The 115,343-nt window shown below is 72.5% G+C and carries 96 protein-coding genes, 1 pseudogene and 1 riboswitch (1 of these 98 only partly in view); of the genes and pseudogenes, 64 read left to right on the top strand and 33 right to left on the bottom strand.

Annotated features, from left to right (window positions below; all coding sequences use genetic code 11):
• Positions 1–68: 68 nt before the first annotated feature.
• From ACQUSR_RS07970 to ACQUSR_RS07930, 9 genes are all read left to right on the top strand, one after another.
• Positions 69–746, top strand: a complete 678-nt coding sequence (locus ACQUSR_RS07970) for a response regulator (protein ID WP_431041858.1) — start codon at positions 69–71, stop codon at positions 744–746.
• Between the two features lie 144 nt (positions 747–890).
• Complete coding sequence (locus ACQUSR_RS07965) at positions 891–3,644, top strand: DNA translocase FtsK (protein WP_431041857.1); 2,754 nt, start codon at positions 891–893, stop codon at positions 3,642–3,644.
• Positions 3,645–3,855: 211 nt separating this feature from the next.
• Complete coding sequence (locus ACQUSR_RS07960) at positions 3,856–4,653, top strand: helix-turn-helix domain-containing protein (RefSeq protein ID WP_431041856.1); 798 nt, start codon at positions 3,856–3,858, stop codon at positions 4,651–4,653.
• A gap of 64 nt (positions 4,654–4,717) precedes the next feature.
• Positions 4,718–6,214, top strand: a complete 1,497-nt coding sequence (gene rimO / locus ACQUSR_RS07955; RefSeq protein WP_431041855.1) for a 30S ribosomal protein S12 methylthiotransferase RimO — start codon at positions 4,718–4,720, stop codon at positions 6,212–6,214.
• Positions 6,211–6,861 (top strand): CDP-diacylglycerol--glycerol-3-phosphate 3-phosphatidyltransferase, encoded by a 651-nt coding sequence (gene pgsA, locus ACQUSR_RS07950; RefSeq protein WP_431041854.1) that lies wholly within the window; start codon positions 6,211–6,213, stop codon positions 6,859–6,861. Before rimO ends, pgsA begins: the two co-directional genes overlap by 4 nt.
• Positions 6,858–7,406, top strand: a complete 549-nt coding sequence (locus ACQUSR_RS07945) for a CinA family protein (RefSeq protein WP_431041853.1) — start codon at positions 6,858–6,860, stop codon at positions 7,404–7,406. Before pgsA ends, ACQUSR_RS07945 begins: the two co-directional genes overlap by 4 nt.
• A gap of 109 nt (positions 7,407–7,515) precedes the next feature.
• A complete protein-coding gene (locus ACQUSR_RS07940) occupies positions 7,516–7,899 on the top strand; it encodes a helix-turn-helix domain-containing protein (protein ID WP_431041852.1) in 384 nt (127 codons plus the stop codon).
• A 175-nt stretch (positions 7,900–8,074) separates the two neighbouring features.
• Positions 8,075–8,560: a Dps family protein gene (locus ACQUSR_RS07935; RefSeq protein WP_431041851.1), complete on the top strand. Its 486-nt coding sequence runs from the start codon at positions 8,075–8,077 to the stop codon at positions 8,558–8,560.
• A 10-nt stretch (positions 8,561–8,570) separates the two neighbouring features.
• Entirely contained in the window at positions 8,571–8,810 is a 240-nt protein-coding gene (locus ACQUSR_RS07930; protein WP_431041850.1) for a hypothetical protein, read from the top strand.
• 533 nt (positions 8,811–9,343) lie between these two features.
• On the opposite strand, the gene ACQUSR_RS07925 is transcribed toward ACQUSR_RS07930, so the two are convergent.
• Positions 9,344–10,147 carry a DNA-formamidopyrimidine glycosylase family protein gene (locus ACQUSR_RS07925; RefSeq protein WP_431041849.1) on the bottom strand — a complete coding sequence of 268 codons (804 nt, stop codon included), beginning with the start codon at positions 10,145–10,147 and terminating at the stop codon, positions 9,344–9,346.
• 39 nt (positions 10,148–10,186) lie between these two features.
• Positions 10,187–14,980 carry an ATP-dependent helicase gene (locus tag ACQUSR_RS07920; RefSeq protein ID WP_431041848.1) on the bottom strand — a complete coding sequence of 1,598 codons (4,794 nt, stop codon included), beginning with the start codon at positions 14,978–14,980 and terminating at the stop codon, positions 10,187–10,189.
• 10 nt (positions 14,981–14,990) lie between these two features.
• Here ACQUSR_RS07920 and ACQUSR_RS07915 point away from each other — a divergent pair, with 10 nt between their 5' ends.
• The 3 genes from ACQUSR_RS07915 to ACQUSR_RS07905 are packed head-to-tail and all read left to right on the top strand — an operon-like array spanning position 14,991 to position 17,031.
• On the top strand, positions 14,991–15,902 hold the full coding sequence (locus ACQUSR_RS07915; RefSeq protein ID WP_431041847.1) for an AraC family transcriptional regulator: 912 nt from the start codon (positions 14,991–14,993) through the stop codon (positions 15,900–15,902).
• 23 nt (positions 15,903–15,925) lie between these two features.
• The gene (locus ACQUSR_RS07910) at positions 15,926–16,726 is read left to right on the top strand and encodes an AzlC family ABC transporter permease (protein ID WP_431041846.1); all 801 of its coding nucleotides are present in this window, start codon (positions 15,926–15,928) and stop codon (positions 16,724–16,726) included.
• On the top strand, positions 16,723–17,031 hold the full coding sequence (locus tag ACQUSR_RS07905; protein WP_431041845.1) for an AzlD domain-containing protein: 309 nt from the start codon (positions 16,723–16,725) through the stop codon (positions 17,029–17,031). Before ACQUSR_RS07910 ends, ACQUSR_RS07905 begins: the two co-directional genes overlap by 4 nt.
• A 119-nt stretch (positions 17,032–17,150) precedes the next feature.
• On the opposite strand, the gene ACQUSR_RS07900 is transcribed toward ACQUSR_RS07905, so the two are convergent.
• Positions 17,151–18,083 carry a hypothetical protein gene (locus tag ACQUSR_RS07900; protein WP_431041844.1) on the bottom strand — a complete coding sequence of 311 codons (933 nt, stop codon included), beginning with the start codon at positions 18,081–18,083 and terminating at the stop codon, positions 17,151–17,153.
• Between the two features lie 79 nt (positions 18,084–18,162).
• Here ACQUSR_RS07900 and ACQUSR_RS07895 point away from each other — a divergent pair, with 79 nt between their 5' ends.
• The 4 genes from ACQUSR_RS07895 to recX all read left to right on the top strand — a co-directional run bounded on the left by ACQUSR_RS07895 (position 18,163) and on the right by recX (position 21,742).
• Positions 18,163–18,357, top strand: a complete 195-nt coding sequence (locus ACQUSR_RS07895) for a DUF3046 domain-containing protein (RefSeq protein WP_431041843.1) — start codon at positions 18,163–18,165, stop codon at positions 18,355–18,357.
• A gap of 120 nt (positions 18,358–18,477) precedes the next feature.
• Complete coding sequence (locus tag ACQUSR_RS07890) at positions 18,478–19,665, top strand: AI-2E family transporter (RefSeq protein WP_431041842.1); 1,188 nt, start codon at positions 18,478–18,480, stop codon at positions 19,663–19,665.
• Positions 19,666–19,825: 160 nt separating this feature from the next.
• Positions 19,826–20,959 carry a recombinase RecA gene (recA, locus tag ACQUSR_RS07885; RefSeq protein WP_431041841.1) on the top strand — a complete coding sequence of 378 codons (1,134 nt, stop codon included), beginning with the start codon at positions 19,826–19,828 and terminating at the stop codon, positions 20,957–20,959.
• A 3-nt stretch (positions 20,960–20,962) separates the two neighbouring features.
• Positions 20,963–21,742 (top strand): recombination regulator RecX, encoded by a 780-nt coding sequence (recX, locus tag ACQUSR_RS07880; protein ID WP_431041840.1) that lies wholly within the window; start codon positions 20,963–20,965, stop codon positions 21,740–21,742.
• A gap of 247 nt (positions 21,743–21,989) precedes the next feature.
• On the opposite strand, the gene ACQUSR_RS07875 is transcribed toward recX, so the two are convergent.
• The 8 genes from ACQUSR_RS07875 to ACQUSR_RS07840 form a co-directional block, all read right to left on the bottom strand.
• Entirely contained in the window at positions 21,990–22,370 is a 381-nt protein-coding gene (locus tag ACQUSR_RS07875; protein ID WP_431041839.1) for a rhodanese-like domain-containing protein, read from the bottom strand.
• Positions 22,367–22,957: a cysteine dioxygenase gene (locus ACQUSR_RS07870; RefSeq protein WP_431041838.1), complete on the bottom strand. Its 591-nt coding sequence runs from the start codon at positions 22,955–22,957 to the stop codon at positions 22,367–22,369. Before ACQUSR_RS07870 ends, ACQUSR_RS07875 begins: the two co-directional genes overlap by 4 nt.
• 58 nt (positions 22,958–23,015) lie before the next feature.
• Positions 23,016–23,063, bottom strand: coding sequence for a hypothetical protein (locus ACQUSR_RS07865; RefSeq protein ID WP_311314449.1), 48 nt, complete (start codon positions 23,061–23,063; stop codon positions 23,016–23,018).
• 100 nt (positions 23,064–23,163) lie between these two features.
• On the bottom strand, positions 23,164–25,041 hold the full coding sequence (locus ACQUSR_RS07860) for an FAD-dependent monooxygenase (protein WP_431041837.1): 1,878 nt from the start codon (positions 25,039–25,041) through the stop codon (positions 23,164–23,166).
• A gap of 270 nt (positions 25,042–25,311) precedes the next feature.
• Complete coding sequence (locus ACQUSR_RS07855; protein ID WP_431041836.1) at positions 25,312–26,250, bottom strand: amino acid ABC transporter permease; 939 nt, start codon at positions 26,248–26,250, stop codon at positions 25,312–25,314.
• Positions 26,247–26,915: an amino acid ABC transporter permease gene (locus ACQUSR_RS07850; protein WP_431041835.1), complete on the bottom strand. Its 669-nt coding sequence runs from the start codon at positions 26,913–26,915 to the stop codon at positions 26,247–26,249. The genes ACQUSR_RS07855 and ACQUSR_RS07850 overlap by 4 nt, the downstream gene beginning before the upstream one ends.
• A 72-nt stretch (positions 26,916–26,987) precedes the next feature.
• Positions 26,988–27,803, bottom strand: coding sequence for a glutamate ABC transporter substrate-binding protein (locus ACQUSR_RS07845; RefSeq protein WP_431041834.1), 816 nt, complete (start codon positions 27,801–27,803; stop codon positions 26,988–26,990).
• Between the two features lie 86 nt (positions 27,804–27,889).
• Positions 27,890–28,669 (bottom strand): amino acid ABC transporter ATP-binding protein, encoded by a 780-nt coding sequence (locus ACQUSR_RS07840; RefSeq protein WP_431041833.1) that lies wholly within the window; start codon positions 28,667–28,669, stop codon positions 27,890–27,892.
• Between the two features lie 291 nt (positions 28,670–28,960).
• Here ACQUSR_RS07840 and ACQUSR_RS07835 point away from each other — a divergent pair, with 291 nt between their 5' ends.
• Both ACQUSR_RS07835 and ACQUSR_RS07830 read left to right on the top strand, forming a co-directional pair.
• Entirely contained in the window at positions 28,961–29,674 is a 714-nt protein-coding gene (locus tag ACQUSR_RS07835; RefSeq protein WP_431041832.1) for a response regulator transcription factor, read from the top strand.
• Between the two features lie 33 nt (positions 29,675–29,707).
• Positions 29,708–31,147 (top strand): ATP-binding protein, encoded by a 1,440-nt coding sequence (locus ACQUSR_RS07830; protein ID WP_431041831.1) that lies wholly within the window; start codon positions 29,708–29,710, stop codon positions 31,145–31,147.
• On the opposite strand, the gene ACQUSR_RS07825 is transcribed toward ACQUSR_RS07830, so the two are convergent.
• Positions 31,137–32,132, bottom strand: coding sequence for a TAXI family TRAP transporter solute-binding subunit (locus ACQUSR_RS07825; protein ID WP_431041830.1), 996 nt, complete (start codon positions 32,130–32,132; stop codon positions 31,137–31,139). The two genes, ACQUSR_RS07830 and ACQUSR_RS07825, sit on opposite strands and share 11 nt — an antisense overlap.
• Before the next feature lie 124 nt (positions 32,133–32,256).
• Here ACQUSR_RS07825 and miaB point away from each other — a divergent pair, with 124 nt between their 5' ends.
• From miaB to ACQUSR_RS07810, 3 genes are read left to right on the top strand one after another with little or no spacing between them, the layout of a single operon-like run.
• The gene (miaB, locus tag ACQUSR_RS07820) at positions 32,257–33,792 is read left to right on the top strand and encodes a tRNA (N6-isopentenyl adenosine(37)-C2)-methylthiotransferase MiaB (protein ID WP_431041829.1); all 1,536 of its coding nucleotides are present in this window, start codon (positions 32,257–32,259) and stop codon (positions 33,790–33,792) included.
• A 21-nt stretch (positions 33,793–33,813) separates the two neighbouring features.
• A complete protein-coding gene (locus ACQUSR_RS07815; RefSeq protein WP_431041828.1) occupies positions 33,814–34,254 on the top strand; it encodes a hypothetical protein in 441 nt (146 codons plus the stop codon).
• A gap of 30 nt (positions 34,255–34,284) precedes the next feature.
• Positions 34,285–35,025, top strand: a complete 741-nt coding sequence (locus ACQUSR_RS07810; protein WP_431041827.1) for a class III extradiol dioxygenase subunit B-like domain-containing protein — start codon at positions 34,285–34,287, stop codon at positions 35,023–35,025.
• Positions 35,026–35,228: 203 nt separating this feature from the next.
• On the opposite strand, the gene ACQUSR_RS07805 is transcribed toward ACQUSR_RS07810, so the two are convergent.
• Entirely contained in the window at positions 35,229–35,537 is a 309-nt protein-coding gene (locus tag ACQUSR_RS07805) for an antitoxin (protein ID WP_431041826.1), read from the bottom strand.
• Between the two features lie 67 nt (positions 35,538–35,604).
• Positions 35,605–35,781 carry a gliding motility protein gene (locus tag ACQUSR_RS07800; RefSeq protein WP_431041825.1) on the bottom strand — a complete coding sequence of 59 codons (177 nt, stop codon included), beginning with the start codon at positions 35,779–35,781 and terminating at the stop codon, positions 35,605–35,607.
• Between the two features lie 283 nt (positions 35,782–36,064).
• Here ACQUSR_RS07800 and miaA point away from each other — a divergent pair, with 283 nt between their 5' ends.
• From miaA to hflX, 6 genes are all read left to right on the top strand, one after another.
• Positions 36,065–37,003 carry a tRNA (adenosine(37)-N6)-dimethylallyltransferase MiaA gene (miaA, locus tag ACQUSR_RS07795; protein ID WP_431041824.1) on the top strand — a complete coding sequence of 313 codons (939 nt, stop codon included), beginning with the start codon at positions 36,065–36,067 and terminating at the stop codon, positions 37,001–37,003.
• 107 nt (positions 37,004–37,110) lie between these two features.
• Entirely contained in the window at positions 37,111–37,671 is a 561-nt protein-coding gene (locus ACQUSR_RS07790) for a hypothetical protein (protein ID WP_431047440.1), read from the top strand.
• Between the two features lie 69 nt (positions 37,672–37,740).
• Positions 37,741–38,616 carry a diaminopimelate epimerase gene (gene dapF, locus ACQUSR_RS07785; RefSeq protein WP_431041823.1) on the top strand — a complete coding sequence of 292 codons (876 nt, stop codon included), beginning with the start codon at positions 37,741–37,743 and terminating at the stop codon, positions 38,614–38,616.
• A 235-nt stretch (positions 38,617–38,851) separates the two neighbouring features.
• On the top strand, positions 38,852–40,993 hold the full coding sequence (locus ACQUSR_RS07780; RefSeq protein WP_431041822.1) for a RelA/SpoT family protein: 2,142 nt from the start codon (positions 38,852–38,854) through the stop codon (positions 40,991–40,993).
• A gap of 205 nt (positions 40,994–41,198) precedes the next feature.
• Positions 41,199–42,749 (top strand): M1 family metallopeptidase, encoded by a 1,551-nt coding sequence (locus ACQUSR_RS07775; protein WP_431041821.1) that lies wholly within the window; start codon positions 41,199–41,201, stop codon positions 42,747–42,749.
• Positions 42,750–42,907: 158 nt separating this feature from the next.
• Entirely contained in the window at positions 42,908–44,398 is a 1,491-nt protein-coding gene (gene hflX / locus ACQUSR_RS07770) for a GTPase HflX (RefSeq protein WP_431041820.1), read from the top strand.
• Positions 44,399–44,516: 118 nt separating this feature from the next.
• On the opposite strand, the gene ACQUSR_RS07765 is transcribed toward hflX, so the two are convergent.
• Entirely contained in the window at positions 44,517–45,692 is a 1,176-nt protein-coding gene (locus tag ACQUSR_RS07765; protein WP_431041819.1) for a trypsin-like serine peptidase, read from the bottom strand.
• 302 nt (positions 45,693–45,994) lie between these two features.
• Between ACQUSR_RS07765 and ACQUSR_RS07760 the strand changes: the two genes are divergently transcribed.
• From ACQUSR_RS07760 to ACQUSR_RS07740, 5 genes are all read left to right on the top strand, one after another.
• Positions 45,995–47,704 (top strand): diaminobutyrate--2-oxoglutarate transaminase family protein, encoded by a 1,710-nt coding sequence (locus tag ACQUSR_RS07760; protein ID WP_431041818.1) that lies wholly within the window; start codon positions 45,995–45,997, stop codon positions 47,702–47,704.
• Positions 47,705–47,807: 103 nt separating this feature from the next.
• Complete coding sequence (locus ACQUSR_RS07755) at positions 47,808–50,120, top strand: IucA/IucC family protein (protein ID WP_431041817.1); 2,313 nt, start codon at positions 47,808–47,810, stop codon at positions 50,118–50,120.
• 40 nt (positions 50,121–50,160) lie between these two features.
• On the top strand, positions 50,161–50,874 hold the full coding sequence (locus ACQUSR_RS07750) for a GNAT family N-acetyltransferase (RefSeq protein ID WP_431041816.1): 714 nt from the start codon (positions 50,161–50,163) through the stop codon (positions 50,872–50,874).
• 190 nt (positions 50,875–51,064) lie between these two features.
• Positions 51,065–52,957 carry an IucA/IucC family protein gene (locus ACQUSR_RS07745; protein WP_431047438.1) on the top strand — a complete coding sequence of 631 codons (1,893 nt, stop codon included), beginning with the start codon at positions 51,065–51,067 and terminating at the stop codon, positions 52,955–52,957.
• A 39-nt stretch (positions 52,958–52,996) separates the two neighbouring features.
• Positions 52,997–54,964, top strand: a complete 1,968-nt coding sequence (locus tag ACQUSR_RS07740; protein WP_431041815.1) for an ATP-dependent DNA helicase — start codon at positions 52,997–52,999, stop codon at positions 54,962–54,964.
• Positions 54,965–55,057: 93 nt separating this feature from the next.
• Here ACQUSR_RS07740 and lexA read toward each other — a convergent pair whose 3' ends face one another.
• On the bottom strand, positions 55,058–55,843 hold the full coding sequence (gene lexA / locus ACQUSR_RS07735; protein WP_431041814.1) for a transcriptional repressor LexA: 786 nt from the start codon (positions 55,841–55,843) through the stop codon (positions 55,058–55,060).
• Between the two features lie 448 nt (positions 55,844–56,291).
• Here lexA and nrdR point away from each other — a divergent pair, with 448 nt between their 5' ends.
• Positions 56,292–56,816 carry a transcriptional regulator NrdR gene (nrdR, locus tag ACQUSR_RS07730; protein ID WP_431041813.1) on the top strand — a complete coding sequence of 175 codons (525 nt, stop codon included), beginning with the start codon at positions 56,292–56,294 and terminating at the stop codon, positions 56,814–56,816.
• A 122-nt stretch (positions 56,817–56,938) separates the two neighbouring features.
• Positions 56,939–59,830, top strand: a complete 2,892-nt coding sequence (locus tag ACQUSR_RS07725; protein WP_431041812.1) for a vitamin B12-dependent ribonucleotide reductase — start codon at positions 56,939–56,941, stop codon at positions 59,828–59,830.
• 119 nt (positions 59,831–59,949) lie between these two features.
• On the opposite strand, the gene ACQUSR_RS07720 is transcribed toward ACQUSR_RS07725, so the two are convergent.
• Positions 59,950–60,546 carry a TetR/AcrR family transcriptional regulator gene (locus ACQUSR_RS07720; RefSeq protein WP_431041811.1) on the bottom strand — a complete coding sequence of 199 codons (597 nt, stop codon included), beginning with the start codon at positions 60,544–60,546 and terminating at the stop codon, positions 59,950–59,952.
• Positions 60,547–60,628: 82 nt separating this feature from the next.
• Here ACQUSR_RS07720 and ACQUSR_RS07715 point away from each other — a divergent pair, with 82 nt between their 5' ends.
• Together ACQUSR_RS07715 and ACQUSR_RS07710 are read left to right on the top strand one after the other, a co-directional pair.
• Positions 60,629–62,062, top strand: a complete 1,434-nt coding sequence (locus ACQUSR_RS07715; protein WP_431041810.1) for an amidase — start codon at positions 60,629–60,631, stop codon at positions 62,060–62,062.
• A gap of 33 nt (positions 62,063–62,095) precedes the next feature.
• A complete protein-coding gene (locus tag ACQUSR_RS07710; RefSeq protein WP_431041809.1) occupies positions 62,096–62,701 on the top strand; it encodes a YdbC family protein in 606 nt (201 codons plus the stop codon).
• 33 nt (positions 62,702–62,734) lie between these two features.
• On the opposite strand, the gene ACQUSR_RS07705 is transcribed toward ACQUSR_RS07710, so the two are convergent.
• Complete coding sequence (locus tag ACQUSR_RS07705; protein ID WP_431041808.1) at positions 62,735–63,367, bottom strand: TetR/AcrR family transcriptional regulator C-terminal ligand-binding domain-containing protein; 633 nt, start codon at positions 63,365–63,367, stop codon at positions 62,735–62,737.
• 117 nt (positions 63,368–63,484) lie between these two features.
• Between ACQUSR_RS07705 and abc-f the strand changes: the two genes are divergently transcribed.
• Genes abc-f through ACQUSR_RS07690 form a run of 3 tightly spaced genes read left to right on the top strand, consistent with a single transcriptional unit; the run spans position 63,485 to position 66,705 of the window.
• Positions 63,485–65,131, top strand: coding sequence for a ribosomal protection-like ABC-F family protein (gene abc-f, locus ACQUSR_RS07700; protein WP_431041807.1), 1,647 nt, complete (start codon positions 63,485–63,487; stop codon positions 65,129–65,131).
• A gap of 9 nt (positions 65,132–65,140) precedes the next feature.
• Positions 65,141–65,800, top strand: a complete 660-nt coding sequence (locus ACQUSR_RS07695) for a histidine phosphatase family protein (RefSeq protein ID WP_431041806.1) — start codon at positions 65,141–65,143, stop codon at positions 65,798–65,800.
• Between the two features lie 11 nt (positions 65,801–65,811).
• Positions 65,812–66,705 (top strand): ADP-ribosylglycohydrolase family protein, encoded by an 894-nt coding sequence (locus ACQUSR_RS07690; RefSeq protein ID WP_431041805.1) that lies wholly within the window; start codon positions 65,812–65,814, stop codon positions 66,703–66,705.
• 96 nt (positions 66,706–66,801) lie between these two features.
• Here ACQUSR_RS07690 and ACQUSR_RS07685 read toward each other — a convergent pair whose 3' ends face one another.
• Positions 66,802–67,089, bottom strand: a complete 288-nt coding sequence (locus ACQUSR_RS07685) for a hypothetical protein (protein WP_431048007.1) — start codon at positions 67,087–67,089, stop codon at positions 66,802–66,804.
• Between ACQUSR_RS07685 and ACQUSR_RS07680 the strand changes: the two are divergent.
• The 3 genes and pseudogenes from ACQUSR_RS07680 to ACQUSR_RS07670 all read left to right on the top strand — a co-directional run.
• Positions 66,982–67,238: pseudogene (locus tag ACQUSR_RS07680) on the top strand (helix-turn-helix domain-containing protein); the annotation flags it as partial. The gene ACQUSR_RS07685 and the pseudogene ACQUSR_RS07680 sit on opposite strands and share 108 nt — an antisense overlap.
• 62 nt (positions 67,239–67,300) lie before the next feature.
• Positions 67,301–68,002 (top strand): ribonuclease HII, encoded by a 702-nt coding sequence (locus ACQUSR_RS07675; protein WP_431041804.1) that lies wholly within the window; start codon positions 67,301–67,303, stop codon positions 68,000–68,002.
• 59 nt (positions 68,003–68,061) lie between these two features.
• On the top strand, positions 68,062–68,676 hold the full coding sequence (locus tag ACQUSR_RS07670; protein ID WP_431041803.1) for a hypothetical protein: 615 nt from the start codon (positions 68,062–68,064) through the stop codon (positions 68,674–68,676).
• 61 nt (positions 68,677–68,737) lie between these two features.
• On the opposite strand, the gene ACQUSR_RS07665 is transcribed toward ACQUSR_RS07670, so the two are convergent.
• Together ACQUSR_RS07665 and ACQUSR_RS07660 are read right to left on the bottom strand one after the other, a co-directional pair.
• On the bottom strand, positions 68,738–69,364 hold the full coding sequence (locus ACQUSR_RS07665; RefSeq protein WP_431041802.1) for a hypothetical protein: 627 nt from the start codon (positions 69,362–69,364) through the stop codon (positions 68,738–68,740).
• A gap of 217 nt (positions 69,365–69,581) precedes the next feature.
• The gene (locus tag ACQUSR_RS07660; protein ID WP_431041801.1) at positions 69,582–71,765 is read right to left on the bottom strand and encodes a DEAD/DEAH box helicase; all 2,184 of its coding nucleotides are present in this window, start codon (positions 71,763–71,765) and stop codon (positions 69,582–69,584) included.
• A 113-nt stretch (positions 71,766–71,878) separates the two neighbouring features.
• Between ACQUSR_RS07660 and ACQUSR_RS07655 the strand changes: the two genes are divergently transcribed.
• The 5 genes from ACQUSR_RS07655 to ACQUSR_RS07635 all read left to right on the top strand — a co-directional run bounded on the left by ACQUSR_RS07655 (position 71,879) and on the right by ACQUSR_RS07635 (position 78,660).
• Positions 71,879–73,675, top strand: coding sequence for a DUF4192 family protein (locus ACQUSR_RS07655; protein WP_431041800.1), 1,797 nt, complete (start codon positions 71,879–71,881; stop codon positions 73,673–73,675).
• Between the two features lie 159 nt (positions 73,676–73,834).
• A complete protein-coding gene (locus ACQUSR_RS07650) occupies positions 73,835–74,596 on the top strand; it encodes an NUDIX hydrolase (RefSeq protein WP_431041799.1) in 762 nt (253 codons plus the stop codon).
• 262 nt (positions 74,597–74,858) lie between these two features.
• Positions 74,859–75,746: a FadR/GntR family transcriptional regulator gene (locus ACQUSR_RS07645; protein WP_431041798.1), complete on the top strand. Its 888-nt coding sequence runs from the start codon at positions 74,859–74,861 to the stop codon at positions 75,744–75,746.
• A 343-nt stretch (positions 75,747–76,089) separates the two neighbouring features.
• Positions 76,090–77,637 carry an RNA polymerase sigma factor gene (locus tag ACQUSR_RS07640; protein ID WP_431041797.1) on the top strand — a complete coding sequence of 516 codons (1,548 nt, stop codon included), beginning with the start codon at positions 76,090–76,092 and terminating at the stop codon, positions 77,635–77,637.
• Positions 77,638–77,817: 180 nt separating this feature from the next.
• The gene (locus ACQUSR_RS07635; RefSeq protein ID WP_431041796.1) at positions 77,818–78,660 is read left to right on the top strand and encodes a S1 family peptidase; all 843 of its coding nucleotides are present in this window, start codon (positions 77,818–77,820) and stop codon (positions 78,658–78,660) included.
• 148 nt (positions 78,661–78,808) lie between these two features.
• On the opposite strand, the gene ACQUSR_RS07630 is transcribed toward ACQUSR_RS07635, so the two are convergent.
• The gene (locus ACQUSR_RS07630) at positions 78,809–79,039 is read right to left on the bottom strand and encodes a DUF7455 domain-containing protein (RefSeq protein WP_431041795.1); all 231 of its coding nucleotides are present in this window, start codon (positions 79,037–79,039) and stop codon (positions 78,809–78,811) included.
• A gap of 440 nt (positions 79,040–79,479) precedes the next feature.
• On the opposite strand from ACQUSR_RS07630, the gene ACQUSR_RS07625 reads away from it, so the two are divergent.
• The 3 genes from ACQUSR_RS07625 (at position 79,480) to ACQUSR_RS07615 (ending at position 83,856) form a co-directional block, all read left to right on the top strand.
• Positions 79,480–81,606 (top strand): DNA gyrase/topoisomerase IV subunit B, encoded by a 2,127-nt coding sequence (locus ACQUSR_RS07625; protein ID WP_431041794.1) that lies wholly within the window; start codon positions 79,480–79,482, stop codon positions 81,604–81,606.
• 208 nt (positions 81,607–81,814) lie between these two features.
• Positions 81,815–82,255, top strand: coding sequence for a DUF485 domain-containing protein (locus ACQUSR_RS07620; RefSeq protein ID WP_431041793.1), 441 nt, complete (start codon positions 81,815–81,817; stop codon positions 82,253–82,255).
• Positions 82,252–83,856 carry a solute symporter family protein gene (locus ACQUSR_RS07615; RefSeq protein ID WP_431041792.1) on the top strand — a complete coding sequence of 535 codons (1,605 nt, stop codon included), beginning with the start codon at positions 82,252–82,254 and terminating at the stop codon, positions 83,854–83,856. The genes ACQUSR_RS07620 and ACQUSR_RS07615 overlap by 4 nt, the downstream gene beginning before the upstream one ends.
• A 75-nt stretch (positions 83,857–83,931) precedes the next feature.
• On the opposite strand, the gene ACQUSR_RS07610 is transcribed toward ACQUSR_RS07615, so the two are convergent.
• The 4 genes from ACQUSR_RS07610 to ACQUSR_RS07595 form a co-directional block, all read right to left on the bottom strand.
• The gene (locus ACQUSR_RS07610) at positions 83,932–84,606 is read right to left on the bottom strand and encodes a DUF7342 family protein (protein WP_431041791.1); all 675 of its coding nucleotides are present in this window, start codon (positions 84,604–84,606) and stop codon (positions 83,932–83,934) included.
• Positions 84,603–86,279 carry an ATP-binding protein gene (locus ACQUSR_RS07605; protein WP_431041790.1) on the bottom strand — a complete coding sequence of 559 codons (1,677 nt, stop codon included), beginning with the start codon at positions 86,277–86,279 and terminating at the stop codon, positions 84,603–84,605. Before ACQUSR_RS07605 ends, ACQUSR_RS07610 begins: the two co-directional genes overlap by 4 nt.
• 288 nt (positions 86,280–86,567) lie before the next feature.
• Positions 86,568–87,494 (bottom strand): sucrase ferredoxin, encoded by a 927-nt coding sequence (locus ACQUSR_RS07600; protein WP_431041789.1) that lies wholly within the window; start codon positions 87,492–87,494, stop codon positions 86,568–86,570.
• Between the two features lie 85 nt (positions 87,495–87,579).
• Positions 87,580–88,824 (bottom strand): citrate/2-methylcitrate synthase, encoded by a 1,245-nt coding sequence (locus tag ACQUSR_RS07595; protein WP_431041788.1) that lies wholly within the window; start codon positions 88,822–88,824, stop codon positions 87,580–87,582.
• Positions 88,825–88,931: 107 nt separating this feature from the next.
• On the opposite strand from ACQUSR_RS07595, the gene ACQUSR_RS07590 reads away from it, so the two are divergent.
• Entirely contained in the window at positions 88,932–90,092 is a 1,161-nt protein-coding gene (locus ACQUSR_RS07590) for a citrate synthase/methylcitrate synthase (protein WP_431041787.1), read from the top strand.
• A gap of 142 nt (positions 90,093–90,234) precedes the next feature.
• On the opposite strand, the gene ACQUSR_RS07585 is transcribed toward ACQUSR_RS07590, so the two are convergent.
• The gene (locus ACQUSR_RS07585) at positions 90,235–92,718 is read right to left on the bottom strand and encodes a DNA gyrase/topoisomerase IV subunit A (RefSeq protein ID WP_431041786.1); all 2,484 of its coding nucleotides are present in this window, start codon (positions 92,716–92,718) and stop codon (positions 90,235–90,237) included.
• Positions 92,719–92,948: 230 nt separating this feature from the next.
• On the opposite strand from ACQUSR_RS07585, the gene ACQUSR_RS07580 reads away from it, so the two are divergent.
• From ACQUSR_RS07580 to ACQUSR_RS07565, 4 genes are all read left to right on the top strand, one after another.
• Positions 92,949–94,307, top strand: coding sequence for a M16 family metallopeptidase (locus tag ACQUSR_RS07580; protein ID WP_431041785.1), 1,359 nt, complete (start codon positions 92,949–92,951; stop codon positions 94,305–94,307).
• A gap of 112 nt (positions 94,308–94,419) precedes the next feature.
• Positions 94,420–95,787 (top strand): M16 family metallopeptidase, encoded by a 1,368-nt coding sequence (locus tag ACQUSR_RS07575; RefSeq protein WP_431047436.1) that lies wholly within the window; start codon positions 94,420–94,422, stop codon positions 95,785–95,787.
• Between the two features lie 223 nt (positions 95,788–96,010).
• Positions 96,011–96,163, top strand: a riboswitch (cyclic di-AMP (ydaO/yuaA leader).
• 14 nt (positions 96,164–96,177) lie between these two features.
• Positions 96,178–96,972 carry a M23 family metallopeptidase gene (locus ACQUSR_RS07570; protein ID WP_431041784.1) on the top strand — a complete coding sequence of 265 codons (795 nt, stop codon included), beginning with the start codon at positions 96,178–96,180 and terminating at the stop codon, positions 96,970–96,972.
• Positions 96,973–97,164: 192 nt separating this feature from the next.
• Entirely contained in the window at positions 97,165–97,926 is a 762-nt protein-coding gene (locus ACQUSR_RS07565) for a GntR family transcriptional regulator (RefSeq protein WP_431041783.1), read from the top strand.
• 230 nt (positions 97,927–98,156) lie between these two features.
• Here ACQUSR_RS07565 and ACQUSR_RS07560 read toward each other — a convergent pair whose 3' ends face one another.
• Positions 98,157–98,438 carry an HPr family phosphocarrier protein gene (locus ACQUSR_RS07560; protein WP_431041782.1) on the bottom strand — a complete coding sequence of 94 codons (282 nt, stop codon included), beginning with the start codon at positions 98,436–98,438 and terminating at the stop codon, positions 98,157–98,159.
• 131 nt (positions 98,439–98,569) lie between these two features.
• Between ACQUSR_RS07560 and ACQUSR_RS07555 the strand changes: the two genes are divergently transcribed.
• The 4 genes from ACQUSR_RS07555 (at position 98,570) to ACQUSR_RS07540 (ending at position 104,572) form a co-directional block, all read left to right on the top strand.
• Positions 98,570–101,842: a GNAT family N-acetyltransferase gene (locus tag ACQUSR_RS07555; protein ID WP_431041781.1), complete on the top strand. Its 3,273-nt coding sequence runs from the start codon at positions 98,570–98,572 to the stop codon at positions 101,840–101,842.
• A 59-nt stretch (positions 101,843–101,901) separates the two neighbouring features.
• Positions 101,902–102,489 carry a DUF5998 family protein gene (locus ACQUSR_RS07550; protein WP_431041780.1) on the top strand — a complete coding sequence of 196 codons (588 nt, stop codon included), beginning with the start codon at positions 101,902–101,904 and terminating at the stop codon, positions 102,487–102,489.
• Positions 102,489–103,715, top strand: a complete 1,227-nt coding sequence (locus ACQUSR_RS07545; protein WP_431041779.1) for an alkaline phosphatase family protein — start codon at positions 102,489–102,491, stop codon at positions 103,713–103,715. The genes ACQUSR_RS07550 and ACQUSR_RS07545 overlap by 1 nt, the downstream gene beginning before the upstream one ends.
• 131 nt (positions 103,716–103,846) lie before the next feature.
• Complete coding sequence (locus ACQUSR_RS07540) at positions 103,847–104,572, top strand: thymidine kinase (protein WP_431041778.1); 726 nt, start codon at positions 103,847–103,849, stop codon at positions 104,570–104,572.
• A gap of 78 nt (positions 104,573–104,650) precedes the next feature.
• Here the strand turns inward: ACQUSR_RS07540 and ACQUSR_RS07535 are convergent, their stop codons facing one another.
• The gene (locus ACQUSR_RS07535) at positions 104,651–105,433 is read right to left on the bottom strand and encodes a VOC family protein (protein ID WP_431041777.1); all 783 of its coding nucleotides are present in this window, start codon (positions 105,431–105,433) and stop codon (positions 104,651–104,653) included.
• Positions 105,434–105,715: 282 nt separating this feature from the next.
• On the opposite strand from ACQUSR_RS07535, the gene ACQUSR_RS07530 reads away from it, so the two are divergent.
• Positions 105,716–106,552, top strand: coding sequence for a sulfurtransferase (locus tag ACQUSR_RS07530; RefSeq protein WP_431041776.1), 837 nt, complete (start codon positions 105,716–105,718; stop codon positions 106,550–106,552).
• Positions 106,553–107,092: 540 nt separating this feature from the next.
• Here the strand turns inward: ACQUSR_RS07530 and sepH are convergent.
• Positions 107,093–108,208, bottom strand: coding sequence for a septation protein SepH (gene sepH, locus ACQUSR_RS07525; RefSeq protein ID WP_431041775.1), 1,116 nt, complete (start codon positions 108,206–108,208; stop codon positions 107,093–107,095).
• Between the two features lie 610 nt (positions 108,209–108,818).
• Between sepH and ACQUSR_RS07520 the strand changes: the two genes are divergently transcribed.
• Positions 108,819–109,598 carry a hypothetical protein gene (locus tag ACQUSR_RS07520; RefSeq protein WP_431041774.1) on the top strand — a complete coding sequence of 260 codons (780 nt, stop codon included), beginning with the start codon at positions 108,819–108,821 and terminating at the stop codon, positions 109,596–109,598.
• 24 nt (positions 109,599–109,622) lie between these two features.
• Here ACQUSR_RS07520 and ACQUSR_RS07515 read toward each other — a convergent pair whose 3' ends face one another.
• Together ACQUSR_RS07515 and ACQUSR_RS07510 are read right to left on the bottom strand one after the other, a co-directional pair.
• On the bottom strand, positions 109,623–110,945 hold the full coding sequence (locus ACQUSR_RS07515) for a D-arabinono-1,4-lactone oxidase (RefSeq protein WP_431041773.1): 1,323 nt from the start codon (positions 110,943–110,945) through the stop codon (positions 109,623–109,625).
• Positions 110,902–112,167: an MFS transporter gene (locus ACQUSR_RS07510; RefSeq protein ID WP_431041772.1), complete on the bottom strand. Its 1,266-nt coding sequence runs from the start codon at positions 112,165–112,167 to the stop codon at positions 110,902–110,904. The genes ACQUSR_RS07515 and ACQUSR_RS07510 overlap by 44 nt, the downstream gene beginning before the upstream one ends.
• Before the next feature lie 173 nt (positions 112,168–112,340).
• Here ACQUSR_RS07510 and ACQUSR_RS07505 point away from each other — a divergent pair, with 173 nt between their 5' ends.
• Together ACQUSR_RS07505 and ACQUSR_RS07500 are read left to right on the top strand one after the other, a co-directional pair.
• A complete protein-coding gene (locus tag ACQUSR_RS07505; RefSeq protein WP_431041771.1) occupies positions 112,341–113,594 on the top strand; it encodes a ferrochelatase in 1,254 nt (417 codons plus the stop codon).
• Between the two features lie 68 nt (positions 113,595–113,662).
• Positions 113,663–114,463 (top strand): inositol monophosphatase family protein, encoded by an 801-nt coding sequence (locus ACQUSR_RS07500; protein WP_431041770.1) that lies wholly within the window; start codon positions 113,663–113,665, stop codon positions 114,461–114,463.
• Positions 114,464–114,597: 134 nt separating this feature from the next.
• Here ACQUSR_RS07500 and ACQUSR_RS07495 read toward each other — a convergent pair whose 3' ends face one another.
• Positions 114,598–114,771, bottom strand: coding sequence for a hypothetical protein (locus ACQUSR_RS07495; RefSeq protein ID WP_431041769.1), 174 nt, complete (start codon positions 114,769–114,771; stop codon positions 114,598–114,600).
• 458 nt (positions 114,772–115,229) lie between these two features.
• Here ACQUSR_RS07495 and ACQUSR_RS07490 point away from each other — a divergent pair, with 458 nt between their 5' ends.
• On the top strand, positions 115,230–115,343 hold the 5' end (the start) of the coding sequence (locus ACQUSR_RS07490) for a response regulator transcription factor (protein ID WP_304464365.1). Its footprint extends 540 nt past the window's final position; only the first 114 of its 654 coding nucleotides appear in the window; the start codon lies at positions 115,230–115,232; the stop codon falls past the right edge of the window.

The raw sequence follows: 115,343 nt of genomic DNA, 5'->3' as shown, positions 1-115,343 counted from the left end.
CGCTCGGCGTCTCCCCGAGCTCATCGAGCAGGGGAGGGCCCATGCCGGGGCGAGGAGGACGGTCGGCCATGGTGCAGAAGGCCAAGATCCTCCTGGTCGATGACCGGCCGGAGAATCTGCTGGCGCTGGAGGCCATTCTCTCCGCGCTCGATCAGACCCTGGTGCGGGCATCGTCAGGGGAGGAAGCGCTCAAGGCGCTGCTGACGGATGACTTCGCGGTGATCCTGCTGGACGTCCAGATGCCGGGTATGGACGGCTTCGAGACGGCCGCGCACATCAAGCGTCGGGAGCGCACCCGCGACATCCCGATCATCTTTCTCACCGCGATCAACCACGGCCCCCACCACACCTTCCGCGGCTACGCGGCAGGCGCGGTGGACTACATCTCCAAGCCCTTCGACCCGTGGGTGCTGCGGGCCAAGGTCTCCGTCTTCGTCGAGCTGTACATGAAGAACTGCAAGCTGCGCGAGCAGGCCGCGCTGCTGCGGCTGCAGTTGGAGAGCGGCCAGCCGGTCGCGGGCGACGGCAAGGAGCCCGCGGGGCTGCTGGCCGAGCTGTCCGCGCGGCTCGCCGCCGTCGAGGAGCAGGCCGAGGCGCTGTCCAAGCAGCTCAACGAGACCGCTGACGCGGCCGCGGTGGCCACCGCGGCCCATCTGGAGCGCAAACTCACCGGGCTGCGCCGTGCGCTGGACGCGCTGGAGCCGGGCGCGGGCAGCAGCGCCGGCCAGGTGCCGTCGCAGAACTGACCCCTGACGGCCCGTCACGCGCTCGTCGGCATACGGCGCGGGGGGTCGGCCCGGTAGGCGGCCGTTGGCCCGGCGGGCGGCCGTGGCGGAGGGAAACGGCAGGCATGCGTGCCCCGTACGGCGGACGCGGGTAATCTCGCCCCCATGGCCTCACGTACGTCCGGCAAGGGTTCCCAGAGCACGGCGGGCACCTCGAAGCAGCGCGCCGGAGGGGCCGCGGGTGCCGCCAAGAAGGCCCCGGTCAAGAAGGCGGCTGCCAAGAAGGCCGCGCCGTCGGCGAAGAAGAAGGCGCCCGCGAAGAAGGCGGCGCCCAAGCCCGCGCCGTCCCCCACCAACGGCGTCTTCCGCGCGGCACGTGCTGTCTGGATGGGGCTCGCGCGCGTGGTCGGCGCGATGTTCCGGGGCATAGGGCGCGGTGCGAAGGGGCTCGACCCCGCGCATCGCAAGGACGGTGTGGCGCTGCTGCTGCTCGCGCTCGCACTGATCGTCGCGGTCGGCACCTGGTCCCATCTGCGCGGGCCGGTCGGCGACCTGGTGGAGGTGCTGGTCACCGGCGCGTTCGGCCGCCTCGATCTGCTCGTGCCGATACTGCTCGGCGCGATCGCCACCCGGCTGATCCTCCACCCCGAGAAGCCGGAGGCCAACGGACGGATCGTCATCGGGCTGTCCGCGCTGGTCATCGGGGTCCTCGGACAGGTGCACGTCGGCTGCGGCGCGCCGCTGCGCGACGACACCGAGGCCATACAGGACGCGGGCGGCCTCATCGGCTGGGCGGCGGCGTCCCCGCTGCTCTACGCGATGGGCGCGGTGCTGGCCGTACCGCTGCTGATCCTGCTGACCGTCTTCGGGCTGCTCGTGGTCACCGCCACCCCCGTCGCCGCCGTCCCGCAGCGGCTGCGCTCGCTGGGTATCCGGCTGGGCCTGCTGCGGGACCACGGCGAGTACGTCGACCCGGCGGACGAGGAGGAGGCCGGGGAGTACGCCGAGGAGTGGCGCGAGCAGCCCACGCGGCGGCAGCGCCGGGCGTCCCGTACAGCCGGGAGCGCCCCCGAGCGGGCCGAGGAGGAGGCGCTGAACAGGCGGCGCGGGCCGGGCCGCGCCGGACCCGTGGAGCCTCCCGCGGACCGTTCCATGGACGCCGTGGACGTGGCGGCCGCGGCCGCCGCCGCACTGGACGGCGCCGTGCTGCACGGCGTCCAGCCCTCACCGCTGGTCGCCGGCCTCAGCAGCGGCATCTCCGGCGACCGGGCGGCCGGGGTGCCGGGTGCGCGGCCGGCCGGCGGGTCGCAGGAGCCCGCCGACGTGGAGCCGACGCTGACGGCCGCCCCCGAGCGGGGTGCGGCCGTCCCGGACCTCACCAAGCCCACGCCCGAGCCCGCCGAGCCGCTGCCGCCGCGCGCCGAGCAGCTCCAGCTCGCCGGCGACATCACCTACGCGCTGCCCTCCCTGGACCTGCTGGAGCGCGGCGGCCCCGGCAAGTCCCGCAGCGCCGCCAACGACGCGGTCGTCGCCTCGCTGACGAACGTCTTCGCGGAGTTCAAGGTCGACGCCGCCGTCACCGGCTTCACCCGCGGGCCGACGGTCACCCGCTACGAGGTCGAGCTGGGCCCGGCTGTGAAGGTCGAGCGGATCACGGCGCTGACCAAGAACATCGCGTACGCCGTGGCCAGCCCCGACGTGCGGATCATCAGCCCCATCCCGGGCAAGTCCGCGGTCGGTATCGAGATCCCCAACAGCGACCGCGAAATGGTCAACCTGGGGGACGTGCTGCGGTCCGCCGAGTCCGTCGGCGACGACCATCCGCTGCTGGTGGGGCTGGGCAAGGACGTCGAGGGCGGCTATGTCTCGGCCAACCTGGCGAAGATGCCGCACGTGCTGGTGGCCGGCGCCACCGGCTCCGGAAAGTCGTCCTGCATCAACTGCCTGATCACCTCGGTCATGGCCCGCGCGACCCCGGACGACGTGCGGATGGTGCTGGTCGACCCCAAGCGCGTCGAGCTGACCGCGTACGAGGGCATCCCGCACCTGGTCACGCCGATCATCACCAACCCCAAGCGGGCCGCCGAGGCCCTCCAGTGGGTCGTACGGGAGATGGATCTGCGGTACGACGACCTGGCGGCGTTCGGGTTCCGGCACATCGACGACTTCAACGCCGCCGTCCGCGGGGGCAAGGTCCAGCTGCCCGAAGGCAGCGAGCGTGACCTGCGGCCGTACCCGTATCTGCTGGTCATCGTGGATGAGCTGGCGGATCTGATGATGGTGGCGCCGCGCGACGTGGAGGACTCGATCGTCCGTATCACCCAGCTGGCCCGTGCGGCGGGCATCCACCTGGTGCTCGCCACCCAGCGGCCCTCGGTGGACGTGGTGACCGGTCTGATCAAGGCGAACGTGCCGTCCCGGCTCGCCTTCGCCACCTCCTCCCTCGCCGACAGCCGGGTGATCCTCGACCAGGCGGGCGCCGAGAAGCTGATCGGGAAAGGCGACAGCCTCTTCCTGCCGATGGGCGCGAACAAGCCGGTCCGCATGCAGGGCGCGTTCGTCACCGAGGCCGAGGTCGCCGCGGTCGTCGAGCACTGCAAGAACCAGATGGCGCCGGTCTTCCGGGACGACGTGACGGTCGGGACGGCGAAGAAGAAGGAGATCGACGAGGACATCGGCGACGACCTCGACCTCCTCTGTCAGGCCGCTGAGCTGGTGGTCTCCACCCAGTTCGGCTCGACCTCGATGCTCCAGCGCAAGCTGCGGGTGGGCTTCGCCAAGGCCGGGCGGCTGATGGACCTGATGGAGTCCCGGGGGATCGTCGGTCCCAGCGAAGGCTCTAAAGCCCGGGACGTTTTGGTAAAACCGGATGAATTGGATGGCGTGATCGCTGTGATCCGCGGGGAGGCTCACCCATAGCGCAGGGGAGACTCACCCGTAAGGGAAGCGCGGTCAACCGTTTCCTCTGCTGATACGTCAAGTTGAGGGAGGTGACGGACTGGTGTCCCACCATCGGTGTCGTACGGCACTCCTGATGGCGGACAAAGACCGGCCTCCCGCTTGCCCGACCCTTTCGTCCCACCCCTAGACTGAACCTCCAGCAGGTGGCTCACGCTCGAAAGGCGCCCCCGTGTCCATCGGCAACTCCTCCGAAGACGACCGTCCTTCCGTCGGTCATGCCCTCCAGCAGGCCCGCATCCAGGCCGGACTGACCGTCGATGAGGTCAGCGGCATCACCCGGGTGCGTGTACCCATCGTGCACGGGATCGAGCAGGACGACTTCTCGCGCTGCGGTGGCGACGTCTACGCGCGCGGGCACGTCCGGTCACTGGCGCGGGCCGTCGGCCTCGACCCGGCCGCGCTGATCGCCCAGTATGACGCCGAGCACGGCGGCCGGCCGGAGCCCACTCCGGCAGCGCCGCTGTTCGAGGCCGAACGGATCCGGCCCGAGCCCCGCCGCCCCAACTGGACCGCCGCGATGGTCGCCGCCATCGTCGCCGTCGTCGGCTTCGTCGGTTTCACCCTCTTCACCAGTGGCAGCGAGGACGGCGGCTCGACGGTCGCGGAGGACACCCCGCCGTCGAAGCCCGCCGCCGACCCCGCCACCCGCAAGCCCGCCGACCCCAAGCCGGAGCCGTCCACCAGCGCCATCGCCGGCGTCCCGGCCAACAAGGTCACGGTTCAGCTGACCGCCGAGAACGGCCAGAGCTGGATCTCCGCACAGGACCACAACGGGCGCCTGATCCACGAGGGCGTACTCCGCCAGGGCGACTCCAGGACCTTCACCGACAGCAAGCGGATCGACCTGGTCCTGGGCAATGCCGGGGCCGTCCAGCTCTTCGTGAACGGCAAGGAGGTCAAGGAGGTCGGGGCGGACGGGCAGGTCCAGCGGCTGAGCTACACCAAGGGAGACCCGGAGGTCGGCTGAGTTCCGCGTCGAACGGTCAGCCCTGGGCGCCAGAGGTACGTCCGGGACAAAGTAGTCTGAGCGTATGCCCGAACGCCGTACCGTCGCCCTTGTCACGCTTGGCTGCGCCCGTAATGAGGTGGACTCGGAGGAGCTGGCAGGCCGCTTGGCAGCGGACGGCTGGGAACTCGTCGAGGAAGCCGCCGACGCGGATGTCGCCGTCGTCAACACCTGCGGCTTCGTCGAAGCCGCCAAGAAGGACTCGGTCGATGCCCTGCTGGAGGCCAACGACCTCAAGGATCATGGCAGGACCCAGGCCGTCGTAGCGGTCGGCTGCATGGCCGAGCGGTACGGCAAGGAGCTGGCCGAAGCGCTGCCCGAGGCCGACGGCGTGCTCGGGTTCGACGACTACGCCGACATCTCCGACCGGCTGCAGACCATCCTCTCGGGCGGCATCCACGCCGCCCACACCCCGCGCGACCGGCGCAAGCTGCTGCCGATCAGCCCGGCGGAGCGGCAGGGCGCCTCCGGCGTGGCGCTGCCGGGCCACGGTGACGCCGACGCGCTGGCCTCAGCCCCCGAAGACCTGCCCGAGGGCCTCGCCCCGGCGTCGGGCCCGCGCGCCCCGCTGCGCCGCCGTCTGGACGCCGGCCCGGTCGCCTCGGTCAAGCTGGCCTCCGGCTGCGACCGGCGGTGCTCCTTCTGCGCCATCCCGTCCTTCCGCGGCTCCTTCATCTCCCGCCGCCCCTCCGACGTACTCGGCGAGACGCGCTGGCTCGCCGAGCAGGGCGTGAAGGAGATCATGCTGGTCTCCGAGAACAACACCTCCTACGGCAAGGACCTGGGCGACATCCGCCTGCTGGAGACGCTGCTGCCGGAGCTCGCGGCCGTGGACGGCATCGAGCGCATCCGGGTCAGCTACCTGCAGCCCGCCGAGATGCGCCCCGGCCTGATCGAGGTGCTGACCTCGACGGAGAAGGTCGCGCCCTACTTCGACCTGTCCTTCCAGCACTCGGCGCCCGGGGTGCTGCGCGCCATGCGCCGCTTCGGCGACACCGACCGCTTCCTGGAGCTGCTCGACACGATCAGGGCCAAGGCCCCGCAGGCGGGCGCCCGCTCCAACTTCATCGTCGGCTTCCCCGGCGAGACCGAGGAGGACCTGGCCGAGCTGGAGCGCTTCATCAGCAACGCGAGACTCGACGCCATCGGCGTCTTCGGCTACTCCGACGAGGATGGCACCGAGGCCGCCGGCTACGACGGCAAGCTGGACCCCGACGTGGTCGCGGAGCGGCTGGCCCACATCTCCCGGCTGGCCGAGGAGCTGACCGCGCAGCGCGCCGAGGAGCGCCTCGGGGAGACGGTCGAGGTGCTGGTCGACCGGATCGACGAGGAGGACGGGCCGGTCGGCCGGGGCGCGCACCAGGCGCCCGAGACCGACGGGCAGACCGTGCTGACCGGCGGCGCGGACCTGGAGCCCGGACGTATGGTCGTGGCGAAGGTGGTCGCGACCGAGGGCGTGGACCTCGTCGCCGAGCCGCTGCCGCTCGATGGCAGCGCATGTACCGAGGAGGCGGGGAGATGACCCAGGTGCCGGCCTCCGCCGCGGGAGGCGCCCGCCCGGGGGCCGTGTCCGTGCGCGCGGTGAGGTTGTGGAACATCGCCAACATCCTCACCATGGTGCGGCTGCTCCTTGTGCCCGGGTTCGTGTTGTTGATGTTGGCCAACGGCGGCTACGACCCGGCCTGGCGCTCCCTGGCCTGGGCGGCGTTCGCCGTCGCCATGATCACCGACCTTTTCGACGGGCATCTGGCGCGCCGGTACAACCTCGTCACCGACTTCGGCAAGATCGCCGACCCGATCGCGGACAAGGCGATCATGGGTGCCGCGCTGATCTGCCTCTCCGCGCTCGGCGATCTTCCCTGGTGGGTGACGGGCGTGATCCTCTTCCGGGAGATCGGCATCACGCTGATGCGCTTCTGGGTGATCAAACACGGGGTCATCCCCGCCAGCCGGGGCGGGAAGATGAAGACGCTGGCCCAGGGCACGGCCGTCGGGATGTACATCCTGGCCCTCACGGGACCGCTCGCCACCTTGCGCTTCTGGGTGATGGCGGTCGCCGTGGCGTTGACGGTCGCCACGGGCCTGGACTACGTGCGGCAGGCCGTCACGCTGCGGCGTGCCGGGCTCGCCGCGGAGCGCGAGCGGGCGGGCCGGGAGGCGGTGCGGTGACCGAGGCCCCGTCGCCCGCCGGCCCCGGCACGGTCCCTGGTCCGGCCGCCCGGTCCCTGGAGCTGCTGGAGCGGCGCGGAGAGACGCTGGCGGTCGCCGAATCGCTCACCGGCGGCCTGGTGGCCGCCGAGCTGACCGCGGTCCCCGGCGCCTCCCGCTCCTTCCGCGGCTCGGTGACGGCGTACGCGACCGAACTCAAGCGCACCGTGCTGGGCGTGGACGGGGCCCTGCTGGACGAGCGCGGCGCGGTCGACGGCGAGGTCGCCCGGCAGATGGCCCGGGGGGTACGGCGGGTGCTGGGCGCGGACTGGGGTGTCGCCACGACCGGCGTAGCCGGGCCCACCCCGCAGGACGGCCGGCCCGTCGGCACGGTCTACGCGGCGGTCGAGGGGCCGGGCGGTGCGGGATCGGTGGCCGCGCTGCGGCTGGACGGGGACCGCGCGGCCATCCGCGCCCAGAGCGTCCAAGCGGCCTTGGAGCTCTTGTTCGGCGAACTGATCGAAAATGCAAGGGCACAGGATACGGAACAACACGGGGGGATTTGATGTTTGCAGCCCTGAGTGAACACGTCATCGCTCCCCGCACGGGCGGAGCTGAAGGCGGTACGGTGGGGCATGAAGGATCCGGATCCGAGGTCCGAGGAGGGAGCCAGCGATGATTCTGCTCCGTCGCCTGCTGGGTGACGTGCTGCGCCGGCAGCGCCAGCGCCAGGGCCGTACTCTGCGCGAGGTCTCCTCCTCCGCCCGGGTGTCCCTCGGCTATCTGTCCGAGGTCGAACGGGGCCAGAAGGAGGCCTCGTCCGAGCTGCTCGCCGCGATCTGCGACGCCCTGGATGTACGGATGTCCCAGGTCATGCGGGAAGTGAGCGACGAACTGTCGCTCGCGGAGCTGGCGGAGTCGGCCACGGCCGGCGAGTCGGTACCGGCGCCCATGCGGCCCATGCTCAATTCGGTGACCGTGACGTCCGTGACGGGTGTTCCGGAGGAGCGGGTGACCATCAAGGCGCCCGCGGAAGCCGTGGACGTCGTCGCGGCCTGATCTCCTTCCCGCAAATTCCAGAAGCTTTTTCCGAGCCCCGGCCGGTGCCTGACGCACCGGCCGGGGCTCGGTCCGTGCTCGGTCCGTACGAAGGCCGGTTCAGCGGGTCTGTGCCATGGTGGATGAAGGACCAAAGTGAAAAAAGAGGTCTATCTGGTCGAATAGGAGGATGTTGATGTCCACCCTGAAGAGCCCTCTGTCAGATGAGAACCGCAAGACCGTGGGCGACGCGTTGCAGGGCGCACTCGTCGATCTGGTGGACCTCTCGCTTGTGGCCAAGCAGGTGCACTGGACGGTGGTGGGCCCGCGCTTCCGTTCCGTGCACCTCCAGCTCGACGAAGTGGTGGACACCGCCCGGCAGCACATGGACACCGTGGCGGAGCGCGCCTCGGCGATCGGCGTCGCCCCCGACGGCCGCGCCGGAACCGTCTCCAAGACCAGTGGTATCGACTCCGTCAGGGAGGGCTGGAGCGACGACAACGAGGCGGTGAGGACGCTGATCGCCGCGTTGCAGTCCATCATCAGGCGCATGCGTGAGCGCATCGATGTGACCGCCGAACCCGATCCGGTCACCCAGGACATCATCATCGGCCTCACCCGCGACCTGGAGAAGCATCACTGGATGTTCCAGGCGGAGAACGTGAGTGGCGGTCAGGTCTAGGGCCTGTCAGATGACCGAGAGCGGGAGTCCACGGAGCGCGGCACCGCGGATCGTCGTGCTGGGGGTCCAGCGCGGCGATCCGCCGTACCGCCTGGTGGAGGCCGGCGGTGAGTTCGTCGGCAGGGCGCATTCAGTGGTGGACGTCATCGAGATCGCCCATCGGCTGGGCATGAAGCATGTGGACCTCGACGACCCGGACACCGTCCGATGGGTGGGCGGCGACAAGTACACCTGGGTGCCGTGGCACTGATGGCCCCTCGGCCCCCGGTGATGCCGTGTGCGCCCCGCACCGACCGGTGAATGCGCCGTACGCCGGGGTGGGCAGACTCTGGGCAGCGCCAGGGCCGCGACCGTCCGGCGCGCCCCCGGCCGGAGGAGGGAGCCATGGCAGCCGTCGGAGGGGGCGGCGCCCGGTACGGCCGGGCGGCCCGGTGGATATGCGCGCTCGCGGCCGGTGCGGTCTGGTGGTGGGCGGCGGTGCGACTGGCCGTTCAGCCGGGGCGTACGGGACCTGTCGAAGGGCTGATCGCCGCGGGCGGATGGGGGCTGAGCCTGCTGCCGGTGCACTGCGTTCCCAGATCCACGGCTGACGGCGGGCGCCGGGGCGCCTGGGTGGGACGGGCCACCCGGCGGAACCCGGCGGCCGGGCCGCGCTCCGGGGCTGGGCCGTGCTCGGGGTCCGGACTCTGCTCGGAGTCCGGCCGGTCCTCCGGGTCCGGGCCGTGCTCCGGGACCGAGCCCTCAGGGCCTGGTACGGGCCGGGGCTGACGGGGCGTCCGGTGATCACTGGTCAGGCTGGCAGCCGGGGCACCAGAAGGTGACGCGTTCCCCGGCCATGGCGGTGGCGTTCGCCGGGCTCTCCCCGGTGGCCCGGATCGGGGTTCCGCAGCGCCGGCAGGGCCGGCCCGCGCGCCCGTACACCCACAACCTGCGGTCCGCGCGGGAATCGGCCGTGGTGACGCGGGCGGCGCGGTCCTTGTTGGCCTCCAGCAGCTTCTTGGCCCAGGCCGCCGCCCGCTCGGGCTGCGGAAGGTCACCCACCGGCAGCCAGGGCGGGACCCGCAGCAGGAAGCACAGCTCGCACTTGTACACATTGCCGATCCCGGCGAGGTTGCGCTGGTCCAGCAGGGCCTCGCCGAGCGGACGGGAGGGGTCGGCCAGCAGCCGGCGCAGGGCCTCGTCCGGGTCCCAGTCGGGGCCGAGGAGATCGGGGCCGAGATGCCCCACCACACGGTCCTCGTCCGCCGTACGCAGCAGGTCCAGAACCGGCAGCCGGTAGCCGACGGCGGTGCGCTCGGCGGTGGCCAGGACGGCGCGGATCTGGTGCCCCGGTCCGCCGCGCCACCGCTCACCGGCGCCGTAGACGTGCCACGCGCCGTCCATCCGCAGATGGGAGTGGAGGGTCAGGCCGCCCTCGACACGGGTGAGGAGGTGCTTGCCGCGCGGGGTGACCTCCGTGACCATCCGGCCGGTGAGGTCGGCGGTCGCCAGCCGGGGGACGCGCAGCTCGCAGCGGACGAGGCGGTCGCCGGCGAGGGCCTGGTGGAGGCGGCGCGCCGTCTGCCAGACGGTGTCTCCTTCGGGCATGGACCCCATGATGCCGCCGGGGAACGCGGGACGGGGCGCTCACCTGCCGCGCAGCCGCAACCCGCGCGGTGTCGCGTGGAAGCCCGCCTCCTCCAGCATCCGGCCTATGGGGGAGGACAGGGCCGGGGAGCCGTTGATCCGCTCCACGGTGACCGTGCCGAGGGTGCCCGCGCGGGCGGCGGCCCCCAGCGCCTCCACCGCCGTACGCAGACGCATGTCGTCGGCCGGGGACTCGTCCCCCAGCGCGACCGCTGGGAGGTGCCCCCAGGCCTGGCCCGCGGGCCAGGCCAGCAGGGTCTTGCCGCCGCGCTCCATGTAGAGGGCGAGGTCGCCGTCGACCAGGGCGACCAGCGAGCCGGCCTTGCGGCCCGGCCTGTGCCCGGCCCCCGTGGGCGGCTCGGGCCAGGGCAGCGCGGCTCCGTAGGCGTTGGCCGGGTCGGCGGCGGCCAGGAGCACGGCCCGCTCGGTCGCCTGCGGCACCGGAGGCGCCCCGAACGGGACTCCTCCCCTGGGGGCACCCCCAGCGTTGGCTGGGGGAGTCAGCCGGGCGACTTCGGCATGGGAGGTACCCCCAGCGGCCGCGAGGCCGGCGGTCCGCTCGCGGGCGGCGCTGACCGCGCGCAGCCGGTCCACCGCGCCGTCCATGGCGAACTGGGCGGCGCCCAGCCCCTCGACCACGTAGCCCCGGCGGGCCTGGCCGGTCTCCTCGAACGCCGACAGCACCCGGTACGCGGCGGAGAAGCCGCCCTCGACGCCTTCGGCCGCCACGGCACCGCGGGTGACGACGCCATGGCGGTCCAGCAGCGCACGGGCCAGGGCGTGGGCGCGGTGGGTGGCGTCCGGCTCCCGCTCGGGCAGCAGGGACCAGCGCCCGGCGACCGTCGGCGGGCCGCTCCGGGAAGCGGTGGTGCGGCCGGGGACCGCGGCGCGGCCGGTGAACGTGCCGTACCGGCCGCGCGGGACGGTGCGCCGGGCGCGGTGGGCGGTGGCGCCCGCCGTACGGCCCGAGCCGAGGAGCGCGCGCAGCGGCGCCAGGGTGTCGTTGGTCAGCCGGCCGGACCAGGCCAGGTCCCACACGGCGTCGGCCAGTTGCGGATCGGCGCAGTCCGGGAGCGTGGCGCGGACCTGGTCGGCGATCTGCCGGAAGAACAGCCCGTACCCCCCGGAGAGGGCGTCCAGCACGGCCTGGTGCAGCGGGCTCGTCTCCAGGGCGTGCGGGGGGTGCAGGAGCAGGGGGGCGGCCTCGGCGAGGTGGAGGGAGACCCAGCCGTCCCTGCCGGGCAGCGCCCCGGCCCCGGCCCAGACCACCTCGCCCGAGGCGGTGAGCTCGTCCAGCATCGTCGGGCTGTAGTCGACGACCCGGGACGGCAGGACGAGCTTCTCAAGGGCGGAGGCGGGGACCGGGGCACCCTGGAGCTGCTCGATGGCGCGCACCAGGCCGTCGATGCCGCGCAGGCTGTTCGTGCCCAGATGCTGCCACTGCGGCAGGAACGCGGCGAGAGCGGCGGGCGGCACCGGCTCCAACTCCTGGCGCAGCGCGGCAAGTGAGCGGCGGCGCAGCCGGCGCAGCACCGCCGCGTCGCACCACTCCTGCCCGATGCCCGCCGGATGGAACTCGCCCAGGAGCACCCTGCCGTCGGCGGCGAGGCGGTGCAGTACGCCGTCGGTGACGGCCTCACCGAGGCCGAACCGGGCGGCCGCCTGGGCTGAGGTGAACGGGCCGTGCGTCCGCGCGAACCGGGCGAGCAGATCGCCGAGCGGATCCTTGACGGGCTCGGTGAAGGCCTCCGGGACCCCCACCGGCAGCGCGGTACCCAGCGCGTCCCGGAGGCGGCCCGCGTCCTCCACGGCGGCCCAGTGGTCCCGGCCGGCGATCCGGACCCGGATCGCCCGGCGGGCTGCCGCCAGGTCGTCGATCCACGACGGCTCGGCGCCGCGCTCGGCCAGCTCGCCGCCGGTGAGCGGGCCGAGCAGCCGCAGCAGGTCGGCGACGCTCTCGCGGTCCTTGGCCCGCCGGTCCTCGGTGAGCCACTGCAGCTCGCGCTCCAGCTCGCCGAGGACCTCGGCGTCGAGCAGTTCGCGCAGCTCCGCCTGGCCCAGCAGCTCGGCCAGCAGCCGCGAGTCCAGGGAGAGCGCCGCGGCGCGCCGCTCGGCCAGCGGCGAGTCGCCCTCGTACAGGAACTGCGCCACATAGCCGAACAGCAGTGAGCGGGCGAACGGCGACGGCTCCGGAGTCGTCACCTCGACCAGCCGCACCCGGCGGGCCTCGATGTCCGCCATCAGCTCGGCGAGGCCCGGAACGTCGAACACGTCCTGGAGGCATTCCCGGACGGCTTCGAGCACGATCGGGAACGAACCGAACTCGCTCGCCACCTGCAGCAGCTGCGCCGCGCGCTGGCGCTGCTGCCACAGCGGGGTGCGCTTTCCGGGATCGCGCCGGGGGAGTAGCAGGGCGCGCGCGGCGCACTCCCGGAACCGGGCGGCGAACAGCGCCGAGCCGCCCACCTGATCGGTGACGATCTGATCGACCTCGCCCTTGTCGAACGCGACGTCGGCCGCCCCGACGGGGGACTGCTCGGTGTCGTACTCCCGGCCGCGGGCGGCGGGATCGTCGTCCAGGAAGTCCAGCCCCATCACGTCCGCGTCCGGCAGCCGCAGCACGATGCCGTCGTCCGCGTGCATCACCTGGGCGTTCATGCCGTACCGCTCGGTGAGGCGGGCGCCGAGGGCCAGCGCCCACGGCGCGTGCACCTGGGCGCCGAAGGGCGAGTGGACGACCACCCGCCAGTCGCCCAGCTCGTCCCGGAACCGCTCGACCACGATCGTCCGGTCGTCCGGGACGTGGCCGCACGCCTGCTTCTGCTCCGCGAGGTAGCCGAGCACGTTGTCGGCCGCCCAGTCGTCCAGGCCGGCCGAGGCCAGCCGCTCCCGGGCGGTCTCCGGGGCCATGCCGCCGATCTCGCGGAGGAACGCGCCCAGCGCGCGGCCCAGTTCGAGCGGGCGGCCGAGCTGGTCGCCCTTCCAGAACGGCAGCCGGCCGGGAACCCCGGGCGCGGGGGTGACCAGCACACGGTCGCGCGTGATGTCCTCGATGCGCCAAGAGGTCGTACCGAGGGTGAAGACGTCCCCCACGCGTGACTCGTAGACCATCTCCTCGTCCAGCTCACCGACCCGGCCTCCGCCCCGCTTGGGGTCGGCACCGGCGAGGAAGACGCCGAACAGGCCGCGGTCGGGGATGGTGCCACCGGAGGTGACCGCGAGCCGCTGCGCGCCCGGCCGCCCGGTGACCGTCCCCGCGACCCGGTCCCACACCAGACGCGGCCGCAGCTCCGCGAAGGCGTCCGACGGATAGCGGCCCGCGAGCATGTCGAGCACCGCGGTGAAGGCCGATTCGGGCAGGGCGGCGAAGGGCGCCGCGCGGCGCACCACGGCCAGCAGCTCGTCCACGTCCCAGGTGTCCATCGCCGTCATGGCGACCAACTGCTGCGCGAGCACATCCAGTGGATTGGCGGGGACCCGCAGCGACTCGATGGCGCCGGTGCGCATCCGCTCGGTGACCACCGCCGCCTGCACCAGGTCGCCGCGGTACTTGGGGAAGACGACCCCGGTGGACACCGCGCCCACCTGGTGCCCGGCCCGGCCCACCCGCTGGAGGCCCGAGGCCACCGACGGCGGCGACTCGACCTGGACGACGAGATCGACCGCGCCCATGTCGATGCCCAGCTCCAGGCTGGAGGTGGCGACGACGGCCGGCAGCCGGCCCGCCTTGAGGTCTTCCTCGACCTGGGCCCGCTGCTCCTTGGAGACCGAGCCGTGGTGGGCGCGGGCGAGCAGCGCCGGGGCGCCTCTGGCGGCTCCGGACTCGGCCATCAGCTCGGCGGGGGAGTGGTCCTCCGGCAGCGGCTCTCCGGTGGTGCGCTCGTACGCGATCTCGTTGAGCCGGTTGCACAGCCGCTCCGCCAGGCGGCGGGAGTTGGCGAAGACGATGGTGGAACGGTGCGCCTGCACCAGGTCCGCGATGCGCTCCTCCACATGCGGCCAGATCGAGGGCTTCTCGCCCGTGTCACCGTCCTGGACCGGGGACCCGCCCAGCTCGCCGAGGTCCTCCACCGGGACGACCACGGAGAGGTCGAACTCCTTGCCGGACGGGGGCTGGACGATCTCCACCTTGCGGCGCGGCGACAGGAAGCGCGCCACCTCGTCCACCGGCCGCACGGTCGCTGACAGGCCGATCCGCCGGGCCGGGGTCTCCAGCAGCTCGTCCAGCCGCTCCAGGGTCAGCGCCAGATGCGCGCCGCGTTTGGTCCCTGCGACGGCGTGCACCTCGTCGAGGATGACCGTCTCCACCCCGCTGAGCGCCTCCCGCGCCGCGGAGGTGAGCATCAGGAACAGCGATTCGGGCGTGGTGATCAGGATGTCCGGCGGGCGCGTGGCGATGGCTCGCCGCTCGGCGGCCGGTGTGTCGCCGGAGCGGATGGCGACCTTGACCTCCGGCTCGGGCAGCCCGAGCCGGACCGCTTCGTGCCGGATGCCGGTGAGCGGGCTGCGCAGATTGCGCTCGACGTCCACCGCCAGGGCCTTCAACGGAGACACGTACAGCACGCGGCACCGCTTGCGGGCCTCGGCGGGCGGCGGACCGCTCGCCAGCCGGTCGAGCGCCGCCAGGAACGCCGCCAGGGTCTTGCCCGAGCCGGTCGGCGCCACCACCAGCACGTCCGAGCCCTCGCCGATCGCCCGCCACGCCCCTTCCTGCGCGGCCGTGGGCGCGTTGAAGGCCCCGGTGAACCACCCGCGGGTGGCCGGGGAGAAGTCGTGGAGCGCCGACCTGACCATGCCCCCAATCGTGCACCGCACCACTGACAACCGGCCCCACCCGCAGGTCAGCGCCGTGCGGGCGGGGCGCAGAATGGATGCCATGGGCAGCGGGGAGAGCGCACGGCACTGGCAGCACCCCGAGCTGCCGGGGGTCGACCTGCTGCGGGCCCGCTACATCCGCAAGGCCTTCGTCACGCACACCCATGACACCTTCGTCATCGCCGCGATCACCCACGGCATCGAGGAGTTCCGGCACCGGGGCGACATGGAGCGGGTCGGCTCCGGCGGGGTGGCGCTGCTCAACCCGGACGTACCGCACACCGGGCATGCCGGAGTGCCGGAGGGGTGGCGGTACCAGGTGCTCTACCCGGCCCCGGAGCTGATCGCGGACATCGCGGCGGAGACCGCGGCGATCCGCGGCACCGCCGGATTCCGTGCCGTCGTGATCGAGGACGACCGGCGCAGCCACCGCCTCGTCACCGAGGTGCACCGGGCGGCGGAGGAGGGCAACGCACTGGCCGCCGACAGCCTGCTGCGGATCGCGGTCGCCCGGATGCTGCGGCTGTACGGCGCGCCTCTCGCGCCGCGCACGGTGCCCGGCGCCGGCGCGCGCAACGCCGCCCGCGCCCGTGCCGTGCTGGAGGAACGCATGGCCGACCCGCCGTCGCTCGGCACGCTCGCCGCCGAACTGGGCACCAGCCCCTTCTCGCTGCTGCGCGCGTTCCGGGACACCTATGGAATGCCACCGCACACCTGGCTCACCGATGCCCGGGTGCGGCGCGCCCGCCGCCTCCTGGACGCGGGCACACCGCCCGCGCAGGCGGCCGTGACCGTCGGCTTCACCGACCAGCCGCACCTGAACCGGCACTTCACCCGCATCGTCGGGGTGCCGCCGGGCGCCTACCGGCGGGAACGCAAGAACGTACAAGACCGTGGGTGACCACGCCTCCTAGCGTGCGAGGCGTGGCAGAACCAACAGCACCAAGTCCAACAGACATACCCCTCGACGGCGGTCCCGCGGCGGACCGGCCCGTGATCCGCGACGCGCTGGGCGTCGGTGTCGCGGTCGGACTCTCCGGGTTCGCGTTCGGTGTGACCTCCGCCGACGCAGGGCTCGACGTGCTCCAGACCTGTGCGCTCAGCCTGTTCGTCTTCACCGGCGCCTCCCAGTTCGCCCTGGTCAGCGCGGTGGCCGCGGGCGGGACCCCGCTCACCGCCGCCGCCGGGGCGTTCTTCCTGGGGGTCCGGAACGCCTTCTACGGGATGCGGCTGTCCGGGATCCTGCGGCTTCCCCGCGCCGTGCGGCCGTTCGCCGCGCACTGGGTCATCGACGAGACGGCCGCCGTCGCCTTCGCCCAGCGCGACCGGCGATCGGCGCGGCTCGGATTCACCGTCACAGGGGCGACACTTTTCGCATTGTGGAATCTCACTACCCTGGTCGGTGCCCTGGGGGCGTCCGCGCTCGGCGACACCGACGCCTGGGGGCTGGACGCCGCCGGGCCCGCGGTCTTCCTCGCCCTGCTGGCGCCGAAGCTCCAGAGCGGTACGGAGCGGGCGGTCGCCGCGCTCGGTGTGCTGCTGGTGCTGGCGTCTGTGCCCGTGCTGCCCGCCGGAGTGCCGGTGCTGGTGGCCGCCCTCGCCGCACCCCTGGTCCTCGCCGTCCAGGGACGCACCGGCGGCCGGAGCGCCGAGCCGAGCGGTGAGCAGGCTGGGCCGAGCGAGGCCCGGGAGATCGGCGCGGAGATCGGGGAGGGAACACGTTGAACACCTGGATCGCCATCGCGGCGACCGCGCTCGGCTGCTACCTGGTCAAGCTGCTGGGGCTGTCGGTGCCCGCCGGGGTGCTGGAGCGCCCGGCCGTCAAACGGCTGGCGGCACTGGTGCCGGTCGCGCTGCTGGCCGCCCTCACCGCACAGCAGACCTTCAGCGACGCCCACACCCTGATGATCGACGCCCGCGCGGCCGGGGTCGGCGCCGCCGCGCTCGCCTTGCTGCTGCGCGCGCCCTTTCTGGTGGTGGTAGGAGCGGCGGTGGTGGTGGCCGCGGCCGTCAGAGCGCTGGCCGGCTAGCGCGGCGCGCCCATGGGGTCCCGCGGACTGCGGGACCCCATGGGCGCGTGCGGCTGCATCAAGCGCCGAGCTGTGTAGCCCCTGGGAGGAGCGGCCCCACGCACGCGTGGGGCCGCGGTTCAGGCGATCTTCCGCCCGTATGCGCGCAGTGTCAGCAGGGCCTCGATGGTCACGATCGGCCGCGACTCCAGTGCCGTACCCGGGGCCCATACGCGCCATCTGATCGGCCAGCCGCCGTCCTCCTCCTGCGTGGCCGCCAAGAAGTCCAGGGAGCGCGCCATCTCCTCGTCGCTGAACCACCGGCGGCCGAGCGAGTCCGGTGTCCGCGCGAAGTCGTACGCGTAGTGGTACTCGCCCGGGGCGTAGCCCTCCGGCAGCGGATGGTCGGCCGCGCGGTCCGGATCCAGCACCACCAGCCCCTGCTCGCGCACGCTCCGGCCGAGCCGCTCGGCCAGCACCTCCGCGCGCGGGCGGTCCGGCGCCCCGTCCAGGAACGCGACCGCCGCCCGCACCTCGTACGGATGTGTCCGCGCGCCGCCCGCCAGCGCCCCGACCGCCGCCCAGCAGAAGTCCGTGGCCCGGAAGAGCCACGCGTGCCACACCTCATTGCCGTGCAGCAGGCCCACCACCGGGCCCGTGGTCAGCAGCGCGCTCGGCGGATGGTCGCGTACCGGGATCCAGGGGGCCGCCGGGTAGCCGCGCAAAGACGGGTGTACCGCCGGTAGAGCGCCGTCCGGCGTGGAGACCCGCGTCAGATAGCGGCAGATCCGCTCCACGCGCTGCCCGCCGCACCGGCCGATCGAGTCCAGTACGCGCAGTCCCTGCGCGGTGTGCAGCGGCTGGCTCACCGGTCCCCGCAGATCCGGCTCCAGCGCGTGGCCGAAACCGCCGTCCGCCCGCTCGTACGCGGTGAGCGCGGCCTCGACCGGGTCGGCGCCGCCGTCCAGGAAGTGGAACGCGAATCGGTGCTGCTCCAGGACGCGGGCGGTCAGCCAGACGAACTGCTCGGCGCGGGCACAAGGAGCCAGGGACGCTGCTTCGGTACGGTCCATGCTCCGACCGTAGGCCGGAACGAGCCGCCGGACAGCGGCTCACGCTCAGCAGCACTCTCAGGGGCGGGATACTGGTCGCATGCGGTTGACGGTCTTCTGGCAGCGGATGGCGGACTACTTCGGCGAGGGCTACGCCGACTCCTTCGCGCGCGATCACGTGATGTCTGAGCTCGGCGGCAGGACCGTCCATGAGGCGCTGGCCGCGGGCTGGGAGGCCAAGGACGTGTGGCGCGGCGTGTGCAGCGCCCTGGACATCCCGTACGACAGGCGCTGAGCGACACGCTCCGCGCCCTCGCCGCTCCGGATACCCGGGCACTTCCCGGTGCGGCGCTGGCCGGATTCCCGGTGCGGGGCTGGCCGGATCGGTGCGCGGCGCGTAGGCCACACTGGGCGGGTGGCCACCACCGAAGAGACGCTCCCCGAAGACGGCGCCGCGACCGGCGCCCCCGCGCGGCCGGACGCGCGGATGCCCGCCTGGCTGCCGCGCGCCATGGTGCTGGCCCTCGCCCTGGTGGCCTGCTTCCGCCTCGCCACCTGGGCGTTCGACCAGCTGACCGGGCTGCTGCTCAACCTCCTGATCGCGTTCTTCCTGGGGCTCGCGGTCGAGCCCGCGGTGGACCGGATGGCCGCGCGGGGCGTGCGCCGGGGCGTGGCCACCGCTGTCGTCTTCCTCGGCATACTCGTCGCCGTCGCCGGGTTCTTCACGCTGCTCGGCTCGATGCTCGCGGGCCAGATCGTCACCATGGTCGACGACTTCCCCAAGTACCTGGACCAGGTGATCCGCTGGATCAACGCGACGTTCCACACCGAGCTGTCACGCGTGGAGATCCAGGACAGCCTGCTGCACTCCGAGTGGCTGCGGAAGTACGTCAAGGACAGCGCCGACAACGTCCTGGACGTGTCCGCAGCCGTCCTCGGCGGGCTCTTCCAGGCCCTGACGGTGATGCTCTTCGCCTTTTACTTCGCCGCCGACGGCCCCCGGCTGCGCCGCACCCTGTGCTCCATGCTGCCGCCCCACCGGCAGACCGAGGTGCTGCGCGCCTGGGAGATCGCGGTCGCCAAGACCGGCGGCTACCTCTACTCGCGCGGCCTCATGGCGCTGATCTCAGGTGTGGCGCACTACGTCCTGCTGGAGAGCCTGGGCGTGCCCTACGCCCCGGCGCTGGCCGTCTGGGTGGGGCTGATCTCGCAGTTCATCCCGACCATCGGCACCTACATGGCGGGTGCGCTGCCGATGCTGATCGCGTTCACGGTCGACCCCTGGTACGCGGTGTGGGTGTTCGGCTTCGTGGTGGTCTACCAGCAGTTCGAGAACTATCTGCTGCAGCCGAGGATCACCGCCAGGACCGTGGACATCCATCCTGCCGTCGCCTTCGGCTCGGTGATCGCGGGGACCGCGCTGCTGGGCGCGGTGGGTGCCCTGATCGCCATCCCGGCGACCGCGACCCTGCAGGCGTTCCTCGGGGCGTACATCAAGCGCTACGACGTCACCGACGATCCGCGGGTCCACGGACGGCCGCGGCGGGAGCGCCGGGCCTCGGTGCTCGCGCGGGCCCGCGGCGCGCTGGTGCGGCGCGGTTGACACGGAAGCGGCCCGGTTGACACGAAAATCGAACATCCATTCTCATGGGTGTTCCGGCCCGGGTTTTCCACAGGCCGGCCGCCGTCCGGGCGCATTGTCAGTGGCAGGCGTTAGCGTCATGGACGTGAAGCGATCGACTCAAGCAAACCGGGTGGAACCCATGGCAGGAACCGACCGCGAGAAGGCGCTCGACGCCGCGCTCGCACAGATTGAACGGCAATTCGGCAAGGGCGCCGTGATGCGCATGGGCGAGCGGCCGAACGAGCCCATCGAGGTCATCCCCACCGGGTCGACCGCTCTCGATGTCGCCCTCGGCGTCGGCGGGCTGCCGCGCGGCCGCGTCGTGGAGGTCTACGGCCCGGAGTCCTCCGGTAAGACGACCCTGACCCTGCACGCGGTGGCCAACGCCCAGCGCGCGGGCGGCGCGGTGGCCTTCGTGGATGCCGAGCACGCCCTCGACCCCGAGTACGCGAGGAAGCTCGGCGTCGACATCGACAACCTGATCCTTTCCCAGCCGGACAACGGCGAGCAGGCTCTCGAAATCGTGGACATGCTGGTCCGCTCCGGCGCGCTCGACCTCATCGTCATCGACTCCGTGGCGGCCCTGGTGCCGCGTGCGGAGATCGAGGGTGAGATGGGCGACTCGCACGTCGGCCTGCAGGCCCGGCTCATGAGTCAGGCGCTCCGCAAGATCACCAGCGCGTTGAACCAGTCCAAGACCACCGCGATCTTCATCAACCAGCTCCGCGAGAAGATCGGCGTCATGTTCGGCTCACCGGAGACCACCACCGGTGGCCGTGCGCTGAAGTTCTATGCCTCCGTGCGCATCGACATCCGACGCATCGAGACGCTCAAGGACGGCACCGACGCGGTCGGCAACCGCACCCGCTGCAAGGTTGTCAAGAACAAGGTCGCGCCGCCCTTCAAGCAGGCCGAGTTCGACATCCTCTACGGCCAGGGCATCAGCCGCGAGGGCGGCCTGATCGACATGGGTGTCGAGCACGGCTTCATCCGCAAGTCCGGTGCCTGGTACACGTACGAGGGCGACCAGCTCGGCCAGGGCAAGGAGAACGCCCGCAACTTCCTCAAGGACAACCCCGACCTCGCCAACGAGATCGAGAAGAAGATCAAGGAGAAGCTGGGCATCGGCGTCAAGCCCGAGGCCCCGGCCGCCGAGCCCGGCGCCGACGCCGCCGGAGAGGCCGGCGCCGTGGCCGCCGCACCGGTGAAGGCCGCGCCCGCCACGGCGAAGGCCGGAGCGAAGGCGACCAAGGCCGCCGCGGCCAAGAGCTGATCCGTGACGCGGCGAACCGACTGGCCGGAGCCGCCGGACCGGCCGCCCGGCGGCGCGGGCCGCGTGGACCATGCGGACTATGTGGATCACGCGGACCGTATGGATCCTGCGGACCACCTGGATCGCGCGGATCACGCGGAGCACGTGGGTCGCGCCGACCGTGCCGGGCACCGCGGTCACGCCGGACGCCGAGGCCGTACGGCGGATGATGCCTTTCCCGCTCGCTCCGGGCCGCCCTTCGAGGAGGACACGGCCCGGAGCGAGCGGGGGACTCCGCCCAGCCCGCAGGAGCAGGCGCGGGCGATCTGCCTGCGTCTGCTCACCGGCACTCCGCGCACCCGGAAACAGCTCGCGGACGCGCTGCGCAAACGCGGCATCCCCGAAGACGCGGCCCAAGAGGTGCTGTCCCGCTTCGAGGACGTCGGGCTCATCGACGACGCCGCCTTCGCCGGAGCGTGGGTGGAGTCCCGGCATCACAGCCGGGGCCTGGCCCGCAGGGCGCTCGCCCGCGAACTGCGCACCAAGGGCGTGGACTCCGCCGTGATCGACGAGGCCGTCGGCAGCCTCGACTCCGAGCAGGAGGAGCGCACCGCCCGCGAGCTGGTGGAGCGCAAGCTGCGCACCACCCGCGGCCTCACGCCCGACAAGCGGCTCCGCCGCCTCGCCGGGATGCTGGCGCGCAAGGGGTACCCCGAGGGTCTGGCCCTGCGCGTGGTGCGGCGCGCGCTGGAAGAGGAGGGCGGGGACCCGGAGCTCCTCGACGCACACCTCCCCGACGACTGACGCACCGGCCCGCCCGGGCGTCGAGGACGAACCGGGGTAGTCCGGATGACGCGGGGCGGCGTGGACGACCCGGGGCGGTGCGGACGGCCTGGGGTGGTGCGGACGACCTGAGGCGGCGCGGGCGACCTGAGGCTGCGCGGGCGAACCGGGGTGATGCGGACGCCCCGGGGCGGCGTGCCCCCCCCTGGTCGGCGTGCCCCCCTGGTCGGCGTGGACGCCCCCGGGCCGCAAGCCTGACTGACGCGCCTCAGGTCCGTATCGGCAGGCCCGCGGCGCGCCACGCCTGGAAGCCGCCGATGAGGTCCGTTGCCCGCTTCAGACCGAGTCGGCGCAGCGAGACGGCCGCGAAGCTGGACGCATACCCCTCGTCGCAGATCACGACCACCGGCAGATCGTGCCCGGTCGCCTCGGGGAGCCGGTGCTCGCACAGCGGATCCAGCCGCCACTCCAACTCGTTGCGCTCCACGACCAACGCCCCGGGGATCGTCCCGTCGCGTTCCCGGAGCGCCGCGTACCGGATGTCGACCAGCAGGCCGCCCGCGGCCTTCACCCGTGCCGCCTCGACCGGACCGACCCGCTCCAGCTCCTCGCGCGCCTCGGCCAGGAGCCCGTCGACGCCGGCGCTCATGCCCACTCCTTCGGGAGTTCGACCTGCTCCAGCCGGAGGACCGGCCCGGTGCGGCTGTACCGCCGGATCAGCGGCAGCGGCGGGTAGTACGCGTGCACCGAGATCGCGTGCCGCTCCGCAGAGGCGTTGAACACCTGGTGGACGTGGTGCGGCCCGAAGGCCCGGCCGCGCCCGTCCGGCAGGCGCCGCGTCCGGTCGAGGCCGTCGGCCAGTTCCAGCGTCTTCCAGCCCTCGCCGGGCAGTCGCGCGGCGAGGGACTGCTCGGTCAACTCGCCCTCGGCGGTGGCGAAGGCGCCGCGCGAGCCGCCGTGGTCGTGCCAGCCGGTGCCGGCGCCGGGCGGCCACGCGATCAGCCATGCCTCGCTGCCGCCCGGACCGTCCAACCGCAGCCAGGTGCGGCCTTCCGGATCCAGCGGGAGCGCGGCGACGAGAGCGGAGTCGGCGGCCGTACTGAGGGCGAATGCGAGCAGTTCGGCGGCGTCGGGACCGGAACCGGGCGCTACGGCCGCGGAATCGGCGGGCGGCGGCTCGGCGGCGTGTGCGGGCACCGCGGCGGGCGCGGGCAGGGGAGTGCGTACGTCAGACACAGGGACCGTCCTGGGAGATCGCGAAGGAGCGCGGCCCATGCCGCGCGCGGGAAGCGGATCAACAGGACGGGCGACACACGCAGCCCGCGTAGCGGAGGAGGTCCACATGGACCCTCCGCCAGAAGCGCGGCAGCCGGGTGTCGGTCACGCCGCGCAGTGAACCACGCGCGGGACGAGGCGGTCAACCATGTGCGGACGGAGGCACTCTAGCGGCGGGCCGCCGTCCGGGCCTCGCTCCCCGAGCGCTCCGACCTCCCCGGTCCCTCCGGCACCCTCGATCCCTCCGGCACCTTCGATCCCTCCGGCACCTTCGATCCCTCGGACCGATCAGACCTCTCGGACCGATCCGGACTCTCCGACCGCTCCGGGACGCCCTCCGCCCCCCGCGCCACGCCGCCGCCGCGTACCGCGTCCGCGTACGCGTACAGCTCGGCGGGCCGCACTCCCGACAGGGCCGCGGCCAGGTGCCCGTCCGGACGCACCAGCAGGACCGTGTGCGCGGCGGCGCCCGGATAGTCCTCGGCCACCAGCAGTTCGGCCGAGACCGGCAGCGCCGCGACGGCCGCCGCCAGACGCGGCATCAGGCCCGCGCGCAGCCAGTGCCGCCGGTCCCATACGCCCGTGCCGGGGGCGACCAGCACCACCAGCAGCTCCTGGCCGAGCCGGTCCCGCAGCCGGACCGACGCGCCGTCCGACGCGGTCACCGGCACATCGGCGACCAGCGCGCCGAGCGGCGTGCCGACGGTGACACAGCCCGTGGGCGGGGTCGCGGGCACCAGCGGCGAGCGGGCGTACACCGGGGGCGCGCCGAGCGGTCCCGCCCCGAGATGGCCCTCGGTGAGCAGGGTGTCGTGCCCGCGCGCCGCACCGGGTACGACGGAGCGGCGCACCGCGCGCCAGCCGCCCGTGGCCCGTACCGGCGGCAGCGCCTGATCCGCGGCCCGCAGCCGGGCGCCGACCGCGCCCCGCCGTTCCGACTGGTAGCTGTCCAGCAGGGTGTCCGGATCCCCCGCGGCGCGGTGCCAGACCAGCCCCAGCTTCCAGGCCAGGTTGCCGACGTCCCGCAGTCCTTCGTCCAGGCCCTGCGTGCCGAGCGCGCCCAGCAGATGGGCGGCGTCTCCGGCGAGGAGCACACGCCCCACCCGCCAGCGCCGCGCGAGCCGGTGGTGCACGGTGTACACGCCGGTGTCCAGCAGCTCGTACGGGGGCGCGGCGTCGTCGTACCACCCCGCGAGGGTGTCGTTCACCCGCGCCAGCAGCGCGTCCGGCGTCACCAGGTCGCCACCGGGCGGCAGCAGCCAGTCCAGCCGCCACACGCCGCCCGGCAGCGGCCGGGCGGTCACCTCGTCGTCGGCGGTATGCCAGGGCGGCGAGCGGTGCAGCACGCCCTCGCCGGGCCAGGGGAGTTCGGTGCGCAGCGCGGCGATCGCCTGACGTTCCACCGCCGTACGTCCGGGGAAGCGCACCCCGAGAAGCTTGCGAACCGTGGACCTGGGGCCGTCGCAGCCGACCACATGGCTGCCGCGCCACCAGGTCTCGGTCGCGCCCCGGGTGTGCACGGAGACCCCTGCGGCGTCCTGCTCCAGCGCGTCGACCCGGCTGTTCGTGACGAACGTGACCAGGCCGGTGGCGGCGCGCGCCGCCAGTTCCGCGCGGAGCGCGCGGGTGAGGTCGTGCTGGGCCAGGTGCACCGGCGCGGCGACCGCGCCTGCCGCCACATCGGGTGTACCGGAATCCGCGACCTCGGCGGCCTCCGCGACGGCACCCGCGCCGTCCACGGCACCCGGGCCCGTCCCTGGGCTCGCACCCGGCTCCGCTCCCGGCCCGAAGGGCACCCGTCGCACCAGATTCCGCCGCCGCATCGTCCGCCACGCCGTCCAGCGCTGGTCGCCGAAGGCACTCGCGCAGCCCATCCGCGACAGGAGTGCCACGGTGTCCGGGCGCAGTACGGCCGTACGGGCGGGCCGCCGTTCATCCAGTCCGGGGCCTTCGTCCACCAGGACCACGGGGACATCCAGCCGGGCCAGCGCCAGAGTCAGGGACAGACCGACCGGACCCGCCCCCGCGACGATCACCGGGTCCACGGCGCGGCTCCTCGGATGCCCGGTCCCGCGCCGTGGCGGAGCGCGGTACGAAGAACGGGGCGGACGGCGGGGCGGGGTGTCGGGGAGCTGGCGGAGGGTGCCCGGTGCGTGATCACACAGCGTATGCAACCCACTGCGGGCGCTTGCGTCAAGCGATCAAAGAGGCGGACAAGAGGCAGAAGAGGGAGACACGAGGCAGAGAGGAAGCGGACACGGCGCAGGCGGCGGCGCATTCGCCGCCGCCTGCCGCTCACGCAGGGTGCCGGACGGTCAGGCGGAAAAGCCGCCCTGGGAGTGGCCGCTCTGCCGATCCGTCACCATGGACGGGCCGCCCACGGTCTCCAACTGGTCGACCTGCCCGGCCGACACGACCGCGCCGGTGCCCTTCTTGCGGCTCCGCAGCTTGCGCTCCAGCCAGCTCGCGAAGCTGGTGAGCAGGAAGTTCACCGCGATGTAGATCAGCGCGACGACCGTGATCGAGGCGATGGTGTTGGCACCGTAGTTCGCGGTGATCGGGCGGACCTGGAAGAACAACTCCTCGTAGCCCAGCACCGCACCGCCCAGCGCGGTGTCCTTCACGATCACCACGAGCTGGCTGACCAGCGCCGGGAGCATTGCGGTGACCGCCTGCGGCAGCAGCACGGAGGTCATGGTCTGACCCTTGCGCATGCCGATGGCCTTGGCCGCGTCCGTCTGGCCGCGCGGCAGCGAGAGGATGCCCGCCCGGACGATCTCGGCGATGACGGAGGCGTTGTAGAGCACCAGGCCGGTCACCACCGCGTACAGCGGCCGGACCTCGAACGGGATGTCAGCGAACTCCGCGTATGCCTGGTAGGCGAACACCATGAGCATCAGCACCGGGATGGCGCGGAAGAACTCGACCACCGCGCCCACCGGGACGCGGATCCAGGCGTGGTCGGAGAGCCGGCCGATGCCGAGCGCCGCGCCGAGCGGCAGCGCGATGAGGATGGCAAGCGCCGCTGCCTTGAGGGTTTCACCGAGGCCGGGCAGCAGGAACTCGGTCCACACCCGGCTGTCCTCGGCGAACGGCCTCCACTTGTCGCCCTCCAACTGGTGGTGGTCCGCCATCATTTGGAGGACCCACCAGGCCACGAGGGCGAGGACGATCAGGAAGACACCGGTGAAGACGACGTTTCGCCGCCGGGCGCGCGGGCCGGGCGTGTCGTAGAGCACGGAGAGGTTCTTCATCGCTTCACCGCCACACGCTTGGCCACCCAGCCGAGCAGCAGGCCGGTCGGAAGGGTCAGTACCACGAAGCCGAAGGCGAACACCGAGAAGACGAGGAAGATCGCGTCAGTCTCGTTCTCGATCATCTCCTTCATCAGGGCCGCGGCTTCGGCGACGCTGATCGCGGCGGCGACCGTGGTGTTCTTGGTGAGCGCGATCAGGACGTTCGTCAGCGGCGCGACGACCGCGCGGAACGCCTGCGGCAGCACCACGTGGAACAGGACCTGCGTGAAGCTCAGGCCCAGAGCGCGGGCCGCCTCCGCCTGGCCCACCGGCACCGTGTTGATGCCGGCGCGCAGCGACTCGCAGACGAACGTCGCGGTGTACGCGGTCAGACCGAGCACCGCGAGCTGGAAGTTGACGGCGTCCGTCTCACCGCCGAAGAGCTTGACCCCCAGCGTCTGGTTCAGCCCGAACGAGGTGAAGAGAAGGACGATGGTCAGCGGGGTGTTCCGCATGAGGTTGACGTACGCCGTGCCGAAGACGCGCATCACCGGGACGGGGCTGACCCGCATGGCTGCGAGGACGGTTCCCCAGATCAGGGAACCGATCGCTGAGTAGAGGGCGAGCTGCACCGTGGTCCAGAAGGCCGCGAGCAGGTCATACCCTTCAAGAAATTCGAACACGTTCTACCGCGCTCTCCCCTGATCGGATGGAAGGGGCGCGCCGTCCGCCGGGGACGACGCGCCGCGGTGTCCTCAGCTCTTCTCGGTGATCTTCGGCGCGGGCTCGTACTTGTAGTTGGCCGGACCGAAGTTCGCCTTGACGGCCTTGTCCCAGGAGCCGTCCTTGACCATCTTCTCCAGGGCCTTGTTGATCTTGCCCTGGAGCTCGGTGTCGCCCTTCTTGATGCCGATGCCGTAGTTCTCGTCGCTCAGCTTCAGGCCCGTGAGCTTGAACTTGCCCTTGTGCTCCTCCTGCGAGGCGTAGCCGGCGAGGATGGAGTCATCCGTGGTGAGCGCGTCGACGGCCTCGTTCTCCAGGCCGGTCAGGCACTCCGAGTAGCCGCCGAACACCTGCAGATCGGCCTTGGGTGCGAAGTCCTTCTTGACGTTCTGCGCGGAGGTGGAGCCGGTGACCGAGCACAGCTTCTTGCTGTTCAGGTCCTTGGCGTCCTTGATGGAGTTGTCGTCCTTACGGACCAGCAGGTCCTGGTGGGCGAGGAAGTACGGGCCGGCGAAGCTGACCTTCTTCTTCCGCTCGTCGTTGATCGAGTACGTGGCCGCGACGAACTTCACGTCGCCGCGCGAGATCAGGTTCTCCCGCTCGGCGCTGGGTGCCTGCACCCACTTGATGTCCTTCTCGTCGTAGCCGAGCTCCTTGGCCACGTACTTGGCGACGTCGACATCGAAGCCGGTGTACTTGCCGTCGGGCGTCTTCAGACCCAGACCCGGCTGGTCGAACTTGATGCCGATCCTGATCTTGTCGTCATCGCCGCCGCCTCCGCAGGCGGTGGCGGTCGCGGACAGCGCGAGTACGGCAGCGGCCGCGGCGGTGGTCCTGCGGAACTTCATGGTGAACATCCTTAAGAGGTCGAGTCGTCGAGACGTCGAGCGGGGGAGACCGGCGATCGGTGATCGACGATCGGGCGATCAAGGCGTCAGTGGTGCAGGATCTTCGACAGGAAGTCCTTGGCCCGGTCGCTGCGGGGGTTGCTGAAGAACTGGTCCGGCGCGGCCTCTTCGACGATCCGGCCGTCCGCCATGAAGACCACCCGGTTCGCGGCCGAGCGCGCGAAGCCCATCTCGTGGGTGACGACGACCATCGTCATGCCGTCCCGGGCGAGCTGCTGCATGACCTCCAGCACCTCGTTGATCATCTCCGGGTCGAGAGCCGACGTGGGCTCGTCGAAGAGGATCACCTTCGGGTCCATGGCCAGTGCGCGGGCGATCGCCACCCGCTGCTGTTGACCGCCGGAGAGCTGGGCGGGGTACTTGTCCGCCTGGGTGCCGACGCCGACCCGGTCGAGCAGGGTGCGCGCCTTCGCCTCTGCGGCCTTCTTGTCAGCCTTGCGGACCTTGATCTGCCCCAGCATGACGTTCTCCAGCACCGTCTTGTGTGCGAAGAGGTTGAACGACTGGAAGACCATGCCCACATCGGCACGCAGACGTGCCAGCTCCTTGCCCTCCTGGGGCAGCGGCTTGCCGTCGATCGTGATCGTGCCCGAATCGATCGTCTCCAGCCGGTTGATCGTCCGGCACAGGGTGGACTTGCCCGACCCGGACGGTCCGATCACGACGACCACTTCACCCCGGGCGATGGACAGATCGATGTCCTGGAGCACGTGCAGCGCGCCGAAGTGCTTGTTGACTCCTGACAGCGCGACCAGCTCGCCCGCCGCACGGGGTGTGGCGTCCTTGGTCACCGATACTTCGCTCATCGGCGTCTCGCTCCATCCTCCTCGGTTGGGAGGACCTTAATGAGCGGTCACGACCAGCGTCATTACATCTGAGCTGAAATTGAGCATAACGATCCGGCTGCAAACCGACACTCTGCGTGAACAGGACGCCGAATCCCTCCGTACGCCGCGGATCCTTCCGTACCGGGTGCATAACGGACTGCGGATGTGTCTTGACGCGTACGCCAAGTATCGGAGTGGATGCCCTGAGACATGTCATCCGCCGGACATACCGGCTACGTACCGAGGACACGAACGGGTAAGGAGGGGCTGGTGCGGCTGCTGCTCGTCGAGGACGACAACCACGTCGCCGCGGCCCTGTCCGCCGTTCTCGCCCGGCACGGGTTCGACGTCACCCACGCCCGCAGCGGCGAGGAGGCGCTCCAGGCGCTGCTCCCCGACGCCGGGCCGCCCTTCGGCGTCGTACTCCTGGACCTCGGGCTGCCGGACCAGGACGGCTTCGAGGTGTGCGGCCGCATCCGCAAGCGCACCACCACGCCCGTGATCATGGTGACCGCGCGGGCCGACGTGCGCTCCCGTATCCACGGGCTCAACCTGGGCGCCGACGACTACGTCGTCAAGCCGTACGACCCGATGGAACTGCTCGCCCGCATCCACGCGGTGAGCCGCCGCACCACCTCCGCCGACAGCCCCGCGGCGGCCGAGGAGCCGCCGGTCGAGGGGGCCAGGCCGCCGCTGCGGCTCGGTGCCCTGACCATCGAACTCCCCAACCGCCAGGTCTCGGTGGGCGGCGCCACCGTGCCGCTGACCCGCAAGGAGTTCGACCTGCTCGCCCTGCTCGCGCAGCGCCCCGGCGTCGTCTTCCGCCGCGAACAGATCATCAGCGAGGTGTGGCGCACCAGCTGGGAGGGGACCGGACGCACCCTGGAGGTGCACATCGCCTCCCTCCGCTCCAAACTGAGGATGCCCGCCCTGATAGAGACCGTCCGCGGCGTCGGCTACCGCCTCGTCGCCCCCGCCCGCTGACCGCCGCGTGAACCCCGAAGCCTGAAGCCCGAAGTGCGCTCACGACTCCTTCCGCTGCTCATCGTCCTCATGGCGGGCGTCCTGCTGGCGCTTGGCTTCCCGCTGGCCGGCAGCATGGCCGCCAGGGAGCAGCAGCGGGTGGTCGTCGACCGGATCGACGACACGGCCCGCTTCGCCGCCATGGCCCAGTTCGTCACCGCCAGCCCCGTCCGGGCGGCCACATCCCGTCCGCCCACCGAGGAGGACGAGCGGCTGGCGGCGCTCCAGGACGACCTCGACCGCTACCACGACGTGTACGGCATACGGGCCGGGGTCTTCCAGCGCGACGGGACCCCACTGGCCCAGGCGCCCGGCGACTGGCGGCTGCCCCGCTCGGGCGAGGGCCGGGACGCCTTCGAGGAGGCCCTGGTCGGCCGCCGCAGCAGCGGCCCGGACCAGGTCTGGCCCTGGCAGCGGGACCGGCTGACCGTCGCCTCGCCGGTCGTCCGCGACGGCGACGTCGTCTACGTGGTGGTCACCGAGTCGCCCACCGGCCCGATGCGCTCCCGCATCCTCGACGGCTGGCTGCTCATCGTCGCGGGCGAGGCCGCCGCCATGCTGGTCGCCGTCGCCGCCGCGATCCGGCTCACCGGCTGGGTGCTGCGCCCCGTCCGCATCCTGGACTCCGCCACCCACGACATCGCCACCGGCCGGATGAAGTCCCGGGTCGCCGCCGCCTCCGGCCCGCCCGAGCTGCGCCGCCTCGCCCGCTCCTTCAACGAGATGGCCGACAACGTGGAGGAGGTCCTCGACCAGCAGCGGGCCTTCGTCGCCGACGCCTCGCACCAACTGCGCAACCCGCTGTCCGCGCTGCTGCTGCGCATCGAACTGCTCGCGCTCGAACTGCCCGAGGGCCACGAGGAGATCGCCTCGGTGCGTACCGAGGGCAAACGGCTGGCCCGGGTCCTGGACGATCTGCTGGACCTGGCCGTCGCCGAGCATTCCACCAGCCAGCTCGTCCTCACCGACATCGCGGAACTCGCCGCCGACCGGGTCGGTGCCTGGCTGCCGGTCGCCGAGGACAAGGGCATCGAACTGACCTGTGCCGGGCCCGTGGCCGTCACCGGCTGGGCCGACCCCGTGGCCCTGTCCAGCGCGCTCGACGCGGTGGTCGACAACGCCCTGAAGTTCACGCCCGCGGGCGCCACGGTCGAGGTGGCGGTCGCGCTCGCACCGGACGCCGACGCCGTCACGATCACCGTCGCCGACGGCGGGCCCGGACTCACCGAGGACGAACTCGCGCGCGTCGGCGACCGCTTCTGGCGCAGCGGCCGCCACCAGAACGTCTCCGGCTCGGGCCTGGGCCTGTCGATCTCGCGCGCCCTGCTCGCCGCGGGCGGTGCCACGATCGCGTACGCCCCCAACGAGCCCACCGGCCTGCGCGTGACGATCACCGTGCCCCGCACCGGACCGGAGGAGCCGACTACGGCTTGACCGACCGGTAGTAGCGCACCGCGCCCTTGTGCAGGGTCAGCGGGTCGGTGAACACCGCGGTGCGCAGGTCCACCTTCTGCGCCGCGTGCACCACCTCGCCGATCCGGTCCCGGCTGCGGATCACCGTGCGGGTGATCCCCTCCGTCAGCTCGGCGTCCGCCCGCTCGGTCGTGATCAGCAGGTTCGCCACCGCGATGGTCTTGGTCGGCTGGCCGCGCTGCGCCTTCGGATAGGTGTCCGCGGGCATCACGGCGGCCCGGTAGTAGCGGGTCGCCTCGCCCTGCCGGTGCAGCGCCTCGGTCAGGTCTCCGAGCTGGACCAGCCGGATCGGGACGTCGTCGGCCAGGTCCTCCAGGGCCGTGGTGGGCAGCCCGCCCGACCAGAAGAAGGCGTCCAGCTTCCCCTCGCGCAGCAGCCCGGTCATCCGGTCGATCCCGACCCGGCGCGCGTCGATGTCGGTGACGAAGTCCAGCCCGGCGGCCGACAGCAGCCGCCGGCTGATCAGCTGCACGCCCGAGCGGTCCTCGCCGACCCCGACCCGGCGGTCCTTCAGGTCCCGCGCCGAGCGGACCGGGGAGTCGGCGGGCACCACCAGCTGCATGTAGTCGTCGTAGAGCCGGGCGCAGGCCCGCAGCCGCTCGGCGCCGTGGCCGCCCTCCCGGGTGTAGGTGGCCACGGCGTCGGCGGTGGCGATGGCGAACGACGCGTCCCCGCGCACCAGCCGCTGGATGTTGTCCACCGAGCCCTGGCTGTGCAGCAGCCGGACGTCCACGTCCGGCAGGTCCCGGCGCAGATCGGTGCGCAGCAGCGTGCCGTACTTCTCGTACACCCCGGTGGGCACGCCCGTGGACAGCACGACCTCGCCGCTCGGCGAAGAGTCGCCGCGCAGCGGCAGCAGCCACCACAGCAGCAGCGCGAGGGCCGCGGCGGCGGCCGCGGACCGCAGGACGCGGCGTCTGCGCGGGCGGGCGGGGGCATCGGACACAGTCACCGATCCTGCCAGGTGACCGGGCGGGACGGGAGTGGCTGAGGCGGGTGGTCTACGGCACGGTGCGGTGCGGCCCCCGGTCCGGTCGGGACGTACTCCCGGCACCGCCTACCCTGGTTGCATGACCAGCAGCGACCGGAGCGAAGTAGTGGACGAAGTGGGCCTTAAGGGGACATACGAGGTGCGCACCTATGGGTGCCAGATGAACGTCCACGACTCCGAGCGGCTCTCCGGTCTGCTGGAGGACGCCGGATACGTCCGGGCGCCCGAGGGTGCCGGCGAGGGCGAGGCCGACGTCGTCGTCTTCAACACTTGCGCGGTGCGCGAGAACGCGGACAACAGGCTGTACGGCAACCTCGGCCGGCTCGCCCCGATGAAGGCGAAGCGACCCGGGATGCAGATCGCCGTCGGCGGCTGCCTGGCCCAGAAGGACCGCGACACCATCGTCAAGAAGGCGCCGTGGGTCGATGTGGTCTTCGGTACGCACAACATCGGCAAGCTGCCGGTGCTGCTGGAGCGGGCCCGCGTCCAGGAAGAGGCGCAGGTCGAGATCGCCGAGTCATTGGAAGCCTTCCCCTCCACCCTGCCCACGCGACGCGAGTCGGCGTACGCGGCCTGGGTCTCCATCTCCGTCGGCTGTAACAACACGTGCACGTTCTGTATTGTTCCGGCGCTGCGCGGCAAGGAGAAGGACCGCCGCCCCGGCGACATCCTGGCCGAGGTGGAGGCGCTGGTCGGCGAGGGCGTCACCGAGATCACCCTGCTCGGCCAGAACGTCAACGCCTACGGTTCCGACATCGGCGACCGCGAGGCGTTCAGCAAGCTGCTGCGCGCCTGCGGCAGGATCGAGGGCCTGGAGCGGGTCCGCTTCACCTCCCCGCACCCGCGTGACTTCACCGACGACGTCATCGCCGCGATGGCCGAGACCGAGAACGTGATGCCGCAGCTGCACATGCCCCTTCAGTCCGGCTCCGACGCCGTACTGAAGGCGATGCGGCGCTCGTACCGGCAGGAGCGCTTCCTCGGCATCATCGAGAAGGTGCGCGCGGCCATCCCGCACGCCGCCATCTCCACCGACATCATCGTGGGCTTCCCCGGCGAGACCGAGGAGGACTTCGAGCAGACCCTGCACGCCGTGCGCGAGGCGCGCTTCGCGCAGGCCTTCACCTTCCAGTACTCCAAGCGGCCGGGCACCCCGGCCGCCGAGATGGACGGGCAGATCCCCAAGGGGGTCGTGCAGGCGCGGTACGAGCGGCTGGTCGCCCTTCAGGAGGAGATCTCCTGGTCGGAGAACAAGAAGCAGGTCGGCCGCACCCTGGAACTCATGGTCGCCGAGGGCGAGGGCCGCAAGGACGACGCCACGCGGCGGCTGTCCGGCCGCGCCCCCGACAACCGGCTCGTGCACTTCAGCAAGCCGGAGGAGCCGGTGCGCCCCGGTGACATGGTGACCGTCGAGATCACCTACGCCGCGCCGCACCACCTGCTCGCGGAGGGCCCGGTCCTCGGCGTACGCCGCACCCGCGCCGGGGACGCGTGGGAGAAGCGCAACGCCGCCCCCGCGCCGAAGCCCGCGGGCGTGATGCTGGGCCTGCCGACCATCGGCGTACCGGCCCCGTCGGCGAGCCCGGCCCCGGCGGCGGGCTGCGGCTGCGACTGACGGATCCGAGGGGGGCGGAACATGGCTCGATGGGGGCTGATCGCCGAGAGCAGCGTGCGCCGGGGTGAGGGGAGAAGCTGGTCGGCGCACATCATGGGCTACGTCGACGGCACGCGCGAGGAGGCGCTGCGGGAGCTGGAGGCGCACGCCCGGCGGCGCTTCCCGCCGCCCTCGCGCTGGACGAAGCGGACCCAGCTGTTCCGGGTCGGTGACGGGCTGATGATGATCACCGACAATGTGCACAACCTGTACACCCGGTTCACCGTGGCGGAGCTGCTGTACGACAGCGATGCTCCGCCCGTCCCCGCCGATCCGGAGCCCGTAACGGCTGAGCCGGAGCCCGCCGCCGCGGAGCCCGAGGACGCGGGGCCGTCGCCGCTGGACGCGGTGCCGGACGACGCCCGGTTCGACGACGGTGTGCCTGTCAAACCGTCGTGGCTCGGCCGGAGCGACCTGCCCTGATGCCCCGGCCACCTTGTTAGGGTTCCGATCATGCTCGTAGCCGCCGCCGTATGTCCGTGCCCACCGCTGCTCGTGCCCGAGGTGGCCGCCGGGGCCGCGCCCGAGCTGGCGTCCCTGCGCGACGCGTGCGCCGACGCGATCGGCGTGCTCGCGGCCGCGCGGCCGGACCGGCTCGCCGTCCTCGGCCCGACGGCCGGGCCGGGCGACGGGCCCGGCCCCGACGCGCGCGGAGCGGTCATGTATCCGCAGGGCGCGCGCGGTTCGTTCCGCGGCTTCGGGGTGGACGCCGAAGTGCGGCTGGGGCATGGCGCGGCGACGGGTGCCGCGCCGGAGCTGCCGCCGCCCCTGGCCGTGGCCGCCTGGCTGCTGGAACGCGCGGACTGGACCGCCGCGCCCGTGACCGGGCTCGGGGTCGGCGAGGAGTGGACGGGAGCGGAGTGCGCGGCGGCCGGGCGGGAGCTGGCCGGCTCCGCCGACCGGGTCGCGCTGCTGGTGATGGGGGACGGGAGTGCGTGCCGGACGCTCAAGGCGCCCGGCTACCTCGACGAGCGGGCGGCGGATTTCGACGCCCGGGCCGCGCGTGCGCTGGGCGCCGCGGACACCGCGGCGCTGGCGGCTCTGGACCGCGAGCTGGCGCGTGACCTGCTCGTGGCGGGCCGCGCGCCGTGGCAGGTGCTCGCGGGTGCGGGGGAGGGCGCGGGCCTGAGCGGCGCGCTGCTGTACGACGACGCGCCGTACGGAGTGGGATACATGGTCGCGACCTGGTCGTAGCCGCGCGGCCCGACCCGGTCACAGCGGCTGACGGTCACGGCGGCGGATGGTCACAACGGCGGACGGCCGCGGAGCTGGTCGCTCCGCGGCCGTCCGTGGCTTTCAGACGTCGCCGGCAGGCACCGCCCTGGGGTACCTCCTGGGGGCACCTCCCAGCGGCCGCGCTGGGGGAGGAGTCCGAGGGAGGAGCCGGGGACAGGTCCTCAGGTGCCGGTCTCGCGGTCCTTGCCGGCCTCGGGCGCGGCGCCCGGCGGGGTGCCGGTGGCACCGGTGCCAGGGGTTTCGGTGCCAGGGGTCCCGGTGTCCTTGTGGGCGATGCGGCCGAGGGCCTCCTTGGCCTTGCCCGTGCCGGTCCCGATCCGGTCGCTGTACTTGCCCTTGGTCTTGGCGTCGACCGTCTTCGCGGCCTTGTCGAGACCTCGCTCGATCTTGTCCTCGTGCTGGTGCATGAAATCGCCGGCCTTGCCCTTCATGCGGTCGGCCTTGGCCTTGAGAGTGTCGCGCAGGCCCATGAGACACCTTCCCTCATCACGGAACGTACGTAACGAAACGCACGTCACGCCATATACGCCACGTCCATCAGGTGCGGGCGCCCTCGCCGGTCTCGCTGTCGGCCGCCTCGTCCGCGCCCTGCTGCTTCGGGATCTCGACGCCGTCGCCCGCATCGGTCGTCCCGACCGGCTCCTCCTCCCCTGCCGGGCCAGGGGCCTCGTCGGACGTGCCGTCGGCGGCCGCCGACGGTGATTCCTCCGTCACCGTGTCCGCTGACTCCTCGGCCGGAGCCGCAGCTGCCGCGGCCTCCTCGGTCAGGGCCTCGGACTTACGGCGACGAAACCTTGAAAAAACGCCCATAGCTACTCCATATACCTTACTCGTGTGGGCGACATTCCGTGCCGCCGTCGGAGCGCCTCCTCGCGCCGCTGCCGGACCCCGTCCGCCGCACCGGCCCTCGGCACTCTCTGTCCGGGGAACGACCCCGCACCCCGCATGTCACGTCGCCCGTTCGAGGGGCGCTTTCGATGTTTGCGAAACTGGTCCCGTGAACAGCGCAGTTCCCGCACCCCGAGTCATCGCCGTCGTCGGCCCCACCGCGGCCGGCAAGTCCGACCTCGGCGTCCTCCTCGCCCGCCGGCTCGGCGGCGAGGTCATCAACGCCGACTCCATGCAGCTCTACCGGGGCATGGACATCGGCACCGCCAAGCTGACGGCACAGGAGCAGCAGGGGGTGCCGCACCGGCTGCTCGACATCTGGGACGTCACCCAGGCCGCGAGCGTCGCCGAGTACCAGCGGCTGGCCCGTGCCGAGATCGACCGGCTGCTCGCCGAAGGCCGCACCCCCGTCCTGGTCGGCGGCTCCGGCCTGTACGTACGCGGAGCCATCGACGCCCTGGAGTTCCCCGGCACGGATCCCGCCGTCCGGGCCCGTCTGGAGGGCGAGCTCGCCGAACACGGCCCCGGCACGCTGCACGCCCGGCTGGCCGCCGCCGACCCGGAGGCCGCCCGCGCGATCCTGGCCAGCAACGGCCGCCGGATCGTGCGCGCCCTGGAGGTCATCGAGATCACCGGCCGCCCCTTCACCGCCAACCTGCCGGGCCACGAGGCCGTCTACGACACGCTCCAGATCGGCGTGGACGTCGAGCGGCCCGAACTGGACGAGCGCATCACCCTGCGCGTGGACCGGATGTGGGAGGCCGGGCTGGTCGAGGAGGTGCGCCGACTCGAAACCGAAGGGCTGCGCTCCGGACGTACCGCCTCCCGCGCGCTGGGCTATCAGCAGGTGCTCGCGGCGCTCGCGGGGGAGTGCGACGAGGACGAGGCACGCGCCGAGACCGTGCGCGCCACCAAGCGCTTCGCGCGCCGCCAGGACTCCTGGTTCCGCCGGGACCCGCGTGTCCACTGGCTCAGTGGCGCCGCCGAGAACCAGGGGGAACTCGCGGCACAGGCCCTGACGTTGGTCGAACGAGCGGTCACAGCCTGATCACGTGATTGCATCGGGACGTCCCGTGTGTCAATAGCGCCCCTTGGGCCGTGCCATCATCGACCTCGATCGTGCCGTGGTGTCTGGAGTTGGGAGGGCGTGTGGCGATGGAGGCCGGCCCTCGCGACTCGTCGCAGCAGCCGCTGAACGATCCGGAGACGTTCATTCCGGACGGTCCGGATGCTCCCGACGTGCTGGATGTACCGGGTGATCTGGATGTGCCGGGTGATCCGGACGGACTGGACGGCGCCGGACTGGCGGACCCGGACGGACTGCGGGATCCGGACGGCGCGGAGGTCGCCGACGGCCCCGAGGGCGCGGCGGGCTCCGGAGAGTCGTTCCGTGACCTGCGCCCCCCGCGCCGGCTGCGGATCTGGCAGATCGCCCCGATCGTGGCCCTGGCCATCCTCGGCTCCCTGATGTTCGCCTTCCCGCTCGCCTTCGAGTTCGGCGACGGCGGCGCCGTCGTCGCCATGCTCGGCCTGCTGCTCAGCTGCTGCGCCGCGGGCTGGGGGCTGATGGCGGCCCGCCGGGTCGGCTACACCTGGCCGGGGCTGCCGCCGCGCGGCTCCGGCCGCCGCCCGGACTGGCGGTTCGTCGCCCTGTACGTCGCGGTCGTCGCTCTCATGGCCGCCCTCGCGATCCTGCGGGTCGCGCGACTGCGCTGACCGCAGCGATGCGGTCGGCGCGGCCGACCGGGGCGCCGCCGCCGCGCGCGGCGGCCGTAGGATCGAGGGATGAGCACCACGCGACCCCTGTCCTTCCTCAAGGGCCACGGCACCGAGAACGACTTCGTGATCGTCCCCGACCCGGACGGTGCCCTGGACCTGACCCCCGCCGACGTCGCCCGCCTCTGCGACCGCCGGGCCGGCCTGGGCGGCGACGGTCTGCTGCGCGTCGTGCGGTCCGCGGCGCACCCCGAGGCGCGGCGGATGGCGGACGAGGCCGAGTGGTTCATGGACTACCGCAACGCCGACGGCTCCGTGGCCGAGATGTGCGGCAACGGCGCCCGGGTCTTCGCCCACTATCTGCGGCATGCCGGACATGTGGCGTACGGTGACGTGGCCATCGCCACCCGCTCCGGGGTGAAGCGGGCACACATCGCCAAGAACGGCGATGTCACCGTCGCCATGGGCCGCGCCCAACTGCCCCGCGAGCAGGTCACCGTGGCCGTCGGCGGCCGCAGCTGGCCCGCCCGCAACGTGAACATGGGCAACCCGCACGCCGTCGCCTTCGTCGAGGATCTGGACCACGCGGGCGACCTGTTCACCGAGCCGCCGTACCAGCCCGCCGACGTCTACCCCGACGGCGTGAACATCGAGTTCGTCGTGGACCGCGGCCCCGGCCATGTCGCGATGCGCGTGCACGAGCGGGGCTCGGGCGAGACCCGCTCCTGCGGCACCGGCGCCTGCGCCGTCGCGGTGGCCACCGCGCGCCGCGACGGCGTCGACCCGGCGGTCACCGGCGTCCCCGCCGTGTACACCGTGGATGTGCCCGGCGGCCGACTGGTGATCAGTGAGCTGCCGGACGGGACCGTGGAGATGACCGGCTCCGCCGTGATCGTCGCCGAGGGCACCCTCGACCCCGAGTGGTGGGCGGCGTCGGCCGTCTGACGCCCAACTGCGGTCGTCCCGCCCGCAACGGCGGCTGCCGTACGCTCAAGCGGTGCTCGTCCAACGCTCAAGTGGGACTCTGCCCATAACCGAGTTTCCGGAGAAATAACTCGCTCGAATGGGTGATCCGTTTCACTCTCGGCGAGAGCCGGTCGGCCGTGCGTGATGGGCTCGATAGCATCAAGCACCGGCCCCGGGGGCGAGCCCACGCCGGTCGATCTTGCCGGAGGTGCCCATGAGCGCAGAGGCCACGGACCACGCCGCTCTTGGCCGCAGACGCGGCCTCCCCCGAATCGATCTGCTGAACCTCCGCCGGTTCGGCAGGACCGCTTTACTGGGCCCCGCCTCCCGGGACCGGCTGCCCGACGCGATCGAGCACGTCGCCAAGGTCCACCGCGGCCATCACCCCGGCGCCGACCTGGACGTGCTTCGCAAGGCGTACGTCCTCGCCGAGTCCTCGCACCGCGGCCAGATGCGCAAGAGCGGCGAGCCGTACATCACCCACCCGCTCGCCGTCACCCTGATCCTGGCGGAACTGGGCGCCGAGACCACGACGTTGACCGCGTCGCTGCTCCACGACACCGTCGAGGACACCGATGTGACCCTCGATCAGGTGCGGGAGCAGTTCGGCGAAGAGGTCCGCTATCTCGTCGACGGCGTCACCAAACTGGAGAAGGTCGACTACGGGGCGGCGGCCGAGCCCGAGACGTTCCGCAAGATGCTCGTCGCCACCGGCAACGACGTCCGCGTGATGTCCATCAAACTCGCCGACCGGCTGCACAACATGCGCACGCTCGGTGTGATGCGGCCCGAGAAGCAGGCCCGGATCGCCAAGGTCACCCGCGACGTCCTGATCCCGCTCGCCGAACGGCTGGGGGTCCAGGCCCTCAAGACCGAACTGGAGGACCTGGTCTTCGCCATCCTCCATCCCGAGGAGTACGACCAGACCCGCGCCCTGCTGCTGGAGCACGCGAGCCGCCCCGACCCGCTCACGCAGGTCGCCGAGGACGTACGCGCCGTGCTGCACGAGGCGGACATCGACGCCGAAGTCGCGGTCCGGCCCCGGCACTTCGTCTCGGTCCACCGGGTGCGGATGAAACGCGGCGAGCTGACCGGATTCGACCTCGGCCGGCTCCTTGTGCAGGTCGCGGAGGACGCGGACTGCTACGCGGTCCTCGGCGAGCTGCACACCTGTTTCACCCCCGTCATCACGGAGTTCAAGGACTTCATCGCGGTCCCGAAGTTCAACCTGTACCAGTCGCTGCACACCGCCATGGCGAGCCGCGACGGCCACGTCGCCGAAGTCCTCATCCGTACGCAGCAGATGCACCGGGTCGCCGAGGCGGGCGTCGTGGCCCTCGGCAACCCGTACGCCCCGCCCGCGGGCGACCACGGCGCCGCGGGGCCCGGCCCCGAGGGCGAGCGCGTCGACCCGACCCGCCCCGGCTGGCTCTCCCGGCTGCTCGACTGGCAGCGCGCCACCCCCGACCCCGACGCCTTCTGGAGCTCGCTGCGCGACGATCTCGCACAGGACCGCGAGATCACCGTCTTCCGCGCCGACGGCGGCACGCTGGGCCTGCCCGCCGGTGCCAGTTGCGTCGACGCCGCGTACGCCCAGCACGGCGAGGCCGCGCACGCCTGCATCGGGGCGCGGGTCAACGGCCGCCTCGCGGCCCTGGGCACCGTCCTGCACGACGGCGACACCCTGCAGCTGCTGATGGCCCGCGACGCCGCCGCCTCCAGACCCTCACCGGACTGGCTGGACCACGCCCGGACGCCTGCCGCGCGGATCGCCATCAGCCGCTGGCTGGCCACCCACCCGGCGCTCCCCGAAGGCCCCGCCGCCGACACCCGCGGCCTCGGCCGCCCGGCGACCCCGGGACCGGTCGGTGACGGCCGCAGGGAGGCGGGCGTCACGGCCGATCTGCCGGGCGCGTCGGTACGGCTCGCCGGATGCTGCACGCCGGTGCCGCCCGACGCGGTCACCGGCTTCGCCGTGCGCGGCGGAGCCGTCACCGTGCACCGCGCGGAGTGTCCGGCGGTGACCCGCATGACCGCGGCCGGCCGGAGCCCGGTCGGTGTGCACTGGCACGCCCCGGAGAGCGACCGAGCGGCGGCCGACTACCGCGTCACGCTGTGCGCCGAGGCGTTCAGCAGACCGCACCTGCTCGCCGACCTCACCGAGGCGATCGCGGCGGAGGGGGTGGCCGTCGTCGCCGCCGCCGTGGAACCGCCGCACGAGCAGCGGGTCCGGCACACGTACACCCTCCAGCTGCCCGACCCGGCCCGGCTCACGACGCTGATGCGCGCGATGCGCAGGGTGCCCGGTGTGTACGACGTCGCCCGCCGGCAGCTGGCGGAAGCCGCCCGGACCTGAGCCCCGGGCCGCCCGCCCCGGGTCCCCGGACCTGAGCTTCGGCCACTTGCCCGGGGGGCCCTTCCGGGCAGCGTCCGCGGGAGCCGCGCGGCGAGGTTCAGCGGACGGGAGGGAACGGGGCCGCCCGTCGCCCGCCCGCCCCCGATCGGGTGGACTCCAGTCGCGACACCCCGTGCCCGTGACCGGGTGCTGGTACCGGTAGCCCATGCCGCACACCTCCCTCCGCCGTCGCACCGTCCGCCGCCGGGCCGCTCTGGTGGCCGCCCTCCTGGCTCTAGCCGCCGCCGCGGAGCCGCCGGCGCCCGCCGGCCCGCAGGGCATCGGCGACCGGCTGTATCCGCAGCTGGGCAACCCCGGATACGACGTCGCCGCGTACGACATCGCCTTCCGCTACCACGGCAACCGCCGGCCGCTGGACGCCGTGACGACCATCGACGCCGGCGCCACCGCCACCCTCGACCGCTTCAACCTCGACTTCACCCACGGCACCGTACGGTCCGTCGAGGTCGACGGCAGGCGGGCGCGGTTCGCCCAGGCAGGGGAGGACCTGGTGATCACCCCGGCGGCGGCCGTCGCCGAAGGGCAGCCGTTCAAGGTCGTCGTGCGTCACACCAGCGACCCTCGCGGCAAGGGCGGCGGCTGGATCCGTACCCGCGACGGGCTCGTCATGGCCAACCAGGCCAGCGCCGCCCACCGGGTCTTCCCCTCCAACGACCACCCCTCCGACAAGGCCCACTTCACCTTCCACGTCACCGCGCCGAAGGAGCTCACGGTCGTCGCGAACGGACTGCCCACGGGGCGGACCCGCGACGGGGACCGCACCCGCTGGGACTACGGCGGCGCCCACCCCATGGCCACGGAACTCGCCCAGGTCGCCATCGGCCGCTCCGCCATCCTGCGGCGCACCGGCCCGCGCGCGCTCGCCCTGCGGGACGTGGTGCCCGCCGCCGACCACCGCGGCCGCCTCACGAAATGGCTGGCCAGGACCCCCGAGCAGATCGCGTGGATGGAGCGGAAGGTCGGCCCTTACCCGTTCGAGACCTACGGCGTCCTCATCGCGGACGCCAGCACCGGCTTCGAGCTGGAGACCCAGACGCTGTCCCTCTTCGAACGCGGCCTGTTCACCGCACCGGGCACGCCGGCCTGGTTCGTGGAATCGATCATGGTGCACGAACTGGCGCACCAGTGGTTCGGCAACAGCGTGAGTCCGCGCACCTGGTCCGACCTGTGGCTCAACGAGGGCCATGCCACGTGGTACGAGGCGCTGTACGCCGCCGAACGCGGCAAGCTGCCTCTGGACAAGCGCATGCGGTTCGCGTATGCCCACTCCGACGCCTGGCGCGCCCAGGGTGGCCCGCCCGCCGCACCCGTGCCCGCGGCCCCCGACAATCCGATCGGCATCTTCCGCCCGGTCGTCTACGACGGCAGCGCCCTGGTCCTCTACGCCCTGCGGCAGGAGATCGGCCGGGCCGCGTTCGAGCGACTGGAACGCGCCTGGGTCCAGCACCACCAGGACGGTGTGGCGGCCACCGACGACTTCGTCCGGCTCGCCTCCGTCGTGGCCGGGCGCGACCTGTCCGGATTCCTGCGCCCCTGGCTGTACGGGAAGAAGACCCCGCCCATGCCCGGCCACCCGGACTGGAAGCGCGCCCGGCCCGGCAAACCCGGCACACCGCCCAAGGGAGTCCACGGCGCCGAAGGCGCCCATGGAACCGGGGGCGCGCAGAGCGCCAGGAACGTTGTGAAGCCGAGGTAGCGGGGTGATCCTCGAGCGGCGCCGCGAAACCGGAGTGACGCGCCGCCCTGGGGCGTGCGACCATCGACAGGTCGGCGACGCGGCCGCCGCCGCGGGGAATCCTCCGGTGGCCCCGGACGTTGTCGACGATGACAGCTTCCCACGACGTAAGGATCGCATTGACCTTCTCCTCTTCCCTTCCGCAGGACCGGCAGCCACTCGCCGACAGCCTTCGGGCCGACGCCCTGATGGAAGAGGACGTCGCCTGGAGCCAGGAGATCGACGAGGAGCGTGACGGCGACCAGTACGACCGCTCCGAAAGGGCCGCGCTGCGCCGCGTGGCGGGCCTGTCCACCGAGCTCGAGGACGTCACCGAGGTCGAGTACCGGCAGCTGCGCCTGGAGCGTGTGGTGCTGGTCGGCGTCTGGACGTCGGGCACGGCGCAGGACGCCGAGAACTCCCTGGCCGAGCTGGCCGCCCTCGCCGAGACGGCGGGCGCGCTCGTCCTCGACGGGGTGATCCAGCGCCGCCCCAAGCCGGACCCGGCCACCTACATCGGCTCCGGCAAGGCCCAGGAGCTGCGGGACATCGTCCTGGAGTCCGGGGCCGACACCGTCGTCTGCGACGGTGAGCTCAGCCCCGGCCAGCTGATCCACCTGGAGGACGTCGTCAAGGTCAAGGTGGTCGACCGGACCGCCCTGATCCTCGACATCTTCGCCCAGCACGCCAAGTCCCGCGAGGGCAAGGCGCAGGTCTCACTCGCGCAGATGCAGTACATGCTGCCCAGGCTGCGCGGCTGGGGACAGTCGCTGTCCCGGCAGATGGGTGGCGGTGGCTCCGGTTCCTCGGGCGGCGGTATGGCCACCCGCGGTCCCGGTGAGACCAAGATCGAGACCGACCGGCGGCGGATCCGCGAGAAGATGGCGAAGATGCGCCGGGAGATCGCGGAGATGAAGACCGGCCGGGACATCAAGCGGCAGGAGCGCAAGCGCCACAAGGTGCCGTCGGTCGCCATCGCCGGGTACACCAACGCCGGAAAGTCCTCGCTGCTCAACCGGCTCACGGGCGCGGGCGTGCTGGTGGAGAACGCCCTGTTCGCCACCCTCGACCCGACCGTGCGCCGGGCCGAGACACCCAGTGGGCGGCTCTACACCCTGGCGGACACCGTCGGGTTCGTCCGACACCTGCCCCACCATCTGGTCGAGGCGTTCCGTTCCACGATGGAGGAGGTCGGCGACGCCGACCTGATCGTGCACGTCGTGGACGGCTCGCACCCGGCCCCGGAGGAGCAGCTGGCGGCCGTGCGCGAGGTCATCCGAGACGTGGGCGCGCTGGACGTGCCCGAGATCGTGGTGATCAACAAGGCGGACGCGGCCGATCCGCTGGTCCTCCAGCGGCTGCTGCGTATCGAGAAGCACTCGATCGCGGTGTCGGCCCGCACCGGCCAGGGCATCGACGAACTGCGCACGCTGATCGACGACGAGCTGCCGCGGCCGCAGGTCGAGATCGCGGCGCTCGTGCCGTACACGCACGGCAAGCTCGTCGCGCGTACCCACGCCGACGGCGAGGTGATCTCCGAGGAGCACACCGCGGAGGGCACGCTCCTCAAGGCGCGGGTGCACGAGGAACTGGCCGCCGAGCTCAAGCCGTTCGTCCCGGCGAACGCGTGAGACCGGGTGTGTGACGGCGGCGGCCGCGTCACACCCACCGCGTGACAACGGCTGAGGCCCGCCCCCGTGATCGGGGGCGGGCCTCAGCCGTTGTGGTGTGGCCTAACGGCCTCTTGCCTTACTGTGCCCCGGCGAACTTCTTGCTCACCGCGTTGTAGATGCCCTTGGCCTCCGGGCCGAAGTGCGGTCCGGCCAGCCAGGTGGCCGTGCTCGGGCCGATCGAGGTGTTGGACACCAGCGCGGGCTTGCCGTCCCCGCCCTGCGCGACCCAGCCGCCACCGGAGGAGCCCGCGGTCATCCGGCAGCCGATGCGGTACATCGTCGGCTTCGCAGCCTCCAGCGAGAGCCGGCCCGGCTTGTCCGCGCACTGGTACATCTTCTGGCCGTCGAACGGCGGGGCGGCCGGGTAGCCCGTGGCCGTGATCTCGTCGATCGACTTGACCGCCGGGGCGTTGAACTCGACCGGCAGCGCTCCGCCGACCGTCTCCTCCAGGGACTTGCCGCCGGTGCCCTCGGGCTTCACGTGCAGCACCGCGAAGTCGTACGGCGCGCCCTTGCCGCCGACGCTCGCGCCGGTGTCGATCCACTGGGAGGACGTCTGCGCCCAGTCCGCCCACCAGACGCCCTTGGGCGCCAGCTCCTCGCGGGTGGCGTTCTTCAGCTGCGTCGCCGACTTTCCGGCGTCGTTGTAGGCGGGGACAAAGGCCAGGTTCTTGTACCAGCCGCCGCCCGCGCCCGCGTGGACGCAGTGGCCGGCGGTCCACACCAGGTTCGACTTGCCGGGGTGCGCCGGGTCCTTGACCACGGTCGCCGAGCAGACCATCGAGCCCTCGGGGCCGTCGAAGAACACCTTGCCGGCCTCGGGGATCTGACCGCTGTACGGAGCGGAGACCTGCTTGGCGTCCACCGGCTGCGGGTCCGGGTCGGTGACGCCCTGGTCGCCGGAGATGTCCTCCTCCTCGACCGGCTTGTTGGGCTCCTGGGCCTCCCTCATCCGGTCCGGCTTCCAGAGGTCCTCGATGATCGGGTTGATGAACTCCCCGGCCTCACGCAGCCAGTTGTCCTTGTCCCAGTTCTTCCACGCCCCGTCCTTCCACTTGTCCAGGTCGATGTTCAGGTCCTTCAGCCTGTCATCGAGGTTGTCGGGCAGGGCGATGTCCTCGCTGCCCTGAGTGGCGGAGGCGCTCGGATCGGCGTCCGCGCCGTCGTCCTCCGGGCCACACGCGGTGGCGGTCAGCGCCAGCACGGCGGCCACGGCGGCCGCCGCCACTGCGGATCGGCGAATGGATCGCATGGGTGGAACTCCCCCTGAGATGTTCGGGACTGCTGAGACGACTGCGAACTCTTCGGACTTGTCATGACTCCTCGGACTCGTAGAAGTCCTTGGGTTTGTCATGCACCACCCCGGCACGGGAGGCGGCCCCCCACTATGCCGGTGACGCCTACGACGGCCACAGGCGGGTCCCCGGTTCCCGCCGCCAAGGATCTTCGAATTGACCGTGATCAGCCGGTGTGAGCGTCGTTGGTACGTACGGGGGAAGAGCCGACCGCTTCCACTCGCAGCCTTACTCGCAGCAGCAGGAGGGGCCGACGCCCGTGGCCGTGACCCAGCTTCCGCCGACGGAGCGGACCTTGGCGTACGAAGGTATCGAGGGCATTCTGCGGCGCCAGTCGCTGCGGGAGTCGGCTGCTCGTACGTATGCCAGATCGCTGCCGATCGTCCCGGTGCGGGCCCGTGGACTGACCATCGAGGGCGCGGACGGATCCCGGTATCTGGACTGTCTGTCCGGGGCGGGCACGCTGGCCCTGGGGCACAACCACCCGGTGGTGCTGGAGGCGATCCGCTCCGTCCTCGACTCGGGCGCCCCGCTGCATGTGCTGGACCTGGCGACGCCGGTCAAGGACGCGTTCACCAGCGAACTGTTCGCCACCCTCCCGCGTGAGCTGGCCGACCGGGCCCGTGTCCAGTTCTGTGGGCCCGCGGGGACCGACGCGGTCGAAGCCGCCCTCACCCTGGTCCGCACGGCCACCGGCCGGGACGGCCTGTTCGCGTTCACCGGCGCGTACCACGGCATGACCACGGGCGCGCTGGCGGCGTCCGGCGGCGCTCCGGGCGTGAGCGTGACCCGGCTGCCGTATCCGTACGACTACCGCTGCCCGTTCGGGACCGGCGGGGAACACGGCGCGGAGCTGTCGGCCCGCTGGACCGAGACCCTCCTGGACGACCACAAGAGCGGCGCGCCCGATCCGGCCGCGATGATCCTCGAACCGGTGCAGGGCGAGGGCGGGGTGATCCCCGCACCGGACAGCTGGCTGCGCCGGATGCGGGAGATCACCGCGGCGCGAGGCATCCCGCTGATCGCCGACGAGGTACAGACCGGGGTCGGCCGGACCGGAGCGTTCTGGGCGGTCGACCACAGCGGGATCGTGCCCGATGTGATGGTGTTGTCCAAAGCCATCGGCGGCAGTCTGCCGCTGGCGGTCGTGGTCTACCGCGACGACCTGGACGTCTGGCGGCCCGGCGCCCACGCGGGCACGTTCCGCGGCAACCAGCTGGCGATGGCCGCCGGAGCCGCCACCTTGGCGTTCGTCCGGGAGAACGGACTCGCACAACGGGCGGCGGAGCTCGGCGAGCGGATGCTGCGGCGGCTGCGTGAGTTCGCGGAGCGCTGGCCATGTGTCGGGGACGTGCGCGGCCGCGGCCTGATGATGGGCCTGGAACTGGTGGATGTCCGGGCCGAGCCGACGAGCGGTCCGGCCCCGGGCCGAACGGCGGCCGAGACGGAGCGGGGCCCCGGGGCGTACACGCGGCAGGGCACCGGGCAGAGCGCGGAGCAGGCCGCCCCGCATCGCGCGGAGCCCGGCCGCGCGCACCGGACGGGGCGGGACGCCGGTCCGGGTGCGGCGTACGACACCCGTCCGGGTCCGGCGTACGACGGCGAGAGGGGCACGGCGCGGAGCGGCGGCCCGAGCATCGCCGGGCACGGCACGGGGCCAGGTGCCGGGCAGCGCGCGGGGCACGGCGGGCCGCCGTGCTCCGGAGCCCCGCGCCGCGGGCCGCTGCCCGCCGCTCCCGGGCTCGCGTCGACCGTGCAGCAGGAGTGCCTGCGCCGGGGCCTCATCGTCGAACTCGGCGGCCGGGACTCCTCGGTGGTCCGCCTGCTGCCGCCGCTGACCATCTCCGACGAACAGGCCGAGGCGGTGCTGGACCGGCTCGCCGACGCGATCGGCGCGGCCGAACGGACCGCAGCCGAAGCTGCTGACGCGCCGCTGCCCCAGCAGCAGACCACCGGGCGCGGCCGATGACGGCCCGCCCGGCCCCGCGACCGCATCCCCGCCCCCACACCGCCGAAGGAGGGAGGCGCCCGGTTCCCGGCACGACCGCCGCGACGTGCGCGCCACTCACGCCATGCAGCACCGCCCCGGGACCGACAGCCCCCACCACCCGCCCTACGCGCCGCGCACCGCGCCCGACGCGATGACACCGCGCGGGGAGACGGCCGCGGCCACGCCCATGCCGCAGTCCCCGCCGTCCGCCGCGCTCACCGTGCCCTCGGCGCTCGCCGCGCTCTCCGCGCCAGGCGTGACGTCATCAGTGCCCCGCCAGGGCCGCCGCGGCGAAGACCGCATGGCCGCCCCGGACCAGGTCAGCCCCCCGGCCTCCCTCGGCGCCGACCCGCTGGACCACCCCGACCCGGGGCGCGCGGCGGACGCGGCCGCCACCGAGAACCTGCTGCGCTGCTGGATCAGGGAGACCGGCGGCGTGCGCCCGGTCGGCGACACCCTGCGCATCGTGCTCACCGCGAGCGGCGCTGTCCTCCGTGTCCCCGTGCGCTTCTGGTCGGCCACCGGCTTGCACCGCCTCGGCCGCCCCACCCTGGACGGCGCCCCGCCGGGTGCGCCGCCGGTCGACGCGGTCACGCTGGCGGCCCTACTCGGCCGGGAAGCCACGTATGCCGCACGCGTCGCCGGCTCCCCGCGCCGCACCGATCTCGCGCCCGGCGCGGATCTCGTGCACCGCACCGACCTCGTGCACGGCACCGATCACGCGCACGGCGATCTTGCGCACGGCGCCGATCCAGTGCACCGCGCTGATCCCGTGCACGGTGCCGATCCCGCAGAGTCCGCCGACGCCGCACAGCGCGCCGATCCCATGGACTCCGCGGACGCCGCGCACCCCGGTGGCGCGGTCGCCCGTTCCCGCCCGGTGGACGCGGCCCACGCGGACCACGGTCCGGGAGACGTGGTGGACGAGGCCGCCGCACTCGTCGGCCGCGTCGCCGATTCCGTGCGCCGCACCGCCGCCTTCCTGACCGAGCGGCGCGCCGCACCGACCGACCCGGCCACGTACGGGCCGTTCCTCACCGCCGAACAGTCGCTGGTCCTCGGCCACCCCCTGCACCCCACGCCCAAGAGCCGCGAAGGGCTGTCCGAAGCCGAGACTCGCGCCTACTCCCCGGAGCTGCGCGGCGCGTTCCCGCTGCACTGGCTGGCCGTCGACCACAGCGTGCTGGCCCAGGACTCGGCCTGGACGCGGCAGGGCCGCCCGGTCTCCGCCGCACAGCTCGTCGCCGCACTCGCCGGCCCGGACCTGCCCGCGCTGCCGGAAGGTACGGTTCCGATGCCGCTGCACCCGTGGCAGGCCCGTGAGATCCGGCACCGCCCCGCCGTCGCCGCGCTGTTCGACGCCGGCCTGCTGCACGACCTCGGCCCGCACGGCCCGGTCTGGTACCCGACCTCCTCGGTGCGCACCGTGTACCGGCCGGACGCGCCCGCCATGCTCAAGCTGTCCCTGGCCCTGCGGATCACCAACTCCCGCCGCGAGAACCTCCGCAAAGAGCTGCACCGCGGCGTCGAGGTCCACCGACTGCTGCGCGGCGGCGGCCTCTTCGCGCGGTGGCGGGCGGCCTGCCCCGGCACGCCCGGCTTCGACATCGTGCGCGACCCCGCCTGGCTGGCCGTCGACGGACCGGACGGCGCACAGCTCACCGGACTCGACGTGGTCATCCGGCACAACCCCTTCGGACCGGCCGACGACGCGGTGTGCGTCGCGGGCCTCACCTCGCCGCGCCCCTGGCCGGGGCAGACCGTGCTGCGCTCGCGGCTCGCGTACACGATCGCCCGGCTCGCCGTCCGCACCGGCCGCCCCTCGCGCACCGTCGCCGCCGAGTGGTTCCTGCGCTATCTGCGCTCCGTCGTACGGCCCATCCTGTGGCTCGACGGCGCGGCGGGCATCGCCCTCGAAGCCCATCAGCAGAACACGCTGGTGCTGCTGGACCCCGAGGGCTGGCCCGTCGGCGGCCGCTACCGCGACAACCAGGGGTACTACTTCCGCGAGTCCCGGCGCGCCGAGCTGCGGCGGCTGCTGCCCGGCATCGGCGAGCGCAGCGACACCTTCGTCTCCGACGACGTCACCGACGAGCGCTTCGCCTACTACCTCGGCGTCAACAACGTCCTCGGTCTCATCGGGGCGTTCGGCGCGCAGCGGCTCGCCGACGAGAGCGTGCTGCTCGCCGCGTTCCGCCGGTTCCTCGCCGAGGCCGCGTCCGGCCCGACGCGTACGGGTTCGACACTGCCCGCGCGGCTGCTGGAGGCCCCGACGCTGCGCTGCAAGGCCAACCTCCTCACACGGCTGCGCGGGCTCGACGAGCTCGTGGGCCCGGTCGACACCCAGTCCGTGTACGTCACCGTCGCCAACCCCCTCGTAGCCGACGCGATGTGACACCTGCCGCATCCCCGAGACCCGAGAGGAGACCGTCGCCGTGCAGCCTTCCGGTGCCACGCCCGCCCCTACGGGGTCCGCCACCGACGACACCCTCGACCTGCGGCTGTCCGAGGAGGTCGTACCCCGCCTGCCCGCCGAACGCCTCGCCGTCGCCGCCCACCCCGGCGACGGTTCGGTCCCCGATCTGCTCGACCACATCGCGGCATGGGGCCCGGTGGGCACCACGGCGGGCGCCTTCCAACTCGTACCGGTCCGCCTCGAGCGCGATCTGCCGCTCATCGCCGACTGGATGAACGATCCGGCGGTCGCCGCCTTCTGGGAGCTGGACGGCGCGGAAGTCCGCACCGAGAAGCATGTGCGCGCCCAACTCGAAGGCGACGGGCGCAGCGTGCCCTGCCTGGGGGCGCTCGACGGCGTCCCGATGAGCTACTGGGAGGTCTACCGCGCCGATCTCGACCCGCTCGCCCGGCACTACCCCGCCCGCCCGCACGACACCGGGCTGCACCTGCTCATCGGCGGGGTGGCCGACCGCGCCCGCGGCCTCGGCACGGCGCTGCTGCGCGCCGTCGCCGACCTGGTCCTGGACCACCGCCCCGGCTGCGGCCGGGTGATCGCCGAGCCCGACCTGCGCAACATCCCCTCCGTCGCCGCGTTCCTCGGCGCCGGATTCCGCTTCTGCGCCGAGCTGGACCTCCCCGACAAGCGCGCGGCGTTGGTGATCCGCGACCGCGCCCTGCGCCACCTTCTGTGAGGCGACCTGTGCCGCGTTCCGCCGTCCCCGACCGTCCCGCCACGCCGTACCCACTGTTCCCGTTACCCGGCAAGGAGCACTGTCTGTGCCGAAACGCAGCCTTACCGAAGACACTCACGCAGCAGACACCGCACACGCGGACACCGCGGCCATCGCGGGCACCGGTGACCCCGCCCCGGCCGGCGAAGGCATCCACGGCACCGACGACCTCCCCGCACCCGCGGCCCTGACGCTCCCACCCGAGCTCAACCGGTCCGCCTGGGAGCACGCCGCACGCCGCCTGCTCGCCAAGACCCTCGCCGAGTTCGCCTACGAGGAGATCATCCGGCCGGTGCCCGATCCCGCCGGCGCCGGGGAACAGGGCCCGGACGGCACCTGGGGCGATGGCTACCGCCTGCCCCTCGACCCCTCCGACCCGGGCGCCGACGAAAGCCCCACCGCGTCCGGCGCGCTCCGGTTCCGCGCCCGTCGCGGCGCCTACGGCGGCTGGTGCGTGGACGAACGGAGCATCCGCTGGGACGCCCCCGGGACAGCGCCCGGCGACGGCCCCGACCCCGTGAACCCGCTGGAGTTCCTCATCCGGGCCCGCCGCCTGCTCGACCTCGACGGCGCCACTCTCGGCCACGTCGTACGCGAGCTGAGCGCCACCCTCAACGCCGACGCCCACCTGGCACACCGGGCTCGCAGCGCGGCCGAGCTCGCCGACCTCGGGTACGCCGAGCTGGAAGGCCACCAGACCGGCCACCCCTGGATCGTCCTGAACAAAGGACGCATGGGCTTCTCGGCCACGGACACCCGCCGCTGGGCGCCCGAGGCGCGCCGCCCGCGGCCCCTGCCCTGGATCGCGGTCCGCGACGGCCTCGCCACCTTCCGCGGCGTCGCCGGCCTGGACACCCCCGACCGGCTCTACCAGGACGAACTGGACGACGACGTACGCGACGTCTTCGCCACCACTCTGCGCACCGAGGGCCTCGACCCTGACGACTACCTCTATCTGCCCGTGCACCCGTGGCAGTGGGACCAGATCGTCGTCCCGCTCTTCGCACCCGCCCTGGCCACCGGCGGCATCGTCCCGCTGCCGCCCGCCGACCGCGACCTGCGGCTGCCGCAGCAGTCCATCCGCACCTTCCTCAACACCAGCCGCCCCGAACGGCACAGCGTCAAGCTGCCGCTGGCCATCCTCAACACCCTGGTGTGGCGGGGCCTGCCGACCGAGCGCACCCTCGCCGCGCCCGCCGTCACCGAGTGGGTGCAGGGACTGCGCGAGGACGATCCCTTCCTGCGCGACGACTGCCGGGTGATCCTCTTGGGGGAGGTCGCCTCCGTGGCCGTCGGGCACGCCGTCTACGACCGGCTGCCGGACGTTCCGTACCAGTACAAGGAGCTGCTGGGCGCGATCTGGCGGGAACCGATCACCCGCCACCTCCAGCCCGGGGAGCGGGCCCGGACACTTGCCGCCCTGCTGCACACCGACCCCACCGGGCGGGCGTTCGTCGCCGAGCTCGTCACCCGCTCCGGGCTCGCGCCCGACGTGTGGCTGCGCCACCTCTTCGCCGCCCTGCTGCCGCCGCTGCTGCACTTCCTCTACCGCTACGGCACCGTCTTCTCCCCGCACGGCGAGAACGCCGTCGTGGTCTTCGACGGGCACGACGTCCCGGTGCGGCTGGCCGTGAAGGACTTCGTCGACGACATCAACATCAGCGCGGTGCCGCTGCCCGAGCACGCCACCATGCCGGGCGAGGTCCGGGAGGTGCTGCTCACCGAGCCGCCGGGCTTCCTGACCCAGTTCATCCACTCCGGGCTGTTCGTCGGCGTCTTCCGCTACCTGGCGCCGCTGTGCGAGGACCAACTGGGTGTCCCCGAGGCGGACTTCTGGCGGCTGGTGCGGTCCGAGATCCTCCGCCACCATCAGCGCTTCCCCGACCTCAAGGAGCGTTTCGAGATCTTCGACCTGCTCACCCCGCGCATCGAACGGCTGTGCCTGAACCGCAACCGATTGCACCTCGACGGCTACCGCGACCGCCCCACCCGTCCGCACGCAGCCGTCCACGGCACCGTGCCCAACCCCCTTCACCAGGTGTGATCGCCCGTTGTCAGTAGCGCGCCGTAGGCTGGTCAGGTTATGACGAAGCCCCCTCTCCCCGAGCTCCTGCACGCCGCCGTCACCGCCGTCGGCGGCACCGAGCGCCCCGGCCAGGTCACCATGGCCGAAGCCGTCGCCGAGGTCATCGACGACAACTCCCACCTGCTCGTCCAGGCCGGTACCGGCACGGGTAAGTCCCTGGGCTATCTGGTGCCCGCCCTGGCGCACGGGGAGAGAGTCGTCGTCGCCACCGCGACGCTGGCGCTCCAGCGGCAGCTCGTCGAACGCGATCTGCCGCGGACCGTCGACGCGCTGCATCCGCTGCTGCGCCGCCGCCCCGGGTTCGCCATGCTCAAGGGCCGGTCGAACTATCTGTGCCTGCACCGGCTGCACGAGGGGGTGCCGCAGGAGGACGAGGACGGGCTCTTCGATCCCTTCGAGGCCGCCGCTCCCACCAGCAAGCTGGGCAAGGACCTGCTGCGGATGCGGGACTGGGCGGACGAGACGGAGACCGGTGACCGGGACGACCTGACCCCTGGCGTCTCCGACCGCGCCTGGTCCCAGGTCTCCGTCACCTCGCGGGAGTGCCTGGGCGCGTCGAAGTGCGCCTACGGCGCCGAGTGCTTCGCCGAGGCCGCCCGGGAGCGGGCCAAGCTCGCCGATGTGGTCGTCACCAACCACGCCCTGCTCGCGATCGACGCGATCGAGGGCGCGCCCGTGCTGCCCAGCCACGAGGTGCTGATCATCGACGAGGCGCATGAGCTGGTCTCGCGCGTGACCGGCGCGGCCACCGGCGAACTCACCCCCGGGCAGGTCAACCGGGCGGTGCGCCGCTGCGCCAAGCTCGTCAACGAGAAGGCGGCCGACGCCCTCCAGACCGCCGCGGAGGGCTTCGAGCGGCTCATGGAGCTGGCGCTGCCCGGCCGCCTCGAGGAGATCCCGGAGGACCTCGGCTATGCCCTGATGGCCCTGCGGGACGCGTCCCGTACGGTCATCTCGGCTATCGGCGCCACCCGCGACAAGTCGGTCCAGGACGAGGACGCCGTGCGCAAGCAGGCGCTGGCGGCCGTGGAGAACATCCACGCGGTGGCGGAGCGGATCGTGCAGGGCTCCGAGTACGACGTGGTGTGGTACGAGCGGCACGACCGGTTCGGTGCCTCCCTGCGGGTCGCTCCGCTCTCGGTCTCCGGTCTGCTGCGCGAGAAGCTGTTCACCGAGCGGTCCGTGGTGCTCACGTCGGCCACGCTCAAACTCGGCGGCGACTTCAACGGCGTCGCGGCGTCTCTCGGCCTGGCGCCCGAGGGCACCGGGGGCGAGGACAGCCCGGACTGGAAGGGCATCGACGTCGGCTCGCCGTTCGACTACCCCAAGCAGGGGATCCTGTACGTCGCCAAGCATCTGGCCCAGCCCGGCCGGGAAGGCAGCCGCGGCGACATGATGGACGAGCTCGCCGAACTTGTGGAGGCTGCGGGCGGCCGCACGCTCGGGCTCTTCTCGTCGATGCGTGCCGCCCAGGCGGCGGCGGAGGCACTGCGCGGCAGGCTGGACATGCCGATCCTGCTCCAAGGCGAGGAGACCCTCGGCGAGCTGATCAGGGCGTTCGCCGCCGACGACCGCACCTGCCTGTTCGGCACCCTGTCGCTGTGGCAGGGCGTGGACGTCCCCGGGTCCAGCTGCCAGCTGGTGGTCATGGACCGCATCCCCTTCCCGCGCCCCGATGACCCGTTGATGAGCGCTCGGCAGAAGGCGGTCGAGGAAGCGGGTGGCAACGGCTTCATGGCGGTGGCCGCGACTCATGCGGCACTGCTGATGGCACAGGGCGCCGGGCGCCTGGTGCGGGCCTCGGGGGACCGTGGTGTGGTCGCGGTCCTGGATCCCCGACTGGACCGCGCCCGGTACGGCGGCTTTCTGCGCGCCTCGATGCCGGACTTCTGGTACACGACGGACCGCAACCAGGTCCGCCGCTCCCTCTCCGCCATTGACGAAGCCGCCAGGCAGAACGACTAGCCAAGCCGAATGACTAGCGGCGCCGGTTCAGGCGCAGAAGCGGGCCCCGGAACCGGCGCAGGTGGTCCCGGGGCCCGGTCGTGCGGCGGCTCCTCAGACCCGCCGGAGCACTGCGACCACCTTGCCGAGAATGGTCGCGTCATCGCCGGGAATCGGCTGGTACGCCGCGTTGTGCGGCAGCAGCCACACGTGGCCGTCCTCGCGCTTGAAGCGCTTCACCGTCGCTTCTCCATCGAGCATGGCTGCCACGATGTCGCCGTTCTCCGCGACGGGCTGGCGGCGCACGGTCACCCAGTCCCCGTCACAGATGGCGGCTTCGATCATGGAGTCGCCGACGACCTTGAGTACGAACAGCTCACCGTCACCGACGAGCTGCCGGGGCAGCGGGAAGACGTCCTCCACCGACTCCTCGGCGAGGATCGGGCCACCGGCCGCGATCCGGCCGACCAGGGGAACGTAGGACGCGGCGGGCTTTCCGGCCGTGTCGGTCGGCTGTGCGCTGGGCTGGTCGGAGCCGCGCACCTCGTACGCACGGGGGCGGTGCGGATCGCGCCGGAGGAACCCCTTGCGCTCCAGGGCCATGAGCTGGTGTGCCACCGACGAGGTGCTGGAGAGCCCCACGGCCTGGCCGATCTCCCGCATGGACGGGGGGTAACCGCGCCGCTGCACGGAGTCCCGGATCACCTCGATCACCCGCCGCTGCCGGTCGGTAAGCCCTGAGCTGTCGGCCCGGATGCCTGGAGGCCGGCCAGGGAGTGAGCGCGTGGGCTTCATGCCTTCATGATTCGTGACTGCGTCATTCATGGCGTGCGTGTGCTCGAGTCGACCCTGGGAGCGGTCCTGGCTGGTGATGGTGGCACTCTCTGCGGCGGTGGTCACGTCGTCGGCCCCTCTCGAAATGTTCTCCCTGGTCAGTCAACGGTAGTTGCTTTCGAAAGGTTGCGCCAAACACACGTTCGAGTGAAATTTCGCAGATCAGGTGACGTGAGTGGTGGCTCGGGTGTATGGCATCGGCGCCGGATCCGGGGGCGCTCGGCCTTGCCCAGTGTGGCACCCCGGCCCCCGCGGCGGGGCGACCGGGGGGACTCGCGTAGTGTCGTGACTGCTCCCGCGCTCCGACACACCATCGGTGCGGTTTGAGGTCAGGCACCACATCTAGTGGTTGGATGAGTGCCCGCCACCCATGGGTTGTGGTCCCGATGCGTATCGGCCCGAAGTCTTCGCCTATGCTGGTGGTGCTCCGGGCGGGCCCTCAACGGGCCTGCCGGGGCTGTCAGTCGTACCTGGTCGTACGTCGTATTCCGAGGGTGGAGAAGGGTGGGAAACCGTGCATTGCCCCTTCTGCAGGCACCCCGACAGTCGCGTCGTCGACAGCCGGACCACTGATGACGGCTGTTCGATCCGAAGGCGCCGCCAGTGTCCGGACTGCTCCCGGCGGTTCACGACCGTTGAGACCGCGTCGCTGATGGTGATCAAGCGGAGCGGGGTCACCGAACCGTTCAGCCGCAACAAGGTCATCTCGGGAGTGCGCAAGGCATGCCAGGGGCGCCCGGTGACCGAGGACGCGCTGGCGCAGCTCGGTCAGCGGGTCGAGGAGGCCGTGCGCGCCACCGGAAGCGCCGAGCTGTCCACCCATGACGTGGGGCTCGCGATACTCGGTCCGCTCAAGGATCTCGACCTCGTCGCCTACCTGCGCTTCGCGTCGGTCTACCAGGCCTTCGACTCGCTGGAGGACTTCGAGGCGGCGGTCGCCGAGCTGCGTGAGCAGCAGCGGCCTCCCGCGCCCGCCGATCGCGGGTCCGGCGCCGACGGGGCCGCGGGAGTCCCCGCGCCTGCCGCGGTCGCCGACTGAGGCGACGCCACGAACGTGTCCGGGCGTGCCGTCGCGCGCACCCGGGCGAGAGAACAAGAACACCGTGCCCATCAGGAAGAATCGGGCACATCAGGGCGTTTTCGCCCGTACAGGGAGGCGGAATGACAGAGACGGCGAGCGGCCCCGCGCGAGGCTCCCGCTCCAAGGGAAGCAAGGCCGGCAAGGGCCTGCGAATCGAGCGCATCCACACCACCCCCGGCGTGCATCCGTACGACGAGGTGGCATGGGAGCGTCGTGACGTCGTCATGACCAACTGGCGCGACGGCTCGGTCAACTTCGAGCAGCGCGGCGTCGAGTTCCCCGACTTCTGGTCGGTGAACGCGGTCAACATCGTCACGAGCAAGTACTTCCGCGGCGCGGTCGGCACGCCGCAGCGCGAGACCGGCCTCAAGCAGCTCATCGACCGCATCGTGAAGACCTACCGGAAGGCCGGCGAGGACCACAGGTACTTCGCCTCCCCGGCCGACGCGGAGATCTTCGAGCACGAGCTCGCCTACGCCCTCCTGCACCAGATCTTCAGCTTCAACTCGCCGGTGTGGTTCAACGTCGGCACCCAGCAGCCCCAGCAGGTCAGCGCCTGCTTCATCCTCTCCGTCGACGACTCCATGGAGTCGATCCTCGACTGGTACAAGGAAGAGGGGATGATCTTCAAGGGCGGCTCGGGCGCCGGGCTGAACCTCTCCCGGATCCGCTCCAGCAAGGAGCTGCTGTCCTCCGGCGGCAACGCCTCCGGCCCGGTTTCCTTCATGCGCGGTGCCGACGCCTCCGCCGGAACGATCAAGTCGGGTGGCGCGACCCGCCGGGCCGCCAAGATGGTCGTCCTCGATGTCGACCACCCCGACATCGAGGACTTCATCGAGACCAAGGTCAAGGAAGAGGAGAAGATCCGCGCCCTGCGGGACGCGGGCTTCGACATGGACCTGGGCGGCGACGACATCACCTCCGTCCAGTACCAGAACGCCAACAACTCGGTCCGTGTGAACGACGAGTTCATGAAGGCCGTCGAGTCCGGCGGGACCTTCGGGCTCCGCGCCCGGCTCACCGGCGAGATCATCGAACGCGTCGACGCCAAGGGCCTCTTCCGCAAGATGGCCGAGGCCGCCTGGGCCTGCGCCGACCCCGGCATCCAGTACGACGACACCATCAACCACTGGCACACCTGCCCGGAGTCCGGCCGGATCACCGCGTCGAACCCGTGCAGCGAGTACATGCACCTGGACAACACCTCGTGCAACCTCGCCTCGCTGAACCTGATGAAGTTCCTCAAGGACGACGGCGAGGGCAACCAGTCGTTCGACTCCGAGCGCTTCGCCAAGGTCGTCGAGCTGGTCATCACCGCGATGGACATCTCCATCTGCTTCGCCGACTTCCCCACCCAGAAGATCGGCGAGAACACCCGTGCCTTCCGCCAGCTGGGCATCGGCTACGCCAACCTCGGCGCCCTGCTGATGGCCACCGGCCACGCGTACGACAGTGAGGGCGGCCGCGCGCTCGCCGGCGCCATCACCTCGCTGATGACCGGCACCTCGTACCGGCGCTCCGCCGAGCTGGCCGCCGTCGTCGGTCCGTACGACGGCTACGCCCGCAACGCCGAGCCGCACAAGCGCGTGATGCAGCAGCACGCCGAGGCCAACACCAAGGCCGTCCGCATGGACGACCTGGACACCTCGATCTGGGCCGCGGCCACCGAGGCGTGGCAGGACGTGCTCCGCCTCGGCGAGAAGCACGGCTTCCGCAACTCCCAGGCCTCGGTCATCGCCCCGACCGGCACCATCGGTCTCGCGATGTCCTGCGACACCACCGGCCTGGAGCCCGACCTCGCCCTGGTCAAGTTCAAGAAGCTGGTCGGCGGCGGCTCCATGCAGATCGTCAACGGCACGGTCCCGCAGGCGCTGCGGCGCCTCGGCTACCAGCCGGAGCAGATCGAGGCGATCGTCGCCCACATCGCCGAGCACGGCAACGTGATCGACGCCCCGGGGCTCAAGCACGAGCACTACGAGGTCTTCGACTGCGCGATGGGCGAGCGGTCCATCTCGGCGATGGGCCATGTGCGCATGATGGCCGCCATCCAGCCGTGGATCAGCGGCGCGCTCAGCAAGACGGTCAACATGCCGGAGAGCGCGACGGTCGAAGAGGTCGAGGAGATCTACTTCGAGGCGTGGAAGATGGGCGTCAAGGCGCTGGCCATCTACCGCGACAACTGCAAGGTCGGCCAGCCGCTCTCCGCGAAGAAGAAGGACAAGGGAGCGGAGATCGCGGAGAAGGCCGAGGAGACCATCCGCGGGGCCGTCGAGAAGGTCGTCGAGTACCGTCCGGTCCGCAAGCGCCTTCCCAAGGGCCGCCCTGGCATCACCACGTCCTTCACCGTGGGCGGCGCCGAGGGCTATATGACCGCCAACTCCTACCCGGACGACGGCCTCGGCGAGGTCTTCCTCAAGATGTCCAAGCAGGGTTCGACCCTCGCGGGCATGATGGACGCCTTCTCCATCGCCGTCTCGGTCGGCCTCCAGTACGGCGTGCCGCTGGAGACCTACGTCTCGAAGTTCACCAACATGCGCTTTGAGCCGGCGGGCATGACGGACGACCCGGACGTGCGGATGGCGCAGTCGATCGTCGACTACATCTTCCGCCGCCTGGCGCTGGACTTCCTGCCGTTCGAGACCCGCTCGGCCCTCGGTATCCACTCGGCCGAGGAGCGCCAGCGCCACCTGGAGACCGGTTCGTACGAGCCGGCCGAGGAGGACGTGGACGTCGAGGGCCTGGCCCAGTCCGCCCCGCGCCAGACGGAGGCGCCGAAGGCTGTCGCGGCTCCCAGGCCGGAGCCCGTGGCCGTCCCGGCGCCGAAGCAGGCGCACACCTCGGCTGAGCTGGTCGAGATGCAGCTGGGCATCAGCGCGGACGCGCCGCTGTGCTTCTCCTGCGGTACGAAGATGCAGCGTGCCGGAAGCTGCTACATCTGCGAGGGCTGCGGCTCCACCAGCGGCTGCAGCTGACGTTGGACACCCGCCGGAGCGGGGACCGGGCGAGACCCGGTCCCCGCTCCGGCGTATGCGCTCCAGGAGCCGGCGTAAGGGCTCCCGGTCCCGTCGTACGCGCTCCCGTGCGGCAACCGCTATCCAGCGCGGTCGGCCGCTTCTCCCAGGAGCCGGGCGATGTGGGTGCCCAGGACGTCGAGGGCGGCCTGTGGGGCCAGGTGCCCGATCAGCACGTGCGTGGTCAGCCCGTCGGCGAGGGCGAGCAGGGCCTCGGCCTCGCGTTCGGCGTGCGGGGTGCCCGTCGCCTCCGCGATCAGCCGGGAGAACATCCCGTGCAGAGCCGCGTAGTTGGCCTGGATGATCTTCGCGAGACCGGGGGAGACCGCGGCCTGCGCGACGAAGGCGAGCCAGACCCGGGCTTCGGCCCTGTGCTCCTCGTCCAGCAGCGAGATCTCGGTGACGGTATGGGCGAGGGTCGTACGGGCCGACTGGGCCGGTGATTCGGCGATACGGGCGCGGGTACGCGCGGCGACGCGTTCGCCGATGTGCTCCAACGCGAAGCCGAGCATCTCCTCCTTGGTGCGGAAACAGCGTTGTACGGCGCCCATGGAGACCCCGGCCTGCGCCGCGACGTCGCGCAAGGTCACGCCCTCCAGGCCGCGGGTGTCGGCGAGTCGGCACACCGCGTCCGCGATGAGGCGACGCCTCCCCTCATGATCGATCTGCTTCGGCATGGCCTCGCGTCCCGTCTAATCCGATGCGCTTGTATCGCTACCTACTCTACGATGTGATGCAAGCGCATCGGAAAGGAAGGTCATGGGCGACGTGCTGTGGAGGATGGCGGCGACCGAGCTGGCGGCGGCGGTGGCGCGCGGCGAGGTCAGCGCGACCGAGGTGGTGAAGAGCCACCTCGACCGCATCGCCGAGGTCAACCCGACGGTGAACGCGGTCACCCAGCCGCTGGCCGACCGGGCGGTGGCCGAGGCGGCCGCGCTGGACCGGCGGCGAGCGGCGGGGGACGAGCTGGGGCCGCTGGCGGGCGTGCCGTTCACGGTGAAGGAGAGCATCGGCATCGCGGGCGTACCGACGACACACGGCGCGCAGCGGTTCCGCGAGCTGATCGCGCCCACCGACGCGCCCCCGGTCGCGCGGCTGCGCGCCGCCGGTGCGATCCCGATCGGGCACAGCAACATGCCCACGCTCACGCTCGCCGGTATGCACAGCCGCAGCGAGCTGTTCGGTGATACCGCCAACCCCTGGGACTGCGGGCGCACTCCCGGCGGAACCAGTGGGGGCGACGGCGCCGCGGTCGCGACGGGGATGGCGGGTCTCGGGCTGGGCAACGACTCCGGGGGCTCGGTCCGTATCCCTGCCTCCTTTTGCGGTGTCGCGGCTCTCAAACCCACTTACGGCCGCTTTCCCGCCGACCACCGGATCGGCCCGGAGGACCCGCCGCTGTCGGCCCAGACGCTGGTCGTCGACGGTCCGTTGGCCCGTACGGTCGCCGATCTGCGCACCGCCTTCGAGGCCCTGTCCGGAACGGATCCGCGCGATCCGCGTGCGGTGCCGGCGCCGGTGCGCGGCGAGCCGATCGGCCGCCCGGTGAAGGTGGCCGTGGTCGCGGATCCAGGGGGTCAGGGGGTACATCCCAGCGTGCGGCGGGCGGTGCGCGACGCTGCGGATGTCCTTGCGCGGGCCGGCTATGCGGTGGAGGAGGTGCCGGACGTGCCGCGGCTGGCCGAGACGCTGGAGGCGTACGGCCGGATGACCGTCACGGAGTTCAACGTGCGATGGCCCGTGGTGCGCACGCTGCTGGGGGAGGGTGGACATCGCTATATCGAGATGTCGATGGAGCGGACGCCTCCGGTGGATCTCGAGGAGTATCTGCGCCTGACCGGAGTCCGGCTCTCCGTCCAGCGGAGCTGGGCGGAGTTCCTTGAGGAGTATCCACTGCTGCTCGGGCCGGTGTTCACCGAGCCGCCGGTGGAACCCGGCCTGGAGTCGCGGGACCGGGAGGGGCACGCGCGCGTGACGACAGCCATGCGGCTGTGCTCGGCGAGCAGCTTCGCCGGGGTCCCCGCCGTCGCCGTGCCGACCGGGCTCGCCGACGGGCTGCCCACCGGTGTGCAGGTGATCGGCCGTGCCTACAGGGAGGATCTCTGCCTGGACGCCGCCGCCGCGATCGAGGCGGCCTTCGGCGTGCTGACTCCCGTCGATCCCAAGTCGGGTACAGCTGCCGCCTGGACGTGATCGCCGCCACGCCCGGCGCCGTACGATAGCGCGGTGCTGGTCAAGTGGATTCGCTGCACCGTGGTCGATCGCCGTGGCTTCGAGCGCGGGCAGCGGAAGTGGGCGGGATTGCTGGGCGAACCCGGGTTCCGGGGGCAGGGCGGCGGCTGGAGCCAGAGGCGCGAGTCGGTGGCGCACATATTCGGCTTCTGGGAGAGCCGGGCGTTCTACGACTCCTTCATGGCGCGATCGCACGATCGGCTGGCGGCCGCGCAGTCAGGGACGTACAAGGACGTGCGGATACGGCTCTTCGAGCACCGCTTCGACGTGAAGGTCGGCTTCCAGCCGAAGTTCACGGACGTGGACGTGCTGCGGGTCGCGCACTGCCGGGTACACGAGGACCGCGTGGAGCACTTCACGCACGTACAGGAGAAGGTGTGGAACCCGGCGATGGCCGGGTCCCCGGGCATGTTGCGAGGGGTGTTCGGCGAGGCGCCGGGCAACGAGTTCCTCGTGCTGTCGATGTGGGACTCGGCCGCCGAGCACGGCAAGTACCGCACGGAGCGGGTGGAGCGGCTGGCGCTGCGCGCGCAGACCGAGGCGGACGTGGCCGCGATAGCCGGCGACGTCGTGAGCCTTGAGTCCTCCTGGACGGTGTGAGCGCGCCAGGGGGATGGCGGAGCGCGCGGCGCGTCAGCCGGATCCCTCCTTCGTGACGTACGCCCCGGCGCGGACGGCGGCCAGGGTCGCGGTCGCCGACTGGTCGGCGACCGCGATGTCGAGCGGTTCCCGGGTGACGAACGCCCGGAAGAACAGCGGCGCCGACACGTCGCGCACGACCGCCGCCGCGTCGCTGTCCGCGGGGGCCTCGCCGCGCTCGACCGCGCGCCGGACGACGGCCGCGCAGCGCGCGAAGCGCTCGGTGTAGAAGGCGCGCAGCGCCTGGGCGGCACGCTCCGACTGGAATCCGGCCGCGACGAACGCCAGGGGAGCGGCCGCGGCCGACGGGTCGCCGAAGGTGTCGACGACCTCGCGGGCCAGCGCGCGCAGATCACCTTCGAGGCTGCCGGTGTCGGGCGGCGTCCAGCTGTCCTCGCCCGCGAGGTCGAGGGCGTCGGCCACGAGGTCCTCGACGCCGCCCCAGCGCCGGTACAGCGTGGTCTTGTGGACCCCGGAGTGCTCCGCGACGTACTCGACGGTCAGTCCGGGGTAGCCGTGCTCGGCGAGGCCGGTGAGGACGGCGTCGCGGACGGCGGCTCGGGTGCGGGCGGTGCGCCCGCCGGGGCGGACGGTGCCCGGCGCCTGGGGACGGGATTCCGCAGTCAAGTGCAACTCCAGTTGCGTTAGTCGGATGGGCTGTGCCATCATCAGCGTAACGCAACTTCTGTTGTGTTTGATGCTGTGTCGCTCATTCCGTCCGCCTGGCTGCCTGGAGGTTCACCCATGCCCACCCAGATCTCACTGCGCGGTGTGACCATCTCTCGCGGGGACCGGCTGCTCCTGGACGGCGCTTCTTTCTCTGTGCGCCCTGGTGAGCGGATCGGCATCGTCGGAGAGAACGGCGCCGGCAAGTCCACCCTGCTGCGACTACTTGCCGGCGTGGAGCCGCCTGACGAGGGGACGGCCGTCACGGTGGCCGACGGGGGAACGGGCCATCTCGCCCAGACACCTCAACTGGCACCGGACCGCTCGGTGCGGGACGCCATCGACGCGGCCCTGTCCGAGCTGCGGAGCATGGAGCGCAGACTGCGGGAGCTGGAACCGGTTCTCGGTGACGCGCCCCCCGAAGCCCTCGCCGAGTACGGCGACCTGCTCACCGCCTTCGAGACACGTGGCGGCTATGACGCGGACGCCCGCATCGACAAGGCGCTGCACGGACTCGGGCTGGCGCACATCGGCCGCGAACGGCTGCTGGGCGGCCTCTCCGGCGGCGAGCAGGCCCGGCTCGGCCTGGCCTGTCTGATCGCCGCCGCCCCGGAGGTGATGCTGCTCGACGAACCCACGAACCACCTCGACGCCGCGGCGCTCAGCTGGCTGGAAGACGCCCTGCGCGCCCACCGCGGCACCGTCGTCGCGGTCTCCCACGACCGGGTGTTCCTGGAGCGCGTGGCCACCGCGATCGTCGAGGTGGACGCCGACCGCCGCACCCTCGTCCGCTACGGCGGCGGCTACGCGGGCTTCGTCGCCGAGAAGGCCGCCGCCCGCCGGCGCTGGGAGCAGGAGTACGAGCAGTGGTGCGCCGAGACCACCGCGCTGGCTGAGACCGCCACCACCGCCGCCCAGCGCGTGGCACCCGGCCGGGCCAGGAAGGACGGCAACAAGATGGCCTACGACCGGGACAAGGGCCGAGTCCAGGCGTCGGTCTCCAGCCGCGTGCGCAACGCCCAGGAGCGGCTGCGCCGACTCACCGAGGACCCCGTGCCGCGGCCGCCGGAACCGCTGCGCTTCTCGGCGCGGCCTGCCGCCGGCACCGCGGGAGGCACCCTCATCAGCCTCGATGGGGTGCGGGTCGGGGACCGCCTGGCCGTCGACGGCCTCACGGTCGCCGCGGGCGAGCGACTCCTGATCCACGGCGGGAACGGCGCGGGCAAGTCCACCCTGCTCCGAGTCATGGCCGGGATCGTGGAGCCGGACCGGGGCGATGTCGTGCGCCGAGGCCGGATCGGCTACCTCGCACAGGAGATCCCGGTGGCCCGTCCGGCGGAGCGGCTGCTGTCCGCGTTCGGCCGCGGACTGCCCGGAACACCGGAGGAGCAGACCGAACTCCTCCTCTCGTACGGCCTCTTCCGCGACCGCGACCTGCGGGTGCCGGTCGGAGCGCTCTCGGCGGGACAGCGCCGCCGGCTGGCCCTCGCCCGGCTGCTGGCCCGTCCCGCGGACGTGCTGCTCCTGGACGAGCCCACCAACCATCTGGCCCTGGGGCTGGTCGAAGAGCTGGAGCAGGCGCTGGAACGGTGGGCCGGAGCGCTGGTGCTCGTCTCCCACGACCGGCTGCTGCGCAGCAGGTTCACCGGCCGCCTGTGCGAGATACGGTGCGGCCGCCCGGTCATGGAGGCTCGGTGCCCGGCTGTGGCGGTGCCCGCCCTCTAGGGTGGCCGCATGGCACGACCCCGGCGCATCGTTCTCATTCGGCACGGAGAATCGGAGGGCAACGTCGACGACACGGTGTACGAGCGGGAGCCCGACCACGCGCTGGAACTGACCCCGACCGGGCGGCGGCAGGCGGAGCGGGCAGGCGTGCGGCTGCGCGAGCTGTTCGGGGACGAGGCGGTGTCGGTCTATGTCTCGCCGTACCGCCGAACCCACCAGACCCTGCGCCTGCTGAGCCTCGACCCGTCCCGGACCCGGGTCCGGGAGGAGCCGAGACTGCGCGAACAGGACTGGGGGAACTGGCAGGACCGGGAGGACATCCGCAGGCAGAAGGCGTACCGCGACGCCTACGGCCACTTTTTCTACCGCTTCGCCCAAGGCGAGTCCGGGGCCGACGTCTACGACCGTGTGGACGCCTTCCTGGAGAGTCTGTGGCGCAGTTTCCAGGACCCGGCCCACCCGCCGAACGTCCTGCTGGTCACGCACGGCCTGACCATGCGGCTGTTCTGCATGCGCTGGCTGCACTGGTCGGTCGCGGAGTTCGAGTCGCTGTCCAACCCCGGGAACGGTGAGACGCGGGCGCTGCTGCTCGGCAGGGACGGCCGGTACCACCTCGACCGGCCCTTTGAACGCTGGTGCACACCCGAGCCCTACGGCCCCACCGGTTAGAGTGCGATGCGATGAACGCTGACCGTTTCGCGCGTGCCCTCGCCAGCCTGCGGGGGCTGGCCGTGGGCGACGCCCTCGGCTCCCAGTTCCTCGTGCCCGCCAACTTCCCGTCCCTGGCCCGACGCGATGCGCCACCCGGGCCATGGCACTGGACGGACGACACCGAGATGGCCTGCTCGGTGCTGGCCGTCCTCGTCACGCACGGCAGGATCGACCAGGACGCGCTGGCCCGGTCCTTCGCCGAGCACCATCACGCCGACCGCGGCTACGGCCCGGCGGTGAACCGGATGCTCCGGCTGATCGGGGAGGGCGGCGACTGGCGCGAGCTGGCCGCGGGCCTCTTCAACGGACAGGGGTCCTGGGGCAACGGTGCCGCCATGCGGATCGCCCCGCTCGGAGCGTGGTACGCGGGCGACGCCGAGCAGGCCACCCACCAGGCGGAGATCTCGGCCTACACCACGCACCAGCACCGGGAGGCGGTCGCCGGGGCGATGGCCGTCGCCGCCGCGGCGGCGCTCGTGGCCGACCCCGAGGGGCCCGCGGGCCCGGAGGAACTGCTGGACGCGGTGGTGGCGCTCGTACCGCGCAGCGCCGTGCAGGCCGGGCTGCGCCGAGCCCGCGACATGCTCGACTACGCGGACACCGGCACCGTCGCCGCGGTGCTGGGCTGCGGCCGCCGCACCAGCGCCCATGACACGGTGCCCTTCGCGCTGTGGGCGGCGGCCCGCCACCTCGGCTCCTTCGAGACGGCGCTCTGGACGACGGCGCAGGCGGGTGGGGACATCGACACCACCTGCGCCATCGTCGGCGGTGTTCTCGCCAGTGGTGCGGCGGACGCCCCGCCCGCCGCGTGGCTCGACCGCACCGAGCCGCTCCCGGACTGGCTCCCGCGGATCACCGGCTGACCGGATCTCGCCGGCGCAGCGGACCTGCCCGGTGGAGCGGACCTGCCGGGTGGAGTGGACGGCGAGGCGGACCGGCGCGGCCGGGGCGCCGGCGGGTCAGGCCGCCGGGCCGGCGCCGCCCGCGGTACCGCGCAGCTCTCCAGGCCGCTCTTGCGGACCTTGATGACCACAAGCCCGGTGACCAAGGCGGAACGACGCCTGCTGTCGCTTCGCCTCGTCCTCGCTGGCGGAGGTGAAGAGCGTCATCAGGATCGACAGGCCCCGCGAACCGCCCATCTGCTGCGCCGCGTTCAGCAGCCCCGACGCGGCACCCGCCTCGTGCTGTGCCACGAGCGCGCGATCCTTGCCGCCGCGCTCCATCAGCTGAGCGTGGTCGGCTGGCACGGGCTCACCATGGAGGCGTCGCCGCTCGCGCCAGGACCGGCAAGGCGGCGGTCTACCGCCGGTGGCCTTCCAAGGAGGAACTGGCCCTCGACGCGCTCCGGGCGGGGCTGCCCGAACCCCTTGGACCGCCCGGTCTGGGCAGCCTCCGCGCAGGCGCGCCCCTGCTCCGGGTGCACGGCGCCTGAGGCGGCCGCGTAATGTGGTTGATGCCATGCCGTACGAACCGCCCACCCACAGCGTCGAGCGCTCTCTCCGCGCCACCACCGGAGCACGCGTCGTCGCCGGAATCGACGAGGTCGGACGTGGCGCGTGGGCGGGGCCGGTCACCGTCTGCGCGGCTGTCACCGGGCTGCGCCGCCCGCCCGCGGGACTCACCGACTCCAAGCTGCTGACCATCAAGCGGCGCCTTGAGCTGGTCCGCGAACTGGAACCCTGGCTCACCGCCTACGCGCTCGGCCACGCCTCGCCGCGCGAGATCGACGACCTGGGGATGACCGCCGCGCTGCGCCTGGCCGCCACCCGGGCCCTCGACGCGCTGCCCATGCGTCCCGACGCGGTGATCCTCGACGGCAAGCACGACTACCTCGGCGCGCCCTGGCGAGTGCGTACGGTGATCAAGGGCGACCAGAGCTGTGTGGTCGTCGCCGCCGCCTCGGTGATCGCCAAGGTCCGGCGGGACGCGATGATGGCCGAACTGGGGGCGGACCACAGGGAATTCTGCTTCGGCGACAACGCCGGATACCCTTCGCCGGTGCACCGCGCCGCGCTGGAGGAGCTGGGGCCCACCCCGCACCACCGTCTGTCCTGGTCTTATCTGGACAACCTGCCGCGCTGGCGGCACCTCAAGCAGGGCCGCAGCGTCCCTGAAACCGCTGCGATGGAAGCCGGCGGCCAACTCGGCTTCGACTTCTGAGCGGACTTTTCCGCCACCCGCCGATGCGACTCGCACCGACGTTTGATAGATATCACCTCATGCCTCTCATCCCCGAGGAGCCTCAGATTCACGAGAGTGTCCCGGGTCCCCGCGCGACGCCGGCCGCAGGCCGCGCCGTGCCGACCCCTCGCCCTGTCCCCGGTCCCCGGCCCGCCCCGCGGCGGCCAGGTACCCCAGGCCCGAACCGCGGACCGGCCGTGCCCCCGTCGCAGCGTGCGGCGGGCGATCAGGCCAGGCCCGTGCCGCCCACCGAGAGCGCTTCGTCCGCTCCGCAGCTCCAGCTCATCCCCGCTTCGGCGGAAGGGGCGCTGGACGCCGCGGACGAGGCCGTAGACCTGCTGCTGGACTCCGGCCGCGCACCCGGCGACATCCTGGTGTTGACGACCGGGGGCCAGCACCCGTGGGCGGCCCACGAGCTGTCCTTCGGCGATCAGTCGTACTGGGCCCAGCACGACTCCGGAGAAGACGTCTTCTACGCCGCCGCCGAAGCCGGCCGGTCCACCGGCCGCCCGGTCGTGGTCGTGGCCGTCAACGGAGGCACGGACGACGCCGTCGCCCGTGCGCTGCCGCAGGCCATGTCCCGGGCCGGGGCGCTGCTGATCGTCTGCGGTGATCCGCAGCGCATCAACGCGCTCATGGGCGCCGGCGTCTGAACCTCCCGCCCCACGCCTGACCGTACGCCCGGTGTCCGGCGGCCCCTACCGGGGCTGCCCGTCACCGGGCGGCTGTGCGCCGCAGTGCGTCCGGCGCTCCGCCGCCCGAGCGCGTCAGCGTGCCCGGACCCGTCTGATCCGCGGCGCCCGGCGCCACGGGGGGTGGCCAGCCCTGGCGTGAGGCGGAGTTCGGCCTTCGGCCCGTACGCCCATCGCCCAGCACCTGCCAGCCACCGGGCGTCAGGGTGATGTACGCCCCGCAGCGCAGCCCGTGCAGGGTGCAGGCGTCGCGGAGCCCCCACATCCACGCGCCGTCCTCCTCGGTCCACCGGCCGTCGCCGTCACGGCAGTAGAGCAGCACGGCCGTACGCACCGGCGTACGGCGGCGCAGATCGTGCGGGATGATCCGGCGCAGCCGCTCGAGGAGCGCGTTGCGGAACTCCCAGCCGTCAGCGGCCCTGGCCCGGTGGGCGAACGAGGCACTGGCCGCCAGCCGTTCGTCCGGACCGAGGACCGCGACGACGGCCGTCGAGGGGGTCGGCAGATGGCGCGCGTGCAGGCCGGTGACCACCTCCCGGGGATTGCTCAGCAGGGGAATGCCCGCGTCGGCCCACTCGGCCGGTTCGAGCATCCGGCCCAGCCGGGACGCGGAATCAGTGGCTGGTGGCGGAACGGAGCCGAAGGTCACGGTCCTCCCTTCGTCTGCGCGCCCACGGATCGCGCAGTGTGCCGGGCACGGGGGCGCACGCCACGGCACGGTTCCAGCGAGGCCGCAAGCGAAGCGGGGGAGCACTGACAATTCTCGTCGCCCTACTGGCTTGCGGCAACGAGCAATTGGCGCCGCTGACCGGTATAGGACGGTGCGCCGCCAATATTCCTCCGGACACCTCGGCGCACTGTTGCGGTCATGCTTGCACGGCCAGGACCAGCGGAAACACCTCCCCGGCTCCGGCCCGGCGGAGGAGCCGGGCAGCGACCGCCAACGTCCACCCCGAATCGGCCAGATCATCCACCAGCAGGACCGGTCCGGCCGCCTGGGCGAGCGCGGTGCCCAGAGCGGGCGGCACGGTCAGCGCCCCGTGCAGCGCCCGGACCCGCTGCGCGCTGTTGCTCCGGGAAACCGGTGCGCCCCGCTCGCCGTCCGCGTACGTGACCGTGCCCAGCAGCGGCATCCTGCCGATGGACGCGATCCGTTCGCCGAGCGACCGGATCAGCCGCGGCCGCCTGTACGAGTCGAGCGTGACCACGCCGACCGGGCGGGCCGGAGCGTCGGGGGCGCCCGAGGCCCAGCCACCGGGGCCCTTCGCCCAGTCCGCGAGCACGGTCACGACGGCGTCCGCGACATCGTCCGGCACCGGGCCGTCCGGCGCCTGAGCGGAGAGCAGCGGACGCAGCCGGTTGCCCCAGCCGATGTCGGAGAGCCGCCCCAGGGCCCGGCCGGGAGCGGCCTGCTCACCAGCCGGGATACGGCCCTTGAGGTCGACCCCCACGGCCGGCAGCCCCGTGGGCCACATCCGGCGCGGCTCCACCTCGACGCCCGGACGGCCCAGCTCGCCGTGGGCCGCGTCCAGGGCCGCGGCCGACACCTCGGCGGTGAAGCGGGCCCCCGCGCAGTTGTCGCAGCGCCCGCAGGGCGCCGCCGCCTCGTCGTCCAGCTGCCGCCGCAGGAACTCCATCCGGCACCCGGTCGTGGTCGTGTAGTCCCGCATGGCCTGCTGCTCCAGCTCCCGCTGCCGCGCCACCCAGGCATATCGCTGCGCGTCATAGGCCCAGGGCCGGCCCGTCGCGGTCCAGCCGCCGCGTTCCCGGCGCACCGCCCCGTCCACGTCGAGCACCTTGAGCATGATCTCCAGACGTGACCGGCGCAGATCGACCCGTGGTTCGAGAGCGGGCAGCGACACCGGCCGGTCGGATGCCGCCAGGACGTCGAGGGTCCGGCGCACCTGCTCCTCGGACGGGAAGGCGAGCGAGGCGAAGTACTGCCAGATCGCCTCGTCCTCACGGCCGGGCAGCAGCAGCACCTCGGCGTGCTCCACGCCGCGCCCGGCACGGCCGACCTGCTGGTAGTAGGCGATGGGGGAGGCCGGCGACCCCAGGTGCACAACGAAGCCGAGGTCCGGCTTGTCGAAGCCCATCCCGAGTGCCGAGGTGGCGATGAGCGCCTTGACGCGGTTGGTGAGCAGATCCTCCTCCGCCTGCTGCCGGTCGGCGTTCTCCGTCCGTCCCGTGTATGAGGAGACGGTGTGGCCGCACCGCCGTAGATAGGTGGTGACCTCCTCGGCCGCGGCGACCGTGAGCGTGTACACGATTCCGGAGCCCGGCAGCGCGTCGAGATGGTCGGCGAGCCAGGCGAGGCGGTGCGCGGCGTCGGGCAGCCGGAGCACCGACAGGCTCAGACTCTCGCGCTCCAGCGCCCCGCGCAGGACGAGCGCCGAAACGGAGGCGTCGCCGCTCGTCTCGCGCCCGCCGGTGCCCAGCTGGTCGGCGACGTCGGCGGTGACCCGGGCGTTGGCGGTCGCGGTCGTCGCGAGCACCGGAACCCCGGGCGGCAGGTCGGCGAGCATGGTGCGCAGCCTGCGGTAGTCCGGCCGGAAGTCATGGCCCCAGTCGGAGATGCAGTGGGCCTCGTCGACGACCAGCAGCCCGGTGGCGGCGGCGAGCTTGGGCAGCACCTGGTCGCGGAAGTCGGGGTTGTTCAGCCGCTCGGGGCTGACCAGCAGCACGTCCACCTCGCCCGCGGCCACCTCGGCCTGGATGGTGTCCCACTCCTCGGGGTTGGCGGAGTTGATCGTGCGCGCGTGGATACCGGCCCGCGCGGCGGCGTCCACCTGGTTGCGCATCAGCGCCAGCAGCGGTGAGACGATCACCGTGGGGCCGCTGCCCCGCTCGCGCAGCAGGGCGGTGGCGACGAAGTACACCGCGGACTTGCCCCAGCCGGTGCGCTGTACGACCAGGGCCCGGCGGCGCTCGGCGACCAGCGCTTCCACGGCACGCCACTGGTCTTCCCGGAGCCGGGCGGCACCGGTGGCGTCCCCCACGAGGCGGGCGAGGACGCGGTCGGCGGAGGCGCGCAGATCTTCGTTGCTCATGCCCCCATGCAACCCGATGGCACCGACATCGCGCGAGCGAGCTCCGCGAGCCTGTGGATAAACGTTTTTCCACAGGGGTGGCGAGATCGGCTTGATCACGAGACCTTCTGGCCATGACGAAACACGACGCGTTCACGAGCCCGTCCGACCACGAGCAGGTCACACTCCGCAGCCCGGCCGAACTCGCCGACGCCCTGCCGTACTTGGTCGGGTTCCACCCGGACGACAGCATCGTCCTGGTCGCCCTGCACGGCCCGGAGGGCCGCTTCGGCGGGCGGCTCAGGCTGGGCATCCCCGAAGCCCGGGAAGACTGGCCCGAGGTCAGCGACCAACTCGCCGACTGCCTGGTGACCGGGAGCGAGCGGCGCGGATCAAGGCCCGACGGCATCATCGTCTTCCTGCGCCAGGACCCGGCCACGGGCGAGTCCGGGCAGGACGTGATGGAACGGCTGCGGCCGCTGGCCCAGCTCCTGCGCACGGCCTGCGGGAGGCACGAGGTGCCGGTCTTCGAGGCCCTGTGCGTCTCCGGCGGCCGCTTTTGGTCGTACTGCTGCCCCGACCAGCGCTGCTGCCCGGCGGAGGGCACACCGCTGGGCATCCCCGGGACGTCGGTGATGGCCGCCGCGGCGGCGTACGCGGGGATCAGGGTGCGCGGCTCGCTACGGGAGATGGAGGCCCGTCTCGCCCCGCTCGCCGCACCGCGGGCCGCGGAACAGGAAGAAGCGCTGGAGACGGCGGGAGCCGCGCTGCTGCCCCGCATCCTGGGAGACTCCGACTCCGCCGCCGTGCGGGAGGAGACGCTCGCGCTGCTGGGGCGGATGCTGGAGCAGTTCCGCGCGGCCGTGCCGATCGCCGACACGGTCGCCGCCGACATCCACGACGACCGTCTCCTCGACCCGGGTGAGGCGGCGACCGCGATCATCGGGCTGCAGGACCGGGTCACGCGCGACCGGGCGGCCGAATGGATGGAGGGCACGGACGCGGAACCGGCGCTGAGGCTCTGGCGAGCACTGGCCAGGCGCTGTGTCGGCATCTACGGCGAGCACGCCGCCGTGCCGCTCACCCTCGCCGGCTGGGTTGCCTGGTCGTCGGGGGACGAGCCTTCGGCCAGGGTCGCGCTCGGCCGGGCCCTGCGTGCCGATCCCGACTACCTGTTCGCCAAGCTGCTGCACGAGGCGTGCAACGAGGGACTCGACCCCGAGCCGCTGCGGCGGTGTCTGCGGCGGGCACGCGCGGATCAGGCGGTCCACTCCGCTGTCCACGAGGAGCTGGCGCGCGGATTCGCCAGGGCATCCACACCGGACGCCGACGTCCCGGCGAGCAGCTGTGAGGCGTCTGATTCCTCCGCCACCGACTCCGCGACGGGCGCCGAGGTGTCGGGTGCGTACGCGGACGACTCCGCGACCAGCCCCGAGGCGTCCGTTACCTCCGCCGCCGACTCCGCGACCGGCCCCGAGGCGTCCGTTACCTCCGCCGCCGACTCCGCGACCGGCCCCGAGGCGCCGGATGCGCACGCCGCCGACTCTGTCGTCAGTCCCGAAGTGTCGGACGCGTATGCCGCCGACTCCGTGACCAACCCAGCGGCCGGTGGCCCCGCCGACGCACCGGGTGCCTCCATCGACGTAACCGATGTCTCCACCGGGGTCTCCGCGGACAGCCTCGATGCCTCGGGCGCTTCCGGTGTGGCCACCGGCGGCTGTGAGGCACCGGACGAGGCGGCTGGATCAGATGCGGGTGCCGGAGCCGGGCGCAGGACCGCACGCGGGCGCGGGGGGCGGGCGGCCCGGTCCGGGCGGCCGACGCCCTGCGGACCGGGGGGCCCGCGCGGCGGTCGTGATGGGCGTCGACCCGAAGCCAGGCCGCGGACGCGGCGCCGGGCGGGGCGCCGAGGGACCGGCGGTCGTCGGTGACCGGCACCCGCCGGCAGCGGACGGGTCTAGACGGGCACTGCTTGGTCCTGGCCCCGTCGGGTGGCCGGGCTGGGACGGCCGCGCGGGAGCGGTCCCACGCACTTGGCCCGTCATGGACAAGAGCCTGTTTATCGTCAGGCAGACGACTATGATCACTTCATGCCCTACGACCCGTCGGCCTTCCCGCCCTTTGCCGTCACCGTCGATCTGGTCGTGCTCACAGTGCGGCGACACGCGCTGTGCGCGCTGGCCGTCCGCCGCGGTGAGCCGCCCTTCCAAGGACGGTGGGCACTGCCCGGTGGATTCGTGCGGGCCGACGAGGATCTCGCGGCGGCCGCCGCGAGAGAGCTCGCGGAGGAGACGGGACTCCTCGCCCATGGTCCTTCCCTCCCGGTGCCACCGAACGCCGCCCACCTGGAGCAGCTCGCGACCTATGGCGACCCCAAGCGCGACCCCCGCATGCGTGTCGTCAGCGTCGCGCATCTGGCACTCGCCCCGGACCTGCCCGCACCGCGCCCCGGCGGTGACGCGCACAGCGTGCGCTGGGCGCCGGTGGAGTCGCTCCTTGACCAGGACGGGGCGTTCAGCCGAGACGGAGAGGCGGCCGATCCGCTGGCCTTCGATCATGCCCGCATCCTGGCGGACGGCGTCGAACGCGCCCGTTCGAAGATCGAGTACTCGTCGCTGGCCACGGCGTTCTGCCCGCGGGAGTTCACCGTGGGCGAGCTCCGCCGGGTCTACGAGGCGGTGTGGGGAGTGGCCCTGGACCCGCGTAACTTCCACCGCAAGGTGACCGGAACCCCGGGCTTCCTGGTGCCGACCGGAGGGACGACGACCCGTCAGGGTGGCCGCCCGGCCCAGCTGTTCCGGGCCGGAGGCGCGACGCTGCTCAACCCTCCGATGCTGCGCCCCGAGGTCTGACACACCTTCAGTAAGACCTATGCTCAACAGGAAATACGGATATATCGAGTTAGTGTGGTGACCTGTGCCGCTGGCCGCGAGCCGCCGGGGCGCGAAGGGCCTCGCGGTCCGGGCATCTGTTGCCCGGCGTGCCTGCAACTCCCCGCAGCGTGGCGATTTCTGTCCGGTTGGGCGTCAATTGTGAGGTAATGCGCGATCACCCTTTCGTGTGCTTTTCACCAAAGACCCTAAGGGTCTCGGAGGTGTCGCCGACAAAGGATGCGTGAGTACCCTTGCGCACACCACGATGACCGCGGCTCGCCCAGCCGAATCCGGCCTCGCCGGCCCGGGCGAGCTAGACCGCTACTCCTACCCCGACGCCCCCGGCGCCGACCGCGGCAGCGCCCCCTCCTGGGACGGCGCCGACGCGGAGATCGGCCGCGTGGGGCGGCGTGCCGCCGGCAATCGAGGCCGCGGCCTGCACGGCCAACTCGTCCAGCAGCTGGGCCAGATGATCGTCTCCGGTGACCTGGGTGCCGATCGTCCGCTCGTACCCGAGGAGATCGGCCAGCGCTTCGAGGTCTCCCGGACCGTCGTCCGTGAATCGCTCCGTGTGCTGGAGGCCAAGGGCCTGGTCAGCGCGCGGCCCAACGTCGGCACCCGGGTCCGCCCGGTCAGCGACTGGAATCTGCTGGACCCCGACATCATCGAATGGCGGGCGTTCGGTCCGCAGCGCGACGACCAGCGCCGCGAGCTGTGCGAGCTGCGCTGGACGATCGAACCGCTGGCCGCCCGCCTCGCCGCCGGGCACGGCCGTGAGGAGGTCCAGCAGCGGCTCGCCGACATGGTCGAGATCATGGGGCACGCGCTGGCGCAGGGGGACGCCCTCACCTTCTCCCGGGCCGACACCGAGTTCCACACCCTGCTCCTCCAGGTCGCGGGCAACCGCATGCTGGAGCACCTCGCCGGCATCGTCGCCTCCGCCCTCCATGTCTCCGGAGGGCCGGTCACCGGCTGCGACCGGCCGACCGAGGCCGGAGTCGGACACCACCGCCGCATCGTCGAGGCCGTCGGTTCGGGCGACGCCGCGGCGGCCGAGGCCGCGATGCGTCAACTGCTCACCGTCCACCCTGAGGTCGAGCGCGTGGTGCCAGCACCGCGCGAGCACTGACCCGTCGGCCACGCGGAACGGACATGAACACGGGGTGGCGTCGCCGGATCTTCGGAGACTGGCTCCGTAGATTCGGCGACGCACTGTGATCTGTCCGCTTCTATCGGCATTCGTGCTGCTTTGTGGTGTGACTCGGGCCACGAGGATTGGGCGTAACGCTCTTTGAAGCAGTGCGATGACTAAAGAGGTGGTAGCCGCGGAGGGAATACAGGCGTCGCTCATGACGCTGTAGTCCCCTGCACTGCCGCTCGCGCCACCGGTTCATCCCTTGCCGGTGGTCGTCGGCTCCGGTCCTTCGTGGGCGGGGCCGGAAGCCGTTCCCCATCATTCCGAGAGGTTGTTCGTGTCGGCCAGCACATCCCGTACGCTCCCGCCGGAGATCGCCGAGTCCGAGTCTGTCATGGCGCTCATCGAGCGGGGAAAGGCTGATGGGCAGATCGCCGGCGATGACGTGCGTCGGGCCTTCGAGGCTGACCAGATTCCGCCAACCCAGTGGAAGAACGTTCTGCGCAGCCTCAACCAGATCCTCGACGAGGAGGGTGTGACGCTGATGGTCAGTGCCGCAGAGGCGCCCAAGCGCACCCGCAAGAGCGTCGCAGCGAAGAGTCCGGCGAAGCGCACCGCCACCAAGACCGTGACGGCCAAGACGGTCACCACCAAGAAGGCCGCCGAAGCCCCGGCCGGGGCCGGTGCCGACGTGGATGACGACGCCACGGCAGCGCCTGCGAAGAAGGCCGCCGCGAAGAAGGCCACGGCCAAGAAGGCGACGGCGAAGAAGACCGTCGCGAAGAAGACCACGGCCAAGAAGACCGCCTCCAAGAAGGACGCCGACGAGCTGCTCGAGGGCGAGGAGCTGATCGAGGAGACCGCGGGCCCCGGCAAGCCGGGCACCGAGGGCGAGGGCGAGGGCGAGAGTCAGGGCTTCGTGCTCTCCGACGAGGACGAGGACGACGCCCCGGCGCAGCAGGTCGCCGCGGCCGGCGCCACCGCCGACCCGGTCAAGGACTACCTCAAGCAGATCGGTAAGGTCCCGCTGCTCAACGCCGAGCAGGAGGTCGAGCTCGCCAAGCGCATCGAGGCCGGCCTGTTCGCCGAGGACAAGCTCGCCAACTCCGACAAGCTCGCCCCCAAGCTGAAGCGCGAGCTGGAGATCATCGCCGAGGACGGCCGCCGCGCCAAGAACCACCTGCTGGAGGCCAACCTCCGGCTGGTGGTCTCGCTGGCCAAGCGCTACACCGGCCGCGGCATGCTCTTCCTGGACCTGATCCAGGAGGGCAACCTCGGTCTGATCCGCGCGGTCGAGAAGTTCGACTACACCAAGGGCTACAAGTTCTCCACGTACGCCACCTGGTGGATCCGTCAGGCGATCACCCGCGCCATGGCCGACCAGGCCCGCACCATCCGTATCCCGGTGCACATGGTCGAGGTCATCAACAAGCTCGCCCGTGTCCAGCGCCAGATGCTCCAGGACCTGGGCCGCGAGCCCACTCCGGAGGAGCTGGCCAAGGAGCTCGACATGACCCCGGAGAAGGTCATCGAGGTCCAGAAGTACGGTCGCGAGCCGATCTCCCTGCACACGCCGCTGGGCGAGGACGGCGACAGCGAGTTCGGTGACCTCATCGAGGACTCCGAGGCCGTCGTGCCCGCCGACGCGGTGAGCTTCACGCTTCTGCAGGAGCAGCTGCACTCGGTGCTGGACACCCTCTCCGAGCGTGAGGCGGGCGTGGTCTCCATGCGCTTCGGTCTCACCGACGGCCAGCCGAAGACGCTGGACGAGATCGGCAAGGTCTACGGCGTGACGCGCGAGCGCATCCGTCAGATCGAGTCGAAGACCATGTCGAAGCTGCGCCACCCGTCCCGCTCCCAGGTTCTCCGCGACTACCTGGACTGATCGATCTGTCGGCCGTTGCCCCGCGTGGGCGAACGGTCGGCGCCAGGCCGTTCGAAGGCCGGGTCCCCTGTGGGGGACCCGGCCTTCGTGCTGCTTGCCTTCTCTCGGCTTCCGGATGCGGAAGCGACCGCACTGGGTGACGCTAGGTGTGCACGTCGCTCCGATCGGTCAGGAGACAGTATGCGCATTCGGCGCCGTTCGCTCGCCGCGGCCCCTGTCGCGGCTCTCACCGGCGCCTTAGCGCTGCTGGTCGCCGCTCCGGCTCCCACGGCCCTCGCGGGGCGGGTCGTGGTCGGCGGGCATCCGGTGCGTATCGCCGACGCGCCGTGGACGGTGGCGCTCGCCAGCCACAGCCGGTTCGGGGCCGAGCGGTCCGGTCAGTTCTGCGGTGGCGTCGCGGTCTCCCGGACGACGGTGCTCACCGCGGCACACTGCATGGGTCGTGGGGTGCTCGGCGTGCCGTGGAGCGAAGTGCGGGACCTGCGGGTCGTGGTCGGCCGGGGCGACCTGGACGGGAACAGCGGGCAGGAGCTGCGCGTACGGAAGGTGTGGGTCAATCCCGGCTACACCCCCGAGACCAACTCCGGGGACGTGGCGGTGCTCACGGTCGACAGTCCGGTGCCGAAGGGCTCGGTGGTGCCGATGGCGTACCGCGGCGACAGCGCCTACGGGCCGGGCACCCCGGCCGCGGTCTACGGCTGGGGTGACACGGCCGGCACCGGGGCCTACTCCTCGACGCTGCGGGCCGCGGAGGTGCAGGTGCTGGACGACGCCATGTGCCGCCAGGCCTATCCCAGGGGTGTGGAGGGGGCGGAGGGCGTCTACGACGGGAAGTCGATGGTGTGCGCCGGGCGGCCGTCGGGCGGCCACGACGCCTGCCAAGGCGACAGCGGGGGGCCGCTGGTCGCCCAGGGGCGTCTGATCGGTCTGGTGTCCTGGGGCAGCGGCTGCGGCCAAGCGGGCAGTCCCGGGGTCTATACGCGGATCTCGGCGGCGGCGCCGATGATCGCCGCACACCGCTGAGCCGCCGGCGCGGCAGCGCCTGAACGGGGCCCTGGAGCGCATCGGGGCTGCGGTCCTCGGGGCACGAGGACGGGCGGCCGCCCCGCTTCCGGGGGCAGCCGCCCGTGTTCCGGCCGGAGCCGGTCCCGCTCGTCGTTGACGCGATGTGTCAGCGTTCGTCGTCGGACGTGGACGCCGGGGCGGTGGTGAGCCGCTCCGTCTCGTCCTGTATCTCGGCGGCGATCTTCTTGAGTTCCGGCTCGAACTTACGTCCGTGATGGGCGCAGAAGAGCAGCTCGCCGCCGCTCGTCAGGACGACGCGCAGGTAGGCCTGGGCGCCGCAGCGGTCGCAGCGGTCGGCGGCCGTCAGCGGGCTCGCGGGGGTCAGAACAGTAGTCACGTCGCCTCTTCTCTAGCTCGACGAGCTGTCGTACCAGGGTCAACATCCAACCAGGCCGAAAACGTTCCCGCTCGCGGCTTTTCCTCGAAAGTTTCTTCCGAGTGGACGGGTGCTGACGGTTGGCGGCGAATGAGCCGTATTGCCTTGGTTTACGGTTTCGCGTCGCTTGTCGGTCTTGTCCTCCCGGCCGGGTTGCCGGTTGTGCATGAGGACGTGCCCGGAGCCTAAATGGTTCATGCCTGAAAAGGAACGTGATGTTTGTGGCACCCCCTCCGGGGGCTCGAACGTGTGAGCGAAGTGGGGAAGATCTCGACTAGCATGGACGTTCTTATGGGTGGCGGCACAGAGGCTCTATCAGGCCTCGGTACGCTCTCACCGGCGACCCAGCCACATCGTGCCCGGAGTAGGGCCATCCAGAAATTCAGCGAGGAGCGAACCGCGTGACCGCCGACACGTCCGTGCCGTCCACTGCGCTGCTGACCGGAGCAGACCGGGGCGGATCCAACTACACCGCGCGGCACCTGCTCGTCCTCGAAGGGCTCGAGGCGGTGCGCAAGCGCCCCGGCATGTACATCGGCTCGACCGACAGCCGCGGCCTGATGCACTGCCTCTGGGAGATCATCGACAACTCCGTCGACGAGGCGCTCGGCGGCTACTGCGACCGCATCGACGTCGTCCTGCACGAGGACGGCTCGGTGGAGGTCCGCGACAACGGCCGCGGCATCCCGGTCGACGTCGAGCCCAAGACCGGTCTGTCCGGCGTCGAGGTCGTGATGACCAAGCTGCATGCCGGCGGCAAGTTCGGCGGCGGCTCGTACGCCGCCTCCGGCGGTCTGCACGGCGTCGGCGCGTCCGTCGTCAACGCCCTGTCCGCCCGTCTCGACGTCGAGGTGGACCGCGACGGCAAGACCCACTCGATCAGCTTCCGGCGCGGCGTCCCCGGCATCTTCACCGAGTCCGGTCCGGACGCGCCCTTCGACCCGGCGAACGGGCTGCTCAAGGGCAAGCGGGTGCCCAAGACCCGCACCGGCACCCGGGTCCGGTACTGGGCCGACCGGCAGATCTTCCTCAAGGACGCCAAGCTCTCCCTGGAGACGCTGCATGCGCGCGCCCGCCAGACCGCCTTCCTGGTGCCCGGCCTCACCATCGTCGTACGGGACGAGAGAGGCGAAAAGGGGGCAGAGGAGGGGCCCGTCGAGCAGACCTTCCGCTACGACGGCGGGATCAGCGAGTTCTGCGACTACCTGGCCCAGGACAAGGCCGTCTGCGACGTGCTGCGGCTCACCGGGCAGGGCACGTTCAAGGAGACCGTCCCGGTTCTGGACGACCGCGGCCACATGACGCCCACCGAGGTCACCCGGGAACTCGGCGTCGACATCGCGCTGCGCTGGGGCACCGGCTACGACGCCACGGTCAAGTCCTTCGTCAACATCATCGCCACGCCCAAGGGCGGCACCCACGTCGCCGGCTTCGAGCGGGCCGTCGCCAAGACGGTCAACGAGGTGCTGCGCTCCACCAAGCTGCTCCGGGTCGCCGAGGACGACGTGGTCAAGGACGACGCGATGGAGGGCCTGACCGCCGTCGTCACCGTCCGGCTGGCCGAGCCGCAGTTCGAGGGCCAGACCAAGGAGGTGCTGGGCACTTCGGCCGCCTCCCGGATCGTCGCGAACGTGGTCGCCAAGGAGCTCAAGACTTTCCTGACCTCCACCAAGAGGGACGCCAAGCAGCAGGCGCGGGCGGTGCTGGAGAAGGTCGTGGCCGCCGCCCGCACGCGGATCGCGGCCCGCCAGCACAAGGAGGCGCAGCGGCGCAAGACCGCTCTGGAATCCTCGTCGCTGCCCGCCAAGCTCGCCGACTGCCGCAGCGACGACGTGGACCGCAGCGAGCTGTTCATCGTCGAGGGCGACTCGGCGCTCGGCACCGCCAAGCTCGCGCGGAACTCCGAGTTCCAGGCGCTGCTGCCGATCCGCGGCAAGATCCTCAACGTGCAGAAGTCCTCAGTCTCGGACATGCTCAAGAACGCCGAGTGCGGGGCCATCATCCAGGTCATAGGGGCCGGGTCGGGCCGGACCTTCGACATCGACCAGGCGCGCTACGGCAAGGTCATCTTCCTCGCCGACGCCGATGTCGACGGCGCGCACATCCGGTGCCTGCTGCTGACCCTCTTCCAGCGCTACATGCGGCCGATGGTCGAGCAGGGACGGGTCTTCTCGGCCGTGCCGCCGCTGCACCGCATCGAGCTGATCAATCCCCGCAAGGGGCAGGACAAGTACGTCTACACCTACTCCGACGGCGAGCTCCAGGAGACCCTGCTGGACCTCCAGCGCAGGAACGTCCGCTTCAAGGACAGCATCCAGCGCTACAAGGGCCTCGGCGAGATGGACGCCGACCAGCTGGCCGAGACCACCATGGACCCGCGCCACCGCACCCTGCGGCGGATCAACATCAGCGATCTGGAGGCCGCCGAGCAGGCCTTCGACCTGCTGATGGGCAATGAGGTCGCGCCCCGCAAGGAGTTCATCACGAACTCCGCGGCCACCTTGGACCGGTCGCGGATCGACGCCTGACGAAGCGCGTCGTCCGCGCCGGGAGCGCCGGTGCCACCCCAGGGTGGCACCGGCGCTCCCGGCGTTTCCCGGATGCCCCTCACCTGAAATCCCGGGATGTCGCTCACCTGATGGTGTGAACCTTCCCGAGTGAACCATCCGGGATCTTCCCGCTCTGTCCATCCTTGGCCATTGCGGCCGACGCGCCGCGGAGCCAAGGAGAACACGGGTGGACAACCACGACGGGCAGGACGAGCTCCAAGCCGGAACGGTTCGGCTGGGCGATCCCTGGTACGACACGCTGGCCTCGGGCCGCGGGGAACCGGACGAGCCGCCCGCCGCGGGCACCGACGTCTACCAGCAGGTGCACGCCGGCGCCGACTTCCAGGAAGTACGCCGCCGCTACCGCCGCTTCGCGCTGCCCGCCGCGGTCGCCTTCCTCGTGTGGTACCTGGGGTACGTCATCGCCGCGACCGGCGCACCTGACCTGATGGCCCGCCCGGTCACCGGCCCGTTCAACGTGGGGATGCTCGCGGGGGTCGCCCAGTTCGCCACCACGTTCCTGCTGACGTGGGCGTACGCCCGGCACGCGCGGCTGCGCCGAGACCGCCTCGCACTGGAACTGCGCTGGGTGACCCAGGAGATGGCCGCGCGGGAGCGGCGCCGGTGACCGGGAACCACCAGAGTCTGGCGCTCCTGCTCTTCCTCGCCTTCGTCGCGCTGACGCTGGCGATCACCACCTTGGTGAGCCGCAGACGGCGGGGCTCGCCCGAGGAGTTCTACGCGGGCGGGCGGCTGTTCTCCCCGATGGAGAACGGATTCGCCATCGCCGGTGACTACATGTCCGCCGCCTCCTTCCTCGGCATCTCCGGCCTCATCGCCCTCTACGGCTACGACGGGGTGCTGTACTCCGTCGGCTTCCTCGTCGCCTGGCTGGTCGTCCTGCTGCTGGTCGCCGAACTCGTCCGCAACTGCGGCCGGTTCACCCTGGCCGACGTACTGGCCGCGCGGCTGGGCGAGCGGCGGGTGCGCATCGCCGCCGGCACGTCGTCGGTGACCGTCTCCGTCCTGTACCTCGTCGCGCAGATGGTCGGCGCGGGCAGCCTGGTCGCCCTGCTGTTGGGCGGCACCAGCGACCGGGCCCGCGCCTGGACGGTCGTCGGCGTCGGCGCCCTCATGGTCGTCTACGTCTCGTTGGGCGGCATGCGCGCCACGACCTGGATCCAGATCGTCAAAGCCGTGCTGCTCATGGGCGGCACGATCGCGCTGACCACCGTGCTGCTGGTGCGCTTCCACGGCGATCTGGGCGCCCTGCTGACCACCGCGGCGGACCGCAGCGGCCACGGCCGGGACTTCCTGGCGCCCGGCCTGAAGTACGGCGGGGACCTGACCGCCCGGCTGGACTTCATCAGCCTCGGCCTGGCGCTCGTCCTCGGCACCGCGGGGCTGCCGCACATCCTGTCGCGCTTCTACACCGTGCCCACCGCGCGCGCCGCCCGCCGCTCCGTCGTCTGGTCCATCGGACTCATCGGCGCCTTCTACCTGATGACCATCGTGCTCGGCTTCGGCGCCGCCGCGGTGCTCGGCAGCCACGCGGTACGTGCCTCCAGCCCCTCGGGAAACACCGCGGTGCCGCTCCTCGCGCTCGACCTCGGCGGCGGCGCGGGCTCGACCGGTGGCACGGTGCTCTTCGCGGTCGTCGCCGCCGTGGCCTTCGCCACCATCCTCGCCGTCGTCGCGGGGATCACGCTCTCCTCCTCGGCGGCGGTCGCGCACGACCTGTACGCCACGCTCAGCCGTCGGGACGGCCGGGACGGCCGTATGCCGCGCAGCGAGGTCGCGGTCGCCCGGGTGGCGGCGGTCGGCGTGGGCGTGGTGGCGATCGGGCTGGGGCTGCTCGCCCAGGACCTGAACGTGGCGTTCCTGGTCGGGCTGGCCTTCGCCGTCGCCGCCTCCGCCAATCTGCCGGTGCTGCTGTACGCCCTGTTCTGGCACCGGTTCACCACGCGCGGCGCGTTGTGGGCGGTGTACGGCGGGCTGGTTCCGGCCGTCCTGCTGGTGACCCTGTCCCCGGTGGTCTCCGGCGCGCCGGACGCGCTCTTCCCCGGCGTCGACTTCCACCTCGTCCCGCTGCGGAACCCGGGGCTGGTCTCCATCCCGCTCGGCTTCCTGGCGGGCTGGCTGGGCACGGTGACCTCGGCGGAGCGTGCCGATCCCGCCCGGTACGCGGAGACGGAGGTACGGGCGCTGACGGGCGCGGGAGCGGTCTGACCGTACGCGCGGGAGGCGTCTGACCGTACGGAGGGGCGGGGCCGGGCTCTCACACCCACCGGTACCGGTGGCTCCTCACACCCACTGGTACCGGTGCTCGGGCCGTCCCGTCTCGCCGTACCGGAGGCTGAGCCGGACCCGCCCCGCCCGCTCCAGCAGCTTGAGATACCGCTGCGCGGTCTGCCTGCTGAGCCGGCAGTGCTCGGCCACCTCCTGCGCCGACAGCGGGCCCTCGGCGGCGCGCAGCACGGCGCGCACCCGGTCCGCGGTCAGCGCGGAATGGCCCTTGGGCAGCTCGGCCGGGCCCGCCGAGCTGCCGCCCAGCGCGCCGAAGATCCGGTCCACCTGGTCCTGTTCGGCCTCCCCGCCGCCGTCCAGCGTGCGGCGCAGCGCGGCGTACCCGTCGAGCTTGGCGCGCAGCCCGGCGAAGGTGAACGGCTTGACCAGGTACTGCAGCGCCCCGTGCCGCATGGCCGCCTGCACGGTGGCGATGTCGCGGGCCGCGGTCACCATGATGATGTCCGTGTGGTGGCCGAGCTGGCGCAGCCGCCGCACCAGCGCCAGCCCCGTCTCGTCCGGCAGATAGTGGTCGAGGAGCACCAGGTCCACCTCGGTGCGCTCCAGGAAGGCCAGCGCCTCGGCGGCGCTGTGCGCCTGGCCCGCGACGCGGAAGCCGGGGATCTTCTCGACGTACGCGGCGTTGACGCGCGCCACCCGCACGTCGTCGTCGACGACCAGTACGGCGATCATCGCACCTCTCCCACCTGGGTCAACGGGGCGGCCGCGGCCTCGGCCAGCGCCTCGGGCAGGACGACGGTGAACCGCGCACCGGGCCCGCCGTCGCGGCCGTCCACCCGCGCGCTGCCGCCCTGCCGTTCGGCCAGCCGGCGCACCAGCGCCAGCCCGATGCCGCGCTTGCCGTGCGCGGGCGGCTCCTTGGTGGACCAGCCGTCGGTGAAGACCAGGTCGCGCTGGTCGGCGGGGACGCCGGGCCCGGTGTCGGCGACCGTCAGCACGACCGTACGGTCCCGGGCCGTCAGCCCCACCTCGATCCATGGTTCGGGGGAGCCGGACGCCGCGTCCAGCGCGTTGTCCACGAGGTTGCCGACGACCGTCACCAGCCCCGGCGGGTCCACCACCCGGTCCGGCAGCAGGGTGTCCGCGCTGATCCGCAAGGACACGCCGCGCTCGGCCGCGACCGCGGCCTTGCCGACGAGGAGCGCGGCCAGCAGTGGGTCGTGGATGCGCTCGGTGACCTGCTCGGCGGTGGCGCGGTGCACTCCGACGGCCTCGGTCACGAACTCCACGGCCTCCTCGTGCAACCCGAGTTCGAGCAGGCCGAGCAGGGTGTGCAGCCGGTTGGCGTGCTCGTGGTCCTGGGCGCGCAGGGCGTCGATCAGGCCGCGGGTGCCGTCCAGCTCGCGGCCGAGCTGCTCCAGCTCGGTGCGGTCGCGCAAGGTGGCCACGGCCCCGCCGTCCTCGGTCGGCATGCGGTTGGCGATCAGCACCCGGCCGCCGCTGACGGTGAGCAGATCGGCGCCGGTGACCCGGCCGGCGAGCACATCGGTGGTACGGCCCGGTGGCAGCACCTCGTCCAGCGGCCGCCCGGTGTCCTCCGCCCGCAGGTCCAGCAGCCGCTGCGCCTCGTCGTTGACGAGCCGGATCCGGCCGCGCGCGTCGAGGGCGACGACCCCTTCGCGGATGCCGTGCAGCATCGCCTCCCGCTCGGCGAGCAGCGCGGAGATGTCGGAGAAGGCCAGGTCGTGGGTGCGGCGGCGGAGCCCGCGCGCGACCAGGTACGCGGCGACGGCGCCGACGGCGAGCGCGCCGCCCGCGTAGGCGAGCAGTCCGGGCACCGCGCCGATCAGCCGGTCGCGGACGTTCTCGTAGGCGATGCCGACCGAGACCGCGCCGACGACCGTGCCGTCGGCGTCCCGAAGGGGGGCCTTGCCCCGCGCGGACCTGCCGAGCGTGCCGGTGTCGATTTGCATGACCTCGTGGCCGGAGAGGACCTGGCTGGGGTCGGTCGAGACGTGCTTGCCGATCTCGGCGGCGGAGGGGTGGGACCAGCGCACGCCGTGCCGGTCCATGACCACGACGTACTCGGCGCCGGTGGCCCGGCGGATCCGCTCCGCTTCGGCCTGCACCGGGCCCGCCGGATCGGGTCCCGAGGCCGCCCGCAGGGCGTCGGCGAGCCCGCGTTCGGCGGCCGTGGTCTGCGCGATGGCCAGCGCCCGCCGCATCGCCTGGTCGTCGAGCTGGGCGCTCAGCGGGGCGAGGAAGAGCCCGGTCGCGAGCACGGCGACGCCACCGACGACGGCCAGCTGCATCATCAGGACCTGCGAGAACACGCGGCGCGGGCGGGGCCAGCCGATGCGCCATCGGGTGGCTGCCCGCGGGGCCCGGGGTCTCGCAGCGCTCATGGGTACGAAGGGTAAGCGCACACGGCCCGGACCGGCCCCGGCGGACTCCCGGCTTCCGAACGGGCGCCCGATCGCGGTCGGGCGTGGGGCGGGCCCGACCGCTCACCGGGCGGGCCGGGCGGCCTTGGGCGCGGGCTGAGGGGCCGATGGGCGGGCTCGTAGGCGGTCAGCGCGGGGCTGAGTCGATCGGCGGGCCCGTAGGCCGTCAGCGTGGGCTTGAGGGGCGAACGGCAGGCCCGTAGGCCGTCAGCACAGGCTTGAGGGGGCGACAGGCGGGCTCGTAGCCCGTCAGCGCGGGCTGACCGCCGCAGCGCGGATGCCGAGGACGTCCATCCGGGCCGGCGCGAGCAGTGCCGCGCCGCAGCTCTGCGGGCGGGCCGGTTCCTCGGCGATCTGGGCGATCCAGACATGCCACTCCCGGCCGTCGGCATGCGCCACGGTCACGTCCCAGACCGGCGCGGACCCCTCGGTGCGGACGACGGTGAGCGCGTCGGCACCCGTCTCGCCGGTCAGCTCGCGGACCGCGAGGTCGGCTGCCTGGCCGGGCCGCTCCCACGCGGACCGGCCCCGGCAGCCCTCGGTCACGACGCGGCCCTCCCGCACGGCGGCGACGACCTCCTTGACGGCGTGGGCGGTGGCCCGGCCGTACGCGTACCCGTACGGGAGCACGACGAGCGTGGGGGAGAAGCGGTGGCCGCCGATGTGCGTGATCTCCCAGGTGCCGTCGCCCCCGGAGGCCGCCAGCTCGGCGGCGAGCGGGCGGCCGAGCAGGGCGCAGCAGCGGTCCCGCTTGCCGTTGGTGCACACCAGGACCAGTGGCGCGCCGGTGTACGGCTCCCAGCCGTCCCGCAGTCCGCCGGCGTCGCCCGCGCCGAGGGCGGCGAAATCCATGTCCATCAGGCGGACGGGGTCGGTGAGGCAGGCCGTACGGATCCAGGAGTCGCCGGGCCGGGTGTGCGCGACGAAGACCCGGTGCCGGGCCGGGAGGTGGCGGTCGGCGTGCCGCCCGGGGCGGCGGATCAGCGCGACCCGGACCCCGGTGCCCTTGGTCGCCCGTTCCAGGGCGCGGCCGAGCGCCGGGTCGAGGTGGCTGCCGGTCAGGGCTTCGGCGCCCCAGGGGCCGGACTGCTCGATCAGCAGCCAGGTGGGGGCGACGGCCGCTGTTCCGGCGAGCGGCTCGGACAGGTCGTGGGAGGCGGTCGCGCACATGCTCACGAAGGTAAGCCTAACCTACCTTGTGTGGTGTTGCTGGCCGGTAAGTGCGTGTCGCCGCGCCGGGGTTGTGAGAGGGGCGTCTCACCTACGGCATCGGCACCAGCGGCGGGGGCTGGGGCGGGCGCGGGCCGCGGTACTGGCCTGTCGGACGCATCCGCAGCGGCTGTTCGCCGTACTCCTCCAGCGCGTGCGCGATCCAGCCCGCCGTCCGCGCCACCGCGAAGACCGTCTCGCCCGCTTCCTGCGGCATTCCGGCGGCGACCGACAGCACGGCCAGCGCCAGGTCCACGTTGGCGTGCAGCGGGACGTGCCGCGCCATCGTCGCGACGATCTCCCGGGCCGCCCGTAGCGCCTCCGCGGCCTGCGGGATCTCCTCCAGCAGCGTGAACAGGGCCTGGGCGCGGGGGTCCTCGCCCGGGTACAGCTTGTGGCCGAGCCCCGGTACGCGGCGCCCGGCGCGCAGGTGGTCCGCCACGACCGCAGCGCCGCCGCGTTCGACGGCGTCCATCAGCATCCGGTGCGCGAAGCCGCTCGCGCCGCCGTGCAGCGGCCCGTCGAGGGCGCCCAGGCCCGCCGAGACCACGGCGTACGGGTGGGCCTGGGCGGAGGCGGCGACCCGGGCGGCCATCGTGGAGACGGCCAGCTCATGGTCGATGAGCAGCACCAGCGCGCTGTCCACGACCCGCAGCCAGGAGTCGTCGGCCGCCCGCGCGGTCAACCGGGTCCACAGGCGGCGCGCCACCGGCGCGTCGGACGGCTCCGGCTCGCCGGCCACGGGCAGGACGTCGGCCAGCGTGGCGATCAGGTCGCGGGCGGTGGCCACCACCGCCGGCCGTTCCAGCTCGAAACGGAGCGGATCGGCCGCCGCGGCGGCGATGGCCGCCACCCGCAGCCGGTCCAGCAGCCCGCTGTGCTCGGGCAGGGCGGCCACCGCGCGGCGCGCCGCCGCCAGGGTCTCGGGGTGGGAGGTGAACCGGATCCCGGGCCGCAGCTCACCGGTCCACAGCCACTGGGCGACCTCCTCGTAGCCGTACCGTTCGGCGAGTTTGGTGGAGTCCACGCCGCGGTAGTAGTGGCGGTCGTTCTCGATCAGCGTGATGCTGGTGCCGATCGGGCCGTCGTCGACACCGGCCCGGGTCTCGCGCTTGTTACGCCGCGCGAGCGCCTCCACCTCCGCGGCGTCGAACGTGCTGCCGCGCCCGCCGGGAATCCGGCGGCTGGTCAGCTGGCCACGGCTCACGTACGCGTACACCGTCTCCGGCTTCACCCCGAGCCGCTCCGCCGCCTCCCGGGTACTCAGCCGCGGCTCACCCGTCCCTTGATCCGTCATGGGTCACACCGTATCCGTCTCGACACGCATTGATTCAATCAATATTGACAACTCTTCGATCAAGCATAGACATTCGCATCAACATACGCAGCGAGGAGAGGACGCAGATGCCGACCAGGGAGACCAACGCCCCGATCGCCGTACCCCGCGGGCTCGCGGGCGTCGTCGTCACCGACACCCGGGTCGGGGACGTGCGCGGTCGCGAGGGCTTCTACCACTACCGCCAGTACTCGGCCGTCGAACTGGCCCGGACCCGCACCTTCGAAGACGTCTGGCATCTGATGTTCCACGGGGAACTGCCGGACGCCGAGGGGCGTGCGGCGTTCGCCGCCGAGACCGCGGCCCTGCGGCGGCTGCCCGCCGACGTGGAGGACGTACTGCCCGCGCTGGCGCGGTCCAGCGCCCCATCCGGGCCGCTCGCGGGACTGCGTACGGCCCTTTCGATGATGGGCGCGTCCGCCGGGCTGCGCCCGCTGTACGACATCGATCCGGCGCGCCGCCGGGCCGAGGCACTGGCGGCCTGCGCGGCCGTCCCCACCCTGCTCACCGCGTTGCACCGACTGGGGCAGGGGCTGCCGCCGGTGCCGCCCCGCGAGGACCTGCCGTACGCGGCGAACTACCTCTACATGCTCACCGGCGCCGAGCCGGAGCCGCGGCAGGTGCGCGCGATCGAGCGGTATCTGATCTCCACCGTCGACCACGGGTTCAATGCCTCGACGTTCACCGCCCGCGTGATCGCCTCCACCGGCGCCGACCTGGCCGCCTGCCTGGTCGGCGCGATCGGGGCCCTCTCCGGCCCGCTGCACGGCGGCGCACCCAGCCGCGCCCTCGACACCCTCGACGCCATCGGCACCGCCGACCGCATCGACTCCTGGGTGCGCGAGCGGGTCCTGGCGGGTGAGCGCATCATGGGCTTCGGGCATGCGGTCTACCGCACCGAGGACCCGCGCTCGCGCATGCTGCGCGAGATAGCCGAGGAGTTCGGCGGCCCGCTGGTCACGCTCGCGACACAGGTCGAACAGCGGGTGGAGGCGATCCTCGCCGAGCTCAAGCCCGGCCGCGAGCTGCACACCAACGTGGAGTTCTACGCGGGCGTGGTCATGGAGCTGTGCGGGCTGCCGCGCGCCATGTTCACCCCGACCTTCTGCGCCGCCCGCGTCGTGGGCTGGAGCGCGAACATCCTGGAACAGGCCGAGGACCCCAAGATCATCCGTCCGGCCGCGCGGTACGTCGGGCCGCCCCCGCCGCAGCCCGTGCCGATGCCCTGACGGCGGGGACGGCGGCGCCCGCACCGGGGCGCGGGCCAGGGCGTGGCAGGGCCGCGGCACCGGCAGGGTGCCGCGGCCCGTCGTCCGTAGCAGCCCGTTGTGAGCCGCGGCCCGTCGTCCGTACCGGGTGTGGAACCGGCGGCTACACCGTCCCGGCGACCGCCGCCACCGGCTTGGCCAGCGGCACTCCCGAGCCGTCGCGCCGCGGATCCGGCTCCGGCAGCTGCGCCGCGGCACCGGTCGCCGTCGCCGCGCGGGCCGGGGAGGCACCCGCCCAGGCCAGCACCAGGCAGTCCTCGCCCTTGAGGAACCGCTGGCAGCGCACCCCGCCGGTGGCCCGGCCCTTGCGCGGGAACTGGTCGAACGGCGTGAGCTTCGCCGACTGCTGCACCGAGTCGTCCAGCGTGCCCCGCGCGCCCGCCACCGTGAACACCACCGCGTCGACCGCGGGATCCACCGCCGTGAAGGCGATCACCTTCGCCCCGGACCCCAGCTTGACGCCCGCCATGCCGCCCGCCGGACGGCCCTGCGGCCGCACCTGGCTCGCCGGATACCGCAGCAACTGCGCGTCGTCGGTGATGAAGACCAGATCCTCCTCGCCCGTGCGCAGTTCCACCGCGCCGACGATCCGGTCCCCCTCCTTGAGCCCGATGACTTCCAACTCGTCCTTGTTCGCCGGATAGTCGGGAACCACGCGCTTGACCACGCCCTGCTCCGTGCCGATCGCGAGCCCGGGGGAGGACTCGTCCAGCGTCGTCAGGCACACCAGCCGCTCGCCGTCCGCCAGCGACAGGAACTCCGACACCGGAGCCCCGCCCGCCAGGCTCGGGGCGGCCGCCGTCTCCGGCAGCATCGGCAGGTCGATCACCGGCATCCGCAGCAGCCGCCCGGCGGAGGTCACCGCGCCGACGACGGCGCGCGCCGTCGCCGGGACCGCGGAGACGATCACGTCGTGCTTGTGCCGCTTGCCGTCGTCGTCCCCGGCGAAGGGCTCGGCACCCGCCGTACGCGCCAGCAGCCCGGTGGAGGAGAGCAGTACCCGGCACGGGTCGTCCGCCACCTCCAGCGGCACCGCGGACACCGGCGCGCCCGCCGACTCCAGCAGCACCGTCCGCCGCTCCGTACCGAACTTCTTGGCCACCGACGCCAGTTCGGAGGAGACCAGCTTGCGCAGCTCCGCGTCCGACTCCAGGATCCGGGTGAGCTTCTCGATCTCCTCGTTGAGCCTGTCGCGCTCCGCCTCCAGCTCGATGCGGTCGAACTTGGTCAGCCGGCGCAGCGGGGTGTCCAGGATGTACTGGGTCTGGACCTCCGAGAGGGAGAAGCGCGCGATCAGGGACTGCTTGGCCTCCGCCGCGTTCTCACTCGATCGAATGATCCTGATGACCTCGTCGATGTCGAGCAGCGCGACGAGGAGGCCCTCCACCAGGTGGAGCCGGTCCTGCCGCTTGGCGCGCCGGAACTCGCTGCGCCGCCGCACCACGTTGAAGCGGTGGTCGAGATAGACCTCCAGCAGCTCCTTCAGCCCCAGGGTGAGCGGCTGGCCGTCCACCAGGGCCACGTTGTTGATGCCGAAGGACTCCTCCATCGGCGTCAGCTTGTACAGCTGCTCCAGCACGGCCTCGGGGTTGAAGCCGTTCTTCACCTCGATGACCAGGCGCAGCCCGTGCTCGCGGTCGGTGAGGTCCTTGACGTCGGCGATGCCCTGGAGCTTCTTCGCGCCCACCAGGTCCTTGATCTTGGAGATCACCTTCTCCGGGCCGACCGTGTACGGCAGCTCGGTGACGACCAGGCCCTTACGGCGCGCCGTGACGTTCTCCACGGACACCGTCGCACGGATCTTGAACGTGCCGCGCCCCGACTCGTACGCGTCCCGGATTCCGCCGAGCCCGACGACCCGGCCGCCGGTGGGCAGGTCGGGACCCGGCACGAACCGCATCAGGGTCTCCAGGTCCGCGCCCGGATGCCTGATCAGGTGGCGGGCGGCGGCGATCACCTCGCCCAGGTTGTGCGGCGGCATGTTGGTCGCCATGCCGACCGCGATCCCGGACGAGCCGTTGACCAGCAGGTTCGGATACGCGGCGGGGAGCGCGACCGGCTCCTGCTCACTGCCGTCGTAGTTGGGGGCGAAGTCGACGGTGTCCTCGTCGATCGACTCGGTCATCAGCGACGTCGCCGACGCCATCCGGCACTCGGTGTACCGCATCGCGGCGGGCGGGTCGTCGTTGCCGAGCGAGCCGAAGTTGCCGTGCCCGTCGACCAGCGGCACCCGCATGGAGAACGGCTGCGCCATGCGCACCAGCGCGTCGTAGATGGAGGCGTCACCGTGCGGGTGGAGCTTTCCCATCACCTCGCCGACGACCCGCGCGCATTTCACGTACGAGCGCTCCGGGCGCAGCCCCATCTCGTTCATCTGGAACAGGATGCGGCGCTGCACGGGCTTGAGCCCGTCGCGGGCGTCGGGCAGGGCTCGCGAGTAGATGACCGAGTAGGCGTATTCCAGGAAGGAGCCCTGCATCTCGTCGACGACGTCGATGTCGAGGATGCGCTCCTCGAAGTCTCCCCCAGACTTCGTCCGGGAGGTGCCCCCACCGGTGGACGGGGTCTTCGTGCTGCGGCGGGCCATCGCGGCTGCGGCTCCTTCAACTGGCGAGGCTGGGTCTTATGCCGACCATTGTGGACCGCCGCACTGACAACGCCGACCGCGACCCATGATCGGGGCGGGATACGGGGTCGGACGCACGTCCGGACGCCGGGCGGGAACTTCGCCAGATGTCCGCGCGCTTGCATACAGTGACAGCACCTGCTCATCACGCGGTTGCGCAACTGTTCCCGCACGCGATCGAAGGGACGTACATGCCCATGGGTCACACGGCCACGCAACAGGCCGGTTCCGGCGGCCTGACAGCGACCGAGCACCGCCTGGCCAACGGCCTGCGGGTGGTGCTCTCCGAGGATCATCTGACCCCGGTCGCCGCCGTCTGCCTCTGGTACGACGTCGGCTCCCGCCACGAAGTCAAGGGGCGTACCGGTCTGGCTCACCTTTTCGAGCACCTCATGTTCCAGGGATCGGCCCAAGTGAAGGGCAACGGCCACTTCGAGCTGGTGCAGGGCGCGGGCGGCTCGCTCAACGGCACCACCAGCTTCGAGCGCACCAACTACTTCGAGACCATGCCCGCCCACCAGCTCGAACTCGCGCTGTGGCTGGAGGCCGACCGCATGGGCTCCCTCCTGACCGCGCTGGACGAGGAGAGCCTGGAGAACCAGCGGGACGTGGTGAAGAACGAGCGCCGCCAGCGCTACGACAACGTCCCCTACGGCACCGCCTTCGAGCGGCTGGTCGCCATGGCCTACCCCGAGGGCCACCCCTACCACCACACCCCGATCGGCTCGATGGCCGATCTGGACGCCGCCTCCCTGGAGGACGCGCGGAACTTCTTCCGTACGTACTACGCGCCGAACAACGCGGTGCTCTCGGTCGTCGGCGACATCGACCCCGAGCAGACCCTGGCCTGGATCGAGAAGTACTTCGGCTCCATCCCCTCCCACGACGGCAAGCAGCCGCCGCGCGACGGCACGCTGCCCGACGTCATGGGCGAGCAGCTGCGCGAGGAAGTGCGTGAGGAGGTTCCCTCCCGCGCCCTGATGGCCGCCTACCGCCTTCCGCACGACGGCACCCGCGAGGCCGACGCCGCGGACCTGGCGCTCACCGTCCTCGGCGGCGGCGAGTCCTCCCGCCTCCACAACCGCCTGGTGCGCCGTGACCGCAGCGCGGTGGCCGCCGGCTTCGGCCTGCTGCGGCTGACGGGCGCGCCCTCGCTCGGCTGGCTGGACGTGAAGACCTCCGCCGGGGTCGAGGTGCCCGACATCGAGGCCGCCGTCGACGACGAGCTGGCCCGCTTCGCCGCCGACGGTCCCACGCCGGAGGAGATGGAGCGCGCGCAGGCCCAGCTGGAGCGCGAGTGGCTGGACCGGCTCGCCACCGTCGGCGGCCGCGCGGACGAACTGTGCCGGTTCGCCGTGCTGTTCGGCGACCCGCAGCTGGCGCTCACCGCGGTCCAGCGGGTCCTCGCCGTCACGGCGGAGGAGGTACGGGAGGTCGCCGCCGCGCGGCTGCGCCCCGACAACCGCGCGGTGCTCGTCTACGAACCCACCGAGCCCGAAGGCCAGTCCGCCGACGAGACCGCCGACGAGACCGAGGAAGCGAATCGGTGAGCGACGCACACGAGGCCACCGGCCCGCAGATGATCATGATGCCTGCACCTCTGCGCCTCGGGGGCGGAGAAGCGAACAAGGAGACACTGTGAGCGACGCCGTCACCTCCGCCATGACGTTCCACCCGCAGCCGCAGGCCGGCGTCGCCAAGCCGTGGGCGTTCCCCGCCCCGGCCCGGGACCAGCTGCCCAACGGCCTGACCGTGCTGCGCTGCCACCGCCCCGGCCAGCAGGTCGTCGCGGTCGAGATCAACCTGGACGCGCCGCTGGACGCCGAGCCCGACGGCCTCGACGGCATCGCGACGATCATGGCGCGGGCCCTGTCCGAGGGCACCGACAAGCACACGGCCGAGGAGTTCGCCGCCGAGCTGGAGCGCTGCGGGGCCACCCTCGACGCGCACGCCGACCACCCCGGCGTCCGCGTCTCCCTGGAGGTCCCGGCCTCCCGGCTGTCCAAGGCGCTCGGCCTGCTCGCCGACGCGCTGCGCGCCCCCGCCTTCCCCGACGGGGAGGTGGAGCGCCTGGTAGCCAACCGCCTGGACGAGATCCCGCACGAGCTGGCCAACCCGGGCCGCCGTGCCACGATGGCGCTGTCCAAGGAGCTGTTCCCGGCCGACTCCCGGATGTCCCGGCCCCGCCAGGGCACCGAGGAGACCGTGCGGCGTATCGACGCCGCCGCGGTCCGGGCGTTCTACGAGGCGCATGTGCGCCCCGCCACCGCGACCGCGGTGATCGTCGGCGACTTCACCGGTGTCGACCTGGACCAGGCCCTGGCCGACACGCTCGGCGGCTGGACCGGCGGCACGGCGCCGCAGCACCCGTACCGGCCGATCACCGCTGACGACACCGGCCGGGTGGTGATCGTGGACCGGCCCGGCGCGGTGCAGACCCAGCTGCTCATCGCGCGGATCGGTGCCGACCGGCACGACCGCGTCTGGCCCGCGCAGGTGCTCGGCACCTACTGCCTGGGCGGCACCCTCACCTCCCGGCTCGACCGCGTGCTGCGCGAGGAGAAGGGCTACACCTACGGCGTGCGCGCCTTCGGGCAGGTGCTGCGCTCCACCCCGGAGGGGACGGGCGCCGCGATGCTCGCCATCACCGGCTCGGTGGCCACCGAGGTGACCGGCCCCGCCCTGGAGGACACCTGGAAGGTGCTCCGCACGCTGGCCGCAGAGGGGCTGACCGACGAAGAGCGGGATGTCGCGGTGCAGAACCTGGTGGGCGTCGCCCCGCTCAAGTACGAGACGGCGGCGGCCGTCGCGGGCACGCTGGCCGACCAGGTCGAGCAGCACCTGCCGGACGACTTCCAGGCCCATCTGTACGCGCGCCTGGCGGAGACCGGGACGGTGGAGGCCACCGCCGCCGCGGTGAACGCCTTCCCCGTCGACCGGCTCGTCACGGTGCTCGTCGGCGACGCCTCGGTCATCGAGGAGCCGGTGCGGGCGCTCGGGATCGGTGAGGTCAAGGTCGTCACCGGCTGACGAGGGCTCACCGGATACGGGATGAAGCGGAACTCCGGCGTCACATAGGACGCCGGAGTTCCGCTTGTCCGTCCCCTGATGAGCCCGGTGTCCGATTTGGCCAAGAGGCTTCCTGTCTGCCCTGTGGCGAGTGCAACAAAAACCCGGATCCGTTTGGTGATTGAAAGATCGTGCGTCTAGCGTCGTTCCGGCTGTTCGTCAGATTGCGTCGCACCCGCGGCCCGGACAGCCATCGCCGAGTCCCCGACGCGTGAGCCGAGGGGAGCCGGGGACCCAAGTCCCCTGGGGTGAATCGGGTGCCTCTCCGGAGGGATCCGTAGGAGACCTTCCTGCTCCGAACCCGTCAGCTAACCCGGTAGGCGAGAAGGAAGGAAAGGAGTACGCCGACTTATGGCGTTCACCCGTCCCACCGGGAAGCACCGCCGTCCTCGCCGCACCCCTCTCACCGGTACGCACATCGCCGGTATGGCCACGCTCGCCGCCTCCGGCGTCGTCGCGACCGTCGCCTCTCCCGCGTTCGCCGCGCCCGACGACTCCCCGCGCTTCGAGGACACCGGCCTGAACCAGGCGATCGTCGTCGACGACCGCCTCGCGGACGAGATCGACGTCCAGGCCGCCAACCAGGAGCGGGCGGCCCAGGTGGCCGCCGCCAAGCAGCAGGCGGAGGCGGAGGCCCGCAAGGAGGCCGCCGAGGCCAAGCGGAAGGCCGAGGCCGCCGCGAAGAAGGAGCGGGCCGCCAAGGAGCGCGCTGCCCGCGAGGCCGAGCGCAAGCGCCTGAACACCTACGTCGCGCCGATCGCGGGCTCTTACGTCTCCACCCAGTACCACGCCTCCAGCGGTCTGTGGTCCTCCGGCAGCCACACCGGCGTGGACTTCCACGCGGCTTCGGGCACCAAGGTGCAGGCGGTCGGCTCCGGCACCGTCGTCGAGGCCGGTTGGGGCGGCGCGTACGGCAACAACGTCGTGATCAAGATGAACGACGGCACCTACACCCAGTACGGCCACATGTCGTCGCTCAGCGTCACGGTCGGCCAGACCGTCACCCCCGGCCAGCAGATCGGGCTGTCGGGCAGCACCGGCAACTCCACCGGGCCGCACCTGCACTTCGAGGCGCGCACCACCGCCGAGTACGGCTCGGACATCGACCCCGTCGCGTACCTGCGCGGCCACGGCGTCGCCATCTGACACCGAGCTCTTCCCGACAGGCCCCGGCCCCCGGCCGGGGCCTGTCGCGTGCTCGCCTTGGCCAAAAAATATCCATGAAATCAGTCCGGCCGTCGGAAATTCCCGCCGTTTGGAATAGAGTCACGGAACACGCGTCAATCGGCTGCGTTTCGCGGAGATTAAGGCGGAGGTTTCGACCATGCGGGACCGGAAATGACCGGCGAGACGACTGCGATCCAGGGCGGTCGCCGGATTTCGGCGCATGCGGTGTGCACGGCGATTCGCGACGACATCGTCTCCGGTGTGTATCCACCCGGCAGCCGACTGGGCGAGGAACTCCTCGCCGGCCGCTACGGCGTCTCACGCGTGCCGGTGCGCGAGGCGCTGCGCACCCTGGAGTCCGAGGGGTTCGTGACCACCAGGCGGCACGCGGGCGCCTGCGTCGCCCGGCCCTCCGAGCGGGAGGCGGCCGATCTGCTGGACATTCGCGCACTGCTGGAGCCGCTGGGCGCGGCACGCGCCGCCCAGCGGCGCACCGAGGCCCATCTGAAGGTGCTGCGCGGCCTGGTCAGGCTGGGCCAGGAGCGGGCCCACCGAGGGCAGCTCGGTGAACTGCGCCCGCTCGGAGACTGGTTCCACGAGACGCTCGCCCAGGCCTCCGGCAGCCCGAGCCTGGCGGGGTTGCTGGGGCAGCTCCGTCGGAAGATCGACTGGGTGTACGCGGCCGACCCGGCGCGCGTCCCGCCCCCCGTGCCGCGGGCCGGCGTCCGGAGCGAGTCGGCGACGGCGCGTGCCATGGAGGTGTGGCGGGGGCACGGCGCGCTGGTGGATGCGGTGGCGCGGGGGGACGCCGAGCGGGCGCGCGAGCTCGCCGCGGCGCACGCGGAGCGGTCCCTGGCGGAATACCGGTCGCGCCGCCCGTTCGCGGTGAGCGGTCCGAAACAATCCGTAAACACTGCGCGCGTCAGGAATTAACAGCCAGCCCGTATACAAGAGTTCTGCGCCGAAAGAGGTGCGCGGTGGATTTCGCGCGCCCCGGTGGAATTCCGGCCGCACCGGAATGGGGCGCGGCAATGACAAAGGCCGTGGCAATGACAAAGGCCGCGGTGTCCGTGTTCGGACACCGCGGCCTCTTGGTGCTCGGAATCGCTGGGAATCGCTCGGCAATCTCTGGGAATCGCTGGGAACCGCGGCGATTCCGTGCATCAGACGGTCTCCGGAAGCTCCTCAAGCCCCTCGGCGACCAGCTTGGCCAGGCGGTCGAGCGCGGCCTCGGCGCTCTCGTCCTCCGAAGCGAGGACGATCTCCTCGCCGCCCTGGGCGCCCAGGCCCAGTACGGCGAGCATGGAGGCGGCATTGACCGGGGTGCCGTCGGCCTTGGCGATCGTGACCGGGACGCCCGACGCGGTCGCCGCCCGGACGAAGATCGAGGCGGGACGGGCGTGCAGGCCCTCGGCCCAGCCGACGGTGACGCGGCGCTCAACCATGGTGTAGCCCTTCAGGTCGTTGCTAGTTGTCTAGACCAGTGTCTCATGGTGCCGAGAGTGGTCCGAAGCGGACTTCGCCGGTGCCCGCGCGGAGCGGTGTCGCTGTCAGCGCCTCCGCATACGCTGGCCCCATGCAGACCGCGTCAGACCCGGACCGCCACACCTACCCGGCCCACTGGGAGGCCGACGTGGTGCTCCGCGACGGCGGCACCGCGCAGATCCGCCCCATCACCGCGGACGACGCCCAGCGCCTGGTCAGCTTCTACGAGCACGTCTCGGACGAGTCGAAGTACTACCGCTTCTTCGCCCCCTACCCCCGGCTCTCCGCCCGCGACGTGCACCGCTTCACCCACCACGACTACGTCGACCGGGTCGGTCTCGCCGCCATCGTCGGGGGCGAGTTCATCGCCACCGTCCGGTACGACCGGATCGACGAACGCGGCATGTCCGCCACCGGCCCGGCCGACGAGGCCGAGGTCGCCTTCCTCGTCCAGGACGCCCACCAGGGCCGCGGGGTCGCCTCCGCCCTCCTCGAACACATCGCGGCCGTCGCCCGCGAGCGAGGCATCCGGCGCTTCGCCGCGGAGGTGCTGCCCGCCAACACCAAGATGATCAAGGTGTTCACGGACGCGGGCTACACGCAGCAGCGCAGCTTCGAGGACGGTGTGGTCCGGCTCGAGTTCGACCTCGAACCCACCGACCGGTCCCTCGCGGTGATGCGGGCCCGCGAGCAGCGCGCCGAGGCCCGCTCCGCCCAGCGGCTGCTGGCCCCCGGCTCGGTCGCGGTCATCGGCACCGGCCGCGCGGTCGGCGGGGTCGGCCGCACCGTGCTGCGCAACCTCCTCGACGGGGGCTTCACCGGTCGTGCGTACGCGGTCAACCACGCCTTCCCGGAAGGGCAGACCGTCCTGGAGCCCGAGGGCGTCCCCGCCCACCGCTCCATCGGCGAGATCGCCGAGCCCGTCGACCTCGCCGTCGTCGCCGTCCCCGCCGCGAGCGTCCCGTCCGTCGTCGCCGACTGCGGCGAACACGGCGTCCAAGGGCTGGTCGTCGTCTCCTCCGGCTACGCGGAGAGCGGTGCCGAGGGCCGCGCCCGCCAGCGCGAACTGGTCCGGCAGGCCCGCGGGTACGGGATGCGCGTCATCGGACCCGGCACCTTCGGCGTCATCAACACCGCGGCCGGCGTGCGGCTCAACGCCTCCCTCTCGCCCGAGATGCCGCTGGCCGGGCGGGTCGGGCTGTTCACCCAGTCCGGCGCCATCGGCATCGCCCTGCTGTCCGGCCTGCACCGGCGCGGCGCCGGTCTCGTCGGCCTGTCCACCTTCGTCTCCGCGGGCAACCGGGCCGACGTCTCGGGCAACGACCTACTCCAATACTGGTACGACGACCCCGACACCGACATCGCCCTGATGTACCTGGAGTCCATCGGCAACCCGCGGAAGTTCACCCGGCTCGCCAAGCGCACGGCGGCCGTCAAACCGGTCGTCGTGGTCAAGGGCTCCCGGCACAGCGGCAGCGCGCCGCCCGGCCACGCGGTGCCGACCTCCGCCATCCCCGATGCCACGGTCTCCGACCTGCTGCGGCAGGCCGGGGTGATCCGCGTCGACACGGTCACGGAGCTGGCCGACACCGGGCTGCTGCTCGCCTCCCAGCCGCTCCCGGAAGGCCCGCGCGTCGCCGTCCTCGGCAACTCCGAGTCGCTCGGCCTGCTCACGTACGACGCCTGCCGTACGGAGGGACTGCGCCCGCTGCCGCCCCGCGACCTCACCACCGGCGCGGGCCCGGCGGACTTCGGCCGGGCCCTGGCCCAGGCGCTGGCCGACGACGCCTGCGATGCCGTCGTGGTCAACGCCATGCCCTGGGTCGGCGACGCGACCGCGTCCGAGCTGGCCATGGCACTGCGCCAGGCGGCCGCCACGGCCGCCGCGAGCGGCCCGACCAAGCCGGTCGCGGTGGTCCACCTGGAGATCCCCGGCCTGGCGGAAGCCCTGGCACAGCCGGCCGCGTCCGGTGCCCCGCCGCGTGGGGCCGAGACCACGCCGTACGGGAACGAGACCGCGCCCGCCTCCGCGGGAGCGGGCCCCGCGAGCCGATCGGGTGGCTCCACCGCCGACAGGCCGGACGGCGACCGCGCTGCCGCGCGGCAGGGCGCGGCCCCGGCCGCGGGCCCCGGTGGAGCGGTCGTGCTGCCGGGCGGCACGCGGCGGGTCGTCGCACCTGACGGCGGGCCGGGCGCAGCCGCGTCCGGCTTCCCGCCGACTGCGGGCGGGGCCGCTTCCGGTCGGCCGGAAGCGGCATCCGCCGAAGCGTCCGGAGGCGCGGGCCCCTCCCGCGCGGCGGGGCCGGAGGGGAGCCCCCGTATCCCCGCCTATCCCGCCGCCGAACGGGCCGTGCGTGCCCTCGCCGAGGCCGTGCGGTACGCGGCGTGGCGGCGGCAGGCTGCCGAGCCCGGGCGGGTCCCCGAGTACGACGACATCGACGAGGCCGGGGCCGCCGCCGACATCGAGGTGCTGCTCGCGGGCGAGGAGCCCCCGGTCCGCGAACCCGGGGCCCACGCGGCCGGCGGCCCGGCCGCCTCCATCGCCGACGGCCCGGCCGGGGCTCCCGTGGCCACCCCAGCCCACGGTCTCGCGGGGGCTCCCGTAGACACAGGCACCCCAACCCCCGCCGACGACCGGGCCGCACCCTCGGAGCCCCAGGACCCCGTCGCGGCCCCCGGCGTCGGGCTCTCCGCCCCCGACGCGCAGCGGCTGCTCGCCCGGTACGGCATCAGCGTGCTGCCCGCGCTGCCCGCGCCGGATGCCGACGCCGCCGTGGACGCCGCCACCCGCCTCGGGTTCCCCGTCGCGCTCAAGCCCACCGCCCCGCACCTGCGCCACCGCACCGACCTCGGCGGGGTCCGGCTCGACCTGGGTGGCGAGGCGGAACTGCGGCGGGCCTACGCGGAGTTGACCCAAACCCTCGGCGGCCCCGAGGAGCTGCGGCCGGTCGTCCAGCGCATGGCGCCGCGCGGCGTCGACACCGTCGTACGGGCCGCCATCGACCCCGGTGCCGGGGCCGTGCTCTCCTTCGGACTCGCCGGCGCCCCCTCCGAGCTGCTCGGCGACACCGCCCACCGGCTCGTCCCCACCACCGACCGCGACGCCGCCGAGCTGATCCGGTCCATCCGCACCGCGCCGCTGCTCTTCGGCTGGCGCGGTTCCCAGCCCGTCGACACCGACGCCCTGGAGGAGCTGCTGCTGCGCGTGTCCCGGATGGTGGACGATCACCCCGAGATCGTCGCCGTCGATCTCGAACCCGTCGTCGTCGCACCGAGCGGGCTGTCCGTCCTGGGCGCTTCCGTGCGACTCGCCCCGCCACCGGTCCGCAGCGACCTGGGCCCGCGCCATCTGCCGAACTACTGACCGCCCGGTGCCGCCGGGGGAGGGGCCCGGCACCGGTTCGGCCCCGTAGGATGGGGTTCATGGCGAAGACCGGTACGACGACCCAGGGGCTGCGCGCGGCGATCGAGCGCAGCGGCTACTACCCGGCACTCGTTGCCGAGGCGGTGGAGGCCGCCGTGGGCGGCGAGCGGGTCGGGTCGTACCTCGTCCACCAGGAGACCACCTTCGACTCCAACGAGGTCCGGCGCCATGTCACGGTCCTGGTCCTCACCGGCACCCGCTTCATCGTCAGCCACACCGACGAGCAGGCCGCCGACACCACCTCCCCGACGCCGTACGCCACCACCTCCACCGAGTCCGTGAAGCTGGACCGGATCTCCTCGGTCGTCCTCAGCCGCGTCGTCGCCAACCCCGAGTCGTACACCCCGGGCACGCTGCCCCGCGAGGTCGTCCTCACCATCGGCTGGGGCGCCGTCAACCGTCTGGACCTGGAGCCCGCCGCCTGCGGCGACCCCAACTGCGAGGCCGATCACGGCTACACCGGCTCCTCCACCGCCGACGACCTGAGCCTGCGGGTCAGCGAGGCCGGCGACGGCCCCGACACCGTCCGGCAGGCCCTCGCCTTCGCCCAGGCGCTCTCCGAGGCCACCACGGACACCGGCCGCTGATGTCCGGTCCGACCTCCGGCTCCGCGCCCGCCGGTTCCCCCTGGTACCAGCCGCCCGTACTCGACCCGCGCGCCGCCCCCGTACCCCGCTACGGCACCGGTTCGCTGGCCGACCTGCTGCCCGCGATCGCCGGGGGCCAGGGCGTCCCGGGGCTCGCCTCCGGCCTGGAGCTGGCTCCCGCCGACCGGGTCTGCGTCTTCCTGATCGACGGTCTCGGCTGGGAACTGCTCAAGGCCCATCCCGCCGAGGCGCCCTTCCTGACCTCGCTGCTGTCCAGCTCCATGAACGGCACCGGCACCCCGCTCACCGCCGGTTTCCCGTCCACCACCGCGACCTCGCTCGCCTCGGTGGGCACCGGCCTGCCGCCCGGCGCCCACGGCCTGCCCGGCTACACCGTCGTGGACCCCGCCACCGGCGCCCTGATGAACCAGCTGCGCTGGCAGCCGTGGACCGACCCGTACGTCTGGCAGCCGCACCCCACCGTGTTCCAGCTGGCCGACGCCGCGGGCGTGCACACCTGCCAGGTGTCCGCCCCGACCTTCGAGCAGACCCCGCTGACGAAGATCGCGCTCAGCGGCGGCACCTTCCACGGCCGGCTCTCAGGCGAGGAGCGGATGGACCTCGCGGCCGAGCAGCTCGCCGCCGCGGACCGCTCGCTGGTCTACACGTACTACAGCGAGGTGGACGGCAAGGGACACCGGTTCGGCACCGACTCCGACGAGTGGCGCGGCCAGCTGATGTACGTCGACGGGCTCGCCCGGCGGCTGGCCGAGCAGCTGCCGCCCCGCTCCGCGCTCTACGTCACCGCCGACCACGGGATGATCGACATCCCCTTCGACCCCGAGTCCCGGATCGACTTCGACGAGGACTGGGAGCTGCGCGCGGGCGTCGCCCTGCTCGGCGGGGAGGGCCGCGCCCGGCATGTGTACGCCGTCCCCGGTGCCGCCGCCGACGTGGCGGCGGTGTGGCGCGAGGTACTCGGCGACCGGATGTGGGTGGCCACCCGGGACGAGGCCATCGAGGCGGGCTGGTTCGGGCAGCCGGATCACGCCGGCGGCGTCGACCCGCGGGTCTACGGCCGGATCGGCGACGTCGTGGCCGCGGCCGCCGACGATGTCGCGATCGTCGCGTCGCTGACCGAGCCGAAGGAGTCGGCGATGGTCGGACTGCACGGTTCGATGACCGCCGTCGAGCAGCTCGTCCCGCTGCTCGAAGTGCGCTCCTGACCGCCCGGGCCCGCCGCCGCGGTCCCGCACGTCCGCGCCCGAACCCACCCCGCGCCCCCTCCCACCCGGGGCCGCGGGGGACCCCCATCGTGTCCCCGACTCCCGTATCCACGAAAGGCGTTACCACCACCATGCCCGAGCTGGTGTTCTTCTCCGGAACCATGGACTGCGGAAAGAGCACCCTCGCTCTGCAGATCGAGCACAACCGCTCGGCACGCGGACTCCAGGGCCTGATCTTCACCCGCGACGACCGGGCCGGAGAGGGGCGGCTCTCCTCCCGGCTCGGGCTGGTCACCGAGGCGGTGGAGGCGAGGGAGGGGCTCGACCTCTACGCCTATGTCGTCGCCCAGCTCACGGCCGGCGGCCGGGTGGACTACGTCATCGCGGACGAGGCCCAGTTCCTCGCCCCGCTCCAGATCGACCAGCTGGCCCGTATCGTCGACGATCTCGAACTGGACGTCTTCGCCTTCGGAATCACCACCGACTTCCGCACCAAGCTCTTCCCCGGATCCCAGCGCCTGGTCGAACTCGCCGACCGCATCGAGGTGCTCCAGGTCGAAGCGCTGTGCTGGTGCGGCTCTCGGGCCACCCACAACGCGCGCACCGTCGGCGGGCAGATGGTGGTCGAAGGCGCCCAGGTCGTCGTCGGCGACGTCAACGGGCTTGGCGGCGAGGTGGGTTACGAGGTGCTGTGTCGGCGCCACCACCGGCGCCGGATGACCGCCGCCGCGGCCCGCGCCGGCGCGCTGTCCCCGGACGTACTGCCCGTGGACACCCCGTCCGCGGCGGCGGCGCGGACGGCGGACGCGGCGACGGCCGATGCGGCGAGCCCCAACGGAGCGTCGCCACGCCGGTGAGTCTTGCGGCTGAGGCAGCGTCGCCGCGCCGGTGAGCCCCGCGGCTGAGGCAGCGTCGGCGCGCCTGAGCGCCGCACGCTAGCGGGGCGTCGCCACCACCCTGAACACCGCGCCCTCCGGGTCCGCGACGGTGGCCTGCCGCCCCGCCGCCCCCTCCCGCGGCGGCTCGATGACGCGCCCGCCCAGCTCCGTGACCCGGCGGACGGCCTCGTCGGTGTCCGCCACGCCGAAGTACGTGAGCCAGTACGGCCCCCGGTCCGGCGGCAGGGCATGGCCCACGCCGTGGATCGCGGCAACCTGGCGGCCGCCCAGATACATCGTCGCCCGGTCGACGCCGTCCGCCCCGTCCGCCCCGTCCGGTTCGGTCCGGTAGCCGAAGACGGCCTCGTAGAACTTGCCGACGGTGGCCGTCTCGTACGTGCGCAGCTGGTGCCAGACGGGGGTGCCCGGCGCCCCCGTCAGCTCCGAGCCCAGATGCTGCCGGCCCTGCCACACACCGAACACCGCGCCCGCCGGGTCCGCGGCGATCACCAGCCGCCCCGCCAGATCCGCGTCGAGCGGCCCCACGGCCACGGTGCCTCCGCAGCACCGGATCCGTTCCGCCGTCTCGTCGGCGTCGTCCGAGGCGAAGTAGGTCGTCCAGGCGATGGGAAGGTGCCGCTCGGGGGCGAGTTCACCGATACCGGCCACCGCGTGGCCGTCGAGCACTCCTCGTACGTACGCGCCCAACTGCTGTGGTCCGGGCCTGAAGTCCCAGCCGAACAGCGCGTGGTAGAAGCTCTCCGTCGTGGCCAGGCCGTGCACCATCAGACTTGTCCAGCAGGGCATGCCCGGTGCGCACCGAGCCGGTGCCTCGGTCATCTCACTCTCTCCTCGGACCATCGGGGTAGCCGTGCGGCACAGGCCGATCGGCTCCTCGGGGATGGATGGGGTGGTTCGGGACGGGGCCCGAGCAGATGCTCGCACCACCAGCCGCGCCGTGCGCCCTGGCCGCGCCGCATTTCCCGGGTTCCCGAAGGAGCATGCCCGTTTTCACGTGTCGCATCCTTTTCGGCCTCGTTGCCGGATGATGTCAATGCGACGCACACCGGGTATCCGGGCAGACCATTCGGCGCAGGCGTCACTACGCAAGGATGGGGTCTTATGAGTGACATCATCACCGCATCCGAACTCGGCAGCGAGTCGGCCGCCGAGCAGCCGCCGACCCTGTTGGACGTCCGCTACCAGATGGGCGGGCCGCCCGGCCGCCCGGCCTACGCCGCCGGGCACATCCCCGGCGCGGTCTATGTGGACCTGGAGACCGAACTCGCGGGCCCGGCCGGCGCCGCGGGCCGGCACCCGCTGCCCGACCTGTCCGTCTTCGCGGCCGCGATGCGCCAGGCGGGGGTGACCGCCGGGCGTGACGTCGTCGTCTACGACGGCGGCCAGGGCTGGGCAGCGGCCCGCGCCTGGTGGCTGCTGCGCTGGGCGGGCCACACCCGGGTACGCGTCCTGGACGGCGGGCTCGCCGCCTGGACCGCCGCCGGCGGCCCGCTGACCACCGAGGAACCCCCGGTCGCGCCGGGCGACTTCACCCCGGCGCCGGGGGCGCTGGAGTTGCTGGACGCGGACGGCGCGGCGGCGCTGGCGCGGCGCGGGGTGCTGCTGGACGCCCGCGCGGCGGAGCGCTACCGGGGCGAGGTCGAGCCGATCGACCGGATCGCCGGCCACATTCCGGGCGCGCTGTCCGCCCCGACCACCGAGAACGTGACGGCGGACGGGACGTTCCGGCCGGCCGCGGAGCTGGCCGACCGCTTCGCCCGGCTCGGTGCGAAGGAGGGAGTGGAGGTCGGGGTCTACTGCGGCTCGGGCGTCTCGGCCGCCCAGGAGGTGCTGGCGCTGGCGGTGGCGGGGGTTCCGGCGGCGCTGTATGTGGGGTCGTGGAGCGAATGGTCGTCGGACGGGACCCGCCCGGTGGCCACGGGCCCCCAGCCCGGCTGACGCATCCCACCCACTCGCCCGTCACGTACACACCGCGCGAGGCCACTCGCGGGGCGCGGGCGCTCGGGCGGGCGGGGGCGACCACCTCGCCGGGGTGGCCGCCTCCGCGCCGGGCGCCCCCTCGGCCCGTGGTGCTATGCCGCCCCAGTACGCCCCCTCGCGCCGTCCCGCGCCCGTCCCTGGCAGGGGTCCGATTCCGGCGGCCCACCGGGTTGTCGCAGGAGTGGTGCCACCGGCGGTCAGTCGCCGGAGCGGCGGGCGGGGACGCGTCGGGGCTCCTCCCCCCCCCATGCGGCCGCTGACGGCGCAGCCAATCGCCGGCCCACCTCACGGTGGGTCAGTAACTGCGCCGCACGAGTGGGGGCACCTCTGGAGGCACCCCCAGTGGCCGCACTGGGGGAGGCCGCGCTGGGGGAGCCCCAGAGCGGCCCCAACCCCGCCGCGACGCGAAGGCGCACCCGCAACGGCGCAGCACGCGTGCTCACCGCCGCCCGCCGCCGGGACAACGGCGAGGCGCACCTCGGCGCGGGGGCGGCGGCGCTAGTCCTGCTTCTTGCGGCGCGTACCGAAGACGATCTCGTCCCAGCTCGGCACCGCCGCCCGCCGGCCCGGCCGGACGCCGTCCGCCTCGGCCTGGCGGTCCGTCGTACCGGTGAGCCGCTCGCGGTGCCCGGCCACCGAACGCGGCATCAGCACATCCGCGTACGCCGCGCCCGCGCCCGCGCTCGCCGCGGGTGCCGGCGGCTCGACCGCCTCCTGTTCCGCCGCGGGCTCGTCCGGCGGCCCGTCCGGCGGCGGTGCCTGCTCGGGCACGATCATGTCGCCGCGGAAGCTCGGTACCGCCTCCAGCAGGCTGGTCAGCGAGTCGCGTTCGCGTTCGCCGCCGCCCCCGCTGTCGTCGGCGGCCACGGCCTCCGTGTCGGTGTCGGAGTGCGGCGCCGACAGGGGGCGTTCCAACCGCTCCAGCCGGTCGAGCCGGTCGGTGGAGCGCTCGGGGCGGTCGGGCCGCTCGGGCCGGTCGAGTACCCGGTCCCGGGGCAGCCGCGCGATCCTGGGTACGAACGGGAAGCTCGGCTCGGGCGTGTCGTCGGTCTCGCCGATCAGCGCCCGCGCTTCGTCGTCGACTGCCTGTACCAGCCGCCGGGGCGGGTCGTACGTCCAGCTCGCCGAGTGCGGCTCCCCGGCCACGCGGTAGACGAGCAGGACCTCCCACGTGCCGTCGTCACGCCGCCACGAGTCCCACTGCGCGGTGTCCTTCTCGGCGCCGCGCAGCAGCAGACGCTCCGTGACGGCCTCGCCGAGCTGCGGCCCGGTGTTCTCACCGGGGCGGCGGACGGGTGTCTTACGGGCACGCTCGGCCATGAACGCGCGCTCGGCCAGCACCGGTCCCTCGAAGCGGCGCACCCGGTCCACCGAGATGCCGGCCATCTGGGCGACCTCTTCCGCGGTCGCACCGGCTCGTATACGCGCCTGGATGTCGCGGGGCCGCAGATGGCTCTCGACCTCGATCTCGATCTGGCCGAGCCTGGCACGGTCGTTGCGCACCGCGGCGCGCAGCCGTTCGTCGATCGGTAGCGTGTACTCCGTGCTGTCCGCAGCCTTGAGCACCAGCCGTGTGCCGTCGTTGCTGACGGCCACGACACGCAGTTCGGGCATGGGGACCTCCCGGGTGGTGCCTGCCGACGTCACGTGCGTCGCTGCCGTTCTCCCGCTAGACGAGTGTGGCCTGCCCGGGTGCAGCCTGCCACAACATTGCCGAGTTGCCCGGCGTGTCGGGTCTGGGCCCCGATCCGCCGTTATGGCACGGTTACCTGTTCGCAACTCATAGTGACGGTCATCACTCTGTGCAGCAAGTCCCCTGCCATGTCGCGGCGCCGCCGGTCGAGTTGCCGCTGGTCGACCCCTCCCGCTGGGTCCGGGCGGCCGGACGGGAAAGCGGGGCCAAGGCTCGCCACAGTACTCCATTCGGGCCACCTGGGTGGACCGGCACGCCAGCCAAGTTCACGCCAGACGGCTGAGTTACGCCCCTTCGGCGCGACCGCCGGAGCAGGGCGGCGTGTCAAGTTTCACAGAAGCGTCAGAAATGGAACTACTCGCTTCGCTCGGAGGTCACTTGTGGTTGCAAGGTGGCACGAACGGTCGATCAAGGGCAGAGATGGGCGTCAGAGCCGAAAGTGAGGAAAAGTCGGCGGGAACCGGCGGAAAGGCGGAAACCCGACGTCTCGAGCTGAGTGTCGCTCAGGTCGCGGGCAGCGCACTGGCGGCTGTGGCCGCGGCCGTGCTCGCCTCCAAACTGGGTGTGTACGGAACCATCATCGGCGCCGGTGTGGTGAGCGTGGTGGCCACGGCGGGCGGCTCGGTCTTCCAGCATGTGTTCCGGCGTACCGGTGAGCAGTTGAAGGAAGCGACGGGCCAGGTCCGGCCCAAGTCCGGGACCGGCGCCCCCGATTCCCGCCCGGGCATGGGGGACTCCCGTGCCGACGCCCCCTACGGCGAGCTCCCCGCACCGCCACCCGCGCGGGACGCGTACGGCGACGCGACGACGCACGGCACGCGGCTGCGCGGCTGGAAGCGCCCCGCCCTCGCGGCGGGCGCGGTGTTCGCCCTCGCGATGGGCGCCATCACCGGGATCGAGGCGTTCTCCGGTGGGCCGGTGTCCAACGTCTGGGGCGGCGATCGCGGCGGCACCACCGTGGGCAACAGCGTGGGCGACGGCGGCTCCCGGCCCGCCACCCGGCGCCCCGACCCGGCACCGGGCACCTCGTCGCCGGGCGACGAGACCCCCGCAGGCGGCGTCGCGACGCCCACTCCCTCCCCGACCCCGTCGAAGACCCCGACCGGTGACGGCGACGGCACGTCCAGGCCGGACGGCACCGCCACGCCCACTCCGACCCCCACTCCCACCCCGACCCCCTCGCCGGGCACCGGGGATACGGGTGGTGACGGCGGGCAGGGCGACGGCGACGGCGCGGACACCGGAGCGACCACACCACCCGCGACCCCAGCGACCGGCGACTCCAACGGGGGCACCACCGCCGACCGCTGAGTCGCGTCCGGCCGCTGGGCGGCGTCAGGCTCCCAGCACCCGTCGCAGATAGTCGTTCCCGAAGACCCGCCCCGGGTCCAACCGGTCGCGCAGCGCGGTGAACTCCCCGTACCGCGGATAGACCCCGGACAGATACGCGGCGTCCCGGCTGTGCAGCTTGCCCCAGTGCGGCCGCCCCTCGTGCGCGGTCATGATCCGCTCGACCGCGGTGAAGTACGCCTGGTGCGGGGTGCCCTGGTACATGTGCACGGCGATGTACGCGCTGTCCCGGCCGTACGCGGTGGACAGCGGTACGTCGTCGGCGGGCGCGGTCCGCACCTCCACTGGGAAGCTGACCCGGAGGTCCGAGCGCTCCACAGTGGCCTTCAGCTCGCGCAGCACCTCGACGGCGGCCTCGCGCGGCACCGCGTACTCCATCTCCAGGAAGCGCACCCGGCGTGGGCTGGTGAAGACCTTGTAGGGGATGTCGGTGTACGTACGGCCCGACAGGGCGCGGCTGGAGACCCGGGCGATGCCCGGGATCGCGGCCGGAACCGCCCGCCCTAGCGCGCAGGCCACTTTGAAGAGCCCGTTGGACAGCAGCTCGTCGTCGATCCAGCCGCTCACCCGGCCGAGCGGGGCGGCGGGGCCCTCGGTGCGGTTGTTGCGCTTGGTGTTGCAGCGGTCGGTGTGCGGGAACCAGTAGAACTCGAAGTGCTCGTTGTCCGCGACGAGTTCGTCGAAGGAGCCGGTCACCCGGTCGAAGGACATGGGTTCTTCACGGGCGGTGAGCAGGAACTCCGGCTCCACCGCGAAGGTGATCGAGCTGACCACACCCAGCGCGCCGAGACCCAGCCGGGCCGCCGCGAAGACCTCCGGGTTCTCGGCCGCCGAGCAGCGCAGCACCGAGCCGTCCGCCGTCACCAGCTCCAGGCCGCGGATCTGCGCGGCCAGTGAGGCGCTGTCGCGGCCGGTGCCGTGGGTACCGGTGCTGGTCGCCCCGGCCGCGGTCTGCACCATGATGTCGCCCATGTTGGTCAGCGACAGCCCGTGCGCGGAGAGGGTCTCGTTCAGCCGCCGCAGCGGGGTGCCCGCCGCCACGGTCACCGTCCCGGCGGCGCGGTCCAGGCCGGTCACCCCGGTCAACCGGTCGGGCCGGATCAGCACCCCGTCGGTGGCGGCCACGGCGGTGAAGGAGTGCCCGGTGCCGGCGGCCTTCACCGCGAGGCCCTCGCCGGCCGCCGCGCGGACGGCCGCCGCCAGCTCCTCCGTGGACGCCGGGGTGACCGTCCGTACCGGATGGGCGGTGACATTGCCCGCCCAGTTACGCCATGTTCCGCTGCCCCGCCCGGTCCTCGTCTCGGTCATCCGCCCCTGACCTTCCCCTCGCCTGCGGTGTCACCCGCTGTGGCGCCGGCCGCAGCCGGCGGTACCCGAGGAAGCCCACCGCCGCCGCGAGCGCTCCGGACGCCGTCGAGACCACGTACCCGGCGCCGGCCCCGGCGGCGTCGACCACCGCGCCGGCGGCCGACGAGCCGAGCGCCGCCCCGACCGCGAGCCCCGTGCTCGTCCAGGTCATGCCCTCGGTCAGTTTCGCGCGTGGTACGTGCCGCTCGACCAGGGCCATGGTGGTGACCATCGTCGGTGCGATGGACAGGCCCGCGACGAAGAGCGCCACGGCCAGGAACGGCAGGCTCCCGACCAGTTGGAGGGGGATCATACTCACGGCCATGGCGCACACGCCCAGCAGCCACCGCCGGGCCGCGGACCCCTTGAGGTCCAGCAGGCCGAAAACCACGCCCGCCAGGCAGGAGCCGAGCGCGTAGACGGCGAGCACCAGGCTGGCCGCGGCCTTGTGCCCCTCCTCCTCGGCGAACGCCACGGTGACCACGTCCACCGCGCCGAAGATGGCCCCGGTCGCCACGAAGGTGGCCACCAGGACCTGCAGGCCGGGGGAGCGCAGCGCCGAACCGCCCGCGTGCTGCTCGCGCGGATGCGGCACGGGCTCGGTGGCGCGCTGCGCGGTGAGCAGGAAGACCCCGGCCGTCAGGAAGCAGGCGGCGAGCAGCGGGCCCGCCTCGGGGAACCAGGCGGTGGACAGCCCGATGGACAGGATCGGCCCCACGATGAAGCAGGCCTCGTCGACGACCGACTCAAAGGCGTACGCGGTGTGCAACTCACGCGGCGAGTCCTGGTAGATCGCCGCCCAGCGCGCCCGCACCATCGAGCCGACGCTCGGCACGCAGCCGGCCACCGCGGCGAACACGAACAGCGTCCAGTCCGCCCACCCCCGGTGCGCGCTCACCAGCAGTCCCGCCGCGCCCGTCGCCGCGACCAGGGTGGCCGGCCGCAGGACCCGGCGCTGGCCGTAGCGGTCGACCAGCCGGGATATCTGGGGTCCCACGGCGGCGGCGGACAGCGCCACGGCGGCCGCGAGCCCGCCCGCGAGGCCGTACCGGCCGGTGAGCTGCGAGATCATCGTGACGATGCCGATGCCCATCATCGACAGCGGCATCCGGCCGAGGAAGCCGGCCGCGGAGAAGCCCTTGGCGCCGGGTGCGGCGAAGATCAGGCGATAGGGACTGGGCACAGGGCAGCGCTCCGCCGGTCAGCAGGTAAGGGACGTAGGTGGTCGATACAGCTTACGGCCCCCGGAGGGGGCGCACATCCGGATTTCCGCGGGGACTTCGGGCGCGCGCGGCGTGCCGCCCGCCCGTGGGCCTGTGCGGCCCGAAGCGGCCTGGGAGTGGCAGGATCGGGAACATGTCCGCCCAGCGATCACCCGAGCCCGGCTCCCCTTCTCGCGTCCAGCCCGGCTCTTCCTCTCCCGCCCAGCCCGGCTCCTCCTCTCCCGCCCAGCCCGGCCCTGCGTTCGCCGCGCCGTACGACGCCCTGCTGCTGCTCTCCTTCGGCGGCCCCGAGGGGCCGGAGGACGTCGTGCCGTTCCTGGAGAACGTCACCCGAGGCCGCGGCATTCCGCGTGAGCGGCTCAAAGAGGTCGGCCGGCACTACTTCCTCTTCGGCGGGGTCAGCCCGATCAACGCGCAGAACCGCGAGCTGCTCCAGGCGCTGCGCAAGGACTTCGGCGAGCACGGCCTGGACCTGCCGGTCTACTGGGGGAACCGCAACTGGGCGCCGTATCTGACCGACACCCTGCGCGAGATGGTCGCCGACGGGCACCGCCGCGTCCTGGTGCTGGCCACCAGCGCCTACGCCTCGTACTCCGGCTGCCGCCAGTACCGGGAGAACCTCGCGGACGCGCTGGAGGTCCTCGAGAGCGAGGGCCTCCCACTGCCGCGGGTGGACAAGCTCCGGCACTACTTCAACCACCCCGGCTTCGTCCGGCCCATGGTGGACGCGACGCTCGCCGCGCTCGCCGAGCTGCCCGAGGACGTCCGGGCCGGGGCCCATCTGGCGTTCACCACGCACTCCATCCCGACCGCCGCCGCCGACACCTCCGGGCCCGCCGAGGACCACACGTCCGACGGGGCCGGGGGCGCGTACGTGGTCCAGCACCTGGACGTCGCGCGGGTCATCGCCGAGGAGGTGCGCGAGCAGACGGGGATCGACCACCCCTGGCGGCTGGTCTACCAGTCCCGCAGCGGCGCCCCGCACATCCCGTGGCTGGAGCCCGACATCTGCGACCACCTGGAGGAGCTGCACGCCGCCGGGGCGCCGGCCGCCGTGATGGTCCCCATCGGCTTCGTCTCGGACCACATGGAGGTCAAGTACGACCTCGACACCGAGGCGGTGGCCAAGGCCGGGGAGCTCGGGCTGCCGGTCGGCCGCGCCGCCACCGTCGGTGCCGACGCCCGCTTCGCCGCCGCGGTGCGCGACCTGGTGCTGGAGCGGGCGGCGACCGAACGCCGGGCGGCGGCGCCGCAGGCGCACAGCCCCGTCCCGGAGCACTGCGTGCTGGGTCGGCTCGGGCCGAGCCACGATCTGTGCCCCGTCGGCTGCTGCCCGGCGCGGGCCCCCAGGCCCGCCGCGGCGGGCGCCGACAGCCCGTACGCGTAGCCGCTGCCCGTACGCGCAACCCGACGGCCCGCAGCCGCGGCGGGCCGTCTGTACGACCAAGGAGAACAGTGACCGACCAGCTCAAGCAGGAACTCCTCGCCGTCGCCCTGGAGGCGGCCCGCCGCACCGGTGCCCTGCTGCGCGACGGCAGGCCCGCCGACCTCGGCGTGGCCGCGACCAAGACCAGCCCGATCGATGTCGTCACCGAGATGGACGTGGCCGCCGAGAAGCTGATCACCGACTTCCTCGCCGAGCGGCGTCCCGACGACGGCGTGCTGGGGGAGGAGGGCGCGAACGCGGCCGGCAGCAGCGGGGTGCGCTGGGTGATCGACCCGATCGACGGCACGGTCAACTACCTCTACGGGCTGCCGTCGTGGGCGGTGTCCATCGCCGCCGAACTGGACGGCGAGACGGTCGTGGGCGTGGTCGAGGCCCCGATGCGCGCGGAGACCTACCACGCGGTCGCGGGCGGCGGCGCGTTCCGGAACGGGGAGCGGACCCGGGTCCGGCAGGCGCCGCCCTTCGAGCAGGCGCTCGTCGGCACCGGCTTCGGCTATCTGACCGAGCGGCGCGCCGCCCAGGCCGAGGTCGTGCGGGTGCTGCTGCCGAGGGTGCGGGACATCCGGCGGGGCGGCTCGGCGGCCATCGACCTGTGCGACGTCGCGTGCGGCCGTCTCGACGCCTACTACGAGCGCGGGCTCAACCCGTGGGACCTGGCCGCGGGCGAGCTCATCGCGCGCGAGGCCGGCGCGCTGACCGGCGGCAGGCCGGGCGCCCCCGCCGACGGGGACCTCACGCTCGCGGCCGTACCGGGCCTCTTCGAGCCCTTGCAGCGGCAGCTGGAGGACCTCGGCGCCTGGCACGACTGAGGGCCGTGCGGAGACGGCGGAGCGCCCCGGTGCCTGCACGGCACCGGGGCGCTCCATCGTTTGCGGGCTCGTGTCCCGGGTGGGGTCCCCCACCCTCAGGGCGCAGGGAGAGACCTCACGGCGTAGGGAGAGGCTCAGACGGCTACCGCACCGACGTGCACGCCGTGCTCGGCGGCCAGTCGGCGCAGATCGTCCAGCTCCGCCAGCTCCACGTCGACAAGGTGCTCGTCGCCCGCCTCACGGGCGCGGGACAGGTCGGACTGGGTGGTCTCTATGCGCTGCAGAAGGCCTGCGGTGAACGCGTCCATATGGCGCCCCCTCGTCTGGGTCGGATCGGCGGCACGGGGGTGTGCCCTCAGGGGTTTTTCCGGTTGTCCCCTCCGGCCGGGGCCGTGGGGTGACGATCACGTGCGTGGCCCTGCCGGCCGCGGGGTCCAGCGGGTCGTCGCGTGCCGGGAAACAAGGCGTGATCGCGGGGTGTGTGCAGTCGTCCTCCCCATCGCCGACGGAGCGGAAACCTCGACTTTCCGGAAAATCGGAATCGAATCCGAACGTGTGTCGGCCGTCTGCCCGCTCTTCCGGGCCTGTCCACCCGGCCGCCACCGCCGGTCCACCCGGCCGCCACCGCCGCTCCGCCGGCCGGAAAGCCCCGCTCACCGCGCTTACCGCCGGTTTATCGGGCTTCGGGGCAGGATGGAGGCGCTCAAGGAGCGTGCTGAGTGATCACGGCCCCGTCCGCGGGGCCCCCGAGGGAAGGACAAGCGACGTGCGAGTACTCGTCGTCGAGGACGAGCAGCTGCTCGCCGATGCGGTGGCCACGGGCCTGCGCCGGGAGGCCATGGCCGTGGACGTCGTCTACGACGGTGCCGCCGCCATGGAG

Origin of the sequence: Streptomyces sp. P1-3, from assembly GCF_050613155.1 — a bacterium.
In the GTDB taxonomy this organism is placed as follows: Bacteria; Actinomycetota; Actinomycetes; order Streptomycetales; family Streptomycetaceae; genus Streptomyces.
This window is presented reverse-complemented; position numbering and strand designations above follow the sequence as displayed.

Coding starts and splice junctions, on each gene's coding strand:
- ACQUSR_RS07970 (WP_431041858.1), top strand. CDS start 69: ATGGTGCAGAAGGCCAAGATCCTCCTGGTCGATGACCGGCCGGAGAAT.
- ACQUSR_RS07965 (WP_431041857.1), top strand. CDS start 891: ATGGCCTCACGTACGTCCGGCAAGGGTTCCCAGAGCACGGCGGGCACC.
- rimO (WP_431041855.1), top strand. CDS start 4,718: ATGCCCGAACGCCGTACCGTCGCCCTTGTCACGCTTGGCTGCGCCCGT.
- pgsA (WP_431041854.1), top strand. CDS start 6,211: ATGACCCAGGTGCCGGCCTCCGCCGCGGGAGGCGCCCGCCCGGGGGCC.
- ACQUSR_RS07940 (WP_431041852.1), top strand. CDS start 7,516: ATGATTCTGCTCCGTCGCCTGCTGGGTGACGTGCTGCGCCGGCAGCGC.
- ACQUSR_RS07935 (WP_431041851.1), top strand. CDS start 8,075: ATGTCCACCCTGAAGAGCCCTCTGTCAGATGAGAACCGCAAGACCGTG.
- ACQUSR_RS07930 (WP_431041850.1), top strand. CDS start 8,571: ATGACCGAGAGCGGGAGTCCACGGAGCGCGGCACCGCGGATCGTCGTG.
- ACQUSR_RS07925 (WP_431041849.1), bottom strand. CDS start 10,147: ATGCCCGAAGGAGACACCGTCTGGCAGACGGCGCGCCGCCTCCACCAG.
- ACQUSR_RS07920 (WP_431041848.1), bottom strand. CDS start 14,980: ATGGTCAGGTCGGCGCTCCACGACTTCTCCCCGGCCACCCGCGGGTGG.
- ACQUSR_RS07900 (WP_431041844.1), bottom strand. CDS start 18,083: ATGGACCGTACCGAAGCAGCGTCCCTGGCTCCTTGTGCCCGCGCCGAG.
- ACQUSR_RS07895 (WP_431041843.1), top strand. CDS start 18,163: ATGCGGTTGACGGTCTTCTGGCAGCGGATGGCGGACTACTTCGGCGAG.
- recA (WP_431041841.1), top strand. CDS start 19,826: ATGGCAGGAACCGACCGCGAGAAGGCGCTCGACGCCGCGCTCGCACAG.
- ACQUSR_RS07875 (WP_431041839.1), bottom strand. CDS start 22,370: ATGAGCGCCGGCGTCGACGGGCTCCTGGCCGAGGCGCGCGAGGAGCTG.
- ACQUSR_RS07855 (WP_431041836.1), bottom strand. CDS start 26,250: ATGAAGAACCTCTCCGTGCTCTACGACACGCCCGGCCCGCGCGCCCGG.
- ACQUSR_RS07845 (WP_431041834.1), bottom strand. CDS start 27,803: ATGAAGTTCCGCAGGACCACCGCCGCGGCCGCTGCCGTACTCGCGCTG.
- ACQUSR_RS07840 (WP_431041833.1), bottom strand. CDS start 28,669: ATGAGCGAAGTATCGGTGACCAAGGACGCCACACCCCGTGCGGCGGGC.
- miaB (WP_431041829.1), top strand. CDS start 32,257: ATGACCAGCAGCGACCGGAGCGAAGTAGTGGACGAAGTGGGCCTTAAG.
- ACQUSR_RS07815 (WP_431041828.1), top strand. CDS start 33,814: ATGGCTCGATGGGGGCTGATCGCCGAGAGCAGCGTGCGCCGGGGTGAG.
- ACQUSR_RS07810 (WP_431041827.1), top strand. CDS start 34,285: ATGCTCGTAGCCGCCGCCGTATGTCCGTGCCCACCGCTGCTCGTGCCC.
- ACQUSR_RS07805 (WP_431041826.1), bottom strand. CDS start 35,537: ATGGGCCTGCGCGACACTCTCAAGGCCAAGGCCGACCGCATGAAGGGC.
- ACQUSR_RS07790 (WP_431047440.1), top strand. CDS start 37,111: ATGGAGGCCGGCCCTCGCGACTCGTCGCAGCAGCCGCTGAACGATCCG.
- dapF (WP_431041823.1), top strand. CDS start 37,741: ATGAGCACCACGCGACCCCTGTCCTTCCTCAAGGGCCACGGCACCGAG.
- ACQUSR_RS07780 (WP_431041822.1), top strand. CDS start 38,852: ATGAGCGCAGAGGCCACGGACCACGCCGCTCTTGGCCGCAGACGCGGC.
- ACQUSR_RS07775 (WP_431041821.1), top strand. CDS start 41,199: ATGCCGCACACCTCCCTCCGCCGTCGCACCGTCCGCCGCCGGGCCGCT.
- ACQUSR_RS07765 (WP_431041819.1), bottom strand. CDS start 45,692: ATGCGATCCATTCGCCGATCCGCAGTGGCGGCGGCCGCCGTGGCCGCC.
- ACQUSR_RS07755 (WP_431041817.1), top strand. CDS start 47,808: ATGCAGCACCGCCCCGGGACCGACAGCCCCCACCACCCGCCCTACGCG.
- ACQUSR_RS07740 (WP_431041815.1), top strand. CDS start 52,997: ATGACGAAGCCCCCTCTCCCCGAGCTCCTGCACGCCGCCGTCACCGCC.
- ACQUSR_RS07725 (WP_431041812.1), top strand. CDS start 56,939: ATGACAGAGACGGCGAGCGGCCCCGCGCGAGGCTCCCGCTCCAAGGGA.
- ACQUSR_RS07720 (WP_431041811.1), bottom strand. CDS start 60,546: ATGCCGAAGCAGATCGATCATGAGGGGAGGCGTCGCCTCATCGCGGAC.
- ACQUSR_RS07715 (WP_431041810.1), top strand. CDS start 60,629: ATGGGCGACGTGCTGTGGAGGATGGCGGCGACCGAGCTGGCGGCGGCG.
- abc-f (WP_431041807.1), top strand. CDS start 63,485: ATGCCCACCCAGATCTCACTGCGCGGTGTGACCATCTCTCGCGGGGAC.
- ACQUSR_RS07695 (WP_431041806.1), top strand. CDS start 65,141: ATGGCACGACCCCGGCGCATCGTTCTCATTCGGCACGGAGAATCGGAG.
- ACQUSR_RS07690 (WP_431041805.1), top strand. CDS start 65,812: ATGAACGCTGACCGTTTCGCGCGTGCCCTCGCCAGCCTGCGGGGGCTG.
- ACQUSR_RS07675 (WP_431041804.1), top strand. CDS start 67,301: ATGCCGTACGAACCGCCCACCCACAGCGTCGAGCGCTCTCTCCGCGCC.
- ACQUSR_RS07670 (WP_431041803.1), top strand. CDS start 68,062: ATGCCTCTCATCCCCGAGGAGCCTCAGATTCACGAGAGTGTCCCGGGT.
- ACQUSR_RS07660 (WP_431041801.1), bottom strand. CDS start 71,765: ATGAGCAACGAAGATCTGCGCGCCTCCGCCGACCGCGTCCTCGCCCGC.
- ACQUSR_RS07655 (WP_431041800.1), top strand. CDS start 71,879: ATGACGAAACACGACGCGTTCACGAGCCCGTCCGACCACGAGCAGGTC.
- ACQUSR_RS07650 (WP_431041799.1), top strand. CDS start 73,835: ATGCCCTACGACCCGTCGGCCTTCCCGCCCTTTGCCGTCACCGTCGAT.
- ACQUSR_RS07635 (WP_431041796.1), top strand. CDS start 77,818: ATGCGCATTCGGCGCCGTTCGCTCGCCGCGGCCCCTGTCGCGGCTCTC.
- ACQUSR_RS07610 (WP_431041791.1), bottom strand. CDS start 84,606: ATGATCGCCGTACTGGTCGTCGACGACGACGTGCGGGTGGCGCGCGTC.
- ACQUSR_RS07605 (WP_431041790.1), bottom strand. CDS start 86,279: ATGAGCGCTGCGAGACCCCGGGCCCCGCGGGCAGCCACCCGATGGCGC.
- ACQUSR_RS07595 (WP_431041788.1), bottom strand. CDS start 88,824: ATGACGGATCAAGGGACGGGTGAGCCGCGGCTGAGTACCCGGGAGGCG.
- ACQUSR_RS07590 (WP_431041787.1), top strand. CDS start 88,932: ATGCCGACCAGGGAGACCAACGCCCCGATCGCCGTACCCCGCGGGCTC.
- ACQUSR_RS07585 (WP_431041786.1), bottom strand. CDS start 92,718: ATGGCCCGCCGCAGCACGAAGACCCCGTCCACCGGTGGGGGCACCTCC.
- ACQUSR_RS07580 (WP_431041785.1), top strand. CDS start 92,949: ATGCCCATGGGTCACACGGCCACGCAACAGGCCGGTTCCGGCGGCCTG.
- ACQUSR_RS07575 (WP_431047436.1), top strand. CDS start 94,420: ATGACGTTCCACCCGCAGCCGCAGGCCGGCGTCGCCAAGCCGTGGGCG.
- ACQUSR_RS07570 (WP_431041784.1), top strand. CDS start 96,178: ATGGCGTTCACCCGTCCCACCGGGAAGCACCGCCGTCCTCGCCGCACC.
- ACQUSR_RS07565 (WP_431041783.1), top strand. CDS start 97,165: ATGACCGGCGAGACGACTGCGATCCAGGGCGGTCGCCGGATTTCGGCG.
- ACQUSR_RS07560 (WP_431041782.1), bottom strand. CDS start 98,438: ATGGTTGAGCGCCGCGTCACCGTCGGCTGGGCCGAGGGCCTGCACGCC.
- ACQUSR_RS07555 (WP_431041781.1), top strand. CDS start 98,570: ATGCAGACCGCGTCAGACCCGGACCGCCACACCTACCCGGCCCACTGG.
- ACQUSR_RS07550 (WP_431041780.1), top strand. CDS start 101,902: ATGGCGAAGACCGGTACGACGACCCAGGGGCTGCGCGCGGCGATCGAG.
- ACQUSR_RS07545 (WP_431041779.1), top strand. CDS start 102,489: ATGTCCGGTCCGACCTCCGGCTCCGCGCCCGCCGGTTCCCCCTGGTAC.
- ACQUSR_RS07540 (WP_431041778.1), top strand. CDS start 103,847: ATGCCCGAGCTGGTGTTCTTCTCCGGAACCATGGACTGCGGAAAGAGC.
- ACQUSR_RS07535 (WP_431041777.1), bottom strand. CDS start 105,433: ATGACCGAGGCACCGGCTCGGTGCGCACCGGGCATGCCCTGCTGGACA.
- ACQUSR_RS07530 (WP_431041776.1), top strand. CDS start 105,716: ATGAGTGACATCATCACCGCATCCGAACTCGGCAGCGAGTCGGCCGCC.
- sepH (WP_431041775.1), bottom strand. CDS start 108,208: ATGCCCGAACTGCGTGTCGTGGCCGTCAGCAACGACGGCACACGGCTG.
- ACQUSR_RS07515 (WP_431041773.1), bottom strand. CDS start 110,945: ATGACCGAGACGAGGACCGGGCGGGGCAGCGGAACATGGCGTAACTGG.
- ACQUSR_RS07505 (WP_431041771.1), top strand. CDS start 112,341: ATGTCCGCCCAGCGATCACCCGAGCCCGGCTCCCCTTCTCGCGTCCAG.
- ACQUSR_RS07495 (WP_431041769.1), bottom strand. CDS start 114,771: ATGGACGCGTTCACCGCAGGCCTTCTGCAGCGCATAGAGACCACCCAG.